Source organism: Lelliottia sp. 489 (assembly GCF_050435885.1).
GTDB classification, from domain to species: domain Bacteria; phylum Pseudomonadota; class Gammaproteobacteria; order Enterobacterales; family Enterobacteriaceae; genus Enterobacter; species Enterobacter nimipressuralis.
This window is the reverse complement of the sequence record NZ_JBNDLC010000008.1, coordinates 1-113881: the sequence shown is the minus strand read 5'-3', so window position 1 is coordinate 113881 and position 113881 is coordinate 1. Positions and strand designations below refer to the sequence as shown.

Here is a 113881-nt window from a genome sequence, read left to right as displayed (position 1 = left end):
TCTGATGTTTGGTACGGCCGGTCTGCCGCACATCCTGATGCGCTTCTTTACCGTCAGCGACGCTCGCGAAGCGCGTAAAAGCGTCTTCTATGCCACCGGTTTTATGGGCTATTTCTACATTCTGACCTTTATCATCGGCTTTGGCGCGATCATGCTGGTTGGGGCGAATCCGGCGTTTAAAGATGCGGCGGGACAGCTGATTGGCGGCAATAACATGGCGGCGGTACATCTGGCCGATGCCGTGGGTGGCAACCTGTTCCTCGGCTTTATCTCCGCCGTGGCGTTCGCCACGATTCTGGCGGTGGTTGCTGGCCTGACCCTGGCAGGCGCATCGGCGGTCTCTCATGACCTCTATGCGAACGTGTGGCGTAAAGGGGCAACGGAGCGTCAGGAGCTGAAAGTCTCTAAAATCACCGTGCTGATCCTGGGCGTGGTGGCGATTCTGCTGGGCATTCTGTTCGAGAAACAGAACATCGCCTTCATGGTCGGCCTGGCGTTCTCGATTGCCGCAAGCTGCAACTTCCCGATCATTCTGCTCTCCATGTACTGGTCAAAACTGACCACCCGTGGCGCGATGATTGGCGGCTGGCTGGGCCTGCTGACGGCGGTGATTCTGATGATCCTCGGCCCGACTATTTGGGTACAGATCCTCGGTCACGAAAAAGCCATCTTCCCGTACGAATACCCGGCGCTGTTCTCCATTGCCGTGGCGTTTATCGGAATTTGGTTCTTCTCGGCCACCGATAATTCACCGGAAGGAAATCTGGAACGCGACAAATTCCGCGCCCAGTTTATTCGCTCACAAACGGGTCTTGGGATCGATCAGGGCCGCGCGCATTAAGAACTAACTTTCCCCGGTCACGCTGGCCGGGGAGTCTTCAGAACATCACCCACGCCACCAGCGGGGCAACCAGCACCATCACCACACCGGACAGCATCATCACCAGACTGGCGACCACGCCCTCCTGCTGACCCATCTCATAAGAACGCGCCGTCCCCGCACCGTGCGACGCCGCGCCAAACCCGGCGCCTTTTGCCATCCCTTCGCGGATCGACAGACGTAAAAACAGCATATCGCCCACCGCCATCCCAAACACGCCGGTTACGACCACAAACAGCGCCACCAGATCCGGCTGGCCGCCGAGAGGTTTCGCCGCCGCAAGCGCAAAGGGCGTGGTGACGGAACGCACCGCCAGGCTGCGCTGGATCTCATCCGACAGAGTGAACAAGCGTGCCAGCCACACAGAGCTGGTCACTGCTACAACTGTTGCCGTTACAACACCCGCCGTCAGGGACATCCAGTGGCGTCGGATCACCGCCAGATTGTCGTAAACCGGCACGGCGAAGGCGATAGTCGCCGGGCCGAGCAGCCACAGCAGCCAGTGGGATTCACCGATGTAGTTTTGCCAGGAGATGTGGCCGAAGATCAGCATCAGCACCAGTAACAACGGGGTAAAGACCAGCGGCATCAGCGGCAGGGCGTGAAAGCGGCGATAGAGGCGTTTGTTGGCAAAATAGATCACCAGCGTGACCACCAGGCACAGCACGCTGATGTGAAAGTTAGTCATGCTTCTGCCTGCTGATCTCATAGCGATAGACTTTATCCACCACCCATCCCGTTGCGCCGAGCACCATCAGCGTGCTCAGGGCGATGACGGCAAAAATCCGCCAGCCGTCGACCATCAGCAGCTGCGCATAGTTCACCACCGCCACCACCGCCGGAACAAAGAACAGCAGCATTTCCGCCAGCAGCCAGCGAGAGCCCGCGCGGATCCAGTTCAGAGGGATGACGCGGCACAGAATGAGCGTCAGCATCAGTACCATTCCCACCAGATTGGCGGGCAGCGGGAGATGCAGCCAGGTAACGAGATATTCAGCGAAAACAAACAGCGCGGCATAAAGCAGTACCTGAACCGGTACCTGGAGCCGTTGCACAACAGCAGGCGTAACACGACCTAACGCCACGGCCATGGGGGAATTCCTCAGAAATGAGACGAGGCGCCAGTATAGTGACCACACGGAGTGGACAGAAATGAATTAAAATCATCAAAGGTATAGTTTCGAGGAATAATCATGGACATAAGAACGCTGCGCTATTTTGTCGAAGTGGTTCGCCAGCAGAGTTTTACCCGCGCAGCGGAGAAGTTATTTGTCACCCAGCCCACCATCAGCAAAATGCTGAAAAATCTCGAAGATGAACTGAACTGTACCCTGCTGATTCGCGATGGCCGCAAGCTGTTGCTGACAGACACCGGGCGCGTCGTGTTTGAGCGCGGTCTGGCGATTCTGGCCGAGTTCCGCCAGCTGGAAGCCGAGCTTGGCGATATTAACCACCTGAACAAGGGCCTGCTGCGCTTAGGCATTCCGCCGATGGTCGGCATGATGATGGCCGGACCGATCAGCCTCTATCGCCAGCGCTATCCCGGCGTAGAGCTGAAGATCTCAGAGTTCGGCGGGCTGACCGTCCAACAGGCGGTAATGAACGGCGAACTGGATCTGGCGATGACGGCCCTGCCAGTCGAAGAGGACAGCGGGCTGGCGACGCTGCCGCTGTTCAGCCACCCCCTGTGCGTGCTGGTCCCGCGCTCCGGCGACTGGCTGCAGATCGATACGGTAAAACCCGAGCTGCTGGCGGAGCATCCTCTGCTGATTTACAACGAGGATTTCGCCCTGAGCCGCCAGCTGATGCAGCTTTTTCATCAGCACGAGGTCAAACCGCGCATCGCCGTGCGCAGCGGTCAGTGGGATTTTCTTGCCGCCATGGTGCAGGCGGGCGTCGGGATTGCGATTTTGCCGCAGCCGATTTGCGAGCGCCTAGATAAGAACACGCTGCGCTGGATTCCGCTTGAGAGCGATCTGCACTGGCAGCTGGGGATGATTTGGCGCGAAGGGGTTTATTTGTCGCACAGCGCCCAGGCGTGGCTGACGTGCTGCGAGGGGTTTTGGGTCGCAGCGGAGTAAGTCCTGCGGCGGGTGTTCCCCCTCCCCCGAAAGGGAGAGGGAATGGATGCCGCCATCAGGCCGCGCGCCCTACTGTTCTATCAACAAGGCTTCCAGCAAATCCAGATCGTGCAGCAGTTTTTGCAGCGTCTCATTGCTGATCTGGCGCGTAGCACGCAGGTGGTAAAGCTCGGCTCGCTCTGAACGCAGCGCGGCCAGACGGAAGCGGCGCTCCAGATTCTCTTCCTGCATCGAACTTTCTACGTCGTTACGCCCATCGGCGCGGCGGCGCAGGTTACCAATCACCCGCGAGCTCACCTCTTTCAGCAGCTGATTATCTATGTTCTCTTCCGCATCGGACGCCAGACGCTCTTCCATCTTCTCAATCGCCACAATCGCCACTTCGGCGGTCGCCGCGCGCGCGATACGCTCCTCTTTATGCTGCTGGGAGTGGTCGGCCACCTCCAGGTGTTGCAGCAGAATAGGCAGCATCACCACGCCGATAAACAGCGAGAACAGGATCACGCCAGCCGCCAGGAACACCAGTTCGTAACGCGCCGGGAAGACGTTGCCATCCGGCAGCAGCAGGGGAATCGAGAGCACACCGGCGAGGGTAATCGCCCCGCGAACGCCCGCAAATGAGGCAATCAGCAGCTCGCGCGTGGTCCAGGAGCCAAACTCCATCGGCTTCTTGTGCAGAAAACGCAGGCTGAATTTTTTCATCGTCCACAGCCAGCCGAAACGCACCAGCATCAGCGCCAGGTAAATCAGCACGATATCGGTAAACAGCATCCAGGTTTCCACGTTCGGATCGGCTTCTGCCGCCACCAGCGAGGACTCCAGAATGCCCGGCAGCTGCAGGCCCAACAGCAGGAACACCATGCCGTTAAAGACAAACTCCAGCATCGCCCAGGTGCTGTTGGCGCGCAGACGCATCGCCAGCGGTGCGCGGCGCATCACGCCCGCTCGGGTGATGGTCATCCCCGCCGCGACGGCCGCCAGGATGCCCGATACGCCAATGTGTTCGGCAATCAGGTAAGAGGCAAACGGCAGCAGGAACAGCAGGACGATCTGTGTGGCGGGTTCGTCACCGCCCCAGCGGCTGAGGAACCCGAGCGAGCGACCGTACAGCCAGCTCACCACAAACCCGGCCAGGATGCCGCCAATCGCCACCTTAAAGAATTCAACGGTCGCGCCACCGATAGTAAAAATCATGGTTCCCATCGCCACTGCGACGGCAAATTTCAGCGCTACCAGACCGGAGGCGTCGTTCATCAGCGCCTCGCCCTGCAGGATGCCCATGATTTTCTTCGGTATCCGGCCTTCGCCGACGATACCGGAAAGGGCCACGGCATCCGTTGGCGACAGGACGGCGGCGAGTGCAAAGGCCGGTATCAGCGGAATGCCCGGTACCATCCAGTAAATCAGGAACCCTATCCCGACAACCGTGACGACGACCAGCGCCAGCGCCAGACCAAATATCTCTCGCCCGTGTTCAAGAAATTCACGCGTCGGCGTTTTCCAGCCGTCGGCAAACAGCAGCGGCGGAATGAACAGCACGAGGAACAGCTCGGGATCGAACTCAACGTGCAGGCCAAACGTCGGCCACGCCAGCAGCGCACCAATGGCGATTTGCATCAGCGGGAGGGGTAACTGGAAGGGTAGTACGCGGGTAACTACCCCGGAAAGTGAGACCACAAGGGTCATGATGAGTATTGTGAAGAAGATTTCCATGCGTTCCCTGTTTGCGTGTTTCTTATTGTGTATGCCCTAAATAAGTCGAGTTGAAAGAAGGTGGCAGTAAGTGCATCTCCATGAGCTTACTCAAGTAAGTGATGAGGGAGAATGACCGCAGCCAACGCACGTGCAACTAAACGTATGACAGGCATAAGCATGAAGCGTCGTGCTTCTATTCTACCGCTTCCAGAGTAACGCAAAAGACAACGAAATGGGTCTGAAAATGAAAACGGGCGGCCTAAGCCACCCGTTTTAAGGCGTCGGACAGGCTTAAATCGCCCAGCCGCCCGCATAGAATGCCACCAGCGCAATGGCAATCACCACGGTGCCGATGTTCAGCTTGCGCCACTCACCGGAGACCAGACGACCAATCACCAGCGAGGCGAAACCGATCATGATGCCGGTCACGATGTTACAGGTCAGCACGATAAACACGGCGGTAATCAGGCCGGACATCGCATCGACGAAATCCGCGAAATCAATTTTCGCCACGTTGCTCAGCATCAGTAGACCCACGTACATCAGCGCAGGCGCGGTCGCGTAGGCCGGAACCAGATAGGAGAGCGGAGAGAGGAACAGGATCAGCAGGAACAGCACGCCCACGGTGATCGCCGTCAGACCGGTTTTACCGCCTGCCGCCGTGCCCGCTGCGGACTCGATATACACCGCCGCCGGTGCCGCACCGACCAGGCCGGAGAAGACACTGCTCAGGGAGTCGGTGGTCAGCGCTTTGCCGCCATCGATAATCTGCCCGTCTTTATCCAGCAGGTTCGCTTGCCCCGCGACAGCGCGGATGGTGCCGGTGGCATCAAACACCGCGGTCATCACCAGCGCCAGCACGCTTGGCAGAACAATCGGGTTCAGGGCGCCGACGATATCCAGGCTACCAATCAGGGAGTTACCCTGGTCGTCGCTCAGAGACGGCATGGCGAAAACGCCGGAGAAGTGAACGGTCGGATCGAAAATCAAACCGACAATCGAAACACCGATGATGGTCAGCAGAATACCGCCCGGCACCTTCAGTTTTTCCAGGCCGATAATCACCGCCAGACCAATCAGGGACATAATCACCGGGAAGCTGGCGAAATGGCCCATGGTCACTGGCAGGCCGTCCAGTGGGTTTTTGATTACCAGACCGACGCCGTTCGCCGCAATCAGCAGCAGGAACAGGCCGATACCGATACCGGTGCCGTGCGCCACGCCCTGCGGCAGGTTGCGCAAGATCCAGCTACGAATCCCGGTGGCGGAGATGATGGTGAACAACACACCCATCAGGAATACCGCACCCAGCGCGACCGGCACGCTGATGTGCTGACCCAGCACCAGGCTAAACGCGGTAAAGGCGGTCAGCGAGATCGCACAGCCAATCGCCAGCGGCAAGTTTGCCCACAGGCCCATGACGATGGAGCCGACGCCCGCAACCAGACAGGTGGCAACGAAAACGGCCGCCGGCGGGAAGCCCGCTTTACCCAGCATGCCAGGCACCACGATGACGGAGTAAACCATCGCCAGAAACGTCGTCAGACCTGCAACAACTTCCTGACGCACGGTGCTGCCGCGAGCAGAAATTTTAAACAAGGCGTCGAGTGAACCGCCGGTACGCGCTGATGGCGTAGACATAGAAAACATCCCCTGAGAAATTTTTATCATTCGCCTGTCAGCGTGGTGGACAACTCCACTGCCAGCGAAACGTCAAATCCTTGTGCTGCGTTTGCGACGAAAAGGGGCCGTCACAAAAAAAGCAAACGTTTAGCTCCGCGCTGACAAAACGGGTGGTGAATTGAAGGCAAACGATTATCTAGCCTAATCCACGCCCTTTTCAACTGAACTTTATCGTTTTTCGCTAAAATTCCCTTATGACGCTGAAGAAATAACCAGAGGATGCGCAAACGTTATCGTGAATGCGCAATTTGATAACAATCTGTCACCCGCCAGGGATCTCAAAAGGCCCACCCTGCTGAATCGCGCGTTGCCAGGCAGGACGCATTTCCACTCTTTTTTTCCACGCCTGGGTGTGCGGAAGATTGTCGATCCCACCGCGTGCCAGCAGTGCGAAGATCGGATAAGTCATCTGGATATCGGCCATGCTCAGCTGCTCACCGGCAAACCAGGGGTGTTCGCTGAGATGGGATTCGATATAGCGCGCGTGGGTTTCGAGCTGCGGATTGAGCCAGGCTTTTTGTACGCCCCCACCCAGCACTTTGCCAAGCGAGCGCATACCAAACGGAATCGGCGGCTTACCGAGGCTGGCAAACACCAGCTTCATCAGCAGGAGCGGCATCAGGGAACCTTCCGCATAGTGCAGCCAGAAGCGGTATTGATTTTTGTCCGCCGCGCCCTCGGGCTTGAGCTGCGACTCGGTGTCATAGGTCTCCTGCAGATATTCCAGAATGGCGCCGGACTCTGCGAGGATCAGGCCGTTATCCTCGATCACCGGCGATTTCCCCAGGGGATGCACTTTTTTGAGCGACGGGGGCGCCATCATCGTTTTTTCACGCTGGTAGCGGACAATCTGATACGGCACAGATAGCTCTTCAAGCGCCCAGATAACGCGCTGGGAGCGGGACTGGTTCAGGTGGTGGAGCGTCAGCATGGTTTTCTCCTGTGATTCATACAAACTAACTATAGAAAATTGCACAACATGGCGAAAAAGTTTTGGCGAGATTCTGACCAAAGCCACTGGCGAACCACCGGGTTTTGCATACAATTAAAGTGTCAACACAAACCGGAACCTCCCCAACGTGCTCGACATGAGGGGTGTTGATGTCGGGGGAAACCCTCCCGTGTACCAACGGGATAGAGAGAAAGACAAAGACCGGGAATAAACTAAAGCGCCTTAGTCTGGCGCTTTAGTTTTTTCTGCGTTGGGGTGGCTACTACATTTTAGTCAGCCCACAGGATTGTGCGTTATTTGGTGGCCGGATACGCACTGCGCCATCCGGCACATAAACCCTGCGAACTCAATCTTCTTCCAGCAGCCGCGCGCCGGTCCCCTGCGCCCCCAGCGTATCCCCCGGATTTCGCAGCGGGCAGTCGCTGCGCGACAGGCACCCGCAGCCGATACACCCGTCCAGTTCATCGCGCAATGCCACGAGCGTATGAATGCGCCGATCCAGCTCCTCACGCCACTGGGAGGATAGTTGCTTCCACTCTTTCGTACTCAGGGAGTGCCCCTCCGGCAGCACGCCAAACGCATCGCCAATGGTCGCCAGCGGAATGCCGATCCGTTGCGCAATTTTGATAATCGCCACGTAGCGCAACACATCGCGGGTGTAGCGGCGCTGATTGCCCCCGTTGCGGATACTTTTAATTAAGCCTTTGCTTTCATAGAAATGCAGCGCTGAGACCGCCACCCCGCTACGCTTTGCGACTTCCCCCGGCGTCAGCAGCGCCTTAATTCTGGGTAATCTCTTTTCCATAAAACCTCTTTACCTCAAGTTAACTTGAGGAATTATACTCCCCCGCAGAGAAAACGACGAATCAACAGAGAAAGTTGTATCTAAAGAGGGGCAACCTTATGTCGCATCAGCAAATTATTCAGACATTGATTGAATGGATTGATGAACATATCGACCAACCGTTAAATATTGACGCTGTCGCTAAAAAGTCGGGCTATTCGAAGTGGTATCTGCAGCGGATGTTCCGCACCGTTATGCATCAGACTCTGGGAGATTACATTCGTCAGCGTCGGTTACTGCTGGCGGCACAGGCTCTGCGCACGACCAAGCGTCCGATTTTTGATATTGCGATGGATTTGGGATATGTGTCGCAGCAGACGTTTTCCAGGGTGTTTCGTCGCGAATTCGACCGCACGCCGAGCGACTACCGCCACCAGCTGAATTAACTCGTGCGCGGGATCAGCACGCCGACAGGCTGTTGCTGCCAGGTCATAAATTCCTGCGGCGGCATCGCCTTCGCAAAGTGCCAGCCCTGACAATATTGCACGCCGCGCTTGAGGAGCCAGGTCACCTGCTCCGCCGTTTCCACCCCTTCCGCAATGGTTTTCAGCCGCAGACTTTGGGCCATCTCAATGATGTGTTCCGCAATCAGGTGGCTGGTGCTGTTGGTGGTCAGGGTATCGATAAACGACTTATCGATTTTCAGGATATCGACGTTGAGCGAATAGAGGTTATGCAGGTTCGAATACCCGGTGCCAAAATCATCGATCGCCACCTCATAACCCGCCTGGCGAAACGCCTGAATCACCGGCGTGGTTTTCGGCACATCAATAAATCCGCGCTCCGTTACCTCAATTTTAATCTGCTGCGCCCGCACGGAGTAATGCCGCGCTTTATCCGAGATCAGGGCAATCAGGCGCGACGAGTGGAAATCCGACGCCGACAGGTTAATCGAAATATAGAGGTGCGGATTGTTGCCGAGGAAATCACCGAGATCGTTAAACACCTCTTCGACGACATAATCGGTAATGCGCTCGATCATCCCCTCTTTTTCCGCCAGCGGAATAAACTCTGCCGGGCTCATCACCGGGCCATTAAACCCCGGCCAGCGCAGCAGCGCTTCGGCGCCGACGCAGCGGTTATTTTTAATATCAATGATCGGCTGATAATGAACGCACAACTGACGCTTATTGAGCGCGCGGTGCAATAACCGTCCTGGCGAATTAAATTCACGGTGCGTGCGCGACCAAACCAGCAAAATAATAATGCTGCAAATCATCCCCAGCGGCAGGGTCAATGTGGCCTGGTGGTAAAGAATTTCATAAAAACGGGTATTGGATGTCGAGACGATCGCGGCAATAGGCCGTTTCGCTGAGCTGACGATGGTGTAAAAACGATCGTCTTTTTGAAATGGCGCGCTCACATTTCCGACGAGCGTGTGTAATAAAGAAATATTGGCCCGTGGGCTGACGGAAAAGAAGGCATTGGTCACCGTATCAAATACGCCCCACGCCAGAGAGTGATCTGTCGACATCACTTCACTGTATGAGAGCGGATTGACCACGACGACATAATTCCCGCGCTGCATATAAGTCATTTTATAACCAGCAAAAAAGGGCGTATCGCGGAAATAATAGATAGAGACGTCAGGTTTTCGTTTGTAATTTGCGTCAGGTATCAGATACGGCTTATCGGGAGTCATTACCGTGGAGCAGAGAAACTGCTGGCCTTCGGCATAAATTAAATCGGACACATACAGACGGCCACGCACAACGTTCAACATATATTGCCGATGAGCGGGGGAACAAATCTCGCCCTGATATTTTTCGGCGGCGTCGCGGGCTAATTCAACCTGTTCAATTACCAGTTCAGTTTTATCTAAAGCGAGTTGCGCAAAGGAGCGTAGCTGACTGCTTGTTTCGGTGACGGCTCTTAGCTGGGCAAACCATAGCGCCAGCATCACCGGTAGCAAAACTACCATGATGATCCCGACTACCCTCAGCACCTTGCGCCGTGCGCTACGATTCATTTCCGCCCTATATCCCTGCAATATGTGTGCCTGTAGTAATGAAGGCCGGATGCTTTGATAAACAGGTGATTACGTTGCATGAATCATGCGAAGTTAGCAACTGACTTTTATCATCAGAAACCCAATATTTGGTTATGACGATATTATTTGTCCGTAAGCCAAACTTAAAGAATGCGTGCCGTTTTTATTAAGGAAAATAAATATCAAGACTTAACGGTGAGTTTTAAGATAACACAACAGAGGATCATTGATTAAGCCAAACTCACGACAGCATGAAAAAAGCTCAGCGTGATCATGAATTTTCAGACTTATTGGATACGGCTTACCCCGATATTGATTTATAAATAATCAATGGCAATCACCGTTTTCCCTCTGCCGCTTCGTTTTGCATCATATAAAGCTTTGTCGGCGCGGGTAAGCAGCGACGAGGTATCGCGCTGTCCACGCCCGACCTCCACCACTCCGGCGCTAAAGGTGAGGAGCAGGGATTTATCGCCCACCCACATCGGCCGCTCCAGCAGTGCTGCACGCAGCTTTGTCGAGAGGGCTATAGCCGCTTCACAGTCCGCCTCTGAGAGTAGAAGTAAAAACTCTTCTCCGCCAACCCGCCCCAGCGCGGAATGTGCAGGGCTTAACTCGCGCAGGCGATCGCAGAAGTGGATCAGTGCGGCATCACCAATCTGATGGCCCCACTCGTCGTTGATCTGCTTGAAATAATCCAGGTCAAACATCAGCACGCAGAATGGGCTGTCGCGCGTTTGATTGCGCTCAAGAGCGCTCTGCAGCGCCTGTAAAATCGCCGAACGATTCAAGCAGCCGGTCAGGTCGTCGGTGGTGGCTTTCAGCGCCAGCTGCTGCTCGGCTTTTTTACGCTCGGTGATATCCAGACCAATATTCAGAATAGAGCCGTCCGGCAGCAGAATGTTCGACCACAGAATGGTGAGTTCTTCCCCGTCTTTACGGATCGGATGCCACTCGTACATATCTTTCAGAGGCGACACATGGACCGATTCGCGGACCCGCTGCCGCACTTCCGGGTCGGGATAAAAGAGCGCCAGCGGATCGGGATACATATTGATCTCCGCCATCGTCCAGCCAAATATCTTTTCACACTCCATATTCCACAGTACGCAGCGATTACGCCGATCAAAAGAGTTCATTAATACCGGCGCGCGTTCAAATAACGTTTTATATTGCGTCACCACCAGCTGCATCTCTTTTGCCGTTCGCTCGCGAGAAATCATATCGGCAAAATAATCTTTTAATTTCTCGACCAGTACGACCACCACATTTTTCAGCGTCGGTAATGCACATAATCGTTGCGAAAAACCCAGGAAGAAATAGCCGTTGCAGCTGCCATCCCGGGAAGAGAGTTTGCATAACACGCCGCTTTGTAATTGCACATAACCCGGATGCTGGGCGTTAAAAAGCGAGCGGCCAATATTTTCTTTCCAGTAAATTGCGCGCCACGAGCGGTGATGACGCTTCATCAGCGTGCTGGCAAGAAAATCGGTCACTTCAAAAGAGTGGCAGGTGACATCACCCGCGCAAACCACGCGCGGCAAGCCGCTATCATCATCCACACTCACCCACGCCAGCGCCGAACCCAGCGAGCGGTTGATCGTTTCCAGCATCTCAGTCAGCGAACACTGGGACGTTAACAGCGGCATCAATTTTGCTAAAGCATGCAAAGCCTGCATGCTGTCGTTAACAATTTCGCGGCATGTCTCTTTCATCATGTTTATTCGCAGGTCGTTGAAACATAGAAAACAGGCGCAACGAATAACTCAGGATTCGAATAATCTCATTGAGAGCTTTTATTCCAGGCAACGCATAAATATGTGAAAAATTGCATGTGTGTGTGAATAATAAGTGACACCAGAGAATAAAAAGCAATGAATTCAGTAACCTGAATTATTAATTGTGTATATTTTATTGTCCGTTCAAGCATAAGCCATAGGTCTAATACTGTAAATATTGTACAGACCCCTCCTGGCTGTAGAGACTTTTGTATCTCAATGAATTCGTTATAAAGACGTACATGAAATCACGATTAGTCTGCAAAGATATATTTTGCGTCCCCCTTTTTTTCCTGAGAAGGGTTAAAAAGCGCACATTTTTGCCGCAACGAGACTGGCGAATAAAAGAACAAATGTGATATAGTTCACACATATTCTGTAACGCGAAACACTGTTTCATTGTTGTTCACACGCTTTTCGAGGATTTGGTTTATGGCGACCATTACCACCAGCATGGTTTTACTGCGCTGGCCGTTGTTGAGTGCGGTTTTGATGTTTTTAGCCAGCACGCTGAACATTCAATTTCGTAAATCTGACCTTGCGGGGCTGGCGGTGATTAGCACCTTACTGGGCGTAGGCGCTGCATGCTGGTTCGCGACGGGATTACTGGGTATCACCATGGTGGACGTGGCGACGATCTGGGGCAACATGAAAGAGGTGATGATCGAAGCGATGAGCCATACCCCGCCTGACTGGCCGATGGTCATTACCTGATCGCTGAGCGTTTAGTCCTCACATCCCGGCCCTCTCACACAGAGAGAGGGTCAGGATAACAGGCACAAGCTGCTAGAAAATTCCCTTCTGCCGCACCTTCTTCATCTTCTCCGTCGGCGCATCCACCTGACTCAACTCCAGCTCCTCTTTGCCACTCGCCGCACGCTCAGGTTCCGCCGCCGTTTTCCCGGCCATTCGTAACTGCTGTAACACCAGCTTCTGCTGCTCCAGCAGCGGCTTCAGGGCTGCAACTTCGTCACGAATCATCTGTAACTGCGCCAGCTGCTCTGCGGAAGTATCCACCGCTTTTTCCGGCACAGACTCCTGCGGCGTCAATTCCTCCAGCAGCTGCGCGAGCGTTAGCGTTTCGCGCCCCAGCGATTCCGCCACATGGTGGCACAGGGACGGGTCCATCAGGTGCAGCTGCAGGCCCGCCAGGTAGACGTCACGGTGGAACGCGCGGATCTCCATATTCGTGTCGTCAATACTGGCAGACTTGTCCATGGACTGATGCCACTTTTGCAGCTGCTGCATCGCGCGCAGATCCGCGCGCGACTGGTCTGGCGTCAGGTGCAGGGACAGATTGACGCGGCGAATCTGTCCCTTACGCATCGTCACCCACCTCGGCCATTAACGGCTCCTCGACCGTCTGCGCACCGGCGTCAGAGTGGTACAGGCAGATTTCGCGCGACAGGGCGCTCTGCGGATTTTCAATGCTCACCACGCGATCGCCGAGGGTCGCGTAGACGTCGCGAATCGCCCCTTCGATCAGGTGCGCACCGCCGCCGACCAGGTAAACGCGGTTCGGGTTTTTGGCGAATTTTTTCGCTTCGTAAGCGACCTGATCGCCCAGCTCCTGAATTTTAATCTCAATCTTTTCGAGGATGTCGTCGATGCGCGATTCGTCGTTAATCACGCTTTTTACAAAGTTAAGATCGTGGCGGCGCTTGATCAGCTCATTCGCCACCAGATAGCTGGAGTCGCTGTCGGCAGCGGCCAGCAGTTTGCGCGTCGCGTCAGTCACCATCGCCACGCCGATTTCGTTGTTGCCGTAGATGGCCGAGACATCGTCAAATTCGCCAATCACCACGCCCATATCCAGGGTGGTGCCGCCGCAATCGATCACCAGCGATTTGGTAAATTCATTAACGTTCGAGTTGAGCAGATGAGACAGCGCCGCAGGCAGGCTCTCCGGCATCACCTGCACATCCACGATGCGGAACAGCTCGCCTTTGTTCAGGGTGATATCGCGCATCAGATTCTGGCGCTTCGCTTCGATGCGCTCTTCGTTACGCTGGCAGTCGTCCGGCTTGTAGAACTGGGTGATCGGTAAGGTCACAATCACCTCTACGTCGCACGGCGTTACCCCGGTCTGAAGCAGGGCGTGATGCACCGCCAGCAGGTTTAAATCGTCATATTGATAGTCGATATGGGTGGTGGAGAGCGCCTTATCGGATGTGGCATCGTAGGTGTATTTGGTGGTGCCGATGGTGTAGTTGTGCACCGCCTGGCCGCGCAGCAGCGCCGCGCTCTTCCAGTCTTTGCGGAAGGAGTTTGGCGAGACCACGGTCTTCAGGGTGCCGTTTTCAATCCAGCTGATTTTGACGTTAGTGGAACCGTCGTCGATGGCGAATTTTTTGCAAGTCTGGGTCATGGAAAATGTCTCAATCGTTCTGAAAAAGGGGGCCGCGTCAGAGCACAGCCTCGTCAGTTAAAATGCGGCGGGCACCGAGATAGTGGTCCTGCCAGAAGTTATCGGAAAGCTGGCTGATGCGAATATTCAGGCCGGTGCGCGGGGCTTCGATAAATTTGCCGTCCCCAAGATAGACGCCGACGTGATCCGCGCCGGGGCGCTGGTTGATGTTGAAGAACACCAGATCGCCGCGTCGCAATTTGTCCTGTTTTATCTGTCTCAGCGTGCGGTCCTGATACATACCGTTGGCGGTGCGCGGCAGATTGCGGCTCAGCACCGGCGTGAACGCGTAGAACACCAGGCCGCTGCAATCAAAGCCCTGCTCCGGCGTCTGGCCGCCCCAGACGTAGGGTTTGCCAATCTGCTCTTGCAGCAAATGAATCACTTTTTTCAGCGATGCCTGCAGGCGCGGGCTCATCTTCTCGCCGGGGAGCGGCTCCCAGATCATGTCCGTAGAGAGCTTTCCAGGCTGCCAGCGTTTATGCATCGCCAGCTGTTCGCGGTTTTGTACGCGCTCAAGGCGTTTCGCCTCGCTCAGCTTGCGCTTTTGCTCCGGCGTCACCGGCACCACGGCGATGCGGGTGCGGGCTTTTTTCAGCAGCGCCGCGCGATTGCGCATCCGCACTTTGGCGGCGGCCTCTTCTTCGGAGGCCGTCTCACGACGCGGCGCGGCGTCGGCATGAACAGTCCCGGCCACCATCATCGCGGCAGCCAGCGCCAAACAACGCAAGATCGGGAAAGGGATAAAGGTCAACATCACTCAATCGTCTATTGTTTCTGCGAGAGTTTATCAATGATCGGCTTGATCACTTTCTCGCCGTGCTGACCAAAGAACTGGTATAGCGACTCGCTCGCCGAGTGGGTCAGCACCATGATTTCAATGCGGCGGTTCGAGGAGCTGAGCGGATTTTCCGGGTCGAGCAGCATCTGATCGGCCATTCCACTCACCTGCAAAATTTTCCCTGGCGCTAACCCGGCTCTGGTCAGGACTTTACGCGCCTGCATGGCGCGCTCACCGGACAGGTTCCAGTTGTTGTAGAGATCCTGGTCGCGGAAACGGGTAGCGTCCGTGTGGCCGGTGATAATGATTTTGTTGTCGATCTTGTTGAGCGCCGGGGAGAACTCCGTCAGCAGACGGGTGAAGAACGGCGTCAGGATCGCGCTGCTGCGCTGGAACATCTCGCGCTTCTGATCGTCGGTGATCAGGATCCGCAGCCCCTGCGGGACGATCTCCATTTTCAGGTTCGACTGGGCATCGTAGGCCGAGGTGATCTTCATGATGATCCGCGCCAGATCTTCGATCTCCCTTTGGGAACGCTTATTCACGTCCTCCAGGCTTTCGCCTTTCAGCCCCGCCTGAATAGTCATCGGTTTTTCTGCGGATGATTTTTTCGCTTCGCGATCGCGTTTTTCCGTGACCGCAATTTTACCGCCGCTGCCGTGCGGCTGGGTGATTGGCGTCAGGGAGTTGCCTTCAAAAATCGACTCGCCGTTGAGCTGAGAGACGATCTCTTTGCGCTCCTCTTCCGTCACCGAGCCCATGATCCACAGCACCATAAACAGCGCCATCATCGCGAGGGTAAAGTCGGCGAAGGCCACCTTCCACGCCCCGCCATGAAAGGTGTCGTGGCTTTTGCGCGAGGAGCGTTTGATGATGGTGGTATGTTCTTTTCCGCGTGTGCCGCGCATCAGGATTCACCCGTCATCTGGTTCACCCAGCCGTCGAGCGTGGCGAAGGTCGGTTTCGAATCGAGCGGCAGCATTTTACGTCCGGCATCCACCGCCAGCAGCGTGGGCTTCCCCGCCACGTGATTCACCAGCACGGTACGCACGCACTCGATCACCGCGAGCTGTTTTTTGGTGTTCTGCTCCATGGCGTTCGCCACCGGGTCCATCAGGCAGTAGCAGAAGAAGACGCCGAGGAAGGTGCCGACCAGCGCCGCCGCCACTTTCACGCCGATCACCGCAATGGAACCGTCGATGGATTGCATGGTGATGATGATCCCCAGTACCGCCGCACAGATACCAAAGCCCGGCATCGCTTCTGCGGTACGTTGCAGCGAGCGGGACGGTTGCAGCAGGTTCTCTTCCATCGCCACCAGCTCCTGCTCCAGAATCCCTTCCAGCTCGTGCTCGTTGATCTTGCCCATCGCCATCAGGCGGAAGTTGTCAGAGATAAAGGTGATCAGCGCTTTGTTCTGCAGGATCAGCGGATATTTCTGGAACAGCGGGCTGCTTTCCGGCACTTCGATGTGTGCATCCAGTACCTTCAGACCACCGTCCTGCACCAGCTCCAGCAGTTCAAACAACAGCATCAGCAGCTGGCGTTGATACTCATCCGTGTACTCGTTTTTGCGCATAATGCCGCGAAACTGACGATACATCTCTGCCAGAACCGGACGCGGATTCGCGAGCACCATCGCCCCCAGACCGGCCCCTAAAATGATGATGATTTCACCGGGCTGCCAGAACGAGGCGAGACGGCCGCCAGACATCAGAAACCCGCCGACAACGCAGGCAAAAATAATGAAAATACCGAGAAACTTTTGCATATACCTTTCACTTCTGGAAAAAACACTGGATCTTTTGAGCGATCTTTTTATTAAGCTGGCAGACGCGCGCCTCGGTCAGATCGAGAACCAGCGCGATTTCTTTCAGACTCATTTCCTGCTGGTAATAGAGCGTCAGAATCAGTTGTTCACGCTCATCAAGGCTCGCCAGCGCAGCCTTTAACGTGCCGCTGGTGACCATTTCGTCCTCCAGCGAGCGGGTGTTGAGGGTGCCGTGCAGCGCATCCTCACCTAATAATTCATCGAGACTTTCCAGCGTCCTGGCGCAATCCAGCAGTAAATACTCGTGGTATTCGTCAGCGGTGATGGAGAGATGCTCGCTGAGATCCTCAAACGTCGGCGTGCGCCCCAGCTTGCGCGTGATGTCGCGGATCGCATCGTTGATTTTGTGACTCTTCTGTCGAAGCCGACGCGGACGCCAGTCCAGCTCGCGCAGCTCATCCAGCACCGCGCCACGCACGCGCGCAGCCGCGTAAGCGCCAAACTGCTCATCGGGGTGGCCGTAGCGACGCAGGGAGGTCAGCAGACCCATCAGGGCGATCTGCTCCATGTCCTCTTTGTCCATTACGCTGCTGGTTTGCCAGGAGAGCTGCTTCACCACCCGGTGCACAAGCGGTAAGTACGCGTTGATGTACTTCGCTTCATCAGCCGGGGTCAGCGCGTCATCCGCAATAAAATCCATCATGTCAGTCGACTACCGTTTCTTACTGGAAAACCATTTTGCTGATGATGACGTCTTTAAACGGCATACGCGTATTGAGGCTCTCAAAGCGTGCCGTGTAAGCATTCATCAGCTTATCGCGCAGGGCTTCCACGCTCATTTCACGCACCGCGTCGTAGTCCATCGCCGAGAGGGCATTGACCGTCGCGCCGCGAATGGCCGGAGACATCTCCTCCGCGCGGCTGGTATCAGCGGCGGAATCAGTGGTCAGGGCCAGCTCCAGCAGCAGATAGCGCTCGGAATCGCTGGGGCTTTTTAAGGTCACAACCACGTTTTTGATTTCGACAAACTCCACCACGCTCTCTTTCGACGAGCTGAAGAAATCAGAAATGATGGAGCGTTTATGCTCGTCCTGGCTGAGCAAATGCGTGCCCATGACGGTCAGTACGGCGGCAAAAGTGGCTGCTATCAGGGCAATCACCAGCCCTAAAGAAAAAGTCTTCAAAGTCATAAGTTAAACCGTAAGTAATACTGAATCGTCTGTACCGTCAGTGGAGTGTGCGTCCTCTGCGGCTATCTCTGCCCCTGCTTCAGGCCTGTCTGCCTGGGATGGCAGTTGCTGTCCGCGTCCTTGCTGCAGTCCGGACTGGGTAGATACCTGCACGTTCACCTGGACAAAGTTTTGTTCTGTCAGGCTCTGGCGCAGTTCATTGCTGATCTGCTGGAGCGCGCGCACCGTCTCGCTGTTGCTGGCGCTGATGTGTACCTGCATCCGACCATTTTCGATCTGCAGCGAGATATCCACTTTGCCCATCTCTGGCGGATCGAGACGGATGGTGGCGTGCTGCACCTGGTTTTTGACCTGAATCTGCAGCCGATCGTTAAGCGCGCTGTGCAACTGCTGCGCCCATTTGGTTTCGTCTGCGTCCAGTTTGACCGGCGGCAAATGCACGGTTTGCTTCTCCATCGCCGTCGAGAATGTCTGCCCGCTGGCGACCGGTTGCCCTGCGGCAGGCAGCACGTCAGCCAGGGTTTTCACCACCTCGGCGGCGAGCGGTTTGGTATGCTCGACTGCCTGCGCCTGCGCCACAGGTAATGGTGCGGGCACAGGCGTCGGTTGTGACGCGTGGGCCTGCGGCATAAGCCCCGCCGACAGCGTCTGCATTTTTAGCGCTTCGCCACTTTGCGGTGCGGCCGGGGCGGCATTCAGCGTTTTGACCGGCATCTGGCTTGCCATCAGCAAGGTGTCCAGCAGCGCCTGCGGTGGCGTTAGCGTATCCGGCGCCGGTTGTGCGCTGTCGGCGGTGTCCGTCGTCGCGTCGTCGTCTTCGTCATCCGTCTTAAGCCCCGCCAGCACCATGGTGGTGTCGCGCGTTTTCTCACCGCCCAACAGGTTATTGATGATATTGAGCAGTGCGTCGTTGAACGCCGCAGGCGCCGGCTCGCCGACAGGCGCACCCGGCAGCGTCGTCGAGGCTGTGTCCGTCGCGGGCAGCGCCGGGGCAATGGCTCCCGGCTCCGGGGTGGCAGGTGTTAACGTCAGTGGCATGAGCAGCAGATTCATCAGCCTCTCTCTCCCACATCGGCAAACTGCGCGTAGGCGCTTGCGCCTTCACGGTTGCGACGCGCGCGGGCCATCTGCTGCGCCAGCTCATCGCTTTGCTGCTGGCTGTACTGGCTCACCTGCTGATGCACCGTGCGCAGTGCCGTCAGCGCCTCACGTTTTTCCGCTGTCAGCGTCTGCCCCTGCAGGGAGATCAACAGCCCAGCGATCTGCGCGTCGACCTCCTGCATTTTCGGCCAGTCGTGCTGACTGGCCGCCTGCTCCAGGGAACGCGCCAGAAAACGCATAACCTGTAGATCATCCATTCTGCTGCCCCATTTTTTCCCAGCCGTCCTGCAGGTTGCGGAGGATCACTTCCACCTCTTCAACGTGCTCAACGGAGAGCTTATGGCTGGCGTCATACAGACGATAAACGCAGTAGTCATAGAGGTTCGCCAGGCTCAGCGCCAGCTCGCCCCCTTTGTCGAAATCCAGCGAGCTGGTCAGGGCATTCAGGATATCGATGCATTTGTTAATGCTCTGGACCTTACGGTCATAGCGACGCGCCGCGATGTGGCTTTTTGCCCGCACCAGTTCATCCATCAGGCCGTTAAACAGCATCAAAACCAGTTGATGCGGATTCGCTGCCGCCGCCTGAATTGCTAAGTCGGACTGCTGGTAATGGCCGAAGCCCTGCTGTTCGTTCCCGTACATAAAAGCTCTGTTTTCCTTACTCTAAACCAAACATACTCTTGGTGTTTTCCATCTGGGCCATGGCCTGCTGCAACTGAGTAAATTGCTTCAGATAGCGGTTATACGAGGAGTCATAACGCGAATTCATGGCTTCGGTTTTGGTGTCGATATCGCTCTGCTGGCGGTCGAGCACTTCCTGACGACCTTTCAGCAGGCCGGTGGTCGAATTGAGGTAACGGTCGAGGGATTTATCCACCGCCGCGATCAGCCCGTCTTTGCCGTTAAACAGGCCCGTCAGCGCCTGCGGATCGGCGGTCAGCGCGGCGTCGAGCTTTTTGCTGTCGATCTCCAGCTTGCCGTCTTTATCCGCTGTGATGCCGAAATCGGACATCCGCTTGCCGCCAAACTGGGTGCGCAGCACGTCGTTCAGCTCGCGATCGAGGGAGGCCATGGTGGCATCGCCCGCAAACGCACCGCGCTCTTCACCGTCGCCGCTGCCGCTTTTGGTTAGCTTTTGCAGCGTGTCCTGCAGGGTGTTGTATGAGGTAATGAAGGTCTGCAGCTGCTCTTTGGTGGCCGCTGTATCTGTGCCGATGGTGATGGTCAGCGGCTTGTCGGCTTCGGTCTTCGACGTCAGTTCGATGGTCACGCCGTCGATGAGCTTATCCAGCGTGTTGCTGCTGTTGGAAAATTCCATTTCGCCCATGCGGAATTTGGCGTCTTGCGCTTTCGAGATCTCTTTGGCGTTCGCTGAGTCAAAACCTGCCGTCCCGCCGACAGTTACCTTATTGGCTGCGCCGCTTTCGTCGCTGCTCAGCATCAGCGTCACTTTGCCGTCGGTGCGGATCAGCGAAGCGGTGACGCCGGGGTTATTTTCATCGCCATTAATGGCTTTGGTGAGATCGCTCAGGCTGTTGATACTGTCCATATCAACGTTGATGGTTTTCGCATCCGCCCCTTCGCCGAGGGTGATCTCCATCGTGCCTGAGGCTTTTGCGATGGCATCATCCGTCAGATCGCCGAAACCGATCTGATGGGCAGACGCCAGCTGATCGACTTCGATGTTGTATGTGCCCTTCTCCGCCGAGGAGTTGGCCGTGACGGTCGCAATCCCTTCGCGGTTGACGGTGGCGCTGTTTTGCAACATCCCGTCATTGGTACTGTTCAGCCCTTTAATGGCGCTGCGAAAATCGGTTAATGCGGTGCGAAGCGCGTCCAGCGCTTTTTTCTGCGACGTCATCGTGGCTGTTTTGGTCTTCAGCTGATTCTGGATCGACATAATGTCGTAGGACGCCAGTGACTGCGCCAGCGTCGTCGGATCTATGCTGCTGAAATCTGCCATAGTAGTTGTCTCCATTCGCACCTGTTGCTAAACCATGATCCGTTAATGCAACCATCGTGCCAATTTTTAAATTTAGTTAATTCAGTTAGTTACGATTTACCGGGAAGGCAACTTTCCCCGAATGGGAAAAGACAGGAAGGGGAAAGGCCGCAAACAAAAACACCGCCTTACAGCGGTGTTTTCATCGAACGGATTGGGATTAGCCCAGCAGGGACATCACCATTCCGGACATGCTGTTGGACTGCTTCAGCATGGACATGCTGGTTTGGGCCAGCATCTGGTTACGGGTCATGCTGGAGGCTTCAGACGCGAAGTCAGCATCACGGATGTTACCCAGCGCCAGGTCGGTGTTGTCTTTCATGTTCGCCAGGTTAGCCGCGGTGTGGCCCAGACGGTTGATGTTTGCACCCAGTTTAGAACGCAGGGTACCCACTTCAGAGATTGCGCCTTCTACGCTTGTGATCATCGCCTGAGCGCCAGAAACAGTGGTCAGCGCGCCAGAAGCAGTCAGTGCGCCCATACCGCCGGAACCGGTCACGGTGGTCAGTTCTGTGCTCACGTTTACAGTCAGTTTCTCGCCTTCAGATGCACCGATCTGGAAGTTCATTGCAGAAGCGAATTTACCGCTCGCACCGAACAGGTTTTCGCCTGCGTATTTGGTGTTGTCCATAATGTTGGTCAGTTCAGCGTTCAGTTCGTCCATTTCAGACTGCAGCGCAGCGCGATCTTCAGTACCGTTCGTGTCGTTCGCTGCCTGTGTTGCGAGGTCTTTCATGCGGTACATGATGTTGCTCACTTCATCAAAAGCACCTTCTGCGGTCTGCAGCAGCGCAGTCGCATCAGAGATGTTGCGCTGTGCAACAGCCATACCATTGCTCTGACCCTGCAGGCGGGTTGCGATTTGCAGGCCAGCTGCATCGTCCGCTGCGGAGTTGATACGTTTACCGGTACCCAGACGTTCCATTGCAGTAGACAGCATGCTGTTGGATTTATTCAGTGCGTTAGTAGAAGCCATGGAAGACGCGTTAGTGAAAATAGAAAGTGCCATGTTAGTAATCTCCTTGTGAACCTGTCTGTCAGGCTCTTCTCTCTGGTACTCAAGTAAAACGACACACTGAAAGGGAGAATTAAATCGGCGATGAAAAAAAATTAAAAATTACGTCTATAAGAAAAAGCCTGGTCTGAGTAATAACCGCATAAATTGCGAAAGATAAATTAAAAACCAATGCGACACACTCTCTCCTTAACTTAAACGCAACTTAAAAATATTTAATGTATTCATTTATCCAAATGTAACAATATTTTATCGGCGGGAAAAAATAAAACACCAAATTCACATAAAAGAACAATCTATTAATATAAAACACATCCACAGATCACTATTAACGTTTAACGATTCTCATTAATGGTTGTTTAGAGAATTAACTTAATAATTTGTTGCACATCACAGTTTTATCGCGTAAAAATGTGTCAAGGAAGAGAAACTTCCTAATCTCATACTGGAAAAGGCGGAAAATGACCGGCAAGCACATGCCGTTCCGCAGAGCGAAATCCCTGTTTACGTCGTAAAACCGCTCGTTTTTGCATAATCTCCGCAGGCACGCGGCAATTCTCAAATGAATTTTAAACGGAATTAATGATTAATTTACATTAAGCATTGCGCGACTTTTTCGCTCGGTGCGGAGATGAATAATTGATTCAGGAGTGGCTTTTTGTCACCTGTCGCCATGAGAAAAAAATATTCCACCGTTAATAACTGGTTAGTTGATCTACCCTCCGGCTCTCTCATAAGCATGGTCACGGGCGAAAGAAAACGCCTGGGGGAATATCAATTAAAACTATTAGATGTACTTCTTGAAAATGCAGGAAAAATTCTCACTCGCGAAGAATTGACGACGCTGGTCTGGGAGCGTCGGGTTATTGGTAATAATAGTCTGCCCAATGCCATCCATGCTTTACGCTCCGCTTTAGAAGACGACGGCAAACAACAAAAAATTATCAAAACAATCCCCAAAAAGGGGTATTTGCTTGAGCAGGCGTGGTGCCGTTTCGTTGAGAAAGAGAGCGAAGAGATTGATCTGCCGGACACGGAGATCGATGGCTTTGTGTTGCCCACGCTCAGCCCAACCGTTGAGCACAACGCTGCCGACGAGCCGGACATCGTTTCTGAACCCGTTAAGGTGATTGAAACGCCCTCCACTGAGATCGCGGTTCCCGCTGAACGCCCCGTTATTGTACCGGCCAAACCCCGGTTTCAGCATCCGCTCATCACCCTGGCGGCCCTGCTGGTCACCGTCATGATTGGCGCGATCTTTGGCTGGCACTATGCCGGTAATCAGGGCCCAAAAATCGTCGCGGCAGAGCAGGAAGTCGCGGTTTACAGCAACATTCATATTTACGAGCTGTCCGAGTCCAACCGCCTGGAGATGAGCAAAGAAGATTTTTACAGCAAAATCAAAGACACGCTGTATACCATTAACCAGCAGATCAAAACCCAGTCCATGACCATGACGGTCTATTACCAGAGTATCGATCAAACGCTGAACTACACCTTTGCGCTGAATAGCCGCTGCGACAAAAAACAGCTGGTGATGGCCATCTATCACTGGCGCATCGACCCGACCCAACTGAACAACCTGATACTGCGTGAGACGAGGAGAAAAATCAGTGAGATGGAAACCTGCGCTTAACTGGAAACTGGCCCTGTCCTGCTTTCTGCTTGTGGCGCTCGCTTTTGCGGGGCTGCGAGTCATGCAAACCGCAAACGTCCCGCAGTCTAACGTCGAGGGGTTTTTACAGCTGGGATTCTACGATTTGATGTCGATGCGAAAAGAGATTTACGATTCGCACATGCAGACGGTGAATGGTTCGATTTTAACGACCATCACCAGCCCGAACGACAACCGCTTCGTGCTGAAAGGAAAGTTCACCGGCATCAACGAACAGAACGGCAGACAGTTTTTCGCCTACACCCCCATCTACTACAGCACCGCGCAAAAAGGGCTGATGATTGATGGTCTGGTGGATATGCTGCTGCACATTGATATCTGGATGCAGCCGCTGTTTGTCGGCAATCAGCAGCTGGTGGTCGGGCAAAGTGGGGCAATATTTTTGTATCCATTGAAGAAGTAAGCAGGGTGGCAGCGGCCACCCGCTTCACCATTCGCCGTACGGATAGGTTTTGCCTTTGATAAAGTCTTTTATATTTTGGTCGTAGCCATCAGGGATGCTGTAATCGAAATTGGCGAGAGTAATACCTTTACACCCCTCCAGCTTATCGCCGGAAAGCGTGGTAATTTTTTTTGGCTCTACGGGCAAGTTGCCATTCCCCCCAACGGTATCCTGTAACCAAATCCTCACCTTACCTCCAGGAGCCAGACCAAACACCAACGTGTTGTACCAGGCTTTTTCACCATGGTGATCTAACGCAAATGAAATACTCATCTTTTCCCTGATACTTTGAGGAAACGTGACTCGCGTTTCGTAGGTTTTTTTATCGATGATTGAATCCCAACAAAAAAGCATTGTGACCGGAGGGTGCCGAGCTTTATTGAACTGGGCATGCCGTCTTACTTTGTTATTCCAGGTACCGATGGTTGCCCAACTATCCTCAGTACTGTCGAGCGTTCTGAAGGAATACAGGATCTTTTTTTCATCAATGATACCGACATAGGTCACTCGAGCGGGAAGTGCTTTAGGAGTAAAAAAAGCAAACTCCCACATCCCATATGGCATTGCGCCAGTTTCTTCTGGCAATGCGGGTTCGCCAGTATGACAGCCTGATAAAATAAGAAGCATTATGAGTAAAGACCGTTTTCCATAATTCATTTCTAACTCCGTCCATGTTTAATACGTTACCCGTAGAAACCTCACCACTTACCATAAGGGTAAACTTTCCCATTAATAAATTTTTCGGTCTCTTTGGAATATTCGTAACCTTGCGAATGCTGAGTTATCCCTTTACAACCCTCCAATTTATCGCCGGAGACTGTCGTTATCTTTACGGGTTCTACCGGGCTGCTACCATTTCCGCTGGCAGTGTTATGGAGCCAAATTTTTACTTTACCCTCAGGAGCTAAACCAAACAGTAAGGTATTAAACCAAGCTTTTTCACCATGATTGTCTATCCCTGTTGATACACTCATCTTCTGCCTGACGGATTCAGGAAAAATCACATATGTTTCGTAAGTCTTTTTATCAATAACAGAGTCCCAACAAAACAGCATTGTAACGGGCGGGTGCCTGATTTTATTGAACTGTGCGTGTCGTCTGACTTTATTATTCCATGTACCTACTGTTGCCCAATTATCCTCAATGCTATCCAGGCTTTTGAATGAGTAAACTATTTTCATGTCATCAATAATGGCAACATAGGTAACATCAGCGGGCAATGCCTTTGGCGTAAAAAACGCGAACTCAACCATCCCATAGGGCATTTCACCTGTTTCTTCAGGTGTTATCATTTGACCGGATTGGCAACCTAATAAAACCAGTACAAAAGCGAGTAAAGACCGTTTTCCGTAATTCATTTCTAATTCCTTCCATGTTGAATGCGTTACTCATCTAAACCTCACCATTCGCCGTACGGATAGGTTTTGCCTTTGATAAAGTCTTTTATATTTTGGTCGTAGCCATCAGGAATGCTGTAATCGAAATTGGCGAGGGTAATGCCTTTACACACCTCCAGCTTATCGCCGGAAAGCGTGGTGATTTTTTTTGGCTCTACGGGCAAATTGTCACCGCCGCCACTATTTTGTAGCCAGACTCTGACCTTCCCTTCTGGCGCCAGGCCAAATAACATCGTGCTGTACCACGCCTTGTCGCCGAACATATCCACTCCCGTCGATACGCTCATTTTTTCCCGTACTGTCTCTGGAAAGATGATCCGTGTTTCATAGGTTTTTTTATCGATAATAGAGTCCCAGCAAAAAAGCATAGTGACTGGTGGATGACGGGCTTTGTTAAACTGTGCAAAGCGCATATATCGCTTATCCCAGCGATTTATACTTGAGTCATCATCCTCGGTGTTATCAAGATTTCTGAACGAATAGAGGACTTTTTTATCATCAATGATTCCGACATAAGTCACTCGAGCAGGCAGATCCTTGGGGGTAAAAAAAGCGAAGCCCCATAATCCATAAGGCATTTCACCCGTTGCTTCAGGTGTTGTTGAATCGCTGTAATGGCACCCAGATAGTGTCAGTAATAGGGTGAAAAATAATTGTTTAATACCTTTCATTTCTGGTTACCATCCATGTTGTAGATTGTCCTCTGCCAGTTTTGATCTGGCCGGTTTACGAAACTAAGGATCTCCGACACGGAGGTGCCACCGTAGGGCTTTCTGGTACTATCAAAAACAATGCTGTTCCAGTTTGCCGAACAATGTATATAGTCCTGGGCAATGATATCGATCTCAGCACGAGTAAAAGTATTTGCAGTTATGCCTGAGCGTATAGCGGCTGCTGATACAATTGCTTTCTCACTCAGAGGTGAAAGAACTGAAGGCAAAATTAATTCACTGTATTCATGCGTTATCGGCTTAAACACCACACCCGCATCCTGCGCAGCATCGATCATTACCCGCAGCACCACCTTCGACCAGTCGTTCTTCACGATCCGTTTTTTCATTGTCAGAGCAGCAAATGCGCGCTTCTGCATCCCGTCTCTTGGATGGACGGGCATTCTCGTGTCCTCCCAGGTGTCAGCAGTAATGTCATTAGTGCGAATGAGCGGTGCCGCGACCGCAGAGGATTCGAGTATCGATAGCTGTTCCATGGCATGTCTGTAAGTTCGCGTATCCGCCAGCGGGGTATCCAGCGGCACGGTTACTGCTTCCGGTCGGGTCAGGTAGATGTTTTCCCGTGTCGCAGGCAGGTAGCCGCCGCCAATATCGGAATGTGCGCCGGGCAGAGCCAGCTCCGGCCACGCGGGTTGCACGCTGTTCAGGGCGAAGTTAAAGCGGCACTCGTGCTGCGCCGTGATATGGAAGACTTTCTCCGCCACGCCGGGACGCAACACGATATTCACGTCACCGGTATTCGCTGTGTGCGGGTTGAGACCATTTTGCGGTGTCCCAATGGCGGCGACGGTATCGAAAATACCGATAAATCGCGTTTTCCCGGCCGGTGCGCCAGCGTATTCGACATCATTCATCCCGTAGCGAATCGCATTGATAATGTCCCGATCTTCCGTCTGAATGCGATTGGCAAAGTGGCGTGCCGCCGCTGCACCGCGACTAAAACCGAAGATATCGAACTGGAATTCAGTCACTTTCAAAGAGGGGACGGATGCAAACTCCCTCATATCATCAAAAAACTTTTTGAGTGTCCCGGCAATCTGCTTCATCGCAAGGTCCGTCTTCGCGATCACCCCCGTATCGGCGACGCCTAAACTCAGGCCAATCATGCTGTCCGGTCTGCCGGCTTCGGTGCCGATCCCCTCCACATAAATGGCCGCCTGCGCCTGCCCTGATTCAATGGGGAGATCCGTTTTGTACAACGTATTTAACCAGTGAATATTGGTATACCCGCCGGTATAGCTGGTGGCCCCTGTGCCGGAGACGCCCATCTGCTCCTGCGCCATGCGGGCAAGAATGCTTTCTGCATCCGGGTCAGAAATGTCAAAGTGCGCGGCGGTACAGGCGGCGAGCATGTTTTGCGTGTTCACGGCGTTATTACCGGTTCCATCAAAAAACACACCGAGGGTCAGAGCAATATTGCGTTTTTCAGGTTGTTTTATTTCATCGGGTGGAAACAGTTGGTTATAGGCGTCAGGCAGGAGCAGATTGCTGAACTCCGTATTCGCAATAAGATGTTTACTACGAATATATTCATAATTCACAGTGATACTTTCCGTATCCAGACTGTCTTTTTTATGCGAGCTGGATATCCCCTGAATCGACGCCCCGCGCAGTTCGATATGGTAATATTTTTCCTGACGGCCGAAGCGGTTAGTACGGTAATAATCAAAACTGAGCCGCAGTTTTTCATTTTCATTAATGGCGGTAGTCAGGAGTGGCGAGCTTTTGTCGGTGGGTTTGGTGAAGCGCAGGCCCTGATGATGCACGCCGCCAGCGGTGCTGACGCTGCTGGAGGAGAGCTGATAAACCAGAATTTCGTTTTCATGGCGATACTGAAAGCGATTACCAATAGATTTTTCTGTTCCACAGCCTGCGGATATTTCCCCCTGACGCTCACCCGTCAGCGTTAAATAGATAACGTTGCTCACTTAATGATGTCCTTATCATTTTTCAACAAAATATATTGCAATCATTAATTATGCTGGGCAGCAGTGTAGTCTTTTTTATTTTTACAATATCGCAGCTGAGATCATGAAAACAGAAAGTAAAACGAAAATGAAGGAATGCTATGTGGTAGGAATAAATAAAATAAAGAGAGAGTATAAAACCTGAGTCGCAGGTCATCTCCTCCCCGCAAGGAGAGAAGATGACCGCGCAGGGCTAGCCTAATAAATTCTTCACCGTCACCTGATGAACGTTCCCTTGCGCCGCCAGCGCTTGCGTTAGCAGGCCAAACTGCTTACCGCTCCCCGCCAGGGCATCACCCAGCGCACGCGCCGTTTCGAGCGCCTCGCCTGGGGTATAAACCGTCGACATATCCTGAATCCGCGTCGAAACGCGATCCTGGTGAAAATGCAATTTACTGCGCTCGCGGGTGATTTGGTCCAGCGTCTGCTGCAGCTTTTTACTGTCGCCGCGCTCCCAGCGGAGGGCCAGCTGGCTGATTTCGTCTTCGCGGCTGGTTTCTGCCTGCGGAGCCAGCAGGGTAAAGGCATCCGCCGGGAAATGTTGCCCTTCGCCGCGCACGCTAAGATGCTGGCTGACGCGCGACCAGCGCGCTTCGTCGACCTGGAAAGCGACTTTCCCTTCAGGGGCGAGCGTCGCGTTGATTCCCAGGCGACCCAATCCCACATTGAGATGGGCCAGGATCTGACGCGGAGACGCCTGCTCGGGCAGCGCCACGGCGGTGAGTTCGCGCTGGCCGCCGCCGAGCTGAAATACCAGCGTCTCACCCTGCGGCTGCTCCAGCAGTTTTTCCACGCCCGGCAGGGTGAAAGTGACCTGGCTTTTTTGCTGGAGCGTGATGTTGAAGTTCCGATCGATCGTACCGCCCGACAGCTTTCCGCGCTGATTCAGCAACGTGTTCAGCCCTGACGGCGCAGAGCCGTTCTGATGGCGCAGCACCAGCAGTTGGGTTTCGGTTTCTGACAGATAATTATCCGCCTGCTGAACCGCCGTCAGCTGCTGATTAAGCTGCACGTTATAGCGCAGCGGACGGCGCGACAACAGCGCCGCTTCAGGAAAGGGCGGCGTCGCACGATTCGGGGTGGCGACGCGTTCTGTTCGGGCAATCTGGGCCGGTGCCCCCGGCAGCGTCCGGACGGCGGACGCAGTGCTGGAGGCAGTGGTGGTTTTTAATCCTACCTGCATAACCATTACAACATGCTGAAGAGCGAAAGCTGACTGATCATGCTGTACGCTTTGTTAGTGACCTGCACGGAGTTGGTGTACAGCTGAAGGTTGATACTGGTGGTCGCCCAGTCGGTATCCGACAGGTCGCGCACCACCTGATCGTTGGCGGTGCTGACGTCCGTGTGGGCATCGCCGAGCATCGTCAGGCGATTCTGACGCCCACCCAGATCGGTAAACATCGCCGCCACTTTGTCGCGCGTGTCGGAGGAGAGCGTCAGCATTTCCTGCATCTCATCCTGATAATCGCTGACCGGAATGTCTGGGTCCTGCATCTTCTCACTCAGGGCTTTCAGCTTGTTCAGCATCTCCAGATCGCTGCCGTTACCAAACGCCTGCACCACGTTGGTGTTTTCCGTCACGCTCACCCCGTTTGCCACCGTGGTTTCTCGCGAGCCGTCGTTGCCCTGATAAACGTATTTCCCCTGCGCCTCGTCCCAGACCACCGGTTTGGCATCGGTTTTGGTGCCGGAGAAGAGATAGCTGCCGCTCTCATTCTGGGCGTTAATCGACGCCACCAGCGAGTCCAGCATCGACGACAGTTCGGTGCCAAAACCGTTCATATCTTCGCTGCTGTGGGTGCCGTTGGCCGCCGCCAGCAGTTTATCGTTGAGGGACAACAGCTGATTGCTCATCGCGCTGACGTGCGCTTCCTGGCTCGCGAGCGATCCGCTGAGGCGCGAGATGTTGCTCTGATACTGCTTAATGGCCGACTGCTCGCGGTTCAGCTGCACCAGACGCGTGGCGGCAACCGGATCGTCCGACGGGACGTTGATTCGTTTCTGGGTTGCCATCTGTTCCATCAGCTTGCTCATGCGCGTGCCGTTAACGCCAAGCTGCGCCAGCATGGCGTCGGAATTATAAAGACTACTGATTCGCATAAATTCGTTCCTTAACGCCGCTTAAAACATGCCTAACAGGTCAGTAAAAATCTGGTTGCCGGTGGCGATCACTTTGACGTTGGACTGATACGCCTGCATATAAACCTGCAGGTTTATCGCCTCTTCGTCCTGGTTGACGGCGCTGAGGTTGTTGCGCTGCAGCTGTGCCTGGTCAAACACCGCCTGCGCCGCTTCCAGCTCGCTTTGCGACTGTTTACTGGCAATACCGATGTTGGAGATGATCGCCGCCGCCCCTTCGTTCAGGCTCATGTTGCCCATCCCGCCGATATCGACCTTTTTATTTTTCAGATCGATCAGTGCCTCAAGGTTGTCGCCATTCCCCTGCTCGTCAGGCTTGCCGGAGAGCGCCAGTTCGTCGGGTTTCAAATCGTTGACCTGCAAAATGCCCGCCGGATTGGTGAGATCGAAACTGAACAGCGGTTTGCCCGGATTACCGTTTTTGTCAAAACCTTGCGCCAGCTGATCGTTAAACAGCGTGGCGACGGTTTCTGCCATCCCCTGGACCGAGGCCTGCATGTTCGCCAGTTCACCGGTTTCGTAATCGTACAGCGCGCCAAGCTGGCCGCCCGTCGACGGGTTTAACGAGAAATCGCTGCCGGAAAACGTCAGCGTTAAGACAGAGTTACCGTTGGCATCGGTGCTGGCGCTGAGCTGTCCGGCCACTTTGCCGCTCACCAGCGGCTGGCCGTTTTTCATCGATACGGAGTAGCTGCCGTTGCTGTCCTCCACCACTTTCACGTCGCTGTAGGTGCTGAGCTGTTTCACCAGCTCGTCACGCTGATCGCGCAGCACGTTGCTGTTGCCGCCCGTGGAGTCCATCTCCATGATTTTTTTGTTGTAGTCAGCGATCCCGGTGGTCAGGGTGTTCATCTGCTCGACAATGGTGTTGCGCTGATTACCGACCGAGGTTTTCTGGCTGTTGATGAAGTCGTTCATGTTGTTGAAACGGGTCGCCAGGGATTGCGCCTGGTTCAGTAACTGCTGGCGGTTGGCTTCACTTTCTGGCCCGGCAGTTAAGGCGCCGAGGGCCGAGAAGAAATCGTCCAGCCCGGTGCCGAGACTGGTAGAATCCGTGCCAATCACCTTTTCCAGCGAGCTGAGATATTGGTTGTTAATGCCGTAGTAGTTAGCTTTGCTGTTGCTCTGCCACACCTGGCCCGTCAGATATTGATCGGAAATCCGGCGGATGCTGTCCACCTGCACACCCGCCCCGGCGGACATACCGCCCGGCCCCATCGTCGTCACGGAGCTTTGGATAATGCCCTGACGGCTGTAGCCCGGCGTCAGCACGTTGGAGATGTTCATGGAGGTCACGCTCATCCCAAACTGCGCTGCCTGCAAGCCGCTAAAGGCAATGTTAATCATGTTCATGGATTACTCCTGCCCGCGACGTATTACCGGGACGACGGGGGGCGTTAATGTCTTCGGATGTTCCTGTAAAGCGACCATTCCCTGCGAATTCTTAAGCGGCGCGCTCTCCTGCGGGCCGAGCTGGGTGATGATCATCTGGGCGATGCCCGTGCTGCGCTGGGAAGCCAGCTGTGACGCCAGCTTGTCATCGTAAAAATCGCGCATCATGCGCTGCTGCTTGCTGTCGAACGGGTTGTTGTCCACCAGCGCTTCGGAGGCTTTTCGCATTTGCTGGAGCATCGAACGCAGGAAAATACCTTCGAACTGCTCCGCTGCCTGTTCCAGATTCTGCGGTTTTACCTGGCCGGTAAAATCGCCGGGCAGCACGCTGGTCTGGGGTTTGATCGCCTGTAGCATTGTCTCTCCTTAAATCACAACCAGTTCGGCATCCAGCGCGCCTGCTTCATGCAGGGCCTGCAGGATCGCCATGGTGTCGTCCGGCGACGCGCCGAGGCTGTTAATGGTATTCACGATGCTGCGCAGGCTGGTGCCTGCTGCAATGGTCACCATCTGGCCGCTACCGCGATTCACATCGACGTCGCTTTGCGGTGTGACCACCGTCTGACCCTGGCTGAACGCGCCCGGCTGGCTAACGTTCGACGATTCACGAATGGTGACGGTCAGGTTGCCGTGCGACACCGCCGCCGCGCGAACCACCACGCCATCGCCAATCACCACGGTGCCGGTGCGGGCGTTAAACACCACGCGCGGCGGCTGTTTACCGGCGTTGATCTGCACATCTTCCAGCATCGACATAAACGCCACGCGCTCGCCCGCCGGCAGCGGAGCGTTGACCACCACGTTAGTGGCGCTCTGCGCCGTCGCCGTGCCGGAGCCAAAGGCGCTGTTCAGCGCCACCGCCACGCTGTTGGCAGTTTTAAAACTCGGGCGCTTAAGGTTGAGAATCACCTGGTTGTTCTGCTGAAAATCGGACGGCACTTCGCGCTCGACGGACCCTCCGTTCGGCACGCGGCCCACGGTCGGGGTGTTGATGGTGACGCTCGACCCGCTGTTGCCTTCGGCTTTCACACCGCCGACCACCACGTTCCCTTGTGCCAGGGCGTAGACTTCACCGTCTGCTCCGCGCAGCTGCGTCAGCAGCAAGGTGCCGCCGCGCAGGCTTTTCGCGTCACCGATGGACGAGACGGTAATGTCGATACTCTGCCCGCGCGCGTAGCCCGGCGGCAGCGTGGCGCTGATCGCCACGGCTGCAACGTTTTTCACTTTTGGATCGATTTTGGTCGGCAGCTGAACACCAAACTGGCGCAGCATGTTGGTCACCGACTGGCTGGTGAACTTCACCTGATTTTTATCGCCCGTGCCGTCGAGGCCGACCACCAGGCTGTATCCCACCAGTTGGTTACCGCGCACGCCCTGAATATCGACCACATTTCCCAGTCGTTCTGCGGTTGCCGCCGTCGTCCACAGCAGCATCAGAAATAGCATCGCTTTACGCATGGCAGACTCCATTAAATCGGGAACAGCGGATGGTTAAAGAAGCGCGTCAGCCAGCCTGCGGAGTTGGAGTCGCTGAGCGCTCCGCGTCCGGCGTAGGAGATACGCGCGTTGGCGATCCGCTGGGAGGAGACTGAGTTGTCGCGTTCAACGTCTTCCGCGCGTACCAGCCCGGTCACACGCATGTATTCATCGCCCTGATTAAGGGTCAGCCATTTTTCACCGCGCACGGCGAGCACGCCGTTGGGCAGCACTTTGTAGACCGCCACGGTGATGGCTCCGCGCAGGCTGTTTTGCTGCTGGGAAGTGGCGTTGCCGTTGAAGTTGCGGCTGCCGTCGATGGAGCCGGAAAGCTTATCCACGGAGTGACCAAAGGCTTCCGGCACGCCAATCGAGACGTCATTTTTCTTGCCGAAGTTGGTCCGCGCCTGTTTGCTGGCCTGGGTGGATTCGTCCAGTTTGACGGTCAGGATGTCGCCCACGCGGTAAGCGCGGCGATCCTGCGTCAGGGACCAGTTGTAGTTGCCGTTATACAGCCCGCCGCCCTGCACTTTGGTGGTCGGCATGGAGAAATCTTCTGGCGGCGCGTAGGCCGCGTCGTCTTTTTGCACTAACAGCGCCGGGCTTTCACACCCGGCCAGCAGCAGTGCAATACATCCAATAACTAACTGCTTTTTCATTTCTTTTTCACTTCACGCGTTACATCGACTGCGTGACAAATTTGAGCATGTCATCCGCCGCCGAGACCATTTTGGCGTTCATCTCATAGGCGCGCTGAACGGTGATCATATCGACCATCTCCTCCACGACCTGCACATTGGAGCCTTCCAGCGAGCCTTGTTCGAGCTGCCCGAAAGCCTCTTCGCCCGCCACGCCTTCTACCGCTTCGCCGCTGGCTGCCGTTTCGCGATACAGGTTGCCGCCGAGGGCTTCCAGTCCGGCCGGATTGACGAAGTTCACCAGCGTGATCTGCCCAAGCTCGACCGGATCAGCTTCGCCCGCGACCGTGGCCGTGACGGTGCCGTCTTTGCCGATTTGCAGATCTTTAACGTTATCCGGCAGTTCAATCTGCGGCACCAGCGGCAGCCCCTGAGCGTTAGTCAGCAGGCCGTCCGGGTTTTTCTGGAAGTTACCGGAGCGGGTATAGGCGATATCGCCGTCGCTGGTTTCAACCTGGAAAAAGCCCTGTCCGGTGATGGCGACGTCCAGCGACTGTCCGGTGTTCTGGATATTGCCGGTGGTGAACTCTTTTTGGGTGCCGACAATTTTGACGCCGGTACCAAACTGAATGCCCGTCGGCGAGATGTTGTTCTGGTCTAGCTGACCGCCCGGCGTGCGCTGATTCTGATAGAACAGATCGGCGAACATCACGCGATCGCGCTTAAACCCGGTGGTGTTAACGTTCGCCAGGTTGTTGGAGATGGCGCTCATCTTCGCGTCTTGCGCGGCAAGACCGGTTTTACTGATCCATAAAGCGGGATTCATCGTTATTCCTTTTGGCTAAACGGGCAAAAATCAGGCGTTACGCAGCAGGCGATTGCCCGCCGTCGCCAGATCTTCTGCCGCCTTCATCATTTTGATTTGGGCTTCGAACTGACGGTTAAGCGCGATGCTGGAGACCATTTCGTTAATCGCCGAGACGTTAGAGGTTTCCAGATGCCCGGCAACCACCTCGACCTCTTCGGTACGCGGATTGACGTTGGCGTTGGTCACCAGGAAACCGGCGCTGTTTTTGCTCAGCTCGCTGGCGGCGATATCCACCAGCTTGATACGGTCGACATCCATCGGCGCGGCGATGTCGCCGTCATCCGCCACGATGGTGATGACCCCGTCGTCGGCGATGCTGACGGACGAAAACGGCGGCAGCACGATCGGGCCGTTGTCGCCGGAGACCGGCAGGCCGTCGATGGTCAGATCGCCCTCCGGGCCGACTTCAATCTGGCCGTTGCGGGTGTAGACCTCGCGGTTGCCGCTGACCAGCGCAATCAGGCCGCTGCCTTTGACGGCGACATCGAGATCGCGCCCCGTCTCACGCGTTGCCCCTGGCGTCAGATCGACGCCGCCCTGCTGCTGTTGCACCAGAAAACGGGAGGCGTAACCCTCCCCCTGAATTTGCTGCGACATCGCGCTGTCCAGATCGTGACGAAACCCCTGGGTGTTGACGTTCGCCAGGTTGTTCGCGTGGATCTGCTGCTGCGCGAGGCTGCGGGACGCTCCGCTCACGGCGGTATAAATTAAGTGGTCCATTACAGTGCCTGGAACAGCGCCGACATCATGTTGTCGTTGGTGCTGATCACTTTGGTGTTGGCCTGGTAGTTACGCTGCGCCGTCATCAGCCCGACCAGTTCGGCGGTGAGATCGACGTTGGAGCCTTCGAGAGTGTTGGAGCTGATCGACCCCAGCAGCCCGGTGCCCGGCGCGCCCGTCAGCGGCGTACCGGAGCTGGCGGTTTGCGACCAGGTGGTGCCATCCTGCGAAGAGAGACCGTTCGGATTGGAGAAGCTCGCCAGCACCAGCTGGCCCTGCAGCAGGCGCTCACCGTTGGAGAAGGTGGCGTAGACGCTGCCGTCTTTGTCGATCATTTGCCCGGTACGTTCCCCTGAGGCATAGCCGTTACCGGAGTTTTTGCTGACCGAGAAATCGGAGCCAAACTGAGTGGTGCCGCTGTAGCTCAGGGTCAGTTCGATGCCGTCTGCGCCCGGAATGCTGGCGTTGATGGTGACCGGGCCGGTCGGCGTCTGCAGCACGCCCTGCTCGGTGAAGGTCATTTTCTCGGTAGTGCCAAGATCCTGATCGTCCATGTAGTAGTGCACTTCCCACTCGTTGTCGGTGGTTTTAACGAAGTACTGCTTCATAGTGTGTTCGCGGCCCAGAGAGTCATACACCTGAGTGGCGTAAGTGTGGTTGTAGGATTTCTCGTCGGTCGGATCGAAATCGGGGTTTTCCGGCAGCTTTTCGTTGGCATTCAGGTTGGCGGTGAAGTCGAGAGTGCTGGTCGCTTTCGCCGGGATAGAGCCGCTGCTGATGGTCAGATTGCCGATGGTCCCGGTCTGTACCACGCCGTTGGCATCCACCGGATAGCCCTGCAGGTACATGCCGAGGTTGTTAACCAGATTACCGTTATTGTCGGTGGCCATATAGCCTGCGCGGGTGTAGGCGGTGGTGCCGGTGCTGTCGCGCATCATAAAGAAGCCGTCGCCATTAATGGCCAAATCGAGGCTGTTGGCAGAGGCAAAAATGGCTCCGCTTTTGGAAATACTCTGCGCTACGGCGGTCACGCCCACGCCCAGCGGCTGACCTTCGGCATACAGGGATGCGAACTCCGCGCGCCCGGATTTAAAGCCCACGGTGCCGGAGTTAGCGATGTTGTTGGAGATCGCGCCGAGCTGTTGGTTGATGGCATTCAGGCCAGAAACTGCAATATCAAAACTCATAATAATTCCTGATTAACTCGTTAATCCCTTCGGGTTTTTGTCGTTCGACTGGCCGAACTGAGTGATGTTGTGGTACGCCACTTCACCGATGCCGCTGATGTTGAGCATGGTCGCAGTGCCATCGAGCGGGATCCGCACGTTGTTCACCACACCGCCGACTTCAATCGGCACTTTGGCTGGCTCGTTGTCCGTCATGACGGTCATGGTGTATTTGCCCTCTTTCAGCCCCAGCTCTTGCGGGTTGAGGGCGAAGTCCACGGAACCGGCTTCCTGTTTGCCCAGCTCGATTTTGGTCTCGTTGCCGCTTTCGTCTTTGACGATCACCGTGACGGTATTGGCGGCGTGATCCAGCGTCAGGCGGCCTTCGATGTTGGTGCTGCCATCACTCTGGAGGGTATCGGTCTGAACCATCACCTTCTGCCCGACCAGATTGCCCGTCGACAGGGTTTGCAGGTTGTCCATCAGCACCGCGTTGTTGGCCATTAACTGTGACATGGTCTCCATCGACTGCACCTGAGTCAGCTGCGCCAGCTGGCCGACGTATTCCGTGCCATCGGTCGGGTTCAGCGGGTCCTGATTCTGGATTTGTGCCACCAGCAGCTGCATAAACAGGTTGTTCATCCCTGCCGCGCTGTTGTCATTGGCGGATACACCGCTGTCGTAAGGGGTAGTACCGGATTGAGTGGAAACGCCATTCACGCTCATCTATTACGCCTCGCCCAGACGCAGCAGGCTCTGCTGCATGCTTTTTACATTGTTAAGAACATCGACGTTGGTTTCGAAGTTGCGCGACGCAGACATCATGTCGGCCATCTCCTCCACCACGTTGATGTCCGGATACCAGACGTAGCCGTCCGGGTTCGCCATCGGGTGATGCGGTTCGTACCGCTGCACCGCGTTGCCGGATTCCACGACGTCCATCACCTGCACGCGGGCACCGGACAAGCCGTTGTTGTTCATCAGCTCGTCGTTCTGATACACCGCCGCGAACACCGGGCGGCGCGCTTTGTACACGCCCGCTTCTGCCGTCGCCGCGGTGTCGGCGTTGGCGAGGTTACTGGCGACGGTATTCAGGCGGACGGTCTGTGCCGTCATGGCCGAGCCTGACACTCGGTAGATATCGGTAAAAGCCATTTATCGTTACCTGATTCAATTACTTACCTTCAATGGCCTTTTTGAGACCAGTGAATTTCATATTCAAAAACGCCAGGCTCATCTGGTAGTCCTGAACGTTTTTGGCAAACTCTGTTTGTTCCACATCCAGCGCAACGGTGTTGCCGTCCGAGGAGGGCTGATAGGGCACGCGATACATCTGTTGCGCCGCCGAGCCGGGAAAGAAATCCCGCTGCGAACGTTGCATCTCCGCGGCAAAATCAATATCTTTAGCCTGGAAATTGGGTGTATCGACGTTAGCCAGGTTTGCTGAAAGCAGTTCCGCCCTGGAAAGTCGAAGTGCTACAGCTTGCGGATGAACGCCCAATGCCTTATCAAAACTAATACTCACAACTCACTCCTTCGTGATGGTGGACAGTGCCGATAGTCCGTGTTGCTGCAATCTTTAAAGCAACTATCGTGCCAGGTTCATAACATCATGATTAATAGCGTTTTATCACTGTTTTCACCGCTCAAAGGGAAGGGCTTTTTCCGCTCCTCATTGACCGCAGCCATACTGTGCTTTTCCGCAGCTTCCGCCGCCGCGCCGCCCCAGCCCACCAGCGCCCGTAAGCAGGTGCATTCCCGCGTCCAGCAGGCGGCCTCCGAAGCGATTCGTCAGGAAGCCCAGCGCAGCCGCTGGGAGGATTACCAGGCAAAGCTCAATCTGTTTATTCCCTCTGAAATCTCGCAGTACGCCCCCTGCGCCGCCCCGCTCACCGTCAGCATGCCGACGGGCGAACGCCTCGATCTGCGCAGGCTGCGTTTTGACGTACGTTGCGAAAGCGCGGGCGGCTGGGAAGTGGCGGTGACGGTCAAACCGGACATCTATCTCGCCGTATTGATGGCCAAAAACACCCTGGAGCGCGGGCACGTGCTCGGGCCGTCCGATATCACCCTGAAGAAGTTCAATATCAGCAATCTGCGCAGCGGTTACGTCACCCATCCGGATGATGTGGTTGGCCTGACGCTCAAGCGCCGCGTGCGGGAACTCCAGCCTTTAAGCATGAGCCAGCTCGATTCGCCGGTGATGGTTGAGCGCGGTCAGCGGGTGCTGATGATTGCCGATCAGGATGGCGTCGAGGCCCGCACCATGGGGATCGCCAGCAAAAAAGGGCGCAAAGGCGAGATGATCAAAGTGAAGAATGAGAGCAGCGAGCGGGAAGTGACCGCCATCGTCAGCGAGATGGGCGTAGTCAGAACCAGCCTGAGCGCGAAAAATTAAAAAACTTTACGCAGGGCTTAAGTTTCGCCCTGAGTGCGTCGCTTTACAGGGGTATGGAGATCGGAAACGTTTTTTCCGCCCGCTGAACAGCTGACGCAACCTGCACAAACAAGAAGATGGAGTAAGCGATGAAAGTGACATCCCCCCAGTACGCCATGACGAGCGCGATTAATCAGTCCAGTGCGACGGCACAGACTCGCACCGCAGGTGCTGAGGAGATGAAAGTCGCACGCACCACCGCGATTGATCCGGTTCTCGGTGATGCGCAGACACAGCTGGCAAGCCTGCCAGAAGTGGATATGGCGCGCGTCGCCAGTATGAAAGAGGCTATCGCCAGCGGGAAAATCAGCGTCGATCTCGATGCCCTGACCAGCGCGATAGAGCAATACTATCAGAGGTAAAAATGAGTAACGCCGCACAGAGCGTCAGAACGCTGATTCAGGGCATGGTCGACGATCGCAACCATTACAACCAGCTAAAGACCCTGCTGACGGATCAGCGTCAGTTCCTGATCGCGCGTAACGCGCAGGCACTGGAGACGCTGAACGCCAGCATTTTCACGGTGTATGAACAGCTTCTGGAAAACAGCAAACAGCGCTATCAGCTCCTGACCCGGCTCGGTATCCCCGCCGGTGCGCACGGCCTGCGCACGCTCTTCACCCGCCTACCCGCCGCCAATCAGTCGCAGCTCAACACTCTCTGGGATTCGCTGGAGCAGCTAGCCGCAGAATGTAAAACGCTGAACGACAGCAACGGCATGGTGCTGGCGATGCAGCAGGAGGTTCTGCAAAACCTGTTTAACGTAGGCGAGCCGGAGAACTGGCTTTATCGGCAGGTGTGAGATGATTGGTTTTTACATGGAAACCATCGAGAACGCGCAATTCTACTCGCGCGTGATAAACGCACTGCCCGCCGAGGAGCAGCAAGAGATCGTAGCCATTTCCCCCTGGGAGCCGATCTCGGCTTGGCTCAGTGAAAATCTCAGTAACGTTGCGCTTTGCCCTATTTCCGGGGAGATAAACCTCCCTTCTCCGGAGGCTTTTCAGCAACAAAAACCGGTGCTCTTTAGCCGCATCGACAGCGATATCCGTGGCTCACGCGAATTTTTGATTCAGAAACTGGAATATCAGCGCTGCTGGAATATTTATCTTTATATCCTGCTTCAGCTGATGAACAAGCCGGAGCTGAACAGCATGCGCAAGATGATCCTGTGTTCAGGCAACGGCCTCGCTGAACAGCCCGCCACGCTCTTTTGCCAGCAGCGCAATATCACGACACGCTACGTAGAACTGTCGAATTTCCCTAACAAAGTATTTATCGATCCGACTGGCTCCAATGCCCGGTCCGCGCTGGCCCTGAACCCGGGATGTCTGGATGCGCTGCCAGATGTAGCGGAAGATTTCCACACGCAGTGGATGGCAGAGTACGAAGCCGAAAAACGCCAGCCGCCGCTCCAGGCACGCAATAATCCGTGTGAAAAATTAATCAGTGAGATTTCCAAGGATCGCGTCCTGGGCAGACGGGCCGATTTTCTGTTTTTGCCACTTCAGGTCTCCTATGATACGCAGCTGTGGCTGAATGCCGATCTGCGTAACGAAGATGCAATCCGTCACGCCAGCCGGGCCGCGCGTCAGGAAAAACGCGATTTGGTCGTCAAAATTCATCCGGCGGAAACAGTGCCGTCTGAACTGGTGAATATTGCCAGACTCCAGCAGCGCTACGGCTTTAAAATCACCCAGGAAAATACCGTCGATCTGATCAAAGCCGCTGCAAGAGTCATCACCATCAACTCCACCGTGGGGCTTGAGGCGAAGCTCTATCGCAAGCCGGTAGAGGTGCTGGGACGGGCGTTTTATCAGCATTTCAGCCACGAGCAGCTCAAAAAATACCTCCATCGCTATCTGTTCACCGGCATCGAAGCCCGGGCAACCACAAGCATTCCAGTGGCGATCGCACGCGCATTTATCAGGCACTGACAATGAACGAACCAATTAACTGGGATGCCTTCTCCCGGATTGTCTATATCAATCTGGCCCACCGCCGCGACCGTAATGTTCGCATGAAACGTCAGCTTCGCGAGCTGAACGCGCCGAAAGAAAAAATCATCCGCTTCGAGGGGATCAAAGCCACGCTCGGTGCCATAGGGTGCGTGAAATCGCACATCGCCGTACTGGAGATGGCGATAGCGCAAGACTGGGACGATGTGTTGATTCTGGAAGATGACTTTGAGTTTTGCCGCGATGCGCAAAGCATCACCCGGCTCAATGCCTGGTTAACCAGACTGAGCACGCTTCGCTGGGATGTTGCCCTGCTGGCGGCGAATTATCAGCACGTTACGCCGCTTAAAAGCGTTGAGTATCTGCTGCGGGTGAACCGGGCCTGGTGCTCATGCGCGTACCGGGTGAACCGCCATTACTTTACGACACTGCTCGATAATTTTCGCCAGAGCCTGACCTTGCTGGAGCTTGAAAACCCACCGCCGCATGCGGTGCTGGATGTGAACTGGTGGCATCTAATGATGAAAGATTGCTGGCTGGGGCTTTATCCTTGCGCCGGTTTTCAGATCCAGGATAAAAGCGATATCGAACAGTCCATCGTCGATTATCGCCCCCTATTCTTTAAATCTTTGGACGCGATTTCGTAAGGGCGACGGTAACTCTGTCGTGATCAGCAGAGTCCTGACCCACACTAACCCTCTGTAGAGAAAGAGAAAAAAACATAGACATCAAAACTTTATTTCATGGTTTTGATGTCTATTTAAATTAAAAGGCTGAATGGCAAACGTTAATAGTGACGGCCTGGAACATCAAATCAACGACAGCCCACACAGCAACGTGTAATCCGCAGAATTCGCGCCCTTCCACACATTTCCGCTCTGCCAGTTAAACCACGCGCTAAACAGCACCACCACATCGTTGTGGGTGAGCTGAGCGTTGTCTTCGAGCCACATGGCGCACAGCATTTTCAGCTGGAACATCATGCGGGTCAGGGACATCAGCACATCACCGTAGTTGTCGGCGTCGGGACCTGGCAGACATTCGCCATACAGTTTATAGATCAGGGCGTTGCGTAGGATATGCGGCTGTTCGTTCAGCAGGGCGTTGCGCGCGGCACCGGCTTCCAGCTCGCGTAAGCGATCCTGCAGACGGGCAGGTTGCATCACCGCCAGCTCGCTGAGCTTCAGCATCATGCTCATTTTCTGCATTGCCGGCAGATTGAGGGTCAGACGCATCGCGCCCATCTGCTCCAGCGCTTCCACGCGATTCACCTCAATCGGCGGCAGAAGGCGCAGCTGTTCGTCGAGGATCCCGCGCTCCGCCAGCGCCGAAAGCTGCTCGCCCATCTCCAGCAGCTGGTGCGGCTCGCACTGATCGCTGTCGAGATAACGCTGCGCTTTACTGAGCAACACGCCGATGGCGTACAGGCTGCTCTCCAGCGTCAGCGCCGGATGGACCGCCAGGTTGATGCACTGCTGGTTCAGGGTTTCGTCCCAGGCGCTCAGCCCCTGCTCGCTCTGCGGCCGGGTCGTTGAGGTATGCAGAACAAAGGCCTGCGGGTTGAGCAGGATCTCGCGGGCCGCAGTCTCGCAGCCCGCGTCGAGGCTGTCGCGCTGCTGGTTTTTCAGCTTCACGTGAGTGACGGGCCAGTCGTCCGTACGCCCCTGACAGGCAGGGCATTCGCAGGGCCGTATCCGCTCGGCAAAGCGGACGACATATTCGGGTTGGTAGTGCTCAATCAGTTCCATAGGGTACTCCGGCCGCTGGAGTGGCGGCCCTTCTTCATTGAAAGTTTTTGCGAAAAAACCAGTGGGTGCAATCGATACGCTTCCCGCTTTCGCGGTCGGATATCTCGGGTAAAAAAGCAAAGCTCGGCTGCAGACCAAGCCAGCAGCGGGCCTGCATGAGCGCAGGCCAGCATTCATCAAGAGTGAGCTGTTGCGCGATGGCCTGGCGATAGCACGCCAGCAGCTCGGGGATGTATTCGCCATTGACGGCATACGCGCAGCCGCAGTCAGCACGCGCGATGCGGGCCACGCCCGGCAACGCCTTGAGAGGTGAAATACGCTGATAGCGCGCCCCCAGCATCACCACCTGCCAGTCGATATGAGCCAGGCGGGAAAGGAGCTGGTTTACCGTCTTTATCGACATCTCTTTGCGCACGTATTTCACCGACGCATCCACCAGCACCACGCTTTGCCACTGCTCGTGCATCGCCGTGTCCAGCACCTGGCAGTGGGATGTCAGCTCGTCCTGCCCGTCGTGGGCAAAAGGCACCAGCTGTTGCGCATCGAGTCCAAGAGCGACCAGCGCCTGACGCTGATGTTCAAGCTCATCGGGCTGGTCATACAGCACCGCCACCTTATCGAACGCCGACCACTGCACGGAGGTGCTGAGCGGGGCGTGGCTCAGGCGGCGATAGTGGTTCAGCAGATTGCGATCGGAGACGAAATCTTCCAGCGTCAGCGCCGTCGGCTGGCTGGAGCCGAGCACGAAATCTTTGTCGTAGGTGTTGGCACTGTGCGAAATGCACAGAATCGCCTCGCGGGGATCGATTTGCAGCACCGGCGCGGTGAAGTTGTTCAGAAACGCCTGCTCTTCCGCCAGCATCGCGGTGTCTTCATAGCGATGGTTTTTCAGGAAGTGGCGATGATAGGCAAAGGTGCCGTTCAGGGCGTGGTGGGCGCCAAACGAATGGGTGCGATAGATTTTATCGAGATGGCTGTACCAGATGTAAATAGTGTCGCTGCCGGAAAAGAGGGCATTGTTGCGCTGCATCTCGCCCACTTGCGCGCTGATTTTGTTCGGCGGGTAGTAGTCGTCATCGTCAAAGCAGACGATGTACTCCCCTTTGGCCAGCTCGTTGAGTTTGTTGCGTTTTTCACCGAGATCCAGCCGCTCCGGGCTGTGGATATAGCGCACATTGTCCACGCGCGCATCGACCATCATGGCGATCAGATCTTCGTTGCTCTGCGCGGAATCGTCGAGGATCACCAGCTCGCGTTTATCGGCCGGATAGTCCTGATACTGAAAGAGATAGAGCAGATAGGGCAGGAACGCCCGGCGCTCCCACGTCGGACAGATCACGCTGACAAACGGGAATTCGGTGATTTTTTTCTGCTGCTGGCGTTTGAGCAGCGACTGCATCAAATTAGTAGCCATCTTATCGCTGCCGCTGGGCCTGCTGTTGTCTTAACCAACACTGCGCGGAGACGGCGTCAGTGACTTTTTGCTCGCGGCGCTCCTGCGCCTGGCGCAGGTCCTGTCGACGGCCATCGAGTACCAGTTCGAGGCTCTTTTCCCGGCGCGATTCCGCCAGCAAATTCCCCTGCAATTTTTGCGCTTCGACTGTCGCGAGCGCCTGCTCCTGCCGCTGCCAGTCGATCACTCGCTGGATATTGCGTTTGTAGAACGACTGGTTGTGGAGCATGGTCGCGCTGCCCTGCATCTCCGGCGTGCTGTGGTTGACGAGGTTCGACAGGGCGTGGATGTTCTTCTCCAGGCGCTGGCACAGCTGCTGCTGGGTGGCGAGTTTGCTGCTGAGATCTTTTACCGCGCGGTTGCGCAGCACATGGAGTTGTTCGAGGGTCTGAATCAGTTTACTCATCGTCGATTATCCTGCTTTCGCCAGTACGTTGAGATCGGAGATGGTTTTGTCGAGCAGCGCCGCATCCTGCACTTCCTGCTGCAGGAACCGGGAGATTGCCGGGGCGAGATTGACCGCTTTATCGGCCATCGGATCGGCGCCCACCACGTATCCGCCCAGCGGGATGAGCGGCTTGATGCTCTGGTATTCGGCGTACAGCTGCTTGAGGGTGCGCGCCGAAAGCTGGTGTTCGCGCTCCGTCACCTGGCTCATACAGCGGCTGATGGATTGCCCGATGTCGATGGCCGGGTAGTGGCCCGCTTCCGCCAGATGGCGCGACAGGACGATGTGCCCGTCCAGCACCGCACGGGCGCAGTCGACTATCGGGTCCTGCTGGTCATCGCCTTCTGCCAGCACCGTGTAGATTGCGGTCATTGAGCCGTGGCTTTCGCTGTTGCCCGCGCTTTCAACCAGTCTCGGGATCAGGCCGAATGCCGATGGCGGATAGCCTTTCGTGGCGGGCGGTTCGCCCAACGAAAGGGCGATTTCACGCTGCGCCATGGCGTAGCGGGTTAAGGAGTCCACCAGCAACAGAACGTCTTTACCCTTGTCGCGGTAGTAGCTGGCGATGGTGTGGCACAGCTCCGTGGCTTTGATACGCATCAGCGGCGATTCGTCGGCTGGCGCGGCGACGATCACGGATTTGCGCCGCCCCTCTTCCCCCAGCGAATGTTCGATAAACTCTTTCACTTCGCGCCCGCGCTCGCCGATCAGCCCCACGACCACCACGTCGGCCTGGGTATAGCGGGTGATCATGCCGAGGAGCACGCTTTTGCCAACGCCGCTCCCCGCCATTAACCCCACTCGCTGGCCTTTGCCGATGGTCAACAGGCCGTTAATCGCCCGCACGCCCACGTCGAGCGGCGCGGCCACCGGTTGACGTCGCAGAGGATGCACCTGCGGGAGTTGCTGCGGCAGTACCGTGTCGCCGGAGAGTTTGCCTTTGTCGTCAATCGGCTCGCCGAGGCCGTTCACCACCCGCCCGAGCCACTGATCGCCAATCAGCACCCCCTGCTGTTTATCGGCGGGGTAAACGCGCGCGCCCGCCATCAGGCCGGAGGGCTGTTTAAAGGGCATCAAAAAGGTTACGTCGCGATCGAACCCGACCACCTGCGCCTCGATAAACTCCCCTTCGGCGCTTTCGACCTGGCACAGCTGGCCGACGGCGAGACGGCACCCGACGCACTCCAGCAAAATGCCCGCCACGCGCACCAGGCGCCCGGCCACGCGGGCGAGGTTGATGTTGTCGATGGAGCGCAAAACCTGCGCGAAATCGGTGCTACTCATCGCGGGATTCCGGCAGCAGCGTCTCTTTCAGCACGTCCATGCACTGGTCCAGTCGGTGCTGGCAGCCCACGTCCATTTCAGTGGTGTTGGTCACCACGCGGCATTCACCGGGGGCCAGATCGGGGTCCGCCATTAGCCCCCACTGGGCCACTTTTTCCGGCTCGGCTTCACTGATGCGGCGATGTTCTTCGCTGTTGAGCATGACGTTGATCTGCTCGGGTTGCTGGGGCAATGCGCTCAGCGCTTCCTCCACCAGCGTCAAAATCTGCGTAGGATGCAGGGTCAGTTCACAGCGGATCACCTGCCGGGTCACTTTCTCCACCAGCTGTAATAACTCCTCGCGGCGACGCTGTTCGTAGTTCGCCATGAAGGTTTCCATCGACTGAATGATCTCATCCAGCGGATGGGCCGCGTCGAGAAACTGCTGGCGCGCCTGGGTTTTCCCTTCGGATCGCCCTTTCCGCACGCCTTCGTCAAAACCGAGGCGCAGCCCCTCCTGATATCCCTCTTCTTTGCCCTCTTCCATACCCTGGGCAAATCCACGGTTCAGGCCGTCCTGAAATCCCTGCTGAAGCTGCTCCTGTATCGCCGCGCCGTCAGCCGCAGCGGGAATATCCTCCGCCACGCTGTGTGCCGGGCGGCGTTTACGCAGCGGCGGGAATTTGTACAGGCGCGGTTTGATCACCGCCTGTCGGGTCGGGGTCAGGGCGCTTAAGGGTAAGCTGTGCTTTTTAAACATGGTTACTCCATGGTCTGTTCGGCAAACAGCTGCACCTGAATCTCACCCTCTTCCGCCAGCTGACGGACGGTGGCCATGATCTCTTTACGCACATGATCGACGCGGCTCACAGGAACCGGACCCAGACGCGTAGTGGTGGATTGCAGCAGGGTAACCTGGCGTTTCGGCATGACGTTGAAAATGGTCTGGCGCAGTACCGGCTCGGTGCCTTTCAGGGCAACCGCCCACTCTTCGATGGAGATCTCCTCCATCAGACGTTGCAGCGTGGCTGGCGTCTGGCGACTCAGGATGAAGAACTCGTACATCTCCTCTTCCAGCTCCTCCACCACGCCCGCATCCCGTTCGCGCAGCTGATCGAGCAGTTGCTGCTGGTTGGACGGAATACGGTTGACGATATTGGCTGCATGTTTAATGCCGACCACTTTCGAGCCGTGCTCGGACAGCACCGCCACGCCGCGTTCGATCAGGCGATCCAGTTCGTCAATCACGTCGCGGTTGACGTCATCGAGGCGCGCGATACGCCAGACGATTTCGTCCTGACGCTCCTGCGACAGGGCGCTAAGCACGCTGGCGGCCACGTCCGGCGGCAGGAAAGCGAGGAATACCGCCTGTAACTGGAGGTGCTCCTGCTCGATCAGCGCCGCCAGTTGCGGCACGTCGACCCACTGCAGACGCGCCATGCGGTGGCGGATCTCGTCGCCGTAGATACCGTTGATCACGCTGCTGGCGATTTCGCCGCCCAGCGCTTTCTCCAGAATGCTGCGCAGATAACTGCGCGAGGCGCCGTTGATACCGCTTTGCTCGCGGTAGTCATCAAAAAAGTTGTTCATCGCATAGCGCGCGTGGTCCACCTTCACGCCGTGCAGCCGCGCCATGGTGTCGCTGAGTAAAATCACTTCATCACGGTTCATCTTCTGCATCAGCTTTGCGGCGGCTTCTTCGCCCACACTGAGCAACAGAATGGCGGCCTGCTCCAGGCGGCTGCGTCCACTTTTAACGCTACCTTTACTGCTCTTGTTTATTAGGTGTTCGCTCATTGCTGTTGATCCATTGTTTCAGTACTTCAGCCATACGTTCGGTTTCGTTTTCCGCCAGCATTTGCAGGTATTCCACCTTGGTTTCAAGGCCAGAACTGAGTGGCGGCAAGTCGGTATCCTGATTGAATGCCGGGCCTGGCAATCCGGTCAGGCCGTTTTCGGTGGTGACCAGCTCATTTTCCGGTGCGTCGTCCAGCCCTTTCGCTTCAATCGCATCGATGGCAGGCGTATCGCGGCGCGCCAGGCGCTGAGCCAGAGGGCGCACGCCAAACAGCAGGGTTAACAGCGCCAGCAGGCCGATACCGCCCATTTGTCCCCAGTATTGAATGGACGGGTCTTGCCACCACTTCAGCATCGGCAGGCCGTCGCCCGTGATATCAACAAAGGTCAGACGGTCGAGGGTCAGAGAGTCACCGCGATCTTTTTCGATGCCAGCGGCGTCCTCGACCAGCCGCGTCAGCGTGGCGAGCTGTTCCGGCGTCATCGAGGCGAGAGACGGTGCGGCCTGATTCAGGGCCACCGCCACGCGGAGTTTCTCCAGCTTGTAGCCGGGATGACGGATGTGGCGGATATCGCGATCGAAGGCAAACTTACGCTGCTCCTGGGTGCGGTTGGTGAGGGAGCGCGGATCGCTGGTCTGGGTTTGCGTGGTTTGCTGCTGCGCGTCAGGTGCCGTGGCGGCTGCCGGTGGCGTCACTGGACGGTTACTGAGCGAGCCAGGAATGCCCATCGCCAGCTCGTTGGTGGTGTTTTCGCGGGAGATATTCTCGTCGCTGACCAGCGGCTCTTTGCCCAGGCGCTCCTGGGTCTCTTCTACGCTACTCATGTCCACGGACGGCGTCACGCTGATGCGGTAGTTTTCGCTACCAAACAGCGGCGTCAGCAGCCCGGCGATATTACTGGTGGTTTCGTGTTTGATACGCTCAATCACATCGCGCCCCTGGCGGATGCTGGCCATATTGGTGGTGCCCTGCTGGCCGTTCTCCGACAGCAGATTGCCCGCCTGATCCACCACCCGCACGCTGTTTGCCTGCATGCCCGGCACGCTGCCGGCGACCAGCTGGACAATCGCGGCGACCTGCTGCTCATCCAGATGTTTGCCGTAGCGCAGTTGCAACATCACCGAGGCGCTGCTCTGCGGTTTGTTGGTCATCACAAAGGAGCTGGATTCGCTCAGGCCGAGATGCACGCGGGCGCTTTCCACCGGGTCGAGCGCCATAATGCTGCGCGCCAGTTCCCCTTCGAGGCTGCGTTTGTAGCGAACGTTCTGCACAAACTGGCTGCTGCCGAGCATCTCCTCTTTGTCCATCAGCTCGTAGCCTTCCGGCATCACCGCCGTAATCCCTTTCGCCGCCAGCGCCATGCGTGCACGCGGGAGCTTGTTTTCCGGGATCAGGATCTGGCCATTGTCGGGGTTTATGCGGTAGGCAATCGCCTCTGCGCCCAGAACTTCCACTACCTGCGCCACGGGAATATTTTCCTGGCTGCCGTACAGGGCCACATAGCCCTGATTGCTGCGCCACAGGGAGAAGACGATCGCCCCCACCAGCAGCAAGCCACCTGCGGTAATCAGCCACTGGGGTTTCAGCCGCCCGGCAGGCAAGGGTAAAGCGGAGAGTTTTTCTTTTAACTTATTCAGCACGGAGGAGACCTTAGAGCGGAGTATTCATCACTTCGTCGAGCGCAGTGGTGAGTTTGTTGCGAACCTGCATCATGGCGGAGAAGGCCACGCTCGCCTTCTGCGATTCGATCATCGCACCAGCCAGATCGTCGCTCTGTCCCATTTCAATCGCTTTTTGCTTTGCTCCGGCAGAGTGCTGGACCGCATCGACGTTATCGATCGCGTTATTCAGCACCTGGGAAAAGGAGAGATTGCCTGCGCCCGCCACGTCGGGAAACGACGCACCGGGGGCGATCATCTGCCCCTGATTCACTGCGCCAGACGCCGCCATCGCGGCCGTATTGTGCATTTTGTCCAGCATCGCCTGCTGGCTGGCGTGAAGACCGATAGCGGTAATTTTGTCCATTGGTTAAGTCCCTTATGCCGTTACGAGTAGCAACCGGCATCAATGCCTTCTTCACGCATTGACGCCAGTCGATAGCGCAGCGCGCGCGGGGTGATACCCAAAAAAGCCGCCGTTTTAGATTTGTTGCCGTTGTGACGTTTTAGCAGTTCGAGGATGTACTGGAACTCCGCCATACGGCCATGAAGCTTCACGTTGCTCATCGCGCTGGCCGCGCTCTGCTGCTCGCGGTAGGCAGGCATGACGTCGAGGTCGGGCATTTCGACGGTAGGAATCATCACCGGCAGGCCAAAATCCACCGCCGTGATCTCTTCGCCGTTGCTCAGAATCATGCCGCGCTGAATAACGTTCTCCAGCTCACGCACGTTGCCCGGCCATTCGTAAGCCAGCAGCGCGTGGCGCGCTTCGTCGCTCAGACGAATATTGCCTTTATGGAAGGCTTTATATTTAGCAATAAAACGCAGCGCTAAAGGAATAATGTCCTGACGGCGTTCACGCAGCGGGGTGATATGAATGGGCACGACGGAAATACGGTAAAAGAGATCCTGACGAAAACGCCCTTCGGCAATTTCCTGCTGTAAATCTTTATTGGTGGAGGCGACCAGGCGAATATCCAGAGGAATACGTTTATGGCTGCCGAGACGCTCGACTTCCTGCTCCTGTAAAACGCGCAATAATTTCGCCTGCAGGGCTAACGGCATATCACCGATTTCATCGAGCAATAAGGTTCCGCCATTCGCCTGTTCGAATTTACCGGCAACGCCTGTGACCGCTCCGGTAAAAGCACCTTTTTCGTAGCCGAATAAAATTGCCTCAAGCATGCTTTCCGGAATGGCCGCACAGTTCACGCCAACATAAGGCGCATCGGCACCTAATGCATTCTCATGAATATAGCGGGAGATACACTCTTTTCCTGTTCCGGTCTCGCCAGTAATAAGTACCGATACATTATATTTAGCCACGCGACGCGCTAATGAAAATACATTGACGCTTTCTGGTGCGCTGGCAACAAATCCATTTTCATTTTGGGCTTCATGTTCAATAACAATACTCATAACAACTCACCAACAATTTAATCAATTCATTAACCTGAAACTGCTGCACAGATATTCCGCCGCCTGGCGCGGATATTTATAAATGCATAAGTTCGATATGGGTTACGAAAGTCACCGGATACAGTGAAGCATCGGAATTCATGACTGAAGCGCAGTATATCGGTGCGGGGTGAGATGTCTTGTTTTTAATGGGTATTAAAATATTAATCTATAAATATCATAGAGTTACAAAAGTTATTAATCTTAATAAGCGCCTGTAAAATAAGGAATTAATAACCCGGACAATCTTGTGCCGATCGTCTAAAAAGAGTCTAATTCTTGTCCTTAATAAACTGTGTGCGTCTGGATTTATTTCTGGCAGGTTATCTCTCCTGAATAGATAAAGCGGCACCGTTTTAAGAAACTTAAATTATTTTAGAACCGATTAGCGTTTTTTGTTTTATCTCTGACGCTTTACGCTTATCACTCTTTTTATGCGGAAGAACTATGCAAGCAGCTCCTCAGCGAATCAGAATCTACCCACGTCAGGCGATTCCCGACATGGTGAAGCTCGATGTGAGCAAGCTCGGTCGCCCATGGCATAAATTACCCAAGTTAATGAATGACAGCTTCGATATCTTTGATTCTCGCCTGAGCATTTATTTTCTTAAAAAATTGCGGGTAAATGTCGCACTGGAATCGATGACGTTTGCGATTGACCAGACGCATAAAAACACCCAACTTTTTTCCACGCCGCTCGGTTCCATTGCGTTTAGCATCGAGCGTTCATTACTCCTGCACATTCTTCATGACTATTATGGTCTGGGGAAAGAGAGCGGAAATATTTCACCGGACATCAGCCAACCGGTAACCAAAACAGAAGATCGTCTGAAAACAAAAATCGGGCTGGATCTCACCCGTTTGCTGATTGATAAAGAGACCTTTGGCCAGGACCTCGAAATTAAAAGCGACAACACCACCATTATTAATCAGTGGGCGTGGTGCGTCACTTTTAGTCTCGAAGGGTATGAGCACGGCAGTTTTACGCTGTTATTTGATAATCAGCACGTCGATCACATGTTGATGAATTTACGCGACCCGCTGACGGACAGCCACGCTGGCCCTAAACCCACGCCGGACCGTTCGCAGATCGAACGTCTGTTTTACAGCCTGCCGCTAAAACTGAGCGGCAAAGTCGCCAGCCTGAATTTAACCGTCGCCCAACTGGCCAAAATCAAGCCGGGCGACATCATCCCTATGAGCATCAACGATCCCGTTCCTGTGTATATCGGGAAAGAGCAGATTTTTGACGCCAACATCGCCGAAGACCACAGCAAGTTATTCCTCTGTGGATTTAACGACAGAACCATCGAGAAGCCTTATGAGTGATCTGCAACAAGAATTGAGCCAGTCCCTGGATTTCAGCGATCTCAACCTCGGCGATATGCCGCGCGAAGAGACGGTTGAAGGCAATATCCGCCTGGATATTCAGGAACAACCTGAGACGGCGAGCGGCATCGACGACCTGCGCAAAATGGCGCTGTTCAGCCGCATTCCGGTCACCCTGACCCTGGAAGTGGCGTCGGTGGAGATTTCGCTGGCCGACCTGATGACCGTCAACCATGACTCAGTGATTGAGCTGGATAAAATGGCCGGTGAAGCGCTGGACATCAAAGTGAACGGCATTCTGTTCGGTAAAGCCGAAGCGGTGGTGTTGAACGATAAATACGGCCTGCGCATTCTGGAGTTCAACAGCAAAGAACTGGGTGAACTGACGCGATGAAACCGCTGCTTCGCGCCGTGGCGCCCGCGCTGCTGTTTGCCGGGCTGCTCTTCTCACCGCAGCTGTTTGCGGCGAACGGCGATATTACACTCTTTAGCTCGGCCACCACCGACGGCGGCCAGGATTACAACGTCAAAATTGAAATCCTGATCCTGATGACCCTGCTGGGGTTGCTGCCGGTGATGGTGCTGATGATGACCTGCTTTACGCGATTTATCATCGTGCTGGCGATTTTGCGCCAGGCGCTCGGGCTGCAGCAAAGCCCGCCGAACAAAATCCTCACCGGCATCGCGCTGGCCCTGACGCTGCTGGTGATGCGCCCGGTCTGGACGACGATTTACGATGAGGCCATCGTGCCGTTTCAGAATGATGAAATCACCATGAAACAGGCGTTTGGCAAAGCGGAGACGCCGCTGAAGAACTACATGCTGGCGCAAACCAGCAATAAAGCGATGGCGCAGATGATGGATATCGCCAAAGTGACGGGCGATCCGCGCGAGCAGGATCTGACGGTGGTCACCCCCGCGTACCTGCTGAGCGAGCTGAAAACCGCCTTCCAGATTGGCTTCATGATCTACATTCCGTTCCTGGTTATCGACCTGATTGTCGCCAGTATTCTGATGGCGATGGGGATGATGATGCTGTCGCCGCTGATTGTATCGCTGCCGTTCAAGCTGATGCTGTTTGTGCTCTGTGACGGCTGGACGCTGATTGTCGGCACCCTCACCTCCAGCGTGCAAGGGGTATAGCCATGGTCACGATGGATATTGCCGGTGACATCATGGCGAGCGGCATCAAGCTGGTGCTGATTATCTCGGCGGTGGCAATTGTGCCGAGCCTGATCGTCGGCCTGTGCGTCAGTATTTTTCAGGCGACCACGCAAATTAACGAACAGACCCTGAGCTTTCTGCCGCGTCTGCTGGTGACGCTGGCGGTGTTGATCATTGGCGGCAAATGGATGCTGACCCAGTTAGTCGACTTTACCGTCAATCTCTTTCACCAGGCGGCGGCGCTGGTGGGCTGACGGCCATGGGCATCGATATTCTCACTCTGATTAACCCGCTGATGGCGCTCGTTCTGCCGTTTGTGCGCATTCTGGCGTTTATCCACTTTTGCCCGGTGCTGGATAACCGCGCCTTTAGCAAACGCATCAAAGCGGCGCTCGCCCTCGCGCTGTCGGTGATTATCACCCCGATGCTGCCGGAAAAAGTGCTGCTCACCGGGCTGCTGTCGGTGCGTACCCTTCTGCTCATCGGCGAGCAGATGCTGTGGGGCATGCTGTTTGGCATGGCGATGCATCTGGTGTTTGTCGCCCTGCAGACCGCCGGACATATTCTTTCGATGAATATGGGCCTCGGGATGGCGATGATGAACGACCCGGTCAACGGCAGCTCGACCACCGTGATTTCGCAGATTATTTACACCTTTTGCGCCCTGCTGTTTTTCATTATGGACGGGCATCTGCTGGTGGTGACGATTCTGTTTAAAGGCTTTGTCTGGTGGCCCATCGGTCAGGCGATTAATAAACCGACATTATTATTAATCGTACAAAGCCTGGGCTGGATAATGTCTGCGGCGACATTAATTGCCCTGCCCACCACCTTTGTGATGCTGATTGTGCAAGGGGGGTTTGGCCTGCTGAACCGCATCTCTCCGACCCTGAACCTGTTCTCGCTCGGCTTTCCCATCAGCATGCTGTTCGGCCTGCTCTGTATTTCGATGATGATGACCAATATTCCCGACCACTATCTCAACCTGACCAATGAAATTCTGGCCAGGCTCGAAGCCGTAAGGAGCCACTGATGGCCCAGGGCGGAGATAAGAGCGAAAAACCCACCCCCCAGAAACTGCGCAAAGCGCGGGAAAAGGGCGATCTGCCGCGCTCGAAAGACCTGACCATGGCGGTGGGGCTGCTGACCTCGTTTATCACCTTGAGCAGCTTTTTCCCCTATTACCAGCAGCTGATTACGGAATCTTTTACCTCGGTGGGAATGATGGCCGGGCGGCTGGACGATAGCGGTGCGCTGAGCCAGTTTCTGATGCTCAACGTCTCGGTGATCCTGCGCTTTATCGCCACCCTCGCGCCGATTCCACTGGCCTGTATTGTGGCGAGCCTGATCCCCGGCGGCTGGATTTTTACGCTGTCGAAGCTGAAGCCCGATTTCAAAAAAATCAGCCCGATCAGCGGCGTAAAGCGCATGTTCGCCGCCAGCCATTACGTGGAAGTGGGCAAGATGATGCTCAAGTGCGGGGTGATTCTGGCGGTGCTGTATTCGATGGTTCACAGCTCCCTGAATCCGCTGCTGCATCTGCAGCGCCTGAACCTCAACCAGGCGATCCACGCCGGTTTTGGCATTTTTCACCATGTGCTGATCTACTTCATTTCGGTGATTGTGATTTTTGCTCTGCTCGACGTGCCGCTGACCAAATTCATGTTCACCAAAAAGATGCGCATGACCAAGCAAGAGGTGAAGGAAGAGTACAAAAATAACGACGGGAACCCGCAGATCAAGGGGCGTATCCGCCAGCTCCAGCGCCAGATGGCGATGGGGCAGATTAACCGCACCGTACCGGAAGCGGACGTGATCATCACCAACCCGACTCATTTCGCGGTGGCGCTGAAATACGATCCGAACAAAGCAGAAGCCCCGTACATCGTGGCGAAAGGGGTCGATGATATCGCCCTCTACATCCGTGAAGTGGCAAGCCAGCACCAGATTGAAGTGGTGGAGTTTCCGCCGCTGGCGCGAGCGGTTTACCACTCCACGCGCGTTAACCAGCAAATTCCGGCCCAGCTTTTTCGCGCTATTGCGCATGTGCTGACCTACGTCATGCAGCTCAAATCCTGGCGCACCGGCCAGCTTGAGGCCAAACCGAGCCTGAACAAACAGATCAACATTCCTAAAGAGGTATTAAAAACCCATGGCGAACAGTAAGTCACAGCAAATGCTTGCCATTCTCCGTCAGGGCCGCATCGGCGTACCGATATTACTGCTCAGCGTGCTGGCGATGGTGATGTTGCCGTTGTCTCCGCTGATGCTGGATATTTTGTTTACCTTCAACATCGTGCTGGCCGTGACGGTCCTGCTGGTGGCGGTAAACATGCAGCGTCCGCTCGATTTTGCCGTGTTCCCGACGCTCCTGCTGATCACCACCCTGATGCGACTGACCCTGAACGTCGCCTCCACGCGCGTGGTGTTACTCCACGGCCACGAAGGGGAAGGTGCAGCCGGTAAGGTGATCGAGGCCTTCGGACAGGTGGTGATCGGCGGCGATTTCGTCGTCGGTTTTGTCGTATTCATCATCCTGATGATCATCAACTTTGTGGTGGTCACCAAAGGGGCAGAGCGTATTTCCGAAGTGTCGGCGCGTTTTACCCTTGATGCCCTGCCCGGTAAACAGATGGCGATCGACGCCGACCTGAATGCGGGACTAATTAATCAGAAACAGGCGCGCGATCGGCGTAAAGAGGTGTCGAAAGAGGCCGACTTCTACGGCGCGATGGACGGGGCTTCGAAGTTTGTCCGTGGTGACGCCATCGCCGGGATCATGGTGCTGGTGATTAACGTCATCGGCGGGATCTGTATCGGTATCTTCAAATACGATCTTGATGCCAGCCACGCGTTCCAGCAGTACGTTCTGCTGACCATTGGTGACGGCCTGGCGGCGCAGATCCCTTCCCTGCTGCTGGCGACCGCCGCAGCGATTATCGTGACGCGCGTCAGCGACGGCGATGACGTCAGTGATGAGATCAAAACCCAGCTGCTGGCCAAACCGCATGTGCTCTACACCGCCGCCTTCGTCATGTTTATTCTGGCGATTGTCCCCGGTATGCCACACATCGCGTTTCTGTGCTTCACCGGTTTACTGCTGTTTGCCGCCTGGCGGCAGAGCAAAGTGGTTAAACCCGCCGAAGAAGAGACGGATTACGACGCGATTACCGACGCTCTGGGCCAGGATGTCGCGCCTGCTATCAACTGGGAAAGCATTCCGCTGGTGGAGCCGATTGGCCTGAATCTGGGGTACAAACTGGTGACGCTGATTGACTCGGCAAAGGGCAGCCCGCTGTCGCAGCGTATTCGCGGGGTGCGCCAGGTGGTGTCTGAGCAGTGTGGCGTTCTGCTGCCGGAGATTCGCATTCGGGAGAATTTCCGCCTCAAGCCTGCGCAATATGCGATTCATATCAACGGCATCCGCACTGCGCTGGCGGAAGTGTACGCTGAAAAACTGATGGCGATTCCAGGGGCGGAGCTGTACGGCGAAATCGACGGCGTGCTGGATACGGATCCGGCGTACGGCATGGCGATCGTCTGGATCGATCCGGAACAGAAAGCCAATGCGCTGAATCTGGGTTATCAGGTAGTGGACTGTGCCAGCGTGGTCGCGACGCACGTCAATAAAGTCGCCCGTGAGCATCTGCCGGAGCTGTTTAATTACGACGATATTACCCATCTGCACGCCCGTCTGGCACAACAGGCGCCGAAGCTGGCGGAGGATCTGTCGAACGCCCTCAATTTTAGTCTGCTGCTGCGGATTTACCGCCAGCTGCTGCTGGAGCAGGTGTCGCTGAAAGATATCGTCACCATCGCCTCGACGCTGCTGGAAAGCTCGACAGTTACTAAAGATCCGATCCTGCTGACCTCCGACGTGCGTTACGCCCTGCGTCGCGCCATTATTCATAATATCAACGGTGACCGGCAGAAGCTGGCGGCCTATACCATTGATAACGCGCTGGAGAATATGCTGCTGGGCGCGCTAAATCAGTCTCAACAGAGTGGAAAAGTGGCGCTGGATAGCTTCCCGGTCGACCCGAACATTCTGACGCAGTTGCAGAACACGATGCCGATAATTCAGGAGCAGATGAAAGCGAAAGGGATGCCACCGCTGCTGCTGGTGACGCCGCAGTTGCGACCACTGATTTCACGCTATGGACGTCTGTTTGCCAGCAATTTGAATGTGCTGTCGTATAACGAGGTACCGGATGACAGTGATTTGACGATTGTGGGGACGCTGTCGTAGTCCGTGATGATTGCCCAGCGGCAATGCGTGAGCGGTGTTGTCAGCCGGGCAAGCGCTGCGTTACCCGGCATTTCCTGCCAGTTAATCATCCAAAAAACGCAGTTTCCATCCGGCGAGGGTGCGCGGCATATGGCGCTGATCGCTACCGTCGGTGCTGTAATAGCTGAACATCAGGCCACCCCCCTTCGCTGGCGAAATCAGCCCGGCCCAGATTTCCCCTTTCGGCGTGTACATCACGATAGCCGTGTGTTTATTTGCCGCGCCTTGCACCCACATGGAGATCACGCGGGCACCGATGTTGTCGATATCATTCTGATAAATATAGACGTTCGCGCTGTTGACGAAGTTCTGGTAATCGTCGCCGACCAGCGTGCGGAATTTGTCGTCGAGGGCGGCATCCTGGAAGATCCCGAGGGTGAGCAGCGTCGCTTTGGGGCGCGGATCGTGTTCCGCCATCTGATAAGCGCCATCGAGGAATACTCCGGCTGGCATCGACATGCGGCAGCCCCAGTCGGAGTTACTGTAAACCTGGAGGGAGCCGTCGTGTTTGGGGATCAGCAGCAGTTTGCAGTTATTGGTGTCCACCACCTTCTCGACCACCAGCATCCCGTAGAGTTTGCGCGCCTCGGCGGTGAATTCATCTTTGTTTAACCCCGCCCAGGCACGAATATCCAGCGTCTCGCTCCACTGGGCACTGCGACTGAACTGGATCACCCCGCCGCTCATATTGGGCGCCAGCATGTTCCACCATTTGCCTTCCCACTTAAAATCGCGGTTAACGTTGGAAATCCCACTGATCCCGGCGTAGTAAGCACGTTCAATGCAGACGGCAGTTGTGCATTTTTCCAGCAGTTTTTCCCAGTGGAGATACTCTTTATCGTTCGCCGCCAGACCATCCTGATGAATCGCCTGCTGATAAACCACCGACAGGGTGCTGTCGAGCCAGTGCAAGTTGTCGTTATTACAAATCGTATTTTCCAGCGGCGTGACGGCTCTTTGGCAGTTCACCGCCATGGCGCTGCTGCTCAACATTAGTATGAGGCAAAACAGAATGCGGCGAGAGATCATAATTGCTCAACTTTCATCCAATAATAGCTCTATTGTGGCGAATGCTTCCCCACTTTGCAATATAAACCCATTCAGGGTATCTATATTTATAATTAATGAGAATGAGGTGTTAAGTTTTGTTGGTATTTTGTCGCAATATTAAAAATGGGATGATTAAATTATGGATACTTAATAATGAAAATTGACAGTAGTAATTTGACCATGGCAACCGTAGCCGCCTACGGATCGCAAACAGATTCCTCGCGCAGCCCCTTAGGTATAAAACGCTCCAGTGGAAATGCATGTCCACAAAGCGGTTACTGGCGAATAGATAACCCTGCGGTGACCAATGTGGTAAATGTTATAAAGGGTGACACGATGCCCTGGCAAAATGGCTACCCCGTCACCTGGAAACTTATCGAATACGATTTAAAGAACGAATGACGTTATTGTTATTCACTCTATGGGAAATTTCATTTCCAGATGTATAACAATAAAATTTCCCATAATATTATTCTTTCCAGTTTCAAACGTTTTTCCGTATTTATACTTACTTCAGCATTTTGTAACAAACTGGCTCATACCGCGCCGCCACATTGTTGCCCTTCCAGTTTAAGTCTGACGCAGAGTGTGTCGCTTTGAACGGGTAACGTTATGGTGATGAGGCTGGCATGGAAAAAAGTACACATTTTGTTGTTCAGTGTGTCGAAAAAAACAAGCTCGATGCTGGTATCGATTTTGTTATTCAACCCATTTTCGATCTTTCGCGCTTCGCCTGTATAGGCGGTGAAGTTCTGGTGCGCGGCACCCATCGGCGCAATATCGTGCCGCCGAATTGTTTTATCAGCCAGCTGGAAGAGACGGGCGGAATTTTGCCGATGGGTGATTATGTTATGGCCCAGGCATTTAAATTTATCGCCAGACAGCCGCAGGCGTTGCGGGAAAATCCGCTTTTTACCCTGAATATTTCTCAGGTACAGTTGAACGATGCCGAATTTTCGGCGCGCGCGTTAGACATGATGCAGCAAAATAATCTGTCACCGCGAAACTTTATTTTTGAAATTACGGATATCATCGATACGCCGGAAGAATCTGTCTGCCAAAATCTCGACCAGCTGAGCGAAGCCGGCATTCAGCTCGCCTGGGATGGTATTGATAGCCTGGAAACATTGAAATCACGGCTCGCTATCTGGACGACAGACTATATTAAGCTCGACAGAAGTTGTCTGACTGCCGGAAATATCGAAAAGACGTTTTTAATGCTGGATTATATCAATGAGATTGATATCGATGTCATTATTGAAGGCGTGGAAAATTACACGCACGTCTCCGCGATGCTGCGCCACGGTGTGAAATACGGACAGGGTTTTCTCTTCTCCCGCCCGATCAGTAAAGAGCATTTTCACCAGGAGTATATGCAGCCCGAACGCTAGCCATTTTCCCTGGAGAGATAAAAAACAAAAAGCCCCAAAAAGGAGCTTTTGCGTTTTATCACCGGGCGGTGTAGCGCTTCTCTGGCCTGCAAAATGATGAGCAGGCCAGTGCAAACAGCGTGCCGCCAGGCGACAGCACGTTCTGAGTCTTAGAACGGGATATCGTCGTCGAAATCCATTGGTGGTTCATTAGACGGTGCTGGAGCAGACTGCTGCTGCGGACGAGACTGCGCGCCGCCGCTGAACTGATTGCCGCCCTGTGGCTGCTGAGGCTGACCCCAGCTACCCTGCTGCTGCTGGCCGCCGCCTGCAGGTGCGCCACCGCCCTGACGGCCACCCAGCATCTGCATGGTACCGCCGACGTTTACCACAACTTCAGTGGTGTACTTTTCTGCACCGGACTGATCGGTCCATTTACGGGTACGAAGCTGACCTTCGATATACACCTGAGAACCTTTACGCAGATATTCACCAGCTACTTCTGCCAGTTTGCCGAACAGCACAACGCGGTGCCATTCAGTCTGCTCTTTCATCTCACCGGTCGCTTTATCACGCCAGGATTCGGAAGTAGCCAGCGTAATGTTGGCAACTGCGCCACCACTCGGCATGTAGCGTACTTCCGGGTCCTGGCCCAGATTACCGACGAGAATCACCTTGTTTACGCCTCTGCTGGCCATGATTGTGTCTCCTGAATACGTTTCTTAATAGTGTAAACGCGCGAGTGTACCATTTCCACGGTGCAATTTGATAGCTGCGACCGCGATTCCACAGAACTCACGCTACCTAAACATTGTTGCACATTAAATCGGAACCTGCTTTCCAATACTGTATATTAAAACAGGTCAGATTGTGTCATAATTAGCCGTTTCTGCCGTTTGTCCTTCAAACAAACCAGGCATCCGAGTCTCTACCGGGAAAGGTGAATGGATAAGATCGAAGTACGGGGCGCCCGCACCCATAATCTCAAGAATATCAACCTCATAATCCCTCGCGACAAGCTGATTGTCGTGACCGGGCTATCGGGTTCTGGCAAGTCATCTCTGGCTTTCGACACCTTGTATGCCGAAGGACAGCGTCGTTACGTTGAATCGCTCTCCGCGTATGCGCGTCAGTTCCTGTCACTGATGGAAAAGCCGGACGTCGACCATATCGAAGGGTTGTCGCCTGCCATTTCCATTGAGCAGAAATCAACGTCCCACAACCCGCGTTCTACGGTCGGTACGATTACTGAAATTCATGACTATCTGCGTCTGCTGTTTGCCCGCGTGGGCGAGCCGCGCTGCCCGGATCATGACGTGCCGCTGGCCGCGCAAACCGTCAGTCAGATGGTGGATAACGTGCTGGCGCAGCCTGAAGGCAAGCGCCTGATGCTGCTGGCGCCTATCATTAAAGACAGGAAAGGCGAGCACACCAAAACGCTGGAAAATCTGGCAAGCCAGGGCTACATCCGCGCGCGTATCGACGGGGAAGTGTGTGACCTTTCCGATCCGCCGAAGCTGGAACTGCAAAAGAAACACACCATTGAAGTGGTGATTGACCGCTTTAAAGTGCGCGACGATCTCACGCAGCGTCTGGCCGAGTCGTTCGAAACGACGCTAGAGCTGTCGGGTGGGTCCGCTATCGTCGCGGATATGGACGATGCGAAAGCCGAAGAGCTGCTCTTCTCCGCGAACTTTGCCTGTCCGATTTGCGGCTACAGCATGCGCGAACTGGAACCGCGTCTGTTTTCGTTTAACAACCCGGCTGGCGCGTGCCCTACCTGTGATGGTCTGGGCGTGCAGCAATATTTCGATCCGGATCGCATCATTCAGAATCCGGAGCTTTCGCTGGCGGGTGGCGCGATTCGCGGCTGGGATCGCCGTAATTTCTACTACTTCCAGATGCTGAAATCCCTGGCCGAACACTATAAGTTCGACATCGAAGCGCCGTGGGCGAGCTTAAGCCCGAATGTTCATAAAATGGTGCTGTCAGGCTCCGGCAAAGAGAACATCGAGTTCAAGTACATGAACGATCGCGGCGATACCTCCGTGCGCCGTCATCCGTTCGAAGGCGTGTTGCATAACATGGAGCGCCGCTACAAAGAGACCGAGTCCAGCGCAGTGCGCGAGGAGCTGGCGAAGTTTATCAGCAACCGCTCCTGCACCACCTGTGAAGGAACGCGTCTGCGCCGCGAGGCTCGCCATGTCTTTGTCGAGAACACGGCGCTGCCGACCATCTCAGACATGAGCATCGGCCACGCGATGGACTTCTTCACCAATCTTAAGCTCTCCGGCCAACGCGCGCAGATTGCGGAGAAAGTGCTGAAAGAGATTGGCGATCGCCTGAAGTTCCTCGTGAACGTCGGCCTGAACTATCTGTCACTTTCTCGCTCAGCGGAGACTCTCTCCGGCGGCGAAGCGCAGCGTATCCGTCTGGCAAGCCAGATTGGCGCGGGCTTAGTCGGGGTGATGTACGTGCTGGATGAGCCGTCCATCGGCCTGCATCAGCGCGATAACGAACGCCTGCTCGGCACGCTGATCCACCTGCGTAATTTGGGTAACACGGTGATTGTGGTCGAGCACGACGAAGACGCAATCCGCGCCGCAGACCACGTCATCGATATCGGCCCTGGCGCGGGTGTGCATGGCGGCCAGGTGGTAGCCGAAGGGACGCTGGCCGACATCATGGCCGTTCCGGAGTCGTTGACCGGGCAGTTCATGAGCGGCAAACGCAAAATCGACGTGCCGAAGCAGCGTGTTGCGGCCAACCCAGAGAAAGTGCTGAAGCTGACTGGCGCGCACGGCAACAACCTGAAAGACGTCACGCTGACGCTGCCGGTTGGGCTGTTCACCTGTGTCACCGGGGTGTCGGGTTCCGGTAAATCGACGCTGATTAACGATACCTTGTTCCCGATTGCACAGACTCAGCTGAACGGCGCAACGCTTGCCGAGCCAGCGCCGTATCGCGACATTCAGGGCCTGGAACATTTCGATAAAGTGATCGATATCGACCAAAGCCCGATAGGCCGTACGCCGCGTTCAAACCCGGCTACATATACGGGCGTCTTTACGCCTGTACGTGAACTGTTTGCCGGTGTTCCTGAATCACGCTCGCGTGGGTATACGCCAGGACGTTTCAGCTTTAACGTGCGCGGTGGCCGCTGTGAAGCCTGTCAGGGCGACGGTGTGATCAAAGTTGAAATGCACTTCCTGCCGGATATCTACGTGCCGTGCGATCAGTGCAAAGGCAAGCGCTATAACCGCGAAACGCTGGAGATTAAGTACAAAGGCAAAACGATCCACGAAGTGCTGGATATGACCATTGAAGAGGCGCGTGAGTTCTTCGATGCGGTGCCTGCGCTGGCGCGTAAGCTGCAAACGCTGATGGACGTGGGGCTGACCTACATTCGTCTCGGGCAGTCAGCGACAACGCTCTCCGGCGGTGAAGCCCAGCGCGTGAAGCTGGCGCGTGAACTGTCGAAACGCGGCACGGGCCAGACGCTGTATATTCTGGATGAGCCAACCACCGGCCTGCACTTTGCCGATATCCAGCAGTTGCTTGAAGTGCTGCATCAGCTGCGCGATCAGGGCAACACCATTGTGGTCATTGAGCACAATCTGGATGTCATCAAAACCGCAGACTGGATTGTGGATCTCGGTCCGGAAGGCGGCAGCGGCGGCGGTGAAATCCTCGTCTCCGGTACGCCAGAGACAGTTGCCGAGTGCGAAGCCTCGCACACCGCGCGCTTCCTTAAACCTCTGCTGTAATCCTCAGTCTGAAAGCTGCTGTCGGGTATTTTCCGGCAGCAGCTCAAAGGCCTGCTTGTAAGAGGCATCCACCAAATAATAAATCTGCGAATCGGGCAGCGAGCCGTCGAGATAGACGGTGCTCCAGTGCGCTTTATTCAGATGCTTGCTCGGGCGCACATCGCTGTGCTGCTGACGCAACAAGTCCGCCAGTTCCGGGCTGGTTTTCAACGATGCCGCCGGACGCCCTTCTACCTCTTTTACCATCGCAAACAGCACGTCAGCCACTTTGATCTGCGTGGCTTTCCAGTCGCTGTGGACACTTTGCCCGGCGCCCGGTTTATTCATGCAATATTGCAGTATCTCCGAAATTGTCATCTTTGCTCCCCTGTGAGTGGGTTGAGTGCGACCTGAGGACTTGCCTCTTTAAGTGTGCAGCAAGACGACAAAAGGTAAACCCGGGCAGGCCCGATTTGTACAAATAATCATCGATTATCAGTATTCAGAATTAACAATCACCTCTTCGCCAAAAGAGCCGGCCATGGGCAGCGGGCGGTACGTCGAGTTAGAGGCACGCAGAACGCGGATGCCACGGGCACCGACATCGCGCGCAGCAGAGATATCGTTATCCGAATCGCCGTAGAACACTTTGATATTTTTCTGTTCCAGCCACTGGGTCTTGGTGTTTTGCCCGTGCTTGTCCCCGGCAAAAATTACCGGATTCATATTCGCTGGCGGAATGGAAAAATCGCCCTGCAGGGTTTTGCTGACGGTTTCCGTTTTGGTCTGGCTGCGACCAGTGATGAAATAGATGCTGTCGCCGCGTTTTACGTGCATCGCAATCAGTGCGCGACCCACCTCTTTCGGGATACTGAATTCATCCCAGCCGTTGTTCATTTTTTCCCAGAATTCCGGGTTCTTCAGATACTCCTCGCTCTCAGGCGAGTAGGTTTTTTTGCCTCGCCAGAAGCCAGGGCTGGAAAAGAGGACGGTATCGTCGATGTCAAAACCGACAGCCATTGGCGCGCGGCCCATCAGGCTATTTTCAATTTGCGCCACGGAGACCCAGTGAATGGGGGCTTGTTCAGCCAGAATGGCGGCGGTGGTTCCGGTGTAAAGCGGCGTTGGTGCGGAGGCTCGGGCACCGACTGCACTATTAAGCGAGAACAATAAGCAGGCGGCGCTGAGCGCCAGTGTGATCTTGCGCATGTATTCCCCTGAATATTCAGTTTGTTATCGTTTTAAATTGAGCGAATGGTCAAAAATCTATCAGACCTTAACCCCTGAGCCAGGCGAAGGAAAGGAAATTTTTCAGATTGTCCCTGGTAAATGGAGGGATATCACAAAGCGGGAAAAACAAAAAAGCCGGGTGGCCATTGCGCCTTACCCGGCCTGCGATTCAGGTCGTGGTCGCCGTTGTTGGCCCGGTACGCACAGCGCCACCGGGCGTTAATGGGTACGAACCCAAAAGAGTAAGTGAGTGCTTACATCACAGCCGCAAACGCCTGTGCAACGCGCTGAACGTTATGCGCATTCAGGCCTGCGACACACATGCGGCCGCTGGCAATCAGATAGACGCCAAACTCTTCACGCAGACGATCGACCTGCTGCGCGCTCAGCCCGGTGTAGCTGAACATCCCGCGCTGCTTGAGCAGATAATCGAAGTTATGCTCCGGTAACGCGCTTTTCAGGGCGTTAACCAGCGCCTGACGCATCGCCAGAATACGCGTACGCATCGCTTCCACTTCAGCAAGCCAGGTCGCTTTCAGGCCCTCATCGCCCATAACCGTCGCCACGACCTGCGCGCCGAAAGCCGGCGGGCTGGAGTAGATACGACGCACGGTGGCTTTGAGCTGGCCGAGCACGCGGCCTGCTGCCTGTTCGTCTTCGCAGACCACCGACAACCCGCCGACACGCTCGCCGTACAGGGAGAAAATCTTCGAGAAGGAGTTGCTCACCAGTGCTGGCAGCCCGGCGCTGGCAATCGCGCGGATCGCGTAGGCGTCCTCTTCCATGCCTGCGCCAAAGCCCTGATAGGCGATGTCGAGGAACGGGATCAGATTGCGCGCTTTCAACACCTCAATGACCGCATCCCACTGGCTGTTGGTCAGATCCGAACCGGTTGGGTTGTGGCAGCATGGGTGCAGCAGAACGATGCTGCGCTCCGGCAAGGTGTGCAGTTTTTCCAGCAGCGCTTCAACGCGTACACCTTTGGTGTCGTTGTCGAACCACGGATAGGTACTGACGGCAAAGCCCGCGCCTTCAAAAATCGCGACGTGGTTTTCCCAGGTCGGATCGCTGACCCATACGCCTGAATCGGGGAAGTACTTTTTCAAAAAATCGGCGCCCACTTTCAGCGCACCGGAACCGCCCAGCGTCTGAATAGTTGCGACACGTTTTTGCGTTAATACCGGATGATCGGCACCAAACAGCAACGGCGCAATGGTGTTGCGGTAGGTATTCAGCCCTTCCATCGGCAGATAGAGCGAGGCGCCGTGCGGCACCGCGTTGAGACGCGCTTCGGCTTCGGCCACCGCCTGCAGCTGAGGAATGATGCCGTCTTCGTTGTAGTAAAGACCGATGCTGAGGTTCACTTTGTCGCTGCGTGAATCTTCTTTGAAACGCTCCATTAAGGAGAGGATGGGGTCGCCGGCGTAGGCGTCAACTTTCTGGAACACGCGATGTATCTCCGGATATCTGTCAGGCAGGGATTTCAACAATAAACCGGAAGCGCGAGAAGATCGAGGGGATGTTAATCACAAGGTGCATGCCGGGTGAGGCGAAGCCGCCACCCGGCACTCAATGGGCGTTAATCGACGTACTTCATCGCCACCCGCGACGTCAGGCGCGTGATAAGTTCGTAAGCACTCACTTTCGTAATTTCAGCAATGCGCTCAACAGGTAAACCTTCGCCCCACATCACGACCGGATCGCCCGCTTTGTCGGCGGCATCAGGCCCGAGATCGACGCAAATCATGTCCATCGCGACACGCCCGACAAGCTTCACCTCACGGCCATTCACCAGCACGGGCGTACCGGATGGTGCCGCGCGCGGATAACCGTCGCCGTAGCCCATCGCCACCACGCCCAGACGCGTATCGCGCTCGCTCACCCAGGTGCCGCCGTAGCCAACCGGTTCACCCGCCTGATGCTCACGCACGGCAATCAGGCTGGAGACCAGCGACATCACCGGCTGGAAGCCAAAATCAGGCCCCCAGGGTTTACTTTCCAGCGGCGAAACGCCGTAGAGAATAATGCCCGGACGCGCCCAGTCGAAGTGCGACTGCGGCCAGAGCAAAATACCGCCGGACGCCGCGATAGAGCGCATTCCCGGCTTGCCTTCGCAGAAGGTGTTAAAGATGTCGAGCTGCTGCTCCGTGGCGCCGCATTCAGGCTCATCGGCACGGGCAAAGTGGCTGACGATATTCACCGGCTGACGCACGTTTTTGCACTGGCTCAGGCGCTGATAAAACGCCTCTGCCTGCTCCGGGCGCACGCCCAGGCGATGCATGCCAGTGTCGAGTTTCATCCACACGGTGACCGGCTCGCTGAGGGTGGCAGCTTCTAGTGCGGCCAGCTGCTCTTCGTTATGCACGGCGGTGTGGAGACGCTGATCGGCAATCGTCGTCAGATCGTCGGCTTCGAAAAAGCCTTCGAGTAACAGAATCGGCTGGGTGATGCCGCCCGCGCGCAGGTGCAGGGCTTCTTCGAGACGGGCGACGCCAAAGGCATCGGCATCAGGGAGCGTTCGCGCGGTCTCAAGAAGACCGTGTCCGTAAGCGTTCGCTTTCACGACTGCAACGAGCTTGCTGGCGGGCGCCAGTTCACGCAGACGTTGCAGGTTGTGTCGCAGAGCGCGGCGGTTAATGACTACAGTTGCCGCTTGCATTCGAATTCCTTGCCTTAATGAAATAAATCCAATCCTCTAAATCCTTTGCGTTACAGCGGCGGTGGCTGTGACGCGAAGGATGGCGAGGATTTATTCGTCGTCGTACTGCGGCCCCGCATAATTATCAAAACGCGACCACTGACCGTTAAACGTCAGACGCACCGTCCCGATCGGGCCGTTACGCTGCTTACCAATAATGATTTCCGCGATGCCTTTCATGTCGCTGTTCTCGTGATAGACCTCGTCACGGTAGATGAACATGATCAAGTCGGCATCCTGCTCGATGGAGCCTGATTCACGCAGGTCGGAGTTGACCGGGCGCTTATCGGCACGTTGTTCCAGGGAACGGTTAAGCTGTGATAGCGCCACGACGGGCACCTGCAACTCTTTGGCTAACGCCTTGAGTGAGCGAGAAATTTCTGCAATTTCCAGAGTACGGTTATCGGAGAGCGACGGCACGCGCATCAGCTGCAGGTAGTCGATCATGATAAGGCCGATGCCGCCGTGTTCGCGGGCGATACGGCGCGCACGGGAGCGCACTTCCGTCGGTGTCAGGCCGGAGGAGTCATCGATATAGATGTTCCGTTTTTCCAGCAGAATGCCCATGGTGCCTGAAATGCGCGCCCAGTCTTCGTCGTCCAGCTGACCGGTACGAATACGGGTCTGATCCACGCGCGACAGGGACGCCAGGGAACGCATCATAATCTGGTCCGATGGCATCTCAAGACTGAAGATAAGCACCGGTTTATCCTGCAACATCGCCGCGTTTTCGACGAGGTTCATCGCAAATGTCGTTTTACCCATTGACGGACGCGCTGCGACGATAATCAGATCCGACGGCTGCAAACCGGCGGTTTTTTTGTTCAGATCGTCGTAACCGGTGTTTACGCCGGTCACGCCGTCATGCGGCTGCTGGAAAAGCTGTTCGATACGCGCGACGGTGGAGTCGAGCACGTCGGCGATATTTCGCGGACCTTCGTCTTTGTTGGCGCGACTTTCGGCGATCTTGAAGACGCGGGATTCGGCGAGGTCCAGCAAATCTTCGCTGGTGCGGCCCTGCGGATCAAAGCCCGCTTCGGCGATCTCGTTCGCAACGGCGATCATCTCGCGCACAACGGCGCGTTCGCGCACGATATCCGCATAAGCGCTGATGTTCGCCGCACTTGGCGTGTTTTTCGATAACTCTGCCAGATAGGCAAATCCACCGACCGAATCCAGCTGCCCCTGACGCTCCAGCGATTCCGCCAGTGTAATCAGGTCAATCGGGCTACCGGCTTCCTGCAGGCGCGCCATTTCGGTAAAGATATGGCGGTGTGGACGGGTATAAAAATCGTCGGATACCACGCGCTCGGCGACATCGTCCCAGCGCTCGTTGTCCAGCATTAAACCGCCCAACACCGACTGTTCCGCTTCAATCGAGTGCGGCGGGACTTTGAGTCCGGCGACCTGCAAATCGCGCTCGCGAGGCTCAGTCTGTTTGTTGAAGGGTTTATTTCCTGCCATAGTGAATGGATTACCATAAATTGAGAGACGGGGAAGTATAACCGTCTGCAAATGAATCGACAAAGGAGTTCAACGTGGCAACTCGTATCGAATTTCACAAGCATGGTGGTCCAGAAGTCCTCAAGGCCGTGGAGTTTACCCCCACGCCGCCAGGGGAAAATGAAATCCAGGTCGAAAACAAGGCCATCGGTATCAACTATATCGACACCTATATTCGCGGCGGGCTTTATCCACCGCCAGCCCTGCCGAGCGGTCTGGGGACCGAGGCTGCGGGTGTCGTGGTGAAAATCGGCAGCGGCGTAAAGCATATTAAAGAAGGCGATCGCGTGGTGTACGCCCAGTCGCCGTTGGGCGCGTACAGTTCGATTCACAACGTGCCCGCCGATAAGGCCGCCATTCTGCCGAACGCGATCTCATTCGAACAGGCCGCCGCCTCCTTCCTGAAAGGGCTGACGGTCTATTATCTGCTGCGCAAAACCTACGAAATCAAACCTGACGAGCAGTTCCTGTTCCACGCCGCAGCGGGTGGCGTTGGGCTTATCGCCTGCCAGTGGGCAAAAGCGCTGGGCGCAAAACTGATCGGTACCGTCGGCAGCGCGCAAAAAGCGCAGCGGGCATTACAGGCTGGCGCGTGGCAGGTGATTAACTATCGCGAAGAGAGCATCGCCGAGCGGGTGAAAGAGATCACCGGCGGCAAGAAACTGCGCGTGGTGTATGACTCGGTGGGGAAAGACACCTGGGAAGCGTCGCTGGACTGCCTTCAGCGTCGGGGTTTGATGGTGAGCTTTGGCAACGCCTCGGGCGCGGTCACCGGGGTGAATCTGGGTATTCTGAATCAGAAAGGCTCGCTGTACGTGACGCGTCCTTCCCTGCAAGGCTACATCACCACCCGTGACGAACTGACAGAAGCCAGCAATGAGCTATTTTCCCTCATCGCCAGCGGCGTGATTAAAGTGGACGTCGCTGAGGCGCAGAAATATCCGCTGAGCGATGCACAGCGCGCGCATGAAGTGCTGGAGAGTCGTGTGACGCAGGGATCGAGTTTGCTGATCCCTTAAAAAGAATTAGGGCTTCCCGTAGGAAGCCCTTTCTTTTTTTAGTTCGGCTGTATGTAGGGTACAGCTCGATGAATTCTTTAACGGCGGCAATAGTGACAGATTCGATAAGTAAATCCTATTCTGTTCTAAGCATCGCTGCCGGAAAAGTTGCAGGTATGTGACGAAGACCTCAATACCTTAGTAACGAAAGCGGTTATTGCGCTGATACTGTGGGACTTTTGGCGCTTTTATCGCCCGAATCACCCACACCACGGCCACCGCCAACAGCAACCACGGCAGCAGTTTTAGCATCAGTGCAAACAGCCCACCGATAAACATCACCACAGTCGCCACAACCAGTGCCGCCAGAATGCCAAGCAGCGAAATTCCGGTCGCCATCAGCATGACAAAAAATCCAATCACAAACAGCAATTCCAGCATGGCTCTCTCCCACGTCAATACCATAAAGATGTAGTGACTATTACAAGAAACGTGCCAAATTTAACTTATTGAATTCAAAACAAAACGCCCCGCGAACATGCGCAGGGCGTGGTGAATTTGACGAACTTTTAGTGAAAATTATCGCTTGTCAGCGACCAGACGCAGGGCCTGCTCGAGGACTTCGATATCCGCCCCGGCTTTATGCGCGTTTTCACTCAGGTAGCGACGCCACTGACGCGCCCCTGGAATGCCCTGGAACAACCCGAGCATATGACGCGTCACGTGGCCCAGATAGGTGCCATTGCTCAGCTCACGTTCGATGTACGGGTACATGGCACGCACCACGGCCACCGGATCGTTATCGGCGCGCTCAATGCCAAAGATCTCGCGATCCACCGAGGCCAGAATGCCCGGATTTTGATACGCCTCGCGGCCTACCATGACGCCATCCATATGTTCTAAATGGGCTTTGGCTTCGTTGAGAGACTTGATACCGCCGTTAATCGACATTGTCAGATGCGGGAAATCACGCTTCAGCTGATACACGCGCGGGTAGTCCAGCGGCGGAATTTCACGGTTCTCTTTTGGACTAAGACCGGACAACCACGCTTTACGCGCGTGGATAATAAACATCTCGCACTCGCCATTGCCAGACACGGTGTTGATGAAATCACACAGGAATTCGTAGCTGTCCTGATCATCGATGCCGATACGGGTTTTGACCGTCACCGGAATCGACACCACATCGCGCATCGCTTTGACGCAATCCGCCACCAGTTGGGCATTCCCCATCAGGCATGCGCCGAACATGCCATTCTGCACGCGATCGGACGGGCAGCCGACGTTGAGGTTAATTTCGTCGTACCCACGCTCTTGCGCCAGTTTCGCACAATGCGCCAGCGCCGCCGGATCGCTGCCACCAAGCTGCAGCGCAACCGGATGCTCTTCTTCGCTATAGGCCAGATAGTCGCCCTTTCCGTGAATGATCGCCCCGGTGGTGACCATTTCGGTGTACAGCAGCGTGTGGCGAGAGAGCTGACGCAGGAAATAGCGGCAGTGTCTGTCGGTCCAGTCGAGCATCGGCGCGATGGAAAAACGGTGTGCAGGGAAATCGGACTGTAGTTCTGACGGCATGGCGAAGTTTTAAGCATGTGGTGGAAAAGGGGCGCTACTATAGCACAAAGAAAAGCCGGAGGCGCATGGCCTCCGGTCGTCTTAGAAGGTGACGCTCAGCTGCGCGCCTGCCCCCCAGGTTTTGTCCTCGCCGTACAGACCCATCAGATCCACATGGACCGCGTTGAACGGCGCAAAGCCAACACCGCCGGTGAAGACGTTGCTGTCGTTGTCCTTCACGTCCGCGCGATAACCGGCGCGCACCGCCAGCCAGCTGAGCGGAGTAACCTCGGCGCCGACGCCAACGTACTGAGAGTTATCTTCGCTCTTGAAGCCTTTGGTTTCGGTCAGATCGCCATCGGCAGTCAGGGTCACCAGATCGTTATGCCAGGCCACGCCCGCAGTCACCAGCGGACGGATCTGGTAGGTATCTTTGTAGCTCACCACGTCACCCGTGCGGCCATTGCGGATACGGATATCTTTGGTATCGATATCCCGCGACATCAGGTTCTGCCCGCTCAAGCCCACCGTCCAGTTCTCGCCAAAATCGGCGGCCACACCGGCATCCACGTTGAAGCCTGTATCGTCCGTGCGATAGCGGCTGCTGTTCCAGTCGCTGCTGTCGTAGGTGTAAATGGAGGTGGTGTAGTTGTAGAGCCAGGTTTTTTGCAGTTTTGGCGTGATACCGACCGAGACCGGCACATCGCCAATATCAAACTGACGGGCCACCGCGACGCCATAGTCAGAGACAATCGCCGCCCGGCCGGAGGCCGTGGAGTTGAGGTTTTTGGTGATCTCATCCGAACCGTTAAGAGCGGCATCAAGCGCGACGCTGCCCGCCACCAGTTTGCTGTTCTGGATGCTGCGCAGATAATCGATATCCTGCTGGTCAATAGAGGAGCTTACGCGTGCGTGAGCGTTGCCTTTCGCCACAAAGGCGACCGCCAGCACGTTATTTGGAATGCTGACCGCAATCCCGGCACCGGCGGTGGCGCGAGCGGTTTTACCTTTCAGATCGTCCAGCTCGTCAGCGAGATCTTTCGCGGCACTCTGAAACTGGTTCACGGATCCCAAAGGATTGGCGATGATCTCAGCCGCTGTCAGGCTGTTAACCACATCGTCGTAGTAATCGACTTTATCGCTGATATCGTCGATCTGATCCTGCAGATTATCTTTGTCAGTAATCTGTGCGCCGACCGAAGGCAAAATAACGGTAATGTCGTCATCCGGTTTTGCTTTTGCCAGCAGTGCCGGGTTAATAAACGCTCCGCTACCGTAATTGCCTGATGCAACGCCAGTACCGCCCATCGCGTCGCTACGCGCTTCTGTCCAGGTATTGGCTGCTCCCGCCTCGTTTGCCATAAACAGGGAGACAGCGATGCTAACCACCGAAAATTTAAAATGTTTTTTCACAGTATGCTCGTTTTATAGTCTGTTATTAAACAACCCCTGTCAGTTATCACCCATACAGGGACGAACTATTGCTGTGAATAACATCAAAAAGACACGCCTGTTCCCTAAGTTAAATCTTCCGCGAGGCCTGTTGTAATTTGTGACGGCCCTCAATATTTATAGAAGAGGATATTATTTTCGCCCAGGTTTTCCGTCGTGAGGGCCAAAAAATTGCGGCGGATGATCCACCCAGCGGTCCTCGCGGGTGGCGGCATAGACCGGGTTGAGCGGGTAATAGATGCGGTTGTGTTTTTTGTTCGCCTCGCCCACCACCAGCAGCCGCACCTCTTCGTCGGTGTTATTAATAAAGGTGTGGCACACGCCGGTTCCGGCCGGAAAACCGACGCTGTCGCCCGGCTCTAGTTTCCATAAATATCCGTTAATCCACGCCTGGGGATACCCTTCAATAACAAAGATAAACTCCTCTTCGTCGCTTTCAGCGTGCGGATACGAGGTGCGACGGCCGGGAGGCAGGCGTTCATGGTGGATACCGATCCGCCCAAGCCCCAGTTTGCGGGCCAGCGGTGCGCCGATAGCAAAAAGTTCGTCGCTGTCTGGATAAGTGGAGTCGTCGGCACCTTCGACGTCGCGCCAGTGCCGGATGCAATCAGGTCTTTTCATTGTATTTTTCCCGTGTGGCGATGGGTCAGGTATAGCACAACTGTGGCGGATCTCGGCGTTTTCAGCAGAACATGGTAAAGTGAGGGTTTTCCAGACTCCATAATTCGAGGTGCGATATGGATAAGACCACGATGCAAGATCTGTTAGCGCAAGCTGAAAAGCTCTGTGCGCAACGCAATGTGCGCCTGACCCCGCAGCGCCTTGAAGTGTTACGTCTGATGAGCCTGCAACGCGGTGCCATCAGCGCCTACGATCTGCTTGATTTGCTGCGCGAAAGCGAGCCGCAGGCGAAACCGCCCACCGTTTATCGCGCGCTGGATTTCCTGCTGGAGCAAGGCTTTGTGCATAAGGTTGAGTCGACTAACAGCTATGTGCTGTGCCATCTGTTCGATCAGCCAACACACACCTCTGCCATGTTTATCTGCGATCGCTGCGGCGCGGTCAAAGAAGAGGGGGCGGAAGGTGTGGAAGATATTATGCATTCACTGGCGGCTAAAATGGGCTTTGCCCTGCGCCATAACGTGATTGAAGCACACGGGTTGTGTTCAGCCTGTGTCGAAGTGGAAGCCTGTCGTCATCAGGGTGAATGTCAGCACGATCACTCCATTCTGGTGAAGAAAAAACCGCGCTAAAAACGAAGCGGGCGGCCATTAGGCCGCCCTCAGGGATTGTACTTCCGTGTACAACGGGTAGAACTCTGTTACCAGCGGTAGTCGTTGCGTTTTTCCCAGTCAACAACCTCTTTTTCCGCCTGATCTTTCGCGTAGCCGTAGCGTTCCTGAATCTTACCTACCAGCTGTTCGCGTTTACCTTCAATGACGGTCACATCATCGTCGGTCAGTTTACCCCATTGTTCTTTCGCTTTACCTTTGAACTGTTTCCAGTTACCGCCGATTTCGTCTTTATTCATAATCAATTCCTCATCGTTCGGTTATCACGTAAATTCGAGTCGTCCGTTACGTTCATTTCTGCTGGACGTGATAATAATTGTAGATAAGGATTCGGCATGCGTGTTGAGATTCAGAATCTTTAACCGTTTCGTCAAATCACGCTATCCGCTAAACCAGCTGTTATTGCGCCAGTGGCGCCGCCAAATCAGCGCTAATGACAGGCCACGCAAGGCGAGGAACACCGCCAGCGCCAGCCACAAACCGTGGTTGCCGAGCCAGGGCAGCGTGAAGAGCGTCAGGGCGAAACCGGCCGCCGCGACTGCCATGCTGTTGCGCATTTCCGCCCCGCGCGTTGCGCCGATAAACATACCGTCCAGCAAATAACACCACACCCCCACCACCGGTAACACGACCTGCCAGATGATGTAGTGATTAGCCAGTTCTCTCAGTTCAGGCAGCGAGGTCAATAGCGCCACAATCTGCCCGCCAAATAAGGCATAGATCAGCGCGAAGACCAGCGCCACCAGCCCAGACTGACGACAGGCCGCGCGCCAGACCTCCTGCAACTGCCCCGCCTCACGGGCACCATAGGCCTGGCCTGAATGGGCTTCCACCGCATAGGCAAAACCGTCCAGCGCATAGGCAGTGAACGTCAGCAGCGTCATCAGCACCGCGTTTACGGCCACGATCTCCGGCCCCAGGCGCGCGCCGAACACCGTCAGGGCGCCAAAGCAAAGTTGCAGCAGCAGCGAGCGAAGCATGATGTCGCGATTAAGCGCCAGCAGTTTACGGATGTTGCCGTGCCACGCTGTTTTGAGCATCGCGAGTGAGATTCCCCGCATGGCCAGCACGCGTTTCACCATCCATAGGCCAATGAAGAAAGTGCCGTACTCTGCGACCACCGTTGCAAGCGCCGCCCCCTGCACGTTCATGTGCAGACCCATCACCAGCCACAGATCGAGCACGATGTTGAGTAAATTGCCCACCACCAGCAGGATCACCGGCGCACGCGCGTACTGCACGCCCAGCAACCAGCCAAGCAGAACCAGATTTGCCAGCGATGCCGGTGCGCTGAGCCAGCGGATTTCGAGGAAGCGCCGCGCCTGTTCCAGCACCGCCTCACTACCGCCCACGACATGCAGAGCCAGATCGATGAGCGGCGTGCGCAGCAAAACAATCAGTAGCCCTGCGCCAAGGGCGAGGATCAGCGGCTGCACCAGCGCACGGGCAAGTCGAACGGGATCTTTGGCACCAAACGCCTGGGCAGTCAGCCCGGTGGTGCTCATGCGTAAAAAGAGCAGCAGCATGAAGAGGAAACTGGTCGCCGTCGCACCAATGGCCACGCCGCCGAGGTAAACAGGGGAATCCAGATGACCAATCACCGCCGTATCCACCAGCCCTAACAGGGGAACGGTGATATTGGAGAAAATCATCGGCAGCGCAAGACGCCACAATGCCTTGTCTGAGGTTGTCAGCAGAGACATGAGAAAGTACCGGGAATTGAGAGTAGACAGTCAGGCTGCGGCGCGACCACAGCCTGTCAGTAAGAGATTACAGCCATTCGCCGTTGCGGATAACACCAACAGCCAGACCTTCAATAGAGAAAGCCTGTTCGCGGAGATCCACCACAATCGGGGAAAACTCGCTGTTTTCTGGCAACAGCTGAACCGTGTTGCCCTGTTTTTTCAGGCGCTTAACGGTCACTTCGTCGTCGATACGCGCAACCACAACCTGCCCATTGCGCACATCCTGCGTTTTATGAACCGCCAGCAGATCGCCGTCCAGAATACCGATGTCTTTCATGGACATCCCACTGACGCGCAGCAGGAAATCGGCACTTGGCTTGAACATGGCCGGATCGACCTGATAGTGACCTTCAATATGTTGCTGTGCCAGCAAAGGCTCACCCGCCGCGACGCGACCCACAAGTGGCAGACCTTCTTCTTCTTCCACCAGCAGGCGAATTCCGCGTGACGCACCAGAGACAATCTCAAGAACGCCTTTACGCGCCAGCGCTTTGAGATGCTCTTCAGCGGCATTTGGAGAACGGAAGCCCAGGCGCTGCGCGATTTCCGCACGCGTCGGTGGCATTCCCGTCTGGCTGATATGATCTCGAATGAGATCAAACACCTCTTGCTGTCTGGCCGTTAACGCTTTCATTCCGCCCCCTGGGTGTATATACAGTTATGCTGTGAGTATATACAGTCAAAGGTGATTTTGGAATCAAAAACTGCACAAAAAACCAGAGACTTATTGGATTCCTGAAGCCTTATCGAAAATGTGACCAAAGAAGCGTGCCCCAGGTGATGGCTGCGATGATAATCGCCAGCAGCACAGCGGCAGAACCCATATCCTTCGCACGGCCCGACAGCTCATGGAAATCAGAACCGATGCGATCCACCACGGCTTCAATAGCGCTGTTGAGAATTTCCACTATCATCACCAGAAGGACTGAACCAATGAGCAATACGCGGGTTATCGGGTCGACATCCAGAAAACAGGCGATGATCACCGCAACAACCGCAGCAACCCCTTCCTGGCGGAAAGCGGCCTCATTGATCCATGCGGCGCGGAAACCTTTCCATGAATATCCGGCAGCTTTGATGATTCGGGTTAACCCAGTGGTATTATTGGCCATTAAAAGAACCTTTTCTTAGATTTAGCGTCAGTAACTATAGCTGTAGCGCGTAGCAATACAGCCTGAAGTATGACCGGTAACAACAGAAATTTTGCGCGCTTTCTGTTATCCTTGCGCCGCAATTGCATTATTAACCAGAGGCTTTACATCGTTTATGTCCGGCTGGCCACGAATTTACTACAAATTACTTAATTTACCATTAAGCGTCCTGGTAAAAAGTAAGTCTATCCCGGCGGAACCTGCGCTGGAATTAGGGCTCGATACCTCGCGCCCTATTATGTACGTTTTGCCTTACAACTCGAAGGCAGACTTACTGACGCTCCGCGCCCAATGTCTGGCGCATGACTTGCCCGATCCGCTCGAACCCCTTGAGGTCGACGGGACTCTGCTGCCGCGCTACGTGTTTATTCACGGCGGGCCGCGCGTGTTCACCTATTACACGCCAAAAGAAGAGTCCATCAAGCTGTTCCACGACTACCTCGATCTGCACCGCAGCAACCCCAGTCTGGATGTCCAGATGGTGCCGGTGTCGGTGATGTTTGGTCGTCGTCCTGGCCGTCAGAAAGGCGAGGAAAACCCACCACTGCGTATGCTGAACGGCATCCAGAAGTTCTTTGCCGTCTCATGGTTAGGCCGCGACAGCTTTGTGCGTTTCTCCCCTTCCGTCTCCCTGCGCCGCATGGCGGATGAGCACGGGACGGATAAAATCATTGCCCAGAAACTGGCTCGCGTCGCGCGTATGCACTTTGCCCGTCAGCGTCTGGCTGCCGTTGGCCCGCGCCTGCCTGCACGCCAGGACCTGTTCAACAAATTGCTGGCATCTAAAGCCATTGCCCGCGCGGTTGAAGACGAAGCGCGCAGCAAGAAAATCTCTCACGAGAAAGCCCAGCAAAACGCCATCGCCCTGATGGAAGAGATTGCGGCCAACTTCTCCTACGAGATGATCCGCCTCTCCGACCGTATCCTGAGCTTTACCTGGAACCGTCTGTATCAGGGGATTAACGTCCATAACGCCGAGCGCGTGCGCCAGCTTGCCCACGACGGCCACGAAATCGTCTATGTGCCTTGCCACCGCAGCCACATGGACTACCTGCTGCTGTCTTATGTGCTGTATCACCAGGGGCTGGTACCACCGCACATCGCGGCAGGTATCAACCTGAATTTCTGGCCAGCCGGCCCGATTTTCCGCCGTCTGGGTGCGTTCTTTATTCGTCGTACCTTCAAAGGCAATAAGCTCTACTCCACGGTGTTCCGCGAATATCTGGGCGAGCTGTTTAGCCGTGGCTATTCCGTTGAGTATTTCGTCGAAGGGGGGCGTTCCCGTACGGGCCGTCTTCTGGACCCGAAAACCGGTACTCTGTCGATGACCATTCAGGCGATGCTGCGCGGCGGTACGCGTCCGATTACGCTGGTGCCGATCTATATCGGTTACGAGCACGTCATGGAAGTGGGCACTTACGCCAAAGAGCTGCGCGGTGCGACCAAAGAGAAAGAGAGCCTGCCTCAGATGCTGAAAGGCCTGAGCAAGCTGCGCAATCTCGGCCAGGGTTACGTGAACTTTGGCGAACCGCTGCCGCTGATGACCTATCTGAACCAGCATGTGCCAGAGTGGCGCGAATCTATCGACCCAATCGAAGCGATTCGCCCTGCATGGCTGACGCCAACGGTGAATAATATCGCGGCCGATCTGATGGTGCGTATTAACAACGCCGGGGCGGCGAACGCCATGAACCTGTGCGTCACGGCACTGTTAGCCTCACGCCAGCGCTCACTGACGCGTGAACAGCTGACCGAACAGCTCGATTGCTATCTGGATATTATGCGTAATGTCCCGTACTCAGCGGATTCCACCGTTCCGTCTGCCACCGCCAGTCAGTTGATCGACCACGCGCTGCAGATGAACAAGTTCGAAGTTGAGAAGGACACCATCGGGGACATCATCATTCTGCCGCGCGAGCAGGCGGTGCTGATGACCTACTATCGTAACAACATCACGCATATGCTGATGTTGCCGTCGCTGATGGCAGCCATCATCACTCAGCATCGCCGCATTTCCCGTCAGGAACTGCTGCGCCATGTTGAGACGCTCTATCCGATGCTGAAAGAAGAGCTGTTCCTGAGCTGGAGCAAAGATGAAGTGGCCGTTGAGCTGGAAAAACTCACCGCTGAGCTGCTGCGTCAGGGTCTGTTGACCGTCAAAGATGACGAGCTGCATATCAACCCGTCACGTTCCCGCACGCTGCAACTGCTGGCGGCCGGTGCGCGTGAGACGTTACAGCGCTACGCGATCACCTTCTGGCTGTTGAGCGCGAACCCGTCTATCAACCGTGGTACCCTGGAAAAAGAGAGCCGCACGCTGGCTCAGCGTTTATCCGTGCTGCACGGCATTAACGCCCCAGAGTTCTTCGATAAAGCGGTGTTTAGCTCACTGGTACTGACGCTGCGCGATGAAGGCTATATCAGCGATACCGGCGATGCGGAACCTGAAGAGACGATGAAGGTTTATCAGATGCTGGCCGAGCTGATTACGTCGGACGTGCGTTTGACCATTGAAAGCGCAACGCAGGACGAATGACATAAAAAAGCCGGGAGGCGGTTTCGCCTTTCCCGGCTTACACATATGCATCAGATATATGCCCGGTGAGCGTTAGCGCTGCCGGGCATTTTTTTCAGGAAAAATAGCTCATCGCCAGCCCTAAAAACAGCACCAGCCCAACATAGTTGTTGTTCAAAAACGCTTTGAAACAGGCTTCACGCTCGCGATTCGCAATCAGCTTTTGCTGATATGCAAACAGCATCCCCGCCACCAGCACGGACCAGTAAAATTCCCAGTTCAGGGCGTTCAGATAACCAATCAGTACCATCAGCCCTAACACCGCGACCTGCAATATCCCGATGATCAGCTTGTCGTGGCGGCCAAACAGAATCGCCGTCGATTTGATGCCAATTTTCAGATCGTCATCGCGGTCGACCATCGCATACTGGGTGTCGTACGCCACCGCCCACAGAATGTTAGCGAGGAACATCAGCCAGCAGCTCAGGGGTACAGATTCACTGACGGCGGCAAACGCCATCGGAATCGACCAGCCAAAGGCCGCGCCCAGCACCACCTGCGGCAGATGGGTATAGCGCTTCATAAACGGATACACCCACGCCAGCGCCAGTGCCGCAACCGAGAGTAAAATCGTCATGGTGTTGAGCGTTAAAACCAGCAGAAACGCGAGGAGCACCAGCACCACAAACAGCGTGCGGGCCTCTTTTTCAGACACCTGACCGCTCGGCATCGGGCGGTTGGCGGTGCGTTTCACGTGGCCGTCAAATTTGCGGTCGGCATAATCGTTAACCACGCAGCCCGCGGCACGCATCAGCCAGACGCCTGCGACAAACACTGCCAGGATCCACAGCGGCGGTAAACCAGGGGTGGCAACCCACAGCGCCCATAGCGTCGGCCACAGCAACAAAAAGGTGCCGATGGGTTTATCGGTACGCATCAAGCGGTGAAAAGCCAGCAGCTTATCCTGCGTCAGACTCCACTCCATTTTCATATCCTCTTAGTACAACGGCGATGCAGGCAAAAAGAGTTCTGTCAGCATGAGCGGCTTGCCGCTTAAGCGCAGGCGGGAACGGCGTCCCCACAGGTCTGCATTGCGACCAATTTCAATAAAATCACGGGTAAGCTCAGACGACGTAAAAAGATAGCGTCCCAGCGGGGTTTTACCCAGCTGTTGCAGCGCCAGCTCCGGGCCGCACAGGGTAGATTCAGGGACCACGGTCCGCCCGGCAAGCCAGGGTTCACCATCGGCGCAGAGTAAAATTTCACGCAGCCAGTAACGATCTTCTTTTGGCAGCAGCGGCAGTTCACTGGCGACGTCATCAGGCGAGACGAACCCTTCCTGAATCAGCGTTACCGTGACTTTTTTCCCCTGCTGCTCAAAGCGTTTCGTCATGGAATCTTCCAGCAGCAACCAGTCCAGTTGCTCCGGGTCAAGCGCGGGAATGTTTTCAAAATAGCGCAGCGCACGCAGTTGCGTTAGCGCAGGGTGTGACATGCCAGACTCTCCGATACATAACGTCTGGCTATTGTATCGCAGAAAAGCAGATTGGGGGCGGCCAAACGCGGTTTAACGATCATTATCGCAACAGGAGTGCAACAGCCTGCGCCGCCCAAAAAAAAGTGCGCCCACTCAGGCGCACTAAACTACTGACAACATCAGCACTGCGGGGAGACGGTCACCCCTTGCCTTTTACACTGCTGATAAAGGTGGAACGGGCAGTGGTCGAACCTAAACGCTCAGCTTCATCCAGCAGCTTCAGCGCTTTGTCTACATCGCCGCGATCAACTGCTTCTTTGATGGCGCGATTGAAGTAACTTTCAGTGTCATTCAACATCGGCTCGGCTTTCTTCGCCGGAGCTGGTGCTGGTGTCGGCGCAGCGGCAGGGGCAGCGGCGACAGGCGCGGCATAAGCCGGTGCGGCGGTGTTACCCACGGTCACAGGGCCAGGGCCGGCGGAGCCAAACAGTGGGCCAACCAGCACGCTGGAGGCGGAAGAGGTGCTGACCTTCAGTTTCAGCGTGCCGTCGGTGGTGTGGCGCGCTTTTGGATCCGGAATATCCGGGACCGCATTGCCCGTGCCTTTGGCGTAGGCTTTGGCCGGGTCAACCAGAGTAGTTGTCTGGGCGAGATCCTGCGGCGTCGTGAAGACCAGCACATAAATTTTCTGCTGACCCAGCGCAGGCGTCAGGCGCATCACCCCTTCCAGGCGATCGGCGCTCATCACGCCCGGTTCCTGATAGGTGAAATAGCTGCTCGGGAAGAACGCCGATGGCGTCATGTTCTGATCCAGAATCAGCACGTTCGGCGCAAAGACATGTGTTTGCTTGTCGACAATACTGGTCAGCGTCAGGTTAAGCTCACCAATGTTTGCCGGGACGCTCCAGGCCGCGACCGGGCCGGAAATACCAGGCACATTCAACTGCTGGCCGCCGCTCGCAAGATCGGTGCTTTGGGTTTTAGACTGGTCGACAGGCGTCCAGACCAGTTGTTGCAGCGCAGAAGCCGGGATGGCGGGAGCCGCCGTGGTGTTCTGCGGAACGAAATTAACCTCGGCAAAACTGACTGCCGGAACGCTTGCCAGTAGGCCAGCGGAAAGGCAGAGGGCGACGAGACTTTTGTTCATTTTCATTGTTATCACCTCAGATATTCAGCGCAGCGGTGGCCAGGCAATAGCGCGCGACGCTTAAATCAGAGGGGCTTGCGCCCCTCCTTTGTTTAGCCATTACGTGAGATTAACTGCGGATTACCACCAGATTTCCATCTGGGCACCGAAGCTCCACTCGTCGTTATCGCCGCGGCCAAGGCCTGCAGTCTGCATACCGAAGTTGGAGTTGTAGTTACCGCTGGTAGTGATCGGGCTACCCGAAGTGTCGTAACCCCATTTCTCATCCCACTTCGCATAGGTTGCGAAGACGCGGATTGCCGGACGAGACCAGATGCTGTCGCCAGCCTGCCATTGTTGCGCCAGGGTGACTTTGTACTGGTTGTTTTTGTCGCCGGTGTTCTGGGATTTGACGTTGTCGTAGCCCACTTCCAGCAAGGTACTCATGATTGGCGTCCATTTGTACATTGGGCGCACACCCACGGTGTACCATTTGGTGCCGTTGCCGTTATCCCAGTCGATGTCCTGATACATACCGACGTACATCAGGTCCCAGCTGTCGCCCAGGGAGATTGCACCGTGGTCGAGAACGCGCAGCAGGTGGCCGTTGTTGTTGATGCCGTAGGCATACAGTTTGCCATCGGAATCGTCATTACCCAGACCGATGCCAGCACCCTGGTTCAGGCCTTTACCCTGAGAGGTCATGGAGTCTGTTGCGTACTGAACGACGAACTTGTTAAAGCCTTTCAGCATGCTTTGGGTATGTTCTGCGGTGAACATCCAGCCATCTTTGGAGGCGTTCGGCTGCAGATAGTAATCGTCATTTACGTTGGTGTGACCATAGTCAACGCCCAGTTCCAGGGTACCGCCTGGGTTGATTTCCATCTGCGCTAAACGCACGTCGAAGACGTCGTTAGCAGTATCGGTGGTGTAATCACGAATATTGTTGCTGGCGAAGGTAGAGGAGCCGCCCGCTTCAGTCGAACGGGTCACAGCCATGGAGAGTTTACCAAAGCCGAGATCCACGTTTTCCAGACCTGCACCCGGGCCGGAGATATCCCAGTAGTAGAAGTCGATCATGTGAACGTCATGACGCTGATAGAAGCGCTTACCCGCCCACATGGTGGAACCTGGCAGCCATTCAATCAGGTTTTTACCCTGCACGTTGGCTTCACGGAACGCAGGATCAGTAGCTTCCCAGTCGTTCTGCTGTGCAACGGAGTACGCGACGTTGGTGTCAAAGTAGAAGCTCTTATCGCCTTCTTTCCACACTTCCTGGCCCAGTTTCAGCTCAGCGTAAGTTTCACATTCGTTACCAAGACGATATTTACTTTGTGCACCCGTTGCCTGGAAGCACTGTTGCGCGCCGCCGCTACCGGTCCAGCCGATACCCGAACGGGCGTAACCTTTAAAATCGACGGCGCCCGCGTGAGCAGACAAAATGCCTGCAGTCACGGCGATTGCCAGTGGAAGTTTGCGCAGAGTAATCATTATTCTATCTCCTGAGATCATTGCTTTTCTTATTACACTTCACTCTTCGGGCTGCCTCTTCGTTGGCTGCAGCGCGAAGGATGACGTGTAGTTTTGTTGGAATGCTTAAACGCCTGGCTCTTTATGCAGCCGACGACATGCAGTGCCATCCTCTCGGAACAGATGGCAACGCTCTGGCGGCAAACCGATAGCGAATGTGGCACCCTCTTCTACCAACACCACGTCGTTCTGGCGGTAAACCAGGTTCTGACGGATGGCGGGGATCTGGATATGAATCTGTGTTTCGTGACCAAGTTGCTCGACGACCTGAACTTCCCCTTCCAGCGTCACATCGGCGATCTGACTTGGCAGTAAATGTTCAGGACGAATACCCAGGGACATGTTTGCCCCGACCTGTACGTTAGCGCTGTCCACTGGCAGCCAAATCTGCTGACGGTTCGGCAGTTCCACCTGTACCTGTTCGATCGCCGTTGCGGTCACTTTGACCGGCAGGAAGTTCATCTTCGGCGAGCCAATAAAGCCCGCAACGAAGCGATCTGCCGGGTAGTGATACAGCTCCAGCGGTTTCCCCACTTGCGCGACGCGACCGGCGTCCAGCACCACGATTTTGTCGGCGAGCGTCATCGCTTCGACCTGATCGTGGGTGACGTACACCATCGTGCGGCCAAGGCGTTTGTGCAGGCGGGAAATTTCAATACGCATCTGAACGCGCAGGGCGGCGTCCAGGTTAGAAAGGGGTTCATCAAGCAGGAACACGCGCGGTTCCGCCACCAGCGTACGGCCAATCGCCACGCGCTGACGTTGTCCGCCGGAGAGCGCTTTCGGTTTACGCTCCAGCAGGTGTGCCAGCTGCAGCACTTCCGCCACCTGGGTGACGCGCTGATTGATGACATCTTTTTTCGCCCCGGCCAGCTTCAGGCCAAAGGACATGTTTTCGGCAACGGAGAGATGGGGATAAAGCGCATAAGACTGGAAAACCATGCCGACACCGCGTTCGGCGGGTGGGATATCGTTCATGCGGGTTTCACCGATAAACAGATCGCCACTGGTGATCGTTTCAAGTCCAGCAATCATACGCAGCAGTGTTGACTTACCGCAGCCTGATGGGCCAACAAACACCACGAATTCACCTTCGTGGATGTCGAGATTGATGTCTTTTGACACCACTACGTCGCCCCAGGCTTTCGTTACATTCCGCAGCTGTACGCTCGCCATGCCCTTCTCCCTTCGTTACAACCTGTCACCGACAGAAACATTCAACATAAGTTCACTATGGGGTATCCATAAGTTCTGCAAATCCTCCACCCCCTGCCTTTTTCATGGGGGAGGAGGCGGGAGGATGAGAGAACCGGTTCTGCCACCGCGCCGGGCGTGGTCTGGGTAAATTCGTGATGCAGGCGGCAAAATTCAGTGGGTTTTTATGTGCGCCATGACTCATAACTTAAATTTATGCAACGCAGATCACACAAAGCGGGGGTGGGGCGTAGACCTAAGGAGGATGGAAAGAGGATGTCATATAAGGAAACTGGCTCACGTTGAACCACCTCAGTGTATCCACGAGCACATCACCAAAAAGGATGGCAGATATGAAGATCAAGACTGGCGCACGCGTTTTCGCATTGTCCGCCCTGGCAGCAATGATGATTTCCGCACCGGCTCTCGCCAAAATTGAAGAAGGTAAGCTGGTTATCTGGATTAACGGCGACAAAGGCTATAACGGCCTGGCCGAAGTGGGTAAGAAATTCGAAAAAGACACCGGCATCAAAGTCACCGTTGAACACCCTGACAAACTGGAAGAGAAATTCCCGCAGGTCGCGGCAACGGGCGATGGCCCTGACATCATCTTCTGGGCGCATGACCGTTTCGGCGGCTACGCACAGTCTGGCCTGCTGGCTGAAGTCTCTCCTGATAAAGCGTTCCAGGACAAACTGTTTCCGTTCACCTGGGACGCCGTGCGTTACAACGGCAAGCTGATCGCCTATCCGGTGGCGGTTGAAGCCCTCTCCCTGATTTACAACAAAGACCTCGTACCGAACCCGCCGAAATCCTGGGAAGAGATCCCGGCTCTGGATAAAGAGCTGAAGGCGAAGGGTAAGAGCGCGCTGATGTTCAACCTGCAAGAACCGTACTTCACCTGGCCGCTGATCGCAGCCGACGGCGGGTATGCCTTCAAGTTTGAAAACGGCAAATACGACGTGAAAGACGTGGGTGTGGACAGCGCTGGCGCGAAAGCCGGTCTGACTTTCCTGGTTGATCTGATCAAGAACAAACACATGAACGCGGATACCGATTACTCCATCGCGGAAGCTGCGTTCAACAAGGGCGAAACCGCGATGACCATCAACGGTCCGTGGGCCTGGTCTAACATCGACAAGAGCAAAATCAACTACGGCGTCACGCTGCTGCCAACCTTCAAAGGCAAACCGTCTAAACCGTTCGTTGGCGTCCTGAGCGCAGGCATCAACGCCGCCAGCCCGAACAAAGAGCTGGCGAAAGAGTTCCTCGAAAACTATCTGCTGACCGATCAGGGTCTGGACGAAGTGAACAAGGACAAACCGTTGGGTGCCGTCGCGCTGAAGTCCTTCCAGGATACCCTCGCGAAAGACCCACGCATTGCGGCCACGATGGATAACGCCCAGAAAGGTGAAATCATGCCGAACATCCCGCAAATGGCGGCGTTCTGGTATGCCACTCGTACGGCGGTGATCAACGCAGCAAGCGGTCGTCAGACTGTCGATGCCGCGCTGAAAGACGCGCAAGGTCGTATCACCAAGTAAGCACTATGGCGGGTGAGCGTAGCGATCCCGCCCTACTACTACGGCTCAAACCGTAGGTCAGGTCAGCGACGCGCCGCCTGACAATAAGTTTTCATCGCTGTAGAGGAAGATTCCCCATGGATATCATTAAAAAGAAACACTGGTGGCAAAGCGACACGCTGAAATGGTCAGTGATAGGTCTGCTGGGCTTACTGGTGGGTTACCTTGTTGTTTTAATGTATGTGCAGGGGGAGTACCTGTTCGCCATCATGACGCTGATTTTAAGCTCTGTTGGCCTGTATATTTTCGCCAATCGTAAAGCCTATGCCTGGCGTTATGTCTATCCGGGTGTGGCCGGGATGGGGCTGTTCGTCCTGTTCCCACTGATCTGTACCATCGCTATCGCATTTACTAACTACAGCAGCACCAACCAGCTCGCGCAGGAACGCGCCCAGCAGGTGCTGATGGACCGTTCTTATCAGGCCGGAAAGACCTTTAACTTTGGTTTATACCCGGCGGGTGACGAATGGAAACTGGCCCTGACCGACGAAGGGACCGGTAAAAACTATATCTCCGACGCCTTTAAATTTGGCGGCGAACAGAAACTCACCCTGAAAGAAGCCAACGCCCTGCCGGAAGGCGAGCGCGCGAATCTGCGTGTCATCACCCAGAACCGCCAGGCGCTGACCCAGCTGACGGCCATCCTGCCAGACGAAAGCAAAGTGATCATGAGCTCGCTGCGCCAGTTCTCCGGCACGCAGCCGCTCTATACCAAAGCCGATGACGGCACGCTGACCAACAACCAGAGCGGCGTGAAATACCGTCCGAACAACGAGATCGGTTTCTATCAGTCGGTGAATGCCGACGGCAACTGGGGCGACGAAAAACTCAGCCCGGGCTATACCGTCACCATCGGCTGGGACAACTTTACCCGCGTCTTCACCGACGAAGGCATCCAGAAGCCGTTCTTCGCCATCTTCGTCTGGACAGTCGTCTTCTCGGTCCTGACGGTGATCCTGACCGTGGCGGTCGGCATGGTGCTGGCGTGCGTGGTGCAGTGGGAGTCCCTCAAGGGCAAAGCTATCTATCGCGTGCTGCTGATTCTGCCGTATGCGGTTCCGTCGTTTATCTCGATTCTGATTTTCAAAGGGCTGTTCAACCAGAGCTTCGGTGAAATCAACATGATGCTGGGCGCGCTCTTTGGCATCAAACCGGCCTGGTTCAGCGACCCGACCACCGCCCGCAGCATGATTATCATCGTCAACACCTGGCTCGGTTATCCGTACATGATGATCCTGTGCATGGGGCTGCTGAAAGCGATTCCGGACGATTTGTACGAAGCCTCGGCGATGGACGGCGCAGGCCCGTTCCAGAACTTCTTTAAGATTACGTTCCCGCTGCTGATCAAGCCGCTGACGCCGCTGATGATTGCCAGCTTCGCCTTTAACTTTAACAACTTCGTACTGATTCAGCTTCTGACCAACGGCAGCCCGGACAGGCTCGGAACCACCACGCCAGCAGGCTATACGGACCTGTTAGTGAGCTACACCTACCGCATCGCCTTCGAAGGCGGCGGCGGTCAGGACTTCGGGCTGGCAGCCGCCATCGCCACCCTGATCTTCCTGCTGGTAGGCGCACTGGCGATTGTGAATCTGAAAGCCACACGTATGAAATTTGACTAACTGGAATCACAGGCGTCATTGGCGCAGCCAGTTTGGGCGCTGCCAGCGCGCAAGAACCGGAGCGTACACGAAGTACGTGAGGATTCTGAGCACTGCCAGCGTTCAAAATGGCAAGCAAAATAGCCTGGAGCGGTGTTAAGGAGTAAAGAATATTATGGCTATGGTACAACCCAAATCTCAGAAGTTGCGCCTCCTGGCGACGCACTTAGGGCTCCTGATTTTTATCGCAGCAATCATGTTCCCGCTGCTGATGGTTATCGCCATCTCCCTGCGTGAAGGGAACTTCGCCACCGGCAGCCTGATCCCGGATCAGATCTCCTGGGAGCACTGGAAGCTGGCGCTGGGCTTCAGCGTCGAACACGCCGATGGCCGCGTGACGCCGCCGCCGTTCCCGGTGCTGCTGTGGCTGTGGAACTCCATCAAAGTGGCCGGTATTACCGCCATCGGGATTGTGGCGCTCTCCACCACCTGCGCTTACGCCTTTGCCCGTATGCGTTTCCCGGGCAAAGCGACGCTGCTGAAAAGCATGCTGATTTTTCAGATGTTCCCGGCAGTGCTGTCACTGGTGGCGTTGTACGCGTTGTTTGACCGTCTCGGTCAGTACGTTCCCTTCATCGGTCTGAACACCCACGGCGGCGTGATTTTCGCCTACATGGGCGGTATCGCGCTGCACGTCTGGACGATTAAGGGCTATTTCGAAACCATCGACGGATCGCTTGAAGAAGCGGCGGCGCTGGATGGGGCAACACCGTGGCAGGCTTTCCGCCTCGTGCTGCTGCCGCTGTCGGTGCCGATTCTGGCGGTGGTCTTTATTCTGTCGTTCATCGCGGCCATTACCGAAGTCCCGGTCGCGTCACTGCTGCTGCGTGATGTGAATAGCTACACGCTGGCCGTAGGAATGCAGCAATACCTCAACCCGCAAAACTACCTGTGGGGCGACTTTGCCGCAGCCGCGGTGCTCTCCGCCATCCCGATTACCGTGGTGTTCCTGCTGGCTCAGCGCTGGCTGGTCAATGGCCTCACGGCGGGCGGTGTGAAAGGTTAAGCTTCATTGTGTTATGCCACTGCAACCCTCAACTTTAGACGTATTGTATTGACCCAATACTCAAAATATTTTGCGGTGCTGGAAGGCGGCAAGTGAGTGAATCCCAGGAGCTTACTAAAGTAAGTGACTGGGGTGAGCGAACGCAGCCAACGCATCAGCAGCGTAAAATATGAAGAGTAAACTTGTGACTGTTGTTTGGCGGCCTTCAGGCCGCCATTTTTTTATTCGCGTTTCAGCCGCTTAGAGTTACACAGCCAGAGGGTAATCACTAACAGCAGGATCGCCGCCGAGTAGATCAGCACATCAAGGGGGGATTTATGATCGACGATGATCAGCCGCACAATCGCGGTGATCCCGATATAGACAAAGTAACGCAGCGGGAAGTGAAAGCCAGACTGAAAATACTTCACAATCAGGGCGATAAATTCGAAGTAGAGAAAGTAGACCACCAGTCCTTCAACCAGCTCATATTTGCTGGTTTGTTCAGGGGCGAACAGCACATCCGCCAGATGCACCGTCTCTTTGCCGAGAAAGACGACCAGTATCAGGCCAAGGCTCAACAGACCGAGGCTCAGCACGGTCTGGAGGACCATTGAGATAAACTCAACGCGCGGACGAGTCAGGGATGTCATACAGCACCTCATTCTCTGGAGCGAAGATCCTGTATAACTCAAAAATGTGACAGAGATCTATATTTTTTGTTTATGTTTTGAGCAAACCAGAGGAATCGCCCGGTGGCGCGACGCTTACCGGGCCGACAACATCGTTGGCCGGAAACGCGCAGCGCCATCAGGCAAAACAGCATTAACGGAAGTTAACGGAACGGTCGCTGGTCATGTCGTACAGCTGGAACTTACGTCCAAGCTGCTGTCCGCCGTCACGCGTCAGCGGCGTCCAGCCAATCGCTGCGCGGCTGCGGGTCGGGCCTGACGAGAAGAGATCCAGCGGGATGGAAACATATACCCCTTTGGTGAAGTCCCCTTCCCCGTACTCGTCCGGCGACACGTTAGTGATCGTCGCATAACCGCCCACGACCACGCCGCTGTCGAAGCGCTTCGCAATCTCCAGCGTACCGCCCTTATCCCCCGCCAGATATTGCCCGACGCTGGCTTTCACCAGCACGTCCTGGGCAAAAGACGGCGTCCAGTAGGCGGTCAAATGACCGGTTTTGACGCTGTAGTCGGTGAATTTCATCATGTCCTGCGCACTGCGCCAGTCACGCTGTTTCACGTAGTTAGCATCCAGGCCAAACGCCCAGTTGCTGTCTACCGGACGGTAGAGCACTTCTGCCCCCGCGCCGCCGTACATGGTTTCCAGATAACCGCCATACACCTGGCCGTAGAAGCCATTTCCGAGGTACTGGAAATAATTGGCCTGCAGGTTATTCACATACACATCGTTCTGCACATATTCACGCACGCGGGTACGCACGCGCGGCAGCTTCGAGTCGCTCGGCGGATTGGTGTAGTTAAATTTGTCGTAGTTGTTGGCGATATTGCCAAACACGCTGCCGGTGGTCAGCAGGTGATCCGTCATCCACAGATCCGCCGTGGCCATCACGCCCAGCTGATACATGTAGAAGTTTTCCGGGCCGCCGACGGACTGGTTGAGGATCGGGTCGATATGGAAATCGAAGCGCGATTTGTCGATATACCAGCCCTGTTCGGTGGTTTCTGGCACGACCGGTTCGATACGTTTTTGCACCAGCTCCGTTTCGTGGCCCAGCGGTTCGCCTTCGAGATGACGCTTCAGGCTGGCGACGTCCGTTTCCGTGGTCACCTGCGGCATGTTGAGTCGGTTTTCCGTCACGCGGATCGTGCGGATCCCATCCGGCAGATCGTTCATCACGATCCGGTTCGCCCGTTCGATCCCTTCGTGGGAGTCGCGATACTTCACCTGCTCGCCCGTGACATACAGCGTGTCACCTTTTGTCTGGATTTTCGGATCGGCCAGACCCGCGTTGTATTTCAGCAGGGTCAGCTGATTCGCCACCACCGAGTGCTGCATGATCGCATCCTGCGGCTGCGGTCGGTAGGCCGGGCGGGAGTTGTCGTTGTAGGACGGACGCATATCGTTAAAGTTGGTTCGCAGCGTGACACCAAACATGAAGGTGTTGCCGCGCTCGTAGCTGAGGTTAACGTCGGCCCAATCGGTAACACGGTAAATGGCGCCGACGTTAAACTTGCTCTTCTGCTCGATCTTGCCTGCAAAATCTTCCGTGTAGTTGTTGCCTTCGTACTCCAGCTTCAGGCGCAGCGGCTGCCATGGCGTCTGATATTCCACGCCGCCAAACAGCGACGCCGGGCCGTGGAACATCTGATCGCCGTTGACCGAACCGGCTTTCTGATAGCTGTTGTCGCGATAGCAATATTTGTCGCTGTAGGAGCAGAACGGGTTTTTCACGTTGCCGCTGGTGCCTAGATATCCCCAGCCCATCCCGAGGGAGAAATCGAACGGTCCCCAGGCTTTGTTGGCGACGATGTACTCCGCATCAAACAGACCCGTACCGCCGATATCGCGCGCGCCGACGGAGACCTGCGGCATCCAGTAGCTCTCTTCCCACAGGCGCAGTTTGACGTCGAAGGCTTTGTCTTTGTAAGTCTGGTTGCCCGAGAACGCCTCGACGCTGCTGTACTGTTTGGTACGCACATCGGTGTAACGCAGGGTGGTTTCTAGCCACGGGAAGAGCTGTACCGATGCGGAATAGTAGCGGTACTGATCGTTATCGCGGTAGTTAAGGCTGATTTCGCCCTCGCGCGCCATGCGTGCCGTGGGCGTTTGCAGCAAGCCGACGCCGCCGAAATCTGACTGCGACGGCCCAACGGGCGCGGGAAATGTTTCAGCGTGGCAGGCGGCGCTGACGCAAAGCGCCAGCATGCTGTAGAGATAAGTTCTTTTCATTAATCCGGTATCCGATGCGTCAGGGAGTGAAGGATGTCGGTGTTCAGTCCGTCATACGCCTTCGTCCAGAAGTGATCGGCAAAGCCGACAAAAATCACGCTGCCCGGCATCGGCTCGATATGGCGTTTGTTCCAGTACGCTACCGGGGCTTTTTGCGTGCGACCATCGGGATAAACCACCCACGCATAGCTGCGTTCCGCGCCTTCCAGCAGGCTCTGGTCATCCAGGTAACTCGCGAGATCGCGCCCCGGCGTAAACGGCTTTTTCCCAGGAGCGCTAACCAGCCCCATCACCGTCACGGTGGTCGGCTGCGATGTGATCCACAGGGTGTATTCCCCTTCCAGGGTCGGATTGCCTTTCTCCGCCACGCGCACTTCGTCGGGATCGAGATTAATCAGCTGGCGCCCCGTTACGCTTATCGCCTGCAGCTGCTGGCGCACGGCGTTAATCGCGGCAGCCGTGTCGCCCGTTTCTTGCCCTGCCAGACCCGTCAGCCGGGCCAGCAGCGCCTTGTGTTGTTGATCGGCAACCGCGCTGGCCTGACGCTCGCTGATCACCGCCCCCGGCCACCAGCTATTCGCCAGACGCGGCTGGCCGACCAGATCAATCAGATGTTCAGCGTTAGAAAGTGTTTTCGGCTCTTTACTGCCGGGGGTATAGACCTTGACGGTTCCCGCCGACCACGCCAGCGGTGCGGTCAGTGTCAGGAGCAGCGCAGCAGATGTGATGATTTTCATTGTTTCGCCGCCTTGATCAGGGTGGCTTTCACCGGGAAGAAATTCGCGCCAAGGTATTGCAGAGACTGGCGAATCTGCCCTTCGTCATCCACCCAGAAGCGGTTATGCCAGCGAGCCTGGTCGGTCGTGACCTCTTCATCAAGGATACGCACCTGAGTTTGGTCGCTGCCCACCGTCACGGTATCAGTGCCATCCCAGCGGAACAGGGATCGCGCCGTGGCGTAGCGCACCTGTTTGTGCTCCGTCCAGCCCATAGTGCGCGTCCAGCTTGCGCCATCGACGATCTGATTCGGTTTGATAAGCGGGTCTTCTGCGAGGTTGTTCACTTCAAGCAGGTTGTCGCCGCCGAGCAGGGTTTTCACCAGACGCCCATGTTGCGTCACGAGTGTGGCCTGGTCCTGCGTCACCCATTTCTGCTGCCCGTTTTCGGCGAAAGCGAGCACCACAAACAGCTGTGGCCCGTCGTTTAACTGCATGTACTGGCTGGCGTAGGGCATATTCTGGATATCGTCATCCGTCAGATGCACGCCTGGCGTGCCGAACAGGCTGTCCCACAGTGAGTTTCCCAGCCCTTTGGTGGTGGCTGAGCACGCCTGCAACAGCAGGCAAATCAGAATGATTGCAGGTCGCTTCACGACTCTTCTCCGAAGGGGTGAAATAACCACACCGAAGTGTGGTTATGGTAATACACCCGTTATTACTGAGTGCTTGTTGTCGTGGTGGTCGTGGTTCCGGTATTGGAGCCATCACCGCCACCGGTTGCCGCCAGAGCGACACCCACGGCCGAGCCTACGGTGCTGGTCGCGGTTGCGGTAGAACTCCCCGCAGACGCAGACGTTGCCGCCGAACCTGCTGCTTCCCCGACCTGAACCGGAGCCGCATAGGCAGACGTCGCCGCAAGCGCAGATATGGCAAAAATGCCATACAGTACTTTCTTCATAACAATTTCCCTTCAATGAATGAATGGAGATTTGCCCAAAAAGAAATTCAGGCGGATTCGAGTATACACAACTAAAGCAGAGGGATTGCCGAACGGGGAAATAGGGGGATGGTTTTAGGATAAATGGATGAAAGGAAATAGCATCGGCTATTTACTATTTATAAAAACATATTAAATCAACAAGTTATAATATACACGGAAACACAAAGGCTCCGTATATTCCTAAAATAACACCCAGTGATTAGCAGGGTAATCGACCTTTTCGGATTAAACTCAGAATAGAAATTTGCGCCAGGTAACGGACAACCGGAATTATCCGATAAAAAAATGCCGGCATTTCGCCGGCATTGATATGGGAATATTAATTATCCGCGCCAGGATTTATAGCGATTAATCAGACCATTCGTTGAACTGTCATGGCTGTTAATATCATTGTCATCACCCAGCTCTGGCAGAATGCGGTTAGCCAGCTGTTTGCCCAGCTCAACGCCCCACTGATCGAAGGTGAAGATATTCAGGATCGCGCCCTGCGTGAAGATTTTGTGCTCATACAGCGCAATCAACGCACCCAGGCTGAACGGAGTGATTTCGCGCAGCAGGATGGAGTTGGTTGGGCGGTTGCCTTCGAAGACTTTGAACGGCACCACGTGGTCCAGCGTCGCCGGATCTTTACCCTGATCGCGATATTCCTGCTCAACCACGTCGCGCGCTTTACCAAACGCCAGCGCTTCGGTCTGGGCGAAGAAGTTAGACAGCAGCTTCTGATGATGGTCGGACAGCGCGTTGTGGGTCACCGCTGGCGCGATGAAATCACATGGGACCATTTTGGTGCCCTGGTGAATCAGCTGGTAAAACGCATGCTGACCGTTGGTGCCCGGCTCACCCCAGATGATTGGGCCAGTCTGGTAATCCACGGCGTTGCCGTTACGGTCAACGTATTTGCCGTTGGATTCCATGTTGCCCTGCTGGAAGTACGCCGCGAAGCGGTGCATGTACTGATCGTACGGCAGGATCGCTTCGGTTTCAGCGCCGAAGAAGTTGTTGTACCAGATGCCGATCAGCGCCAGCAACACCGGCAGGTTTTTCTCAGCCGGGGTGGTGGAGAAGTGCTTGTCCATCGCGTGCGCGCCGGAGAGCAACTCAACAAAGTTGTCGTAGCCCACGGACAGGATGATCGACAGACCAATCGCTGACCACAGGGAGTAACGGCCGCCGACCCAGTCCCAGAATTCAAACATGTTCGCGGTATCGATGCCGAACTCGCCCACGGCTTTGCCGTTGGTGGAGAGCGCCGCGAAGTGTTTCGCCACGTGTTTGTTATCGCCAGCCGTTGCCAGGAACCAGTCGCGCGCGCTGTGGGCGTTGGTCATGGTTTCTTGCGTGGTGAAGGTTTTAGACGCAACCAGGAACAGGGTGGTTTCTGGATTCACTTTTTTCAGCACTTCGGCGATGTGGGTACCATCGACGTTGGAGACGAAGTGCATGTTCAGATGGTTTTTGTACGGACGCAGCGCTTCGGTCACCATGAAGGGGCCGAGGTCAGAGCCGCCGATACCGATGTTGACCACGTCGGTGATCGCTTTGCCGGTGTAGCCTTTCCAGCTGCCGGAGATAATGGCTTCAGAGAAGGTTTTCATCTTCTCAAGCACGGCGTTCACTTCCGGCATCACATCTTTGCCGTCAACGATAATCGGAGTATTGCTACGGTTGCGCAGGGCAACATGCAGAACAGCACGGTCTTCGGTGCGGTTAATCTTCTCGCCGGAGAACATGGACTTGATCGCCCCTGCCAGATCGGTCTCTTTCGCCAGATCCTGCAGTTTTGCCAGCGTCTCTTCGGTGATGCGGTTTTTGGAGAAGTCCACCAGCATCAGATCGTCGAAGGTTGCGGAGAATTTGCTGAAACGGTCGCCGTCTTTCGCGAACAGGTCCGCGATGGTGACGTCTTTCATTTCGTCGAAGTGTTTTTGTAGTGCCTGCCAGGCAGTTGTCTGCGTTGGATTGATATTTTTCATTAGCAATACTCTTGTGATTTGAGAATTGTGACTGCGGTCGATTGTAGCGCCTGCGCGCGGAAATTGTGATGGTTTTTATGCCATTGCCCTGGTCTGCATCAAACGGGCGTGAAAAGTCCCAAAAGTATAGTCGCTATAGCCAGCCCTATCGCGGTGGAATGTCCTCCGGATCGCCGTAAAACGAGGGATAAAATAATGGCTTGTTATTAGTCCTGTTACTGAGGGGTACCCCCCCATGAAAAATCCGCATAATCCCAGCGTTGACAGGACTCTCCCCACATTTTATTTATAGGGCGGTATTTGCGCCTGCACCTGTCATCGTTTCGTTCTTGTGCCATGGTCGCTTTATTCTTTCCCTGACACGAGGATGTTATGACGAGTTTTGTTGTCGCCAAATTTGGCGGTACCAGTGTGGCCGATTACGACGCCATGAACCGCAGCGCCGACGTGGTGCTGGCCGATCCGACGACCCGCCTGGTGGTGCTTTCTGCATCGGCTGGCGTGACGAATCTGCTGGTGGCCCTGTCAGAAGGACTGGAAGCGACCGAGCGCTTTGTGAAGCTCGATGCGCTGCGCAAAATTCAGTTCGATATTCTCGAACGTATGAAGAACCCTCAGGTGATTCGCGAGGAAGTCGAGCGCCTGCTCGAAAATATCACCACTCTGGCGGAAGCCGCCTCTCTGGCAACGTCGACGGCGCTGACCGACGAACTGGTGAGCCACGGCGAGCTGATGTCCACCCTGCTGTTCGTTGAAATCCTGCGTGAGCGCGACGTGCTGGCGCAGTGGTTTGACGTGCGCAAAGTGATGCGTACCAGTGACCGCTTTGGCCGTGCCGAACCGGACGTCGCGACCCTTTCCGAGCTGTCTAAACAGCAGCTGGCGCCGCGACTGGCCGAAGGAATTGTCATTACCCAGGGCTTTATCGGGAGCGAAGCCAAAGGCCGCACCACCACTCTGGGCCGTGGCGGCAGCGACTACACGGCTGCGCTGCTCGGCGAAGCGCTGTACGCTTCCCGCGTGGATATCTGGACCGACGTCCCAGGCATCTACACCACCGACCCGCGCGTGGTGCCTGCCGCAAAACGTATTGATGTTATCGCCTTTGAAGAGGCTGCCGAAATGGCGACCTTCGGCGCGAAAGTGCTGCATCCGGCCACCCTGCTGCCTGCCGTACGCAGCGATATTCCGGTGTTTGTCGGGTCGAGCAAAGATCCTAAAGCTGGCGGGACGCTGGTGTGTAAAAGCACAAAGAATCCACCGCTGTTCCGCGCCCTGGCGCTGCGCCGCAAGCAAACGCTGGTGACGTTGCATAGCCTGAATATGCTGCACTCTCGCGGTTTCCTGGCGGAAGTGTTCGGGATTCTGGCGCGCCACAATATCTCGGTGGATCTGATCACCACTTCCGAAGTGAGCATTGCGCTGACGCTGGACACCACCGGCTCGACGTCGACGGGCGATACTCTGCTGACGCAATCGCTGCTGATGGAGCTTTCCGCCCTGTGCCGCGTTGAAGTTGAAGAGGATCTGGCGCTGGTCGCGATTATCGGCAACCAGCTGTCACGCGCCTGCGGCGTGGGCAAAGAGGTCTTTGGCGTGCTGGATCCATTCAATATCCGCATGATTTGCTACGGCGCATCGAGCTATAACCTGTGCTTCCTGGTACCGGGTCACGAAGCCGAACAGGTCGTGCAGAAACTTCATCATAATTTGTTTGAATAATATTCCTTAGCACGATAAACATTACCTATAGCCGGGCTCGAACCCGGCTTTTTTATAACTAAATAACACAACGTCATCGCAAGGAATTCACTATGTTATCCGCTATCACGCGGCTGTTCCCGTTATGGGCACTGCTGCTCTCTGTTCTCGCCTATTACACGCCATCGACTTTTACCCCTGTCGGCCCGTGGGTCACCACGCTGCTGATGCTGATCATGCTCGGCATGGGTGTGCATCTGAAAATCGACGACTTTAAGCGCGTGCTGTCGCGCCCGGCACCGGTCGCGGCGGGGATTTTCCTGCACTATCTGGTGATGCCGCTGGCCGCCTGGCTGCTGGCGCTGGCTTTCAAGATGCCACCGGATTTGTCCGCCGGTATGGTGCTGGTGGGAAGCGTCGCCAGCGGTACGGCTTCGAATGTGATGATCTATCTGGCCAAAGGCGACGTGGCGCTGTCGGTGACCATCTCATCCGTCTCAACGCTGGTGGGCGTTATCGCTACACCGCTGCTGACGCGTTTGTATGTGGATGCGCATATCCAGGTGGATGTGATGGGGATGCTGCTCTCCATCCTGCAAATTGTGGTGATTCCGATTGCGCTCGGTCTTGTCATTCACCACCTGTTCCCACGCGTCGTCAAAGCCGTGGAACCTTACCTGCCTGCTTTTTCGATGGTCTGCATCCTGGCGATCATCAGCGCTGTGGTCGCCGGCTCTGCCTCGCATATCGCCTCGGTTGGATTTGTGGTGATTATCGCGGTGATCCTGCATAACACCATTGGTCTGCTGGGCGGATACTGGGGCGGGAAACTGTTTGGCTTTGATGAATCGACCTGCCGCACGCTGGCGATTGAAGTCGGGATGCAGAACTCAGGCCTCGCGGCAGCGCTCGGTAAGATCTACTTCTCTCCGCTCGCGGCCCTGCCTGGCGCACTCTTCTCCGTGTGGCATAACCTGTCCGGCTCGCTGCTGGCGGGCTACTGGTCAGGAAAACCGATTGCAGAGCCAGCGAAAAAAGAAGTGGTGAAAGAAAACTAATTCACTTCGCGCAAACCCCGGCTTGCTTTACACTGAAGCCTCTACTCTCAAGAGGCTTCAGGTATGTCCACACCGAGATTGACCCAGAAAGACATGACGGAAAGCGAGCAGCGCGAGCTGAAAACGCTGCTCGATCGCGCACGGATTGCACATGGTCGTACTCTGACAAACGCTGAAACCAATCAGGTGAAAAAAGAGTACATCGATAAACTGATGGCCCAGCGTGAAGTTGAAGCAAAAAAAGCCCGCAAACTTAAAAAAGCGCAGGCTTATAAACCGGATACGGAATCCACGTTCTCGTGGTCTGCAAACACCTCACCCCGTGGAAGGCGCTAATTTAGCGCCCTTTCTTTTTACGGCCCGGCTGCACGAAACGCTTCCCGGCAGGCTTGTTGCGCTCTTTTTCTGCGGATTTTGGCGCACTGACGACAGGCCGTTTAATCCCCTGCGTTTTCGGTTTTGCTTTGGCTTTCGGCTTCGCCTCGGAAGACGAACCTTCTATCAGCTTAAACAGCTCAATCAGCTCATCGCCTGTCAGATCGCGCCATTCGCCCTGCGGAATTCCGGAGAGGCTGACGTTCATGATGCGCGTTCGCTCCAGTTTCGTGACCTCAAAACCAAAGTGCTCACACATACGACGGATTTGACGGTTTAGCCCCTGCACCAGGGTAATGCGGAAGGTGAACGGTGCCTCTTTTTTGACTTTGCACTTCTTCGTGACGGTACCGAGAATCGGCACGCCCGCGCCCATACCGCGAATAAAATCATCCGTAACCGGCTTGTTAACCGTGACCAGATACTCTTTTTCATGGTCGTTACCGGCGCGCAGGATTTTGTTCACCAGATCGCCATGGTTGGTGAGAAAAATCAGCCCCTGCGAGTCTTTGTCCAGACGCCCAATCGGGAAGATACGGCTGCTGTGGTTGACGAAATCAACGATGTTATCCCGCTCGCCATCTTCCGTGGTGCTAACAATACCCACCGGTTTGTTCAACGCGATAAAGACCAGATCTTCTTCGTCTCTTGGTTCGATCAGCTGACCATTCACTTTTACCACGTCGCCAGGCACCACCTGATCGCCAATGGTGGCGCGTTTACCGTTCAGGAAAACGTTACCTTGCTCGATGTAACGATCAGCCTCGCGACGCGAGCAGATTCCGCTCTCGCTAATGTATTTGTTTAATCGGGTTGATTGGGTGGGCAGCATAATTTCTCCTTAATGGGCGAAATATACCTTAGGTTTGGGCTGGTAAAAAGATTAGCCGGTAAAAACTGACTTTCCCTTTTCCGCCTTGCGAGGCGGCTTCAGGATCTGCGTTTCGCCCATTTATCGGATGACGATTTTCTTCTAATTTCACGCCATGAGTTCATTCGGGATGTAGTTTAAAAAATACATGGAGTAGTATGAAGGAAATCGTTCAGACACCCTCTTTCCGCTGCTGGGAGCAAAACCTAAAAGATAAAAGGCTCAAGACGCTCATTGCCGCACGCCTTTTTCGTTTAGCCAACGGTTTGCCAGGGGATGTGAAGCCTGTCGGGGAAGGGGTCAGCGAGTTGCGAATTCACTATGGTCCTGGTTACCGCATCTATTTCAAACACTATGACGAGATTTTGCTCGTATTGCTGAGCGGCGGAAACAAAAGCAGCCAGGACAGAGACATACAACTGGCTAAGACGTTTGCCAGATCGCTTGAACCCAATGAGTTTATAAGCCATGAATAAATTTACGCTGTACGATCCCGCCAGTGCGCTTGTCGATGATGATGAAATCGCTGTGTTTATGGCTGATGCATTTGAAACCGGAGACGCCGCTTATATAGCAAAAGCGTTGGGCGTCATTGCCCGGGCAAAGGGGATGAGCCAAATAGCCGCTCAGACGGGTTTATCTCGTGAACAACTCTATCGTTCATTCAGCGAGAAAGGCAACCCAACGCTCAAAACCACGTTAACGGTCATGCAAGCGCTGGGTCTCTCTTTAACGATTAAAAGTGCGCACGATTAATACTCATCCCTTTCATCATCTTCATCCGGCTGTTCCATCACGCTGTAGGCCACCGAGCAGAACAGGGAGTTGAGACGTTTCATGTCGCCGAGCAGCCCCAGGTGCAGGGAGCTGGTTTCGATACTTTGCACGTTTTGCTGATGCAGACGGTCAACGTGTGCGTGGGAGTATCGGCGGTTGAGGATGCGGAAGCGATGCTTGTTGCGGCGCAAACGGCGAGCGCTGGGCACGTCGCCGGAGAAGAAGACCGACATGGCCAGCTGCAGGTTACTGAGTAATTGATCGTGCAGCGCATCCAGTTCAGCAACCCCTTCCAGCGAAAACGCCCGACGGGCGGCGAGCGATTTGTCGGCGATTTCACTGCCCATACGCTCGACGATATCGGATGCCTGCTCAAGGTTGAGGGACATCTCGATGATCTCGGCCCAGCGGCGGGATTCCTCTTCCGCCAGCTCGTCTTGCGGCATACGCGCGAGATAGAGTTTGATCGCGGTGTAAAGCACGTTGATATCATCGGCCAGTTTGCGCAGCTCTTTCTCTTCGCGAGGCTCGCCGTGCATCACTTTCTTCAGTCCATCCAGCATGGTTTCCATCGCGTCGCCCATACGCAGAGTTTCACGGGCGGCATTGGCCAGCGCCAGCGCCGGGGTATCCAGCGCTGAGGTGTCGAGGTGCTTCGGCTTCAGGCGGGCGTCCAGCTCAGGCTCATCGCGGATCATGCGTTTGCAGAACCGCGCCATTGGCCCGGCGAACGGCACCATCGCAAGACAGCGCACCAGGTTGTAGAACACGTGGAAGTAGATCACCAGCTCAGCTTTCGGCAGCGGCAGGTTATCCATCAGATTCGCCAGCGGGTGAACAAACGGCAGGATTATCAGACTGCCCACCAGCTTAAAGAGCAAACTCCCCAGCGCCACGCGACGGGCCGCAGCGTTCGCACCGCTGTTGTTGAGCATCGCCAGCAGACCCGAGCCGAGGTTCGCGCCGATCACCAGGCACAGCGCCACCGGGAAGGAGATCGCCCCTGCGGTGGTCAGGGTGGCAGTCAACAGCACGGCCGCCAGACTGGAGTAACTGATGATGGCAAACACCGCGCCAATCAGCGCGTCGAGCATGATGTCGCCCGTCAGCGAGGCGAAAATCACCTGCACACCGTTGGCCTGGGTGATCGGCGTAACCGCCTGCACGATCAGCTCCAGCGCCAGCAGAATCAGCCCGAGACCAATCCCTACGCGCCCCAGCTGTCCTTCGCGGGTCTGTTTGCGGCCAAGGAAGAAGATGACGCCGATGAAGATCAGCAGCGGTGACAGCCAGGAGAGATCGAAGGTCAGGATACGCGCCATCAGCGCGGTCCCGACGTCGGCACCCAGTACAATCACCAGCGCCGGCGTCAGCGCCACCAAATCTTGCGCCACAAACGATGTGACGAGCATGGTGGTGGCGTTACTGCTTTGCACGAGGGCGGTGACGCCGATCCCCGCGCAGAAGGCGAGCGGCTTCTTCTCAACGCTGCGGCTGAGGACGGTGCGTAAGCGCGCGCCAAAGACGCGCATCACGCCGGTACGAACAATGTGCGTGCCCCAGACCAGCAGGGCGACGGCCGATAGCAGGTGTAACAACGTCAGCACGGAAGTGGGTTCTCCTTATTGTTATCGATTCCTGAAGCCCATGCCTGAAACGCCGGATAGCGCGTAGCTTATCCAGCCTACGATGAGCCTGAGCTTGCTTAAGTATAAGGGTTTAAACGCAATAAAGAGACAGGGCGCCCGATGAGCGCCCTGTTAGTTGTAAGGAAAAGTGACGTTAATCAGCGTCGTAGCCCAGATTCGGGGCCAGCCAGCGCTCTACTTCTGAGACACTCATCCCTTTACGCAGGGCATAGTCTTCCACCTGGTCGCGCTGGATTTGCGCCACCGCGTAGTATTTGCTGTCAGGGTGGCTGAAATACCAGCCCGAGACGGACGCACCCGGCCACATAGCGTAGGATTCGGTAAGCTTCATGCCCGTATGCGTTTCCACATCCAGCAACTGCCAGATGGTGCCCTTTTCCGTGTGCTCCGGACAGGCCGGATAGCCCGGTGCCGGGCGAATCCCCTGGTAGTTCTCGCGAATCAGCTCCTCGTTGCTGAGGTTTTCATTTGCCGCGTAACCCCAATGGACTTTACGCACCCGCTCATGCAGGTATTCAGCGAACGCTTCTGCCAGGCGGTCAGCAATCGCTTTCACCATGATTTTGTTGTAGTCATCGTGCTGCGCTTCGTAGGCCTCGGCGAGAGCATCCTCTTCCAGCCCGCCGGTAACGGCGAACGCGCCGATGTAGTCCGCTTTGCCGCTGAGTTTTGGCGCAACGAAATCGGCCAGGCAGTAGTTGGCAAACCCGACTTTCTCGGTTTGCTGGCGCAGATGACGGCTCACCGCCAGCACGTTAGTACGGGTTTCATCGCGATAAATTTCGATGTCATCCCCGACGCGGTTCGCCGGGAACAGCCCCACGACGCCGCGCGGATTGAGGCTCTTTTCAGCGCTGAGCTGGTCGAGCAGATCGTTGGCGTCTTTAAACAGGCGCTGCGCCTCTTCACCGACCACCTCATCTTCAAGAATGCGCGGGTATTTTCCCGCCAGCGACCAGGTCATGAAGAACGGCGTCCAGTCAATGTAATTACGCAGGGTTTCGATATTCGCCGTGACCGCCTGTACGCCCAGGCGATGCGCCACCGGCGGCGTATAACTTGCCCAGTCGAAGGCCAGATCGTTTTCCCGCGCGGCGGCCAGCGTCACTGGCGGAGTGCGCGGTTTTTTGCGGCCATGCTGAATACGAACGGTGTCGTACTCTTTGCGGGTTTTCGCGACAAAATCATCACGCTGGGTCGCAGAAAGCAAGGCCGACACCACCCCCACGGTACGTGAGGCGTTCTGTACGTAGACCGTCGGCCCGCTGTAATTCTGCTCGATTTTCACCGCAGTGTGCGCTTTTGAGGTCGTCGCACCGCCAATCAGCAGCGGAATGGTAAAGCCCTGGCGCTCCATCTCCTTCGCCACGTTGACCATTTCGTCCAGCGACGGCGTGATAAGCCCGGAAAGGCCGATCAAATCCGCATTCACTTCGCGCGCGGTTTTGAGAATTTTGTCTGCCGGTACCATCACACCGAGGTCGATGATTTCGTAGTTATTGCACTGCAGCACCACGCCGACAATATTTTTGCCGATATCGTGGACGTCGCCTTTGACGGTGGCGATCACCATCTTGCCGTTGGTCTGCCCTTTTTCTTTGCTGGCTTCAATGTAGGGTTCGAGATAGGCCACCGCCTGTTTCATGACGCGCGCGGATTTGACCACCTGCGGCAGGAACATTTTGCCCTCGCCAAACAGGTCGCCGACCACGTTCATCCCGTCCATCAGCGGCCCTTCGATCACCTCAATCGGGCGAGCGGAGAGCTGGCGGGCCTCTTCGGTATCCAGCTCGATAAATTCGGTAATGCCTTTGACCAGCGAGTATTCCAGACGCTTTTTCACGTCCCACGAGCGCCACTCAGCCTGCTGAACCTGGGCGCTTTCGTCGCTTTTACTGCCGCGATATTTCTCCGCCAGCTCCAGCATCCGTTCAGTGGAGTCGTCGCGGCGGTTGAGGATCACGTCTTCCACGGCGTCGCGCAGCTCGGCGGGCAGGTCGTCATAAATCGCCAGCTGTCCGGCGTTGACGATCCCCATGTCCATGCCGTTACGGATGGCGTAGTAGAGGAACACGGCGTGAATGGCTTCACGAACCGGATCGTTACCGCGGAACGAGAACGAAACGTTGGAGACGCCGCCGGAGATCAGCGCATGCGGCAGCTCGCGTTTGATATCCTCGCAGGCGCCGATAAAGTCCTGCGCGTAGTTGTTGTGCTCTTCGATACCCGTCGCGACGGCAAAGATATTGGGGTCGAAAATGATGTCTTCTGGCGGGAAACCGACCTCTTCCGTCAGGATTTTGTACGCGCGGCGGCAAATCTCAATCTTGCGTTCGCGGGTATCGGCCTGGCCGACTTCGTCAAACGCCATCACCACCACGGCCGCGCCATAGCGGCGCACCCGTTTTGCGTGATGAATAAATAGCTCTACCCCCTCTTTCATCGAGATAGAGTTGACGATGCCTTTGCCCTGAATGCACTTCAGCCCTTTTTCGATGACGTCCCACTTTGAGGAGTCAATCATGATCGGCACGCGGGCGATGTCCGGCTCACCGGCAATCAGATTCAGGAAACGCACCATCGCCGCTTCGGCGTCGAGCATCCCTTCATCCATGTTGATATCGATGATCTGCGCGCCGCTTTCCACCTGCTGGCGGGCAACGTCCAGCGCTTCGCTGTATTTTTCTTCTTTGATTAACCGCTTGAACTTAGCGGAACCGGTGACGTTAGTACGTTCACCGACATTCACAAACAGGCTGTCATCGGCGATGGTCAGCGGCTCAAGGCCCGCCAGACGACAGGCCACCGGCAGCGTCGGTAACGGGCGCGGCGGCAAGCCTGCGACGGCATTGCTCATGGCAGCGATATGTTCCGGCGTGGTGCCGCAGCAACCGCCGACGATGTTCAGGAAACCTGACTCTGCCCACTCCCGAATTTGCGCGGCCATCGTCGTTGCATCGAGATCGTATTCGCCAAAGGCATTTGGCAGGCCGGCGTTCGGGTGCGCCGTAACGTAGCACTCGGCGATGCGGGAGAGTTCCTGCACGTACTGGCGCAGTTCATCCGGGCCGAGGGCACAGTTGAGGCCAAATGTGAGGGCATCCGCGTGGCGCAGGGAGTTGTAAAACGCTTCCGTCGTCTGACCGGAAAGGGTGCGCCCAGAGGCATCCGTAATGGTGCCCGAGACCATAATCGGCAGATCGACGCCCAGCGCTTCCATCTCTTCCTTCACCGCAAAGATCGCAGCTTTCGCGTTGAGGGTGTCGAATACCGTTTCGATCATGATCAGATCACAGCCCCCTTCCACCAGCGCTTTGGTGGATTCACGATAGGCTTCGACCAGCTGATCAAAAGTCACGTTACGGAAGGCCGGATCGTTCACATCCGGTGAAATAGAGGCGGTACGGTTGGTGGGGCCAAGCACCCCGGCGACGTAGCGCGGTTTGTCGGGCGTGCGGGCCGTCCATGCATCGGCGCAGGCGCGCGCCAGCCTGGCGGCCTCAAAATTGATTTCTGCCGACAGGGATTCCATCTGGTAATCCGCCATGGCGATGGTTGTCGAGTTGAAGGTATTGGTTTCGACGATGTCCGCGCCCGCCTCAAAATAGGCGTTATGAATGGCCGCGATGACATCCGGTTTACTCAGCACCAGCAGGTCATTATTGCCTTTTAGGTCGCAAGGCCAGTCGGCGAAACGCTCGCCGCGAAAATCGTCTTCACTCAGACGATAGCTCTGGATCATGGTGCCCATGCCGCCGTCCAGCACCAGAATTCGTTCATTTAACTGCGCACGCAGTTGATCTACTTTGCTGCTCACACTCGCTCCCGACAACGCTCAACAAGGCCAAAAGGCCAGCAGTCCATACTGGCATAATCTCGCAGGGTGGAGAAGTGACGCAGCGTTAACATGAGACATGTTCACTATCACTCCTCCGATCAGTCAGGATAACGGTTGCAAATTCACCAAATAAAACGAAAATGATTTCCACGATACAGAAAAAGGATTCCGTCATGGTCGCTACCGTTCCCGCAAAACGCGGCAGAAAACCTGCTGCCACCACCGCGCCGCCAGGCGGACAAGTTCAGTCGCTCACCCGCGGATTAAAGCTGCTGGAATGGATCGCGGAATCCCACAGCAGCGTGGCTCTGACCGAGCTGGCGCAGCAGGCAGGCCTGCCGAACTCCACCACGCACCGTCTGTTAAGCACCATGCAGCAGTTGGGCTTTGTCCGCCAGGTGGGTGAACTGGGCCACTGGTCCGTCGGTGCCCATGCGTTTATCGTCGGCAGCAGCTTTTTGCAAAGCCGTAATCTGCTGGCGATTGTGCATCCGATCCTGCGCAAACTGATGGAAGATTCTGGCGAGACGGTCAACCTGGCGGTGCTCGATCAAAGCGACCATCAGGCGATTATCATTGACCAGGTGCAGTGTACGCAGCTGATGCGTATGTCCGCACCGATTGGCGGTAAGCTGCCGATGCATGCGTCGGGGGCGGGGAAAGCCTTTCTGTCGCAGCTCAGCGAGGAGCAAGTCACTGGCCTGCTGCACCGCAAAGGGCTGCATGCCTATACGCATGCCACGCTGGTTTCCCCGCTGCATCTGAAGGATGATTTGGCCCAGACGCGCAAGCGCGGCTATTCGTTCGATGATGAAGAACATGCGCTGGGTCTGCGCTGTATCGCGGCGTGTATTTTTGATGAGCACCGCGAACCCTTCGCCGCGATCTCCATTTCTGGCCCGATCTCGCGCGTGACCGATGACCGCGTCACCGAGCTGGGCGCGCTGGTCATCAAAGCGGCGAAGGAAGTGACGCTGGCGTATGGTGGGATTCGCTAACCTTGTATGCGGCCTGCTCCCCTCTCCTCTCGTAAGAGAGGGGAAACACTACATTGACCACCGCACGCTAAAACGCTGCCGCCTGCGGTAGGCGTACACATCTTCAACGTAACCGTTTTTGATGCGCGTTTGCAGACCGCGCCAGTAGTCGGCGTGGAACAGATCTTCGTGCATCTCTGCAAATAACGGCCCGATGCGCGGGTCGGCGCAGAGCCAGTGGCGAAACTCCTCCGGGAAGACATCGCCCGGCGAGACGCTGTACCACGGCTCGCTGGCCAGCTCATCTTCCGGATAGCGCGCAGCCGGGATATCGCGAAAATTCACCTCGGTCATGTAGCAGATTTCATCGTAATCGTAGAACACCACCCGCCCGTGGCGCGTCACGCCAAAGTTTTTAAACAGCATATCGCCGGGAAAAATATTGGCCGCTGCCAGCTGGCGGATCGCGTTACCGTACTCTTCAATCGCATCACGCAGCGCCTGGCCGTCCACCTGCTCCAGCCAGATATTGAGCGGAACCATTCGGCGTTCGATGTAAAGATGGCTGATGGCAATCTTATCGCCCAGATCGGTGATTTTGCCCGGCGCTTCCTGCATCAGCAGGGTCATTAGCGCAGGCGCGATCTGCCGTTTATCCAGCACAAAGTTTTCGAACTCCTGGGTGTCGGCCATGCGCCCCACGCGGTCGTGCTCTTTGACCAGCTGATAGCAGGCGCGAACGTGCGCCGCCGTCATCTCTTTCTGCGGCGCGAATTTATCTTTGATGACCTTAAACACACGATCAAAACCCGGCAGCGTGAAGACCAGCATCACCATCCCACGAATACCAGGCGCTTCGATGAACTGTTCGTCGCTACTGCTGATGTAGTGCAGATATTCGCGATAGCTCTCAGTTTTCGCGTGTTTCTGGCAGCCAATCGCCATATACAGTTCGGCGGTGGTTTTGACGGGGAGCAGCTCGCGCAGCCACTCCACCAACGCGGCGGGGTGTGGCGCATAAACCATGAAATAGGAGCGGGCGAAGCCGAAGACAATGCTTGCCTCGGCGCTGGTTGTCAGACAGGCATCGACAAAAAGTTCGCCGTCATCCGTTCGATGGATCGGCAACAGAAAGGGAATGGTGGCCGTGGGGGTGAGTAGCTTCCCGACCAGCCAGGCGGCTTTATTGCGGAAAAACAGTTCGTTAGCCACCTGTAGATGGCTGCGTTGTAAAACGTCGGTGCCGAAAGCGTCCGTCAGATGCGCGATGATATAGCCCACGTCGCGCGTTTTGTTTTGCCATGGCAAACGCAGCGGTAAATCCGAGAGCATTTTGCTCAACAGACTTTCCCAGCCGTGTTCGGGGAAGAAATCCTTCGCCAGCGGGCGCGGGATGGTGCGAAAGCGACGCTCAGGCTGAGAGCTGAAAATAAATAACCGCTCAGGAGATAACGAGCGGTGGTCAAATAACCGGCAATAGACGGAGTTGAAAAAGCTCTCCGCAATCTCGAAGCGCGGGTAATCCGGCAACAGATGGGTGTAGTGCTCTTTTACGCGGAGCAGAAAATCGGCGTCGGGGCTTTTACCATCGGTGATGCAGCGCAACTGCTCGACCACCAGGCCCACGTGATGATCGTAAAGATGGATACGCTGTTTCATCGCCTGCTGTACGGCGTGCCAGTCGGCGTGTTCGAAGCGCTGCTGCGCGCCTGAAGTCACTTCCAGAAAACGGCCATACTGCGCGTCGAAGCCCTGCAGGATGGTTTGTGCAATCAGTAACTCCAGGCCACGCGACATAGGCTCCCCTCATCCCGGCCCTCTCCCCGAGGGGAGAGGGAGAAAACATCAGAACTGTGATTCTTCAGTCGAACCGGTCAACGCCGTAACCGATGAGGCGCCGCCCTGAATGATCGTCGTGACGTTGTCGAAATAGCCTGTGCCCACTTCCTGCTGGTGAGAAGCAAAGGTGTAGCCCTCTTTGCTGGCCGCAAACTCTGGCTGCTGCACTTTTTCCACGTAGTGCTTCATGCCCTCGCCCTGCGCGTAGGCGTGGGCCAGATCGAACATGTTGAACCACATGCTGTGGATACCCGCGAGGGTGATGAACTGGTATTTGTAGCCCATCTCAGAGAGCTGCTGCTGGAAGCTGGCGATGGTTTTATCATCCAGATTCTTCTGCCAGTTGAACGACGGCGAGCAGTTGTACGCCAGCAGTTTGCCTGGATATTTAGCATGGATCGCATCGGCAAAGCGTTTTGCCAGCGCCAGGTCCGGCGTGGAGGTTTCGCACCACACCAGGTCGGCATACGGGGCGTAGGCCAGACCGCGGCTGATAGCCTGCTCGATACCTGCATGCGTACGGTAGAACCCTTCGCTGGTGCGCTCACCGGTAATGAATTCGCTGTCGTAAGGGTCGCAGTCAGAGGTAATCAGATCCGCCGCATCCGCATCGGTACGGGCGATAACCAGGGTCGGCACGCCCAGAACATCCGCCGCCAGACGCGCGGCGACCAGTTTCTGAATCGCTTCTTGCGTCGGCACCAGCACTTTGCCGCCCATATGGCCGCACTTCTTCACGGACGCCAGCTGATCTTCAAAGTGAACCGCCGCTGCACCGGCTTCAATCATTGATTTCATCAGCTCAAACGCATTAAGTACGCCGCCAAAACCTGCTTCGGCATCTGCCACGATAGGCAGGAAGTAATCCACGAAACGCGGATCGTTTGGCTCAATGCCGGACGCCCACTGGATCTGATCCGCACGACGGAAAGTGTTGTTGATCCGATCGACCACCGAGGGTACGGAGTTGGCCGGATAGAGCGACTGATCCGGATACATGCTGGAGGCCAGGTTGGCGTCGGCCGCCACCTGCCAGCCGGAGAGATAGACCGCTTCAATCCCCGCTTTCGCCTGCTGCAACGCCTGGCCACCGGTCAACGCACCGAGGCTGTTGATATACCCTTTTTTCGATTCGCCGTGCAGCAGACGCCACATTTTTGCGGCACCGAGCTGCGCCAGCGTGCATTCCGGGTTGACCGAACCGCGCAGTTTCACCACTTCCTCTGCGCTGTACGGGCGGTTGATGCCTTCCCAGCGCGGTTGAGTCCACTCTTTTTGTAATTCTTCGATTTGTTGGGTACGGGTTTTCATGTGCAGATGCTCCATATTATCGTCCTGGCTTCCCAGGCGTTATTGGTGAAGGCAGTTTGGTCACGGCCAGCGCGCAAGAACCAAAGGGATTCTGAGCACTGCCTGGGCCAAAATGGCGAACAAAATAGCCTGGGTAGTTAGGCCAGCAGGCGATAGCCGGGCAAAGTAAGGAAGTCGATTAATTCTTCAGACGTCGTGATTTGCTCCATCAGACGCGCGGCATCGTCAAAACGGCCACTGCTGAAGCGGTGTTCGCCCAGCTCGTCCTGAATCACCCGCATCTCTTCGGCAAGCATCTGGCGGAACAGGGATTTAGTGACCGGTTTGCCGTTATTGAGCGTTTTCTGGTGGTGGATCCACTGCCAGATGGAGGTTCGGGAGATCTCCGCCGTGGCGGCATCTTCCATCAGGCCGTAAATCGGGACGCAGCCATTGCCCGAGATCCATGCTTCGATGTACTGGACCGCAACGCGAATATTGGCGCGCATGCCTGCTTCAGTTCGCTCGCCTTCGCACGGCATCAGCAGCTCTTCAGCTGAGACAGGTGCGTCGTCTTCGCGGGTAACGAAAAGCTGATTTTTGTTCTCACCCAGCACACTGTTGAAAACCTCCATCGCCGTGTCCGCCAGGCCCGGATGGGCAACCCAGGTGCCATCGTGGCCGTTGCGGGCTTCAAGCTCTTTATCCGCCTTCACTTTGGTCAGCACCTGATTATTGCGCTCGGCATCTTTGCTCGGAATAAAGGCCGCCATCCCCCCCATCGCGAACGCGCCGCGTTTATGGCAGGTCTTGATCAGCAGGCGTGAGTAGGCACTCAGGAAAGGCTTGTCCATAGTGACCGCCTGGCGATCGGGCAGCACGCGGTCTGGATGATTTTTCAGGGTTTTGATGTAGCTGAAGATGTAATCCCAGCGTCCACAATTCAGGCCGACGATGTGGTCGCGCAGGGCGTGCAGGATTTCATCCATCTGGAACACTGCTGGCAGCGTTTCGATCAGCAGGGTGGCTTTGATGGTGCCGCGCGGTAGATTGAAGCGATCTTCCGCGTAGCTAAATACCTCGCTCCACCAGGCCGCTTCCTGCCATGACTGCGTTTTTGGCAGGTAGAAATAAGGGCCACTCCCTTTTGCCAGCAGGCTTTTATGGTTGTGGAAGAAGTAGAGCGCAAAATCAAACAGGCTGCCGGGAATGGCTTCGTTGCGCCATGTGACGTGTTTTTCAGGCAGATGCAGGCCGCGCACACGGCAAATCAGTACGGCAGGATTGGGTTTCAGCTGATAGATTTTTCCGGCTTCATTGGTGTAGCTGATAGTGCCATTGACCGCATCGCGCAGGTTGATTTGCCCCTCGATCACTTTACGCCAGTCTGGCGCCAGTGAATCTTCGAAGTCAGCCATGAACACTTTTACATTGGCATTCATAGCGTTAATCACCATTTTACGCTCAACCGGGCCGGTGATCTCGACGCGACGATCTTGTAAATCCTGCGGAATACCACGGATTTTCCAGGTTGAGTTACGAATGGAAGCAGTTTCCGAAATGAAGTCTGGAAGCTTACCGTTATCGATGTCCTGCTGTTGCTGAATACGAGCCGCCAGCAGTTTATTGCGCTTCAGTGCAAAGCGCGTCACCAGCTCAGTCAGAAACTCGACGGCGTCTGGCGTCAGAACCTGCTGTTCCAGCTCACCATAGGGCTGGTTAAACGTCAGTTCATCGGTAGTCGTTGCCTGTTGATTCATTTCTCTGCTCCTCATCAAAGATCCAAAAAAACGTCCCCCACTGCGAGCGAAAGATCGTTGTGTGGTTTTCGCTCAGCAGATTTAAGACTATCCATTATTTTTCTAAAATCAAAAACAATTTCCATTTTAATTAAATATTGTTCTTATCTTATTGATTAGGAAGAGATTAAAAATTATTTAACGGATGAAGGGTTTTTCGGAAATAAAAAAGGCACCCGAAGGTGCCTGATCTGGAATGCTGAAACGCTTTAGGATCGTTCTGCGCAGAGGATTAATCTAACGTCGGATTCATGTGGCGCAGATCGTATGGCGTGATCTGATAGACGTAATAGTTGAGCCAGTTAGTAAACAGCAAATTGCCATGGCTGCGCCAGGTTGCTCTTGGCGTGTTTTGCGGATCGTTTTTCGGGAAATAGTTGTACGGCACTTCCGGGGTTAACCCCGCTTCCACATCGCGGAAAAATTCGCTGGCCAGGGTATGCGCATCGTATTCCGGATGTCCCGTCACAAAGGCGATACGTTTGTCTTTACTGGCGAACAGATAGGCGTCGCCATCTTCCGTTTCGGCCAGGATCTCGAGATCCGTGTAATCACGAATCAGCGCGGCCGGGAAATCTGCGTAGCGCGAGTGAGGTGCAAGGAAAGAGTCGTCAAAACCACGCGTCAGCAACGCATGAGGATGGAGAATGTGGTGTTCGTAAACGCCAGACAGCTTTTCCGTGCGGGTTTGCTTCGGGATGCCATAGAGAATATTCAGTGCCGCTTGTACCGCCCAACAGACAAAGAGCGTTGAAGTAACGTGATCTTTGGCCCACTCGAGTACCTGCTTGATCTGCGGCCAGTAGGCCACGTCGTTGAACTCAACCAGGCCCAGCGGTGCACCCGTGACGATCAGACCATCGAAGTTATCGTTGCGGATATCTTCGAAGTTGCAGTAGAAGTTATTCAGATGCTCGGACGGTGTGTTGCGCGATTCACGGGCATCGACGCGCAGCAGCTGGATGTCCACTTGCAGCGGGGAGTTGGAGAGCAAGCGCAGGAACTGGTTTTCCGTCTCAATCTTTTTGGGCATCAGGTTGAGGATGAGAACCTTAAGTGGACGAATTTCCTGACCTGTTGCGCGCGAGGCCTTCATCACAAAGACATTCTCTTCACGCAAGAAATTAACGGCTGGTAGCTCGTCCTGCACCCTAATCGGCATAACCTTATATCCTCACAGCATACGTATAAACGTTTAGACATCCAGATAGCTGACAATACCCAGGAATCGTGCGAATGTCGAGTCTGTAAGAGGAAGGTGAGAAAGTTTCACGGAGGGAAGCAGAGGAATAAATCAGAAAGGACAAAAACGCAAAAAGGCCATCCTTGCGGATGGCCTCTTCACTTGTTTGATGCCTGGCAGTTCCCTACTCTCACATGGGGAGACCCCACACTACCATCGGCGCTACGGCGTTTCACTTCTGAGTTCGGCATGGGGTCAGG

At 55.5% G+C, this 113881-nt stretch carries 111 protein-coding genes and 1 rRNA gene (1 of these 112 cut by a window edge); 33 read left to right on the top strand and 79 right to left on the bottom strand.

Annotation, left to right across the window (positions count from 1 at the left end; translation table 11 throughout):
• Positions 1–841 carry the 3' portion of a cation/acetate symporter ActP gene (actP, locus tag ABIE11_RS19715; protein ID WP_100777984.1) on the top strand. 809 nt of this gene lie to the left of the window's left edge, so the window shows 841 of its 1650 coding nt (coding positions 810–1650); its start codon lies off the left edge, out of view; its stop codon occupies positions 839–841.
• Positions 842–878: 37 nt separating this feature from the next.
• Here actP and ABIE11_RS19710 read toward each other — a convergent pair whose 3' ends face one another.
• Entirely contained in the window at positions 879–1568 is a 690-nt protein-coding gene (locus ABIE11_RS19710; RefSeq protein ID WP_100777985.1) for an LrgB family protein, read from the bottom strand.
• Positions 1561–1971 (bottom strand): CidA/LrgA family protein, encoded by a 411-nt coding sequence (locus ABIE11_RS19705; protein WP_149045025.1) that lies wholly within the window; start codon positions 1969–1971, stop codon positions 1561–1563. The genes ABIE11_RS19710 and ABIE11_RS19705 overlap by 8 nt, the downstream gene beginning before the upstream one ends.
• A gap of 102 nt (positions 1972–2073) precedes the next feature.
• On the opposite strand from ABIE11_RS19705, the gene ABIE11_RS19700 reads away from it, so the two are divergent.
• The gene (locus tag ABIE11_RS19700; RefSeq protein WP_429185179.1) at positions 2074–2961 is read left to right on the top strand and encodes a LysR family transcriptional regulator; all 888 of its coding nucleotides are present in this window, start codon (positions 2074–2076) and stop codon (positions 2959–2961) included.
• Between the two features lie 69 nt (positions 2962–3030).
• Here ABIE11_RS19700 and ABIE11_RS19695 read toward each other — a convergent pair whose 3' ends face one another.
• The 4 genes from ABIE11_RS19695 to soxR form a co-directional block, all read right to left on the bottom strand.
• Positions 3031–4674, bottom strand: coding sequence for a Na+/H+ antiporter (locus ABIE11_RS19695; RefSeq protein ID WP_100777988.1), 1644 nt, complete (start codon positions 4672–4674; stop codon positions 3031–3033).
• A 273-nt stretch (positions 4675–4947) separates the two neighbouring features.
• Positions 4948–6297 (bottom strand): guanine/hypoxanthine transporter GhxP, encoded by a 1350-nt coding sequence (ghxP, locus tag ABIE11_RS19690; RefSeq protein ID WP_102105724.1) that lies wholly within the window; start codon positions 6295–6297, stop codon positions 4948–4950.
• 304 nt (positions 6298–6601) lie between these two features.
• The gene (locus tag ABIE11_RS19685; protein ID WP_100777990.1) at positions 6602–7270 is read right to left on the bottom strand and encodes a glutathione S-transferase family protein; all 669 of its coding nucleotides are present in this window, start codon (positions 7268–7270) and stop codon (positions 6602–6604) included.
• 367 nt (positions 7271–7637) lie between these two features.
• A complete protein-coding gene (soxR, locus tag ABIE11_RS19680) occupies positions 7638–8096 on the bottom strand; it encodes a redox-sensitive transcriptional activator SoxR (RefSeq protein WP_100777991.1) in 459 nt (152 codons plus the stop codon).
• A gap of 98 nt (positions 8097–8194) precedes the next feature.
• Between soxR and soxS the strand changes: the two genes are divergently transcribed.
• On the top strand, positions 8195–8521 hold the full coding sequence (soxS, locus tag ABIE11_RS19675) for a superoxide response transcriptional regulator SoxS (RefSeq protein WP_100777992.1): 327 nt from the start codon (positions 8195–8197) through the stop codon (positions 8519–8521).
• Here soxS and ABIE11_RS19670 read toward each other — a convergent pair.
• Together ABIE11_RS19670 and ABIE11_RS19665 are read right to left on the bottom strand one after the other, a co-directional pair.
• Positions 8518–10104, bottom strand: coding sequence for an EAL domain-containing protein (locus ABIE11_RS19670; protein ID WP_429185177.1), 1587 nt, complete (start codon positions 10102–10104; stop codon positions 8518–8520). The two genes, soxS and ABIE11_RS19670, sit on opposite strands and share 4 nt — an antisense overlap.
• Before the next feature lie 338 nt (positions 10105–10442).
• Complete coding sequence (locus ABIE11_RS19665; protein WP_312156522.1) at positions 10443–11840, bottom strand: sensor domain-containing diguanylate cyclase; 1398 nt, start codon at positions 11838–11840, stop codon at positions 10443–10445.
• A gap of 495 nt (positions 11841–12335) precedes the next feature.
• Between ABIE11_RS19665 and ABIE11_RS19660 the strand changes: the two genes are divergently transcribed.
• Complete coding sequence (locus ABIE11_RS19660; protein ID WP_100777994.1) at positions 12336–12617, top strand: YjcB family protein; 282 nt, start codon at positions 12336–12338, stop codon at positions 12615–12617.
• Between the two features lie 72 nt (positions 12618–12689).
• On the opposite strand, the gene ABIE11_RS19655 is transcribed toward ABIE11_RS19660, so the two are convergent.
• The 12 genes from ABIE11_RS19655 to ABIE11_RS19600 form a co-directional block, all read right to left on the bottom strand.
• A complete protein-coding gene (locus ABIE11_RS19655; RefSeq protein ID WP_429185176.1) occupies positions 12690–13229 on the bottom strand; it encodes a hypothetical protein in 540 nt (179 codons plus the stop codon).
• A complete protein-coding gene (parM, locus tag ABIE11_RS19650) occupies positions 13222–14271 on the bottom strand; it encodes a plasmid segregation protein ParM domain-containing protein (RefSeq protein ID WP_181827187.1) in 1050 nt (349 codons plus the stop codon). Before parM ends, ABIE11_RS19655 begins: the two co-directional genes overlap by 8 nt.
• 37 nt (positions 14272–14308) lie before the next feature.
• Positions 14309–15067 carry a C40 family peptidase gene (locus ABIE11_RS19645; protein WP_429185175.1) on the bottom strand — a complete coding sequence of 253 codons (759 nt, stop codon included), beginning with the start codon at positions 15065–15067 and terminating at the stop codon, positions 14309–14311.
• 11 nt (positions 15068–15078) lie between these two features.
• Complete coding sequence (gene lafU, locus ABIE11_RS19640; protein WP_102105717.1) at positions 15079–15999, bottom strand: putative lateral flagellar export/assembly protein LafU; 921 nt, start codon at positions 15997–15999, stop codon at positions 15079–15081.
• Positions 15999–16862, bottom strand: coding sequence for a flagellar motor stator protein MotA (gene motA / locus ABIE11_RS19635; protein ID WP_100777999.1), 864 nt, complete (start codon positions 16860–16862; stop codon positions 15999–16001). The genes lafU and motA overlap by 1 nt, the downstream gene beginning before the upstream one ends.
• Before the next feature lie 7 nt (positions 16863–16869).
• Positions 16870–17562, bottom strand: a complete 693-nt coding sequence (locus tag ABIE11_RS19630) for a FliA/WhiG family RNA polymerase sigma factor (RefSeq protein WP_164971819.1) — start codon at positions 17560–17562, stop codon at positions 16870–16872.
• A 22-nt stretch (positions 17563–17584) separates the two neighbouring features.
• A complete protein-coding gene (locus tag ABIE11_RS19625; RefSeq protein WP_429185174.1) occupies positions 17585–18052 on the bottom strand; it encodes a flagellar basal body-associated FliL family protein in 468 nt (155 codons plus the stop codon).
• A 3-nt stretch (positions 18053–18055) separates the two neighbouring features.
• Positions 18056–19105 (bottom strand): flagellar hook-length control protein FliK, encoded by a 1050-nt coding sequence (locus ABIE11_RS19620; protein ID WP_429185173.1) that lies wholly within the window; start codon positions 19103–19105, stop codon positions 18056–18058.
• Entirely contained in the window at positions 19105–19410 is a 306-nt protein-coding gene (locus tag ABIE11_RS19615; protein WP_100778002.1) for a hypothetical protein, read from the bottom strand. The genes ABIE11_RS19620 and ABIE11_RS19615 overlap by 1 nt, the downstream gene beginning before the upstream one ends.
• Complete coding sequence (fliS, locus tag ABIE11_RS19610) at positions 19403–19798, bottom strand: flagellar export chaperone FliS (protein WP_100778003.1); 396 nt, start codon at positions 19796–19798, stop codon at positions 19403–19405. The genes ABIE11_RS19615 and fliS overlap by 8 nt, the downstream gene beginning before the upstream one ends.
• Before the next feature lie 16 nt (positions 19799–19814).
• The gene (gene fliD / locus ABIE11_RS19605; RefSeq protein WP_429185172.1) at positions 19815–21119 is read right to left on the bottom strand and encodes a flagellar filament capping protein FliD; all 1305 of its coding nucleotides are present in this window, start codon (positions 21117–21119) and stop codon (positions 19815–19817) included.
• A gap of 199 nt (positions 21120–21318) precedes the next feature.
• The gene (locus ABIE11_RS19600) at positions 21319–22167 is read right to left on the bottom strand and encodes a flagellin (RefSeq protein WP_100778005.1); all 849 of its coding nucleotides are present in this window, start codon (positions 22165–22167) and stop codon (positions 21319–21321) included.
• Between the two features lie 679 nt (positions 22168–22846).
• Between ABIE11_RS19600 and ABIE11_RS19595 the strand changes: the two genes are divergently transcribed.
• Together ABIE11_RS19595 and ABIE11_RS19590 are read left to right on the top strand one after the other, a co-directional pair.
• A complete protein-coding gene (locus ABIE11_RS19595) occupies positions 22847–23809 on the top strand; it encodes a winged helix-turn-helix domain-containing protein (RefSeq protein ID WP_181827904.1) in 963 nt (320 codons plus the stop codon).
• A complete protein-coding gene (locus ABIE11_RS19590; RefSeq protein WP_102105714.1) occupies positions 23787–24251 on the top strand; it encodes a hypothetical protein in 465 nt (154 codons plus the stop codon). The genes ABIE11_RS19595 and ABIE11_RS19590 overlap by 23 nt, the downstream gene beginning before the upstream one ends.
• Before the next feature lie 24 nt (positions 24252–24275).
• Here the strand turns inward: ABIE11_RS19590 and ABIE11_RS19585 are convergent, their stop codons facing one another.
• The 16 genes from ABIE11_RS19585 to flgB all read right to left on the bottom strand — a co-directional run bounded on the left by ABIE11_RS19585 (position 24276) and on the right by flgB (position 38312).
• Positions 24276–24947, bottom strand: coding sequence for a DUF2931 family protein (locus ABIE11_RS19585; RefSeq protein ID WP_429185170.1), 672 nt, complete (start codon positions 24945–24947; stop codon positions 24276–24278).
• Positions 24948–24988: 41 nt separating this feature from the next.
• Positions 24989–25648 carry a DUF2931 family protein gene (locus ABIE11_RS19580; RefSeq protein WP_429185169.1) on the bottom strand — a complete coding sequence of 220 codons (660 nt, stop codon included), beginning with the start codon at positions 25646–25648 and terminating at the stop codon, positions 24989–24991.
• A 41-nt stretch (positions 25649–25689) separates the two neighbouring features.
• Complete coding sequence (locus ABIE11_RS19575; RefSeq protein WP_429185168.1) at positions 25690–26358, bottom strand: DUF2931 family protein; 669 nt, start codon at positions 26356–26358, stop codon at positions 25690–25692.
• The gene (tssD, locus tag ABIE11_RS19570; RefSeq protein ID WP_429185167.1) at positions 26355–28346 is read right to left on the bottom strand and encodes a type VI secretion system tube protein TssD; all 1992 of its coding nucleotides are present in this window, start codon (positions 28344–28346) and stop codon (positions 26355–26357) included. Before tssD ends, ABIE11_RS19575 begins: the two co-directional genes overlap by 4 nt.
• 232 nt (positions 28347–28578) lie before the next feature.
• Entirely contained in the window at positions 28579–29574 is a 996-nt protein-coding gene (locus tag ABIE11_RS19565; RefSeq protein ID WP_100778012.1) for a hypothetical protein, read from the bottom strand.
• Positions 29574–30488 (bottom strand): flagellar hook-associated protein FlgL, encoded by a 915-nt coding sequence (flgL, locus tag ABIE11_RS19560; protein WP_100778013.1) that lies wholly within the window; start codon positions 30486–30488, stop codon positions 29574–29576. The genes ABIE11_RS19565 and flgL overlap by 1 nt, the downstream gene beginning before the upstream one ends.
• A 21-nt stretch (positions 30489–30509) precedes the next feature.
• Complete coding sequence (gene flgK / locus ABIE11_RS19555; RefSeq protein ID WP_102105602.1) at positions 30510–31880, bottom strand: flagellar hook-associated protein FlgK; 1371 nt, start codon at positions 31878–31880, stop codon at positions 30510–30512.
• Positions 31881–31883: 3 nt separating this feature from the next.
• Complete coding sequence (locus tag ABIE11_RS19550) at positions 31884–32276, bottom strand: rod-binding protein (protein ID WP_129036130.1); 393 nt, start codon at positions 32274–32276, stop codon at positions 31884–31886.
• Positions 32277–32285: 9 nt separating this feature from the next.
• Entirely contained in the window at positions 32286–33377 is a 1092-nt protein-coding gene (locus ABIE11_RS19545; RefSeq protein WP_181827182.1) for a flagellar basal body P-ring protein FlgI, read from the bottom strand.
• 11 nt (positions 33378–33388) lie between these two features.
• Positions 33389–34054 carry a flagellar basal body L-ring protein FlgH gene (gene flgH, locus ABIE11_RS19540; protein WP_100778017.1) on the bottom strand — a complete coding sequence of 222 codons (666 nt, stop codon included), beginning with the start codon at positions 34052–34054 and terminating at the stop codon, positions 33389–33391.
• Between the two features lie 19 nt (positions 34055–34073).
• Positions 34074–34859, bottom strand: a complete 786-nt coding sequence (gene flgG, locus ABIE11_RS19535; protein ID WP_100778018.1) for a flagellar basal-body rod protein FlgG — start codon at positions 34857–34859, stop codon at positions 34074–34076.
• A gap of 30 nt (positions 34860–34889) precedes the next feature.
• The gene (locus ABIE11_RS19530) at positions 34890–35621 is read right to left on the bottom strand and encodes a flagellar basal body rod protein FlgF (protein WP_100778019.1); all 732 of its coding nucleotides are present in this window, start codon (positions 35619–35621) and stop codon (positions 34890–34892) included.
• Positions 35621–36808, bottom strand: a complete 1188-nt coding sequence (flgE, locus tag ABIE11_RS19525; protein ID WP_100778020.1) for a flagellar hook protein FlgE — start codon at positions 36806–36808, stop codon at positions 35621–35623. Before flgE ends, ABIE11_RS19530 begins: the two co-directional genes overlap by 1 nt.
• 12 nt (positions 36809–36820) lie before the next feature.
• A complete protein-coding gene (gene flgD / locus ABIE11_RS19520; protein ID WP_429185166.1) occupies positions 36821–37513 on the bottom strand; it encodes a flagellar hook assembly protein FlgD in 693 nt (230 codons plus the stop codon).
• Positions 37514–37516: 3 nt separating this feature from the next.
• Positions 37517–37942 (bottom strand): flagellar basal body rod protein FlgC, encoded by a 426-nt coding sequence (gene flgC / locus ABIE11_RS19515; protein ID WP_100778022.1) that lies wholly within the window; start codon positions 37940–37942, stop codon positions 37517–37519.
• 19 nt (positions 37943–37961) lie between these two features.
• On the bottom strand, positions 37962–38312 hold the full coding sequence (gene flgB, locus ABIE11_RS19510) for a flagellar basal body rod protein FlgB (RefSeq protein ID WP_100778023.1): 351 nt from the start codon (positions 38310–38312) through the stop codon (positions 37962–37964).
• Between the two features lie 87 nt (positions 38313–38399).
• On the opposite strand from flgB, the gene flgA reads away from it, so the two are divergent.
• From flgA to ABIE11_RS19485, 5 genes are all read left to right on the top strand, one after another.
• Positions 38400–39185 carry a flagellar basal body P-ring formation chaperone FlgA gene (gene flgA, locus ABIE11_RS19505; protein ID WP_429185164.1) on the top strand — a complete coding sequence of 262 codons (786 nt, stop codon included), beginning with the start codon at positions 38400–38402 and terminating at the stop codon, positions 39183–39185.
• A gap of 128 nt (positions 39186–39313) precedes the next feature.
• Positions 39314–39586 carry a flagellar biosynthesis anti-sigma factor FlgM gene (gene flgM, locus ABIE11_RS19500; RefSeq protein WP_100778025.1) on the top strand — a complete coding sequence of 91 codons (273 nt, stop codon included), beginning with the start codon at positions 39314–39316 and terminating at the stop codon, positions 39584–39586.
• Positions 39587–39588: 2 nt separating this feature from the next.
• Positions 39589–40026, top strand: coding sequence for a flagella synthesis protein FlgN (locus ABIE11_RS19495; protein WP_312070058.1), 438 nt, complete (start codon positions 39589–39591; stop codon positions 40024–40026).
• A gap of 1 nt (position 40027) precedes the next feature.
• On the top strand, positions 40028–41161 hold the full coding sequence (locus ABIE11_RS19490; RefSeq protein WP_429185163.1) for a hypothetical protein: 1134 nt from the start codon (positions 40028–40030) through the stop codon (positions 41159–41161).
• Positions 41162–41163: 2 nt separating this feature from the next.
• Entirely contained in the window at positions 41164–41829 is a 666-nt protein-coding gene (locus ABIE11_RS19485) for a glycosyltransferase family 25 protein (protein ID WP_429185162.1), read from the top strand.
• Positions 41830–41991: 162 nt separating this feature from the next.
• Here the strand turns inward: ABIE11_RS19485 and ABIE11_RS19480 are convergent, their stop codons facing one another.
• From ABIE11_RS19480 to ABIE11_RS19440, 9 genes are read right to left on the bottom strand one after another with little or no spacing between them, the layout of a single operon-like run.
• On the bottom strand, positions 41992–42930 hold the full coding sequence (locus tag ABIE11_RS19480; protein ID WP_429185161.1) for a hypothetical protein: 939 nt from the start codon (positions 42928–42930) through the stop codon (positions 41992–41994).
• 34 nt (positions 42931–42964) lie between these two features.
• Positions 42965–44344, bottom strand: a complete 1380-nt coding sequence (locus ABIE11_RS19475) for a glycosyltransferase family 2 protein (protein WP_429185160.1) — start codon at positions 44342–44344, stop codon at positions 42965–42967.
• A gap of 1 nt (position 44345) precedes the next feature.
• Positions 44346–44789, bottom strand: a complete 444-nt coding sequence (gene fliJ / locus ABIE11_RS19470) for a flagellar export protein FliJ (RefSeq protein WP_100778031.1) — start codon at positions 44787–44789, stop codon at positions 44346–44348.
• A 6-nt stretch (positions 44790–44795) separates the two neighbouring features.
• The gene (fliI, locus tag ABIE11_RS19465; RefSeq protein ID WP_429185159.1) at positions 44796–46115 is read right to left on the bottom strand and encodes a flagellar protein export ATPase FliI; all 1320 of its coding nucleotides are present in this window, start codon (positions 46113–46115) and stop codon (positions 44796–44798) included.
• Positions 46108–46854: a flagellar assembly protein FliH gene (gene fliH, locus ABIE11_RS19460; RefSeq protein ID WP_129036123.1), complete on the bottom strand. Its 747-nt coding sequence runs from the start codon at positions 46852–46854 to the stop codon at positions 46108–46110. Before fliH ends, fliI begins: the two co-directional genes overlap by 8 nt.
• 2 nt (positions 46855–46856) lie before the next feature.
• Positions 46857–47891 carry a flagellar motor switch protein FliG gene (locus ABIE11_RS19455; protein WP_100778034.1) on the bottom strand — a complete coding sequence of 345 codons (1035 nt, stop codon included), beginning with the start codon at positions 47889–47891 and terminating at the stop codon, positions 46857–46859.
• Positions 47860–49533, bottom strand: coding sequence for a flagellar basal-body MS-ring/collar protein FliF (gene fliF, locus ABIE11_RS19450; protein WP_429185158.1), 1674 nt, complete (start codon positions 49531–49533; stop codon positions 47860–47862). Before fliF ends, ABIE11_RS19455 begins: the two co-directional genes overlap by 32 nt.
• A gap of 10 nt (positions 49534–49543) precedes the next feature.
• The gene (fliE, locus tag ABIE11_RS19445) at positions 49544–49918 is read right to left on the bottom strand and encodes a flagellar hook-basal body complex protein FliE (RefSeq protein WP_100778036.1); all 375 of its coding nucleotides are present in this window, start codon (positions 49916–49918) and stop codon (positions 49544–49546) included.
• Between the two features lie 20 nt (positions 49919–49938).
• The gene (locus ABIE11_RS19440; RefSeq protein ID WP_100778037.1) at positions 49939–50970 is read right to left on the bottom strand and encodes a sigma-54 interaction domain-containing protein; all 1032 of its coding nucleotides are present in this window, start codon (positions 50968–50970) and stop codon (positions 49939–49941) included.
• Positions 50971–51456: 486 nt separating this feature from the next.
• Between ABIE11_RS19440 and ABIE11_RS19435 the strand changes: the two genes are divergently transcribed.
• The 7 genes from ABIE11_RS19435 to ABIE11_RS19405 are packed head-to-tail and all read left to right on the top strand — an operon-like array spanning position 51457 to position 57751.
• The gene (locus ABIE11_RS19435) at positions 51457–52338 is read left to right on the top strand and encodes a FliM/FliN family flagellar motor switch protein (protein ID WP_123429873.1); all 882 of its coding nucleotides are present in this window, start codon (positions 51457–51459) and stop codon (positions 52336–52338) included.
• Positions 52331–52732 (top strand): FliM/FliN family flagellar motor switch protein, encoded by a 402-nt coding sequence (locus ABIE11_RS19430; RefSeq protein ID WP_100778039.1) that lies wholly within the window; start codon positions 52331–52333, stop codon positions 52730–52732. Before ABIE11_RS19435 ends, ABIE11_RS19430 begins: the two co-directional genes overlap by 8 nt.
• Complete coding sequence (gene fliP, locus ABIE11_RS19425) at positions 52729–53481, top strand: flagellar type III secretion system pore protein FliP (RefSeq protein WP_100778040.1); 753 nt, start codon at positions 52729–52731, stop codon at positions 53479–53481. The genes ABIE11_RS19430 and fliP overlap by 4 nt, the downstream gene beginning before the upstream one ends.
• 2 nt (positions 53482–53483) lie before the next feature.
• Positions 53484–53756 (top strand): flagellar biosynthesis protein FliQ, encoded by a 273-nt coding sequence (gene fliQ / locus ABIE11_RS19420; RefSeq protein WP_100778041.1) that lies wholly within the window; start codon positions 53484–53486, stop codon positions 53754–53756.
• Positions 53757–53761: 5 nt separating this feature from the next.
• Positions 53762–54535: a flagellar biosynthetic protein FliR gene (fliR, locus tag ABIE11_RS19415; protein WP_100778042.1), complete on the top strand. Its 774-nt coding sequence runs from the start codon at positions 53762–53764 to the stop codon at positions 54533–54535.
• Positions 54532–55668: a flagellar biosynthesis protein FlhB gene (gene flhB, locus ABIE11_RS19410; protein ID WP_371923378.1), complete on the top strand. Its 1137-nt coding sequence runs from the start codon at positions 54532–54534 to the stop codon at positions 55666–55668. Before fliR ends, flhB begins: the two co-directional genes overlap by 4 nt.
• The gene (locus ABIE11_RS19405) at positions 55655–57751 is read left to right on the top strand and encodes a flagellar biosynthesis protein FlhA (protein ID WP_429185157.1); all 2097 of its coding nucleotides are present in this window, start codon (positions 55655–55657) and stop codon (positions 57749–57751) included. Before flhB ends, ABIE11_RS19405 begins: the two co-directional genes overlap by 14 nt.
• Positions 57752–57832: 81 nt before the next feature.
• On the opposite strand, the gene ABIE11_RS19400 is transcribed toward ABIE11_RS19405, so the two are convergent.
• The gene (locus ABIE11_RS19400; RefSeq protein ID WP_232730997.1) at positions 57833–58765 is read right to left on the bottom strand and encodes a lysozyme inhibitor LprI family protein; all 933 of its coding nucleotides are present in this window, start codon (positions 58763–58765) and stop codon (positions 57833–57835) included.
• 228 nt (positions 58766–58993) lie between these two features.
• On the opposite strand from ABIE11_RS19400, the gene ABIE11_RS19395 reads away from it, so the two are divergent.
• Both ABIE11_RS19395 and ABIE11_RS19390 read left to right on the top strand, forming a co-directional pair.
• Positions 58994–59242, top strand: coding sequence for a hypothetical protein (locus tag ABIE11_RS19395; RefSeq protein ID WP_409256386.1), 249 nt, complete (start codon positions 58994–58996; stop codon positions 59240–59242).
• Between the two features lie 227 nt (positions 59243–59469).
• Positions 59470–60231, top strand: a complete 762-nt coding sequence (locus ABIE11_RS19390) for an EAL domain-containing protein (protein WP_102105614.1) — start codon at positions 59470–59472, stop codon at positions 60229–60231.
• A 149-nt stretch (positions 60232–60380) separates the two neighbouring features.
• Here ABIE11_RS19390 and ssb1 read toward each other — a convergent pair whose 3' ends face one another.
• A complete protein-coding gene (gene ssb1 / locus ABIE11_RS19385; RefSeq protein WP_100778048.1) occupies positions 60381–60908 on the bottom strand; it encodes a single-stranded DNA-binding protein SSB1 in 528 nt (175 codons plus the stop codon).
• Between the two features lie 246 nt (positions 60909–61154).
• Here ssb1 and uvrA point away from each other — a divergent pair, with 246 nt between their 5' ends.
• Positions 61155–63977, top strand: a complete 2823-nt coding sequence (gene uvrA, locus ABIE11_RS19380; RefSeq protein WP_429185155.1) for an excinuclease ABC subunit UvrA — start codon at positions 61155–61157, stop codon at positions 63975–63977.
• 3 nt (positions 63978–63980) lie between these two features.
• Here uvrA and ABIE11_RS19375 read toward each other — a convergent pair whose 3' ends face one another.
• The 5 genes from ABIE11_RS19375 to dnaB all read right to left on the bottom strand — a co-directional run bounded on the left by ABIE11_RS19375 (position 63981) and on the right by dnaB (position 69348).
• Positions 63981–64334, bottom strand: coding sequence for an MmcQ/YjbR family DNA-binding protein (locus tag ABIE11_RS19375; RefSeq protein WP_100778051.1), 354 nt, complete (start codon positions 64332–64334; stop codon positions 63981–63983).
• 117 nt (positions 64335–64451) lie between these two features.
• On the bottom strand, positions 64452–65165 hold the full coding sequence (gene aphA / locus ABIE11_RS19370) for an acid phosphatase AphA (protein ID WP_100778052.1): 714 nt from the start codon (positions 65163–65165) through the stop codon (positions 64452–64454).
• 275 nt (positions 65166–65440) lie between these two features.
• Positions 65441–66634 (bottom strand): aromatic amino acid transaminase, encoded by a 1194-nt coding sequence (gene tyrB, locus ABIE11_RS19365; protein WP_194514222.1) that lies wholly within the window; start codon positions 66632–66634, stop codon positions 65441–65443.
• A gap of 131 nt (positions 66635–66765) precedes the next feature.
• Positions 66766–67845 (bottom strand): alanine racemase, encoded by a 1080-nt coding sequence (gene alr, locus ABIE11_RS19360; RefSeq protein ID WP_312070065.1) that lies wholly within the window; start codon positions 67843–67845, stop codon positions 66766–66768.
• A gap of 90 nt (positions 67846–67935) precedes the next feature.
• Positions 67936–69348, bottom strand: coding sequence for a replicative DNA helicase (dnaB, locus tag ABIE11_RS19355; protein WP_100778055.1), 1413 nt, complete (start codon positions 69346–69348; stop codon positions 67936–67938).
• Between the two features lie 74 nt (positions 69349–69422).
• Here dnaB and ABIE11_RS19350 point away from each other — a divergent pair, with 74 nt between their 5' ends.
• Positions 69423–70406 carry a quinone oxidoreductase gene (locus ABIE11_RS19350; RefSeq protein ID WP_100778056.1) on the top strand — a complete coding sequence of 328 codons (984 nt, stop codon included), beginning with the start codon at positions 69423–69425 and terminating at the stop codon, positions 70404–70406.
• 177 nt (positions 70407–70583) lie between these two features.
• Here ABIE11_RS19350 and pspG read toward each other — a convergent pair whose 3' ends face one another.
• The 4 genes from pspG to ABIE11_RS19330 all read right to left on the bottom strand — a co-directional run bounded on the left by pspG (position 70584) and on the right by ABIE11_RS19330 (position 74012).
• The gene (pspG, locus tag ABIE11_RS19345; protein WP_100778057.1) at positions 70584–70826 is read right to left on the bottom strand and encodes an envelope stress response protein PspG; all 243 of its coding nucleotides are present in this window, start codon (positions 70824–70826) and stop codon (positions 70584–70586) included.
• 138 nt (positions 70827–70964) lie between these two features.
• Positions 70965–71960 (bottom strand): tRNA dihydrouridine(20/20a) synthase DusA, encoded by a 996-nt coding sequence (gene dusA / locus ABIE11_RS19340; RefSeq protein WP_231276241.1) that lies wholly within the window; start codon positions 71958–71960, stop codon positions 70965–70967.
• A gap of 81 nt (positions 71961–72041) precedes the next feature.
• Positions 72042–73301, bottom strand: coding sequence for a conjugal transfer protein TraF (traF, locus tag ABIE11_RS19335; RefSeq protein WP_228483554.1), 1260 nt, complete (start codon positions 73299–73301; stop codon positions 72042–72044).
• Between the two features lie 222 nt (positions 73302–73523).
• On the bottom strand, positions 73524–74012 hold the full coding sequence (locus ABIE11_RS19330) for a cupin domain-containing protein (protein WP_100778060.1): 489 nt from the start codon (positions 74010–74012) through the stop codon (positions 73524–73526).
• Positions 74013–74128: 116 nt separating this feature from the next.
• Here ABIE11_RS19330 and zur point away from each other — a divergent pair, with 116 nt between their 5' ends.
• A complete protein-coding gene (gene zur / locus ABIE11_RS19325; RefSeq protein WP_100778061.1) occupies positions 74129–74644 on the top strand; it encodes a zinc uptake transcriptional repressor Zur in 516 nt (171 codons plus the stop codon).
• Between the two features lie 68 nt (positions 74645–74712).
• Here zur and ABIE11_RS19320 read toward each other — a convergent pair whose 3' ends face one another.
• The 4 genes from ABIE11_RS19320 to ABIE11_RS19305 all read right to left on the bottom strand — a co-directional run bounded on the left by ABIE11_RS19320 (position 74713) and on the right by ABIE11_RS19305 (position 77540).
• Positions 74713–74922: a CsbD family protein gene (locus tag ABIE11_RS19320; protein WP_095280331.1), complete on the bottom strand. Its 210-nt coding sequence runs from the start codon at positions 74920–74922 to the stop codon at positions 74713–74715.
• 141 nt (positions 74923–75063) lie between these two features.
• Positions 75064–76386, bottom strand: coding sequence for an MATE family efflux transporter DinF (gene dinF, locus ABIE11_RS19315; RefSeq protein WP_107702463.1), 1323 nt, complete (start codon positions 76384–76386; stop codon positions 75064–75066).
• 67 nt (positions 76387–76453) lie between these two features.
• Complete coding sequence (gene lexA / locus ABIE11_RS19310) at positions 76454–77062, bottom strand: transcriptional repressor LexA (RefSeq protein WP_100778063.1); 609 nt, start codon at positions 77060–77062, stop codon at positions 76454–76456.
• 109 nt (positions 77063–77171) lie between these two features.
• Positions 77172–77540, bottom strand: a complete 369-nt coding sequence (locus ABIE11_RS19305; protein ID WP_100778064.1) for a diacylglycerol kinase — start codon at positions 77538–77540, stop codon at positions 77172–77174.
• 154 nt (positions 77541–77694) lie between these two features.
• Here ABIE11_RS19305 and plsB point away from each other — a divergent pair, with 154 nt between their 5' ends.
• Positions 77695–80115 carry a glycerol-3-phosphate 1-O-acyltransferase PlsB gene (plsB, locus tag ABIE11_RS19300; RefSeq protein ID WP_100778065.1) on the top strand — a complete coding sequence of 807 codons (2421 nt, stop codon included), beginning with the start codon at positions 77695–77697 and terminating at the stop codon, positions 80113–80115.
• A gap of 94 nt (positions 80116–80209) precedes the next feature.
• On the opposite strand, the gene ubiA is transcribed toward plsB, so the two are convergent.
• The 5 genes from ubiA to malK form a co-directional block, all read right to left on the bottom strand.
• Entirely contained in the window at positions 80210–81079 is an 870-nt protein-coding gene (gene ubiA / locus ABIE11_RS19295) for a 4-hydroxybenzoate octaprenyltransferase (RefSeq protein ID WP_100778066.1), read from the bottom strand.
• Positions 81080–81091: 12 nt separating this feature from the next.
• The gene (gene ubiC / locus ABIE11_RS19290) at positions 81092–81589 is read right to left on the bottom strand and encodes a chorismate lyase (RefSeq protein WP_100778067.1); all 498 of its coding nucleotides are present in this window, start codon (positions 81587–81589) and stop codon (positions 81092–81094) included.
• A gap of 181 nt (positions 81590–81770) precedes the next feature.
• Positions 81771–82724, bottom strand: coding sequence for a maltose operon protein MalM (gene malM, locus ABIE11_RS19285; protein ID WP_123429859.1), 954 nt, complete (start codon positions 82722–82724; stop codon positions 81771–81773).
• Between the two features lie 114 nt (positions 82725–82838).
• A complete protein-coding gene (locus ABIE11_RS19280) occupies positions 82839–84191 on the bottom strand; it encodes a maltoporin (RefSeq protein ID WP_100780781.1) in 1353 nt (450 codons plus the stop codon).
• A 102-nt stretch (positions 84192–84293) separates the two neighbouring features.
• Entirely contained in the window at positions 84294–85403 is a 1110-nt protein-coding gene (gene malK / locus ABIE11_RS19275; RefSeq protein WP_100778069.1) for a maltose/maltodextrin ABC transporter ATP-binding protein MalK, read from the bottom strand.
• Between the two features lie 371 nt (positions 85404–85774).
• Between malK and malE the strand changes: the two genes are divergently transcribed.
• The 3 genes from malE (at position 85775) to malG (ending at position 89671) form a co-directional block, all read left to right on the top strand.
• Entirely contained in the window at positions 85775–86965 is a 1191-nt protein-coding gene (malE, locus tag ABIE11_RS19270; protein WP_100778070.1) for a maltose/maltodextrin ABC transporter substrate-binding protein MalE, read from the top strand.
• 116 nt (positions 86966–87081) lie between these two features.
• Entirely contained in the window at positions 87082–88626 is a 1545-nt protein-coding gene (gene malF / locus ABIE11_RS19265; RefSeq protein ID WP_429185149.1) for a maltose ABC transporter permease MalF, read from the top strand.
• A gap of 154 nt (positions 88627–88780) precedes the next feature.
• Entirely contained in the window at positions 88781–89671 is an 891-nt protein-coding gene (gene malG / locus ABIE11_RS19260; RefSeq protein ID WP_100778072.1) for a maltose ABC transporter permease MalG, read from the top strand.
• A gap of 221 nt (positions 89672–89892) precedes the next feature.
• On the opposite strand, the gene psiE is transcribed toward malG, so the two are convergent.
• The 6 genes from psiE to pgi form a co-directional block, all read right to left on the bottom strand.
• Positions 89893–90303, bottom strand: a complete 411-nt coding sequence (psiE, locus tag ABIE11_RS19255; RefSeq protein ID WP_095280319.1) for a phosphate-starvation-inducible protein PsiE — start codon at positions 90301–90303, stop codon at positions 89893–89895.
• Between the two features lie 172 nt (positions 90304–90475).
• Positions 90476–92572 carry a YjbH domain-containing protein gene (locus ABIE11_RS19250; protein ID WP_123429856.1) on the bottom strand — a complete coding sequence of 699 codons (2097 nt, stop codon included), beginning with the start codon at positions 92570–92572 and terminating at the stop codon, positions 90476–90478.
• On the bottom strand, positions 92572–93309 hold the full coding sequence (locus ABIE11_RS19245) for a capsule biosynthesis GfcC D2 domain-containing protein (protein WP_429185148.1): 738 nt from the start codon (positions 93307–93309) through the stop codon (positions 92572–92574). Before ABIE11_RS19245 ends, ABIE11_RS19250 begins: the two co-directional genes overlap by 1 nt.
• Positions 93306–93944: a YjbF family lipoprotein gene (locus ABIE11_RS19240; RefSeq protein ID WP_102105626.1), complete on the bottom strand. Its 639-nt coding sequence runs from the start codon at positions 93942–93944 to the stop codon at positions 93306–93308. Before ABIE11_RS19240 ends, ABIE11_RS19245 begins: the two co-directional genes overlap by 4 nt.
• 62 nt (positions 93945–94006) lie before the next feature.
• Positions 94007–94249, bottom strand: a complete 243-nt coding sequence (gene yjbE, locus ABIE11_RS19235; protein WP_100778077.1) for an exopolysaccharide production protein YjbE — start codon at positions 94247–94249, stop codon at positions 94007–94009.
• Positions 94250–94614: 365 nt separating this feature from the next.
• Entirely contained in the window at positions 94615–96264 is a 1650-nt protein-coding gene (gene pgi, locus ABIE11_RS19230) for a glucose-6-phosphate isomerase (RefSeq protein ID WP_429185147.1), read from the bottom strand.
• 372 nt (positions 96265–96636) lie between these two features.
• Between pgi and lysC the strand changes: the two genes are divergently transcribed.
• From lysC to ABIE11_RS19215, 3 genes are all read left to right on the top strand, one after another.
• Positions 96637–97986, top strand: a complete 1350-nt coding sequence (lysC, locus tag ABIE11_RS19225) for a lysine-sensitive aspartokinase 3 (protein ID WP_429185146.1) — start codon at positions 96637–96639, stop codon at positions 97984–97986.
• 92 nt (positions 97987–98078) lie between these two features.
• Positions 98079–99023, top strand: coding sequence for a ketopantoate/pantoate/pantothenate transporter PanS (panS, locus tag ABIE11_RS19220; protein ID WP_100778080.1), 945 nt, complete (start codon positions 98079–98081; stop codon positions 99021–99023).
• 63 nt (positions 99024–99086) lie between these two features.
• Complete coding sequence (locus ABIE11_RS19215; protein WP_100778081.1) at positions 99087–99359, top strand: DUF3811 domain-containing protein; 273 nt, start codon at positions 99087–99089, stop codon at positions 99357–99359.
• 1 nt (position 99360) lies between these two features.
• Here the strand turns inward: ABIE11_RS19215 and rluF are convergent, their stop codons facing one another.
• Entirely contained in the window at positions 99361–100230 is an 870-nt protein-coding gene (gene rluF, locus ABIE11_RS19210) for a 23S rRNA pseudouridine(2604) synthase RluF (RefSeq protein WP_100778082.1), read from the bottom strand.
• 197 nt (positions 100231–100427) lie between these two features.
• On the opposite strand from rluF, the gene ABIE11_RS19205 reads away from it, so the two are divergent.
• Together ABIE11_RS19205 and ABIE11_RS19200 are read left to right on the top strand one after the other, a co-directional pair.
• Positions 100428–100745 (top strand): type II toxin-antitoxin system RelE/ParE family toxin, encoded by a 318-nt coding sequence (locus ABIE11_RS19205; RefSeq protein ID WP_100778083.1) that lies wholly within the window; start codon positions 100428–100430, stop codon positions 100743–100745.
• Positions 100738–101025: an addiction module antidote protein gene (locus tag ABIE11_RS19200; protein ID WP_100778084.1), complete on the top strand. Its 288-nt coding sequence runs from the start codon at positions 100738–100740 to the stop codon at positions 101023–101025. The genes ABIE11_RS19205 and ABIE11_RS19200 overlap by 8 nt, the downstream gene beginning before the upstream one ends.
• On the opposite strand, the gene ABIE11_RS19195 is transcribed toward ABIE11_RS19200, so the two are convergent.
• Together ABIE11_RS19195 and metH are read right to left on the bottom strand one after the other, a co-directional pair.
• On the bottom strand, positions 101022–102653 hold the full coding sequence (locus tag ABIE11_RS19195) for a Na/Pi cotransporter family protein (RefSeq protein ID WP_100778085.1): 1632 nt from the start codon (positions 102651–102653) through the stop codon (positions 101022–101024). The genes ABIE11_RS19200 and ABIE11_RS19195 overlap by 4 nt on opposite strands.
• Before the next feature lie 175 nt (positions 102654–102828).
• Positions 102829–106512: a methionine synthase gene (gene metH, locus ABIE11_RS19190; protein ID WP_371974095.1), complete on the bottom strand. Its 3684-nt coding sequence runs from the start codon at positions 106510–106512 to the stop codon at positions 102829–102831.
• Positions 106513–106706: 194 nt separating this feature from the next.
• On the opposite strand from metH, the gene iclR reads away from it, so the two are divergent.
• Positions 106707–107531, top strand: a complete 825-nt coding sequence (gene iclR / locus ABIE11_RS19185; protein WP_123429852.1) for a glyoxylate bypass operon transcriptional repressor IclR — start codon at positions 106707–106709, stop codon at positions 107529–107531.
• Positions 107532–107579: 48 nt separating this feature from the next.
• On the opposite strand, the gene aceK is transcribed toward iclR, so the two are convergent.
• The 5 genes from aceK to rrf form a co-directional block, all read right to left on the bottom strand.
• The gene (gene aceK, locus ABIE11_RS19180) at positions 107580–109307 is read right to left on the bottom strand and encodes a bifunctional isocitrate dehydrogenase kinase/phosphatase (RefSeq protein WP_181827165.1); all 1728 of its coding nucleotides are present in this window, start codon (positions 109305–109307) and stop codon (positions 107580–107582) included.
• A gap of 48 nt (positions 109308–109355) precedes the next feature.
• Positions 109356–110660, bottom strand: coding sequence for an isocitrate lyase (aceA, locus tag ABIE11_RS19175; RefSeq protein ID WP_100780782.1), 1305 nt, complete (start codon positions 110658–110660; stop codon positions 109356–109358).
• A gap of 137 nt (positions 110661–110797) precedes the next feature.
• The gene (aceB, locus tag ABIE11_RS19170; protein WP_429185145.1) at positions 110798–112399 is read right to left on the bottom strand and encodes a malate synthase A; all 1602 of its coding nucleotides are present in this window, start codon (positions 112397–112399) and stop codon (positions 110798–110800) included.
• A gap of 271 nt (positions 112400–112670) precedes the next feature.
• Entirely contained in the window at positions 112671–113600 is a 930-nt protein-coding gene (gene metA / locus ABIE11_RS19165; protein ID WP_100778090.1) for a homoserine O-acetyltransferase MetA, read from the bottom strand.
• Positions 113601–113792: 192 nt separating this feature from the next.
• Positions 113793–113881 (bottom strand): 5S ribosomal RNA (gene rrf, locus ABIE11_RS19160); the annotation flags it as partial.

Excerpts from the sequence above, each read along its gene's own strand:
- ABIE11_RS19480 (WP_429185161.1), bottom strand. The coding sequence starts at position 42,930 with ATGGAACTGATTGAGCACTACCAACCCGAATATGTCGTCCGCTTTGCC.
- ABIE11_RS19585 (WP_429185170.1), bottom strand. The coding sequence starts at position 24,947 with ATGAATTATGGAAAACGGTCTTTACTCATAATGCTTCTTATTTTATCA.
- ABIE11_RS19580 (WP_429185169.1), bottom strand. The coding sequence starts at position 25,648 with ATGAATTACGGAAAACGGTCTTTACTCGCTTTTGTACTGGTTTTATTA.
- fliP (WP_100778040.1), top strand. The coding sequence starts at position 52,729 with ATGAAACCGCTGCTTCGCGCCGTGGCGCCCGCGCTGCTGTTTGCCGGG.
- ABIE11_RS19245 (WP_429185148.1), bottom strand. The coding sequence starts at position 93,309 with ATGAAAATCATCACATCTGCTGCGCTGCTCCTGACACTGACCGCACCG.
- ABIE11_RS19375 (WP_100778051.1), bottom strand. The coding sequence starts at position 64,334 with ATGACAATTTCGGAGATACTGCAATATTGCATGAATAAACCGGGCGCC.
- ABIE11_RS19705 (WP_149045025.1), bottom strand. The coding sequence starts at position 1,971 with ATGGCCGTGGCGTTAGGTCGTGTTACGCCTGCTGTTGTGCAACGGCTC.
- ABIE11_RS19305 (WP_100778064.1), bottom strand. The coding sequence starts at position 77,540 with ATGGCCAATAATACCACTGGGTTAACCCGAATCATCAAAGCTGCCGGA.
- ABIE11_RS19205 (WP_100778083.1), top strand. The coding sequence starts at position 100,428 with ATGAAGGAAATCGTTCAGACACCCTCTTTCCGCTGCTGGGAGCAAAAC.
- malE (WP_100778070.1), top strand. The coding sequence starts at position 85,775 with ATGAAGATCAAGACTGGCGCACGCGTTTTCGCATTGTCCGCCCTGGCA.
- ABIE11_RS19665 (WP_312156522.1), bottom strand. The coding sequence starts at position 11,840 with ATGAAAGAGACATGCCGCGAAATTGTTAACGACAGCATGCAGGCTTTG.
- flgC (WP_100778022.1), bottom strand. The coding sequence starts at position 37,942 with ATGGCTTTTACCGATATCTACCGAGTGTCAGGCTCGGCCATGACGGCA.
- psiE (WP_095280319.1), bottom strand. The coding sequence starts at position 90,303 with ATGACATCCCTGACTCGTCCGCGCGTTGAGTTTATCTCAATGGTCCTC.
- ABIE11_RS19575 (WP_429185168.1), bottom strand. The coding sequence starts at position 26,358 with ATGAAAGGTATTAAACAATTATTTTTCACCCTATTACTGACACTATCT.
- uvrA (WP_429185155.1), top strand. The coding sequence starts at position 61,155 with ATGGATAAGATCGAAGTACGGGGCGCCCGCACCCATAATCTCAAGAAT.
- iclR (WP_123429852.1), top strand. The coding sequence starts at position 106,707 with ATGGTCGCTACCGTTCCCGCAAAACGCGGCAGAAAACCTGCTGCCACC.
- ABIE11_RS19330 (WP_100778060.1), bottom strand. The coding sequence starts at position 74,012 with ATGAAAAGACCTGATTGCATCCGGCACTGGCGCGACGTCGAAGGTGCC.
- aphA (WP_100778052.1), bottom strand. The coding sequence starts at position 65,165 with ATGCGCAAGATCACACTGGCGCTCAGCGCCGCCTGCTTATTGTTCTCG.
- aceB (WP_429185145.1), bottom strand. The coding sequence starts at position 112,399 with ATGAATCAACAGGCAACGACTACCGATGAACTGACGTTTAACCAGCCC.
- zur (WP_100778061.1), top strand. The coding sequence starts at position 74,129 with ATGGATAAGACCACGATGCAAGATCTGTTAGCGCAAGCTGAAAAGCTC.
- ABIE11_RS19405 (WP_429185157.1), top strand. The coding sequence starts at position 55,655 with ATGGCGAACAGTAAGTCACAGCAAATGCTTGCCATTCTCCGTCAGGGC.
- ABIE11_RS19475 (WP_429185160.1), bottom strand. The coding sequence starts at position 44,344 with ATGGCTACTAATTTGATGCAGTCGCTGCTCAAACGCCAGCAGCAGAAA.
- ABIE11_RS19545 (WP_181827182.1), bottom strand. The coding sequence starts at position 33,377 with ATGCGTAAAGCGATGCTATTTCTGATGCTGCTGTGGACGACGGCGGCA.
- malG (WP_100778072.1), top strand. The coding sequence starts at position 88,781 with ATGGCTATGGTACAACCCAAATCTCAGAAGTTGCGCCTCCTGGCGACG.
- ubiA (WP_100778066.1), bottom strand. The coding sequence starts at position 81,079 with ATGGAGTGGAGTCTGACGCAGGATAAGCTGCTGGCTTTTCACCGCTTG.
- ABIE11_RS19660 (WP_100777994.1), top strand. The coding sequence starts at position 12,336 with ATGGCGACCATTACCACCAGCATGGTTTTACTGCGCTGGCCGTTGTTG.
- ABIE11_RS19400 (WP_232730997.1), bottom strand. The coding sequence starts at position 58,765 with ATGGCGGTGAACTGCCAAAGAGCCGTCACGCCGCTGGAAAATACGATT.
- ABIE11_RS19490 (WP_429185163.1), top strand. The coding sequence starts at position 40,028 with ATGATTGGTTTTTACATGGAAACCATCGAGAACGCGCAATTCTACTCG.
- flgA (WP_429185164.1), top strand. The coding sequence starts at position 38,400 with ATGATTAATAGCGTTTTATCACTGTTTTCACCGCTCAAAGGGAAGGGC.
- flgE (WP_100778020.1), bottom strand. The coding sequence starts at position 36,808 with ATGAGTTTTGATATTGCAGTTTCTGGCCTGAATGCCATCAACCAACAG.
- ABIE11_RS19495 (WP_312070058.1), top strand. The coding sequence starts at position 39,589 with ATGAGTAACGCCGCACAGAGCGTCAGAACGCTGATTCAGGGCATGGTC.
- ABIE11_RS19250 (WP_123429856.1), bottom strand. The coding sequence starts at position 92,572 with ATGAAAAGAACTTATCTCTACAGCATGCTGGCGCTTTGCGTCAGCGCC.
- ABIE11_RS19390 (WP_102105614.1), top strand. The coding sequence starts at position 59,470 with ATGGAAAAAAGTACACATTTTGTTGTTCAGTGTGTCGAAAAAAACAAG.
- ABIE11_RS19630 (WP_164971819.1), bottom strand. The coding sequence starts at position 17,562 with ATGGATTTTATTGCGGATGACGCGCTGACCCCGGCTGATGAAGCGAAG.
- ABIE11_RS19620 (WP_429185173.1), bottom strand. The coding sequence starts at position 19,105 with ATGAATCTGCTGCTCATGCCACTGACGTTAACACCTGCCACCCCGGAG.
- malK (WP_100778069.1), bottom strand. The coding sequence starts at position 85,403 with ATGGCGAGCGTACAGCTGCGGAATGTAACGAAAGCCTGGGGCGACGTA.
- ABIE11_RS19430 (WP_100778039.1), top strand. The coding sequence starts at position 52,331 with ATGAGTGATCTGCAACAAGAATTGAGCCAGTCCCTGGATTTCAGCGAT.
- ABIE11_RS19565 (WP_100778012.1), bottom strand. The coding sequence starts at position 29,574 with ATGGTTATGCAGGTAGGATTAAAAACCACCACTGCCTCCAGCACTGCG.
- rluF (WP_100778082.1), bottom strand. The coding sequence starts at position 100,230 with ATGCTGCCCACCCAATCAACCCGATTAAACAAATACATTAGCGAGAGC.
- ABIE11_RS19710 (WP_100777985.1), bottom strand. The coding sequence starts at position 1,568 with ATGACTAACTTTCACATCAGCGTGCTGTGCCTGGTGGTCACGCTGGTG.
- ABIE11_RS19645 (WP_429185175.1), bottom strand. The coding sequence starts at position 15,067 with ATGTTGACCTTTATCCCTTTCCCGATCTTGCGTTGTTTGGCGCTGGCT.
- flgG (WP_100778018.1), bottom strand. The coding sequence starts at position 34,859 with ATGAATCCCGCTTTATGGATCAGTAAAACCGGTCTTGCCGCGCAAGAC.
- flgM (WP_100778025.1), top strand. The coding sequence starts at position 39,314 with ATGAAAGTGACATCCCCCCAGTACGCCATGACGAGCGCGATTAATCAG.
- yjbE (WP_100778077.1), bottom strand. The coding sequence starts at position 94,249 with ATGAAGAAAGTACTGTATGGCATTTTTGCCATATCTGCGCTTGCGGCG.
- soxR (WP_100777991.1), bottom strand. The coding sequence starts at position 8,096 with ATGGAAAAGAGATTACCCAGAATTAAGGCGCTGCTGACGCCGGGGGAA.
- fliD (WP_429185172.1), bottom strand. The coding sequence starts at position 21,119 with ATGGCAGATTTCAGCAGCATAGATCCGACGACGCTGGCGCAGTCACTG.
- ABIE11_RS19530 (WP_100778019.1), bottom strand. The coding sequence starts at position 35,621 with ATGGACCACTTAATTTATACCGCCGTGAGCGGAGCGTCCCGCAGCCTC.
- soxS (WP_100777992.1), top strand. The coding sequence starts at position 8,195 with ATGTCGCATCAGCAAATTATTCAGACATTGATTGAATGGATTGATGAA.
- fliH (WP_129036123.1), bottom strand. The coding sequence starts at position 46,854 with ATGTTTAAAAAGCACAGCTTACCCTTAAGCGCCCTGACCCCGACCCGA.
- ABIE11_RS19485 (WP_429185162.1), top strand. The coding sequence starts at position 41,164 with ATGAACGAACCAATTAACTGGGATGCCTTCTCCCGGATTGTCTATATC.
- ABIE11_RS19440 (WP_100778037.1), bottom strand. The coding sequence starts at position 50,970 with ATGAGTATTGTTATTGAACATGAAGCCCAAAATGAAAATGGATTTGTT.
- fliI (WP_429185159.1), bottom strand. The coding sequence starts at position 46,115 with ATGAGTAGCACCGATTTCGCGCAGGTTTTGCGCTCCATCGACAACATC.
- fliR (WP_100778042.1), top strand. The coding sequence starts at position 53,762 with ATGGGCATCGATATTCTCACTCTGATTAACCCGCTGATGGCGCTCGTT.
- ABIE11_RS19320 (WP_095280331.1), bottom strand. The coding sequence starts at position 74,922 with ATGAATAAAGACGAAATCGGCGGTAACTGGAAACAGTTCAAAGGTAAA.
- dusA (WP_231276241.1), bottom strand. The coding sequence starts at position 71,960 with ATGCCGTCAGAACTACAGTCCGATTTCCCTGCACACCGTTTTTCCATC.
- pspG (WP_100778057.1), bottom strand. The coding sequence starts at position 70,826 with ATGCTGGAATTGCTGTTTGTGATTGGATTTTTTGTCATGCTGATGGCG.
- fliS (WP_100778003.1), bottom strand. The coding sequence starts at position 19,798 with ATGTACGGGAACGAACAGCAGGGCTTCGGCCATTACCAGCAGTCCGAC.
- ABIE11_RS19670 (WP_429185177.1), bottom strand. The coding sequence starts at position 10,104 with ATGAATCGTAGCGCACGGCGCAAGGTGCTGAGGGTAGTCGGGATCATC.
- ABIE11_RS19435 (WP_123429873.1), top strand. The coding sequence starts at position 51,457 with ATGCAAGCAGCTCCTCAGCGAATCAGAATCTACCCACGTCAGGCGATT.
- lexA (WP_100778063.1), bottom strand. The coding sequence starts at position 77,062 with ATGAAAGCGTTAACGGCCAGACAGCAAGAGGTGTTTGATCTCATTCGA.
- flgH (WP_100778017.1), bottom strand. The coding sequence starts at position 34,054 with ATGAAAAAGCAGTTAGTTATTGGATGTATTGCACTGCTGCTGGCCGGG.
- pgi (WP_429185147.1), bottom strand. The coding sequence starts at position 96,264 with ATGAAAAATATCAATCCAACGCAGACAACTGCCTGGCAGGCACTACAA.
- ABIE11_RS19455 (WP_100778034.1), bottom strand. The coding sequence starts at position 47,891 with ATGAGCGAACACCTAATAAACAAGAGCAGTAAAGGTAGCGTTAAAAGT.
- ghxP (WP_102105724.1), bottom strand. The coding sequence starts at position 6,297 with ATGTCTACGCCATCAGCGCGTACCGGCGGTTCACTCGACGCCTTGTTT.
- ABIE11_RS19625 (WP_429185174.1), bottom strand. The coding sequence starts at position 18,052 with ATGACTTTGAAGACTTTTTCTTTAGGGCTGGTGATTGCCCTGATAGCA.
- flgD (WP_429185166.1), bottom strand. The coding sequence starts at position 37,513 with ATGAGCGTGAATGGCGTTTCCACTCAATCCGGTACTACCCCTTACGAC.
- lysC (WP_429185146.1), top strand. The coding sequence starts at position 96,637 with ATGACGAGTTTTGTTGTCGCCAAATTTGGCGGTACCAGTGTGGCCGAT.
- panS (WP_100778080.1), top strand. The coding sequence starts at position 98,079 with ATGTTATCCGCTATCACGCGGCTGTTCCCGTTATGGGCACTGCTGCTC.
- aceA (WP_100780782.1), bottom strand. The coding sequence starts at position 110,660 with ATGAAAACCCGTACCCAACAAATCGAAGAATTACAAAAAGAGTGGACT.
- ubiC (WP_100778067.1), bottom strand. The coding sequence starts at position 81,589 with ATGTCACACCCTGCGCTAACGCAACTGCGTGCGCTGCGCTATTTTGAA.
- ABIE11_RS19655 (WP_429185176.1), bottom strand. The coding sequence starts at position 13,229 with ATGCGTAAGGGACAGATTCGCCGCGTCAATCTGTCCCTGCACCTGACG.
- ABIE11_RS19595 (WP_181827904.1), top strand. The coding sequence starts at position 22,847 with ATGAGAAAAAAATATTCCACCGTTAATAACTGGTTAGTTGATCTACCC.
- parM (WP_181827187.1), bottom strand. The coding sequence starts at position 14,271 with ATGACCCAGACTTGCAAAAAATTCGCCATCGACGACGGTTCCACTAAC.
- ABIE11_RS19700 (WP_429185179.1), top strand. The coding sequence starts at position 2,074 with ATGGACATAAGAACGCTGCGCTATTTTGTCGAAGTGGTTCGCCAGCAG.
- lafU (WP_102105717.1), bottom strand. The coding sequence starts at position 15,999 with ATGCGCGGCACACGCGGAAAAGAACATACCACCATCATCAAACGCTCC.
- fliQ (WP_100778041.1), top strand. The coding sequence starts at position 53,484 with ATGGTCACGATGGATATTGCCGGTGACATCATGGCGAGCGGCATCAAG.
- dnaB (WP_100778055.1), bottom strand. The coding sequence starts at position 69,348 with ATGGCAGGAAATAAACCCTTCAACAAACAGACTGAGCCTCGCGAGCGC.
- ssb1 (WP_100778048.1), bottom strand. The coding sequence starts at position 60,908 with ATGGCCAGCAGAGGCGTAAACAAGGTGATTCTCGTCGGTAATCTGGGC.
- motA (WP_100777999.1), bottom strand. The coding sequence starts at position 16,862 with ATGCAAAAGTTTCTCGGTATTTTCATTATTTTTGCCTGCGTTGTCGGC.
- ABIE11_RS19550 (WP_129036130.1), bottom strand. The coding sequence starts at position 32,276 with ATGCTACAGGCGATCAAACCCCAGACCAGCGTGCTGCCCGGCGATTTT.
- ABIE11_RS19200 (WP_100778084.1), top strand. The coding sequence starts at position 100,738 with ATGAATAAATTTACGCTGTACGATCCCGCCAGTGCGCTTGTCGATGAT.
- malF (WP_429185149.1), top strand. The coding sequence starts at position 87,082 with ATGGATATCATTAAAAAGAAACACTGGTGGCAAAGCGACACGCTGAAA.
- ABIE11_RS19615 (WP_100778002.1), bottom strand. The coding sequence starts at position 19,410 with ATGGATGATCTACAGGTTATGCGTTTTCTGGCGCGTTCCCTGGAGCAG.
- ABIE11_RS19395 (WP_409256386.1), top strand. The coding sequence starts at position 58,994 with ATGAAAATTGACAGTAGTAATTTGACCATGGCAACCGTAGCCGCCTAC.
- aceK (WP_181827165.1), bottom strand. The coding sequence starts at position 109,307 with ATGTCGCGTGGCCTGGAGTTACTGATTGCACAAACCATCCTGCAGGGC.
- plsB (WP_100778065.1), top strand. The coding sequence starts at position 77,695 with ATGTCCGGCTGGCCACGAATTTACTACAAATTACTTAATTTACCATTA.
- ABIE11_RS19215 (WP_100778081.1), top strand. The coding sequence starts at position 99,087 with ATGTCCACACCGAGATTGACCCAGAAAGACATGACGGAAAGCGAGCAG.
- dinF (WP_107702463.1), bottom strand. The coding sequence starts at position 76,386 with ATGTCTCTGCTGACAACCTCAGACAAGGCATTGTGGCGTCTTGCGCTG.
- ABIE11_RS19600 (WP_100778005.1), bottom strand. The coding sequence starts at position 22,167 with ATGGCACTTTCTATTTTCACTAACGCGTCTTCCATGGCTTCTACTAAC.
- fliJ (WP_100778031.1), bottom strand. The coding sequence starts at position 44,789 with ATGAGTAAACTGATTCAGACCCTCGAACAACTCCATGTGCTGCGCAAC.
- malM (WP_123429859.1), bottom strand. The coding sequence starts at position 82,724 with ATGAAAATGAACAAAAGTCTCGTCGCCCTCTGCCTTTCCGCTGGCCTA.
- fliE (WP_100778036.1), bottom strand. The coding sequence starts at position 49,918 with ATGGACAAAATTACCGCTATCGGTCTTCACGCCAGCCAGCAGGCGATG.
- ABIE11_RS19685 (WP_100777990.1), bottom strand. The coding sequence starts at position 7,270 with ATGCTGACGCTCCACCACCTGAACCAGTCCCGCTCCCAGCGCGTTATC.
- traF (WP_228483554.1), bottom strand. The coding sequence starts at position 73,301 with ATGGCAAACGAGGCGGGAGCAGCCAATACCTGGACAGAAGCGCGTAGC.
- flgK (WP_102105602.1), bottom strand. The coding sequence starts at position 31,880 with ATGAACATGATTAACATTGCCTTTAGCGGCTTGCAGGCAGCGCAGTTT.
- flgL (WP_100778013.1), bottom strand. The coding sequence starts at position 30,488 with ATGCGAATCAGTAGTCTTTATAATTCCGACGCCATGCTGGCGCAGCTT.
- ABIE11_RS19695 (WP_100777988.1), bottom strand. The coding sequence starts at position 4,674 with ATGGAAATCTTCTTCACAATACTCATCATGACCCTTGTGGTCTCACTT.
- metA (WP_100778090.1), bottom strand. The coding sequence starts at position 113,600 with ATGCCGATTAGGGTGCAGGACGAGCTACCAGCCGTTAATTTCTTGCGT.
- alr (WP_312070065.1), bottom strand. The coding sequence starts at position 67,845 with ATGCAAGCGGCAACTGTAGTCATTAACCGCCGCGCTCTGCGACACAAC.